Source organism: Bradyrhizobium sp. Leo114, from assembly GCF_055229415.2.
The window spans coordinates 112,642-200,340 of record NZ_JBUYEN020000014.1 but is presented as its reverse complement, the minus strand read 5'-3'; the positions used below and the strand labels follow the sequence as shown (position 1 = coordinate 200,340).

Below are 87,699 nucleotides of genomic sequence, written 5' to 3'. Positions count from 1 at the left end.
CAGGCGATCAGCGCCTCCGGCTCGCTCGCCACCTTGGCTTCCCGCACGATCTTGCCGTTGGCGTCAACCACACACACGCTCGAGCATTCCAATGACACGTCGATTCCGGCATAGTGCTCCATGGTCGTCTCTCCTCGATGCTTGGAGCGAGGTCCATCCTCGACTCCGTCACACCATCAATGTGAGGGACGACCGCCCGCCCTCCAAGCAAGCCGCGCGCAGCGCGCCACCCATAGCGCCGTAGCAAGCGCGGCTTGCTTGGAGGGCAGACCGCGGCCCGTTACCCCATCTACAAGATTCTACGAAATCACCATTACCCTCTCGGGCCGCGCAGTTGCGTCGTCAGGCGGTCCATGGCGGCGGCGACGTCGCGCCATTGTGAGAGCCAGCTTCGCGGAAAGCGATAAGTGAAGTCGGCGCCGTCGACGCGGCGTTCGCTCAGGCACATGCCGGGCGTCGGCGCGTCCCGCGTGCAGCGGGCGCTGAAGGTGGGCGAGGTCGACGTGAATAAATCCTCGCCGCCATAGGGCGAACTGTCGCGGAACGCGCGCATCGTCAGGTCGTCGTCCGTGCTTGCCGCTTGATCGAGATAGCGCGGATAGATTGTGCGCAGGCGGGTGTCGGGCGCAAGTGAATCGTGATGTGCCGCGATCGAAAGAAAGATCCTGTCGATCGGCTGCACCTTGTCCTCCACCGTCTCGGCGGTGACATGCTTGCGCGCCGGCGGTTCGAGCGAGGGATAGGCAAAGCTGAGATCGACGCGCTCCTGCGCGCCCGAGTGGCGCTGGATCTTCATGCGCACCGCCGCCGTCGGCACGTTGAACAGCGTGCCGCCGACACTGACCGGCAGCCTCGACGGATCGCTCAAGGGTACGGTGGTCCAGGTCGGCCACAACAGGTAGGTGACCAGCGCGATCGCGCCGCAGGCGAGGGCCGCTGCGATCAGGATCGGCAGGATGTGCGCGCGCGGATTCCTGCGCGTGTCGCGCGCAAGGTGCTGGGCCGTCGAGAGCAATGTCATCGAACGAGAATGGATGGGTTCGCGTGATGCCGAATCATCCGGCGAATATGCCACGCGGCGGCCAATTTCCGTATGATTTCAGGGAATCCGGCAAGCGGTGAGCCATGCGTAAAGGTAGCAATGTAGCTTCCATGTTAACCCTTTCTTAAGGATGATGTGGCGGCGGAGCGGCAATTTTGCCAAAGGAAGCGCGCGGTCTGTTGAGTAGCGGAAGTTTGCCATGTCGCCCGATGCGCTGAACTCGTTCTTCGCCCTTTGCCTCGGCTTCGCGCTCGCCGGCGCACTTACCAGCGGCTATCAGGCGATGGCGCAGCGGCCGGCCGGCTTCGGCCTGTTGCAGGAAGGCGCGGCGCCAAGGACTTTCGCCGCGGTGCCGTTCCTGGTGTTCGCCGCGCCCTTCATCATCATGCGCAACACGCTGCGTGGCGCCAAGATCGAAAGTCGCCGCTTCGAATTCGTGATGATGGCGACCATCATCGCCGGCTTCTGGAGCCTGATGTCCGGCACCTTCTTCCTGATGACATTGCGCGCCGCCGGCGTTCTCGTCTGAGCGCTGCTTTACCGTTGTTCCCTAGAGCTTCGGCTCTGATGGAATCAGAACCGAAGCTCTAGATTTTTGTTTTGACGCGTTTTCTTCACGCGAACCGGTATCCACTTCGCTCGAAAACGCCTTGGTCGCTCGCTTGAAAAGCCTTTGACCGCTGTGCCAATGTCGCCTCGAAAGAGGAGACATCCATGGCGATCTATGAACTGGACGGGCAGGGGCCCGATCTGCCGGCCGACGGCAACTATTTCATCGCGGACACCGCAACCGTAATCGGCAAGGTGCGCCTGCTCAGCGGGGCCAGCGTGTGGTTCGGCGCGGTGCTGCGCGGCGACAATGAGTGGATCGAAGTCGGCGAAGGCGCCAACGTCCAGGACAATTCCACCTGCCACACCGACCTCGGCTTTCCGCTCGTGATCGGCAAGAACGTCACCGTCGGCCACAATGTGATCCTGCACGGCTGCACTCTGGAAGAGGGCGCCCTGGTCGGCATGGGATCGATCGTGATGAACGGCGCACGCATCGGCCGCGAGAGCATCGTCGGCGCGGGCTCTGTGATCACCGAGGGCAAGGAATTTCCGCCGCACTCGCTGATCATCGGTTCGCCCGCGCGGGTGATCCGGGCGCTGGACCCTGCGCAGGTTGCGAAGATGGGAAGCGCGGTGAAGTTCTATCAGCTGAACGGGCCGCGCTTCAAAAAGGGCCTCCGCAAGATCGGTTAACGATCCGAGCGGCGTCGCGCTTCGGAACGTCCTTTCCTTGACTTCGGCGCTGCCGACTTGGCGGTATCTGTCTTCGGCTTCGCGGCGCTTTTACGTAACGCGTCGCGCAGATCGATCGGAATGCCGTGCTTCTTGAGCAGGTCTGCGAACGCTTCATCGGCCAATTCCTGAAATGTCGCCATCCTGTCGCGCCCGAGCTGCTTGAGCTTGTCGAACGTATCCTCGTCGAAAGCGATCAGTTTGCGCATCCTCGCACCTTGCACTGCGTCCGGCCCAATGGCTCCCGGAGCGTTTGGTTCCGGTAAGGAACGGCCGGCTTGTCCCATCGTTAGCACGACAGGATAAGGGAGACGCTCATGACCAGGAAATCGCTTGCGATCTTCATCACCGCTCTCGCGGTTCTCGGGGCGCCCGCGATGTCGCTTGCCCAAGGCGGAGGAGGCGGCGGGGGCGGGGGCGGTGGGGGCGGAGCAGGTGGTGGTGGCGCCGGTGGCGCAAGCGCGGGAAGCGCTGCGGGTGGAGCTTCCGGAGGCACCGGCAGCGCCACAGGGACCACCGGCACCGGTGGCTCGCCGTCCGGTTCGGTCGGCGGCCAGAGCAACCAAGCCATCCACCCCGGCAACACCAATACCACTGCGAACCCGCCGCCAGGGACCAACAGGGCTGGCACTGCACAATCCTCCTCCGGTCCGGGGACCACGACCGGCTCTGCAGCCGGCCGGCAGAGGACCGGGGAAGATTCAGCGATCGATGCTGAGGACGCGCCGCTCGATCGCAAGATCAAGGGCATCTGCAAAGGCTGCTAGATCACTTCTGCCCGGCCTTTCGGTCGCGCAGAAGTGAGCGCATTGTTCAACCGCACTCCCGGAACTCGCTCTAGATTGTGGCGGGCGCTTGCGATGGCTGGCGCAGGCCGCGCCGGTATTGGCAGGCCGTGATGGAGGTGCAGTGATGTTGCGTAAAACGATGGTTGCCTTGCTGGCGGTAGCCTCGCTTGGAATTTTGACGATAGATACGGCGTCCGCGCGCGGTGGGTTTGGCGGCGGTGGTGGCTTTCACGGAGGTGGCTTTGGCGGCGGTGGCTTTCGTGGTGGCGGTTTTGGCGGCGGTGGTTTCCGCGGCGGCAGTTTTGGTGGTGGAGGCTTCCGCGGCGCCGCCTTCGGCGGAAGCGGCTTCCGTTCGGCCGCGATCGGCGCCGGCGGCTTCCGTGCGGCCGGATTTCGTGGCGGCTTCTACCGGCCGGGCTTCGGATATCGTTCTGGCTGGGGGTATCGTCGTGGATTTCCGTTCGCCGCCGCAGCGGTTGGTGTTGGCCTCGGCTACGGGCTCTATGGCGACTGGCCTTATAACTCTTACGACTACGGCGATCCCTACTACGGCTATTACGACAATTCCGGCTACGGCGGCTGCTACGTCGCCCAGCAGCGCGTCTTGACGTCATATGGCTGGCGCATCAGGTCGGTTGATGTCTGTGACTGAACCTGGCGCGCTGTAGCGAATTTATCGGGATGATGATTGCAGCCTCGGTGTTTTCCACATCGAGGCTGCATCGTTTCTGCATAGGGGCTGGAACGTCGATTGCAGCGATTTCGAAATGCTGAACACGCTCACCACCGCCGCCTTCACCTTCGTCTTCCTGGGCATCGTCATCGGCCTGGGCGCCGCTTTTGTCCTGATGTTCTGGGAAGTCGAACGGCAATTGACTAAGCCGCGCAACCGCGATCGTCTCGGCTAGAACTCGTCGAGGTGACGTTGTGCCGACCGCCAATCCCTACAGACTGCGTATCGAGGGCATGGATTGTGCCGCGTGTGCGCTCAAGATCGAGAACGCGATGCGTCGGCTGCCTGGAGTCACCGACATAGAGGTCAGCTTTACGACCGGAACGCTCGCCTTCCGGCTCGACGAGGACCGCACTGCGCCGCGTCTCATAGAGGATAAGGTCAGGGCGCTGGGCTATACGCCGGCCGGCATGCCGTCGTCACTGGGAGGGAAGGCGCCGCGGAAGCAGGAACGGCAACCCCTGTGGCGGGGAGCCAAGGGCAGGCTCGTCCTCGGGACTGGCGTCCTGTTTGCTTTGGCATTCGTGCTTGCCAGCCTGTTCCCGGAGCTGGAGCGTTGGCTCTATTCGGCGGCGGCGGTTGTCAGTGTCCTGCCTTTTGCGCGGCGTGCGCTTGCCGGCGCCTTGTCCGGCTCGCCCTTTACCATCGAGACCCTCATGACGACAGCGGCGCTCGGCGCGGTTGCCATCGGCGAAGCCGAGGAGGCGGCTGTTGTCGTCTTCCTGTTCGCGGTGGGCGAATTGCTCGAGACGGTCGCCGCCCGCCGCGCGCGGGCCGGGATCGAAGCGTTGATCGATCTCGTGCCGCGCAATGCCAGACGTCAGCGCGCGGCTTCTCTCGATGTCGAGGAGGTTCCGGTCGATGATCTCGCGGTCGGCGATGTCGTGGTGGTTCGTCCCGGTGATCGCGTGCCCTCGGACGGCACCGTGATCGACGGCTCCTCGGAGGTCGATGAGTCGCCGGTGACCGGCGAGTCCGTCCCCGTTCTCAAGGAAATCGGCGCGAACGTGTATGCCGGCAGCATCAATGCCAATGGCGAGCTGCGTGTCGAGATCGCGCGTGTCGCCACCGACAACACCATTGCCCGCATCATCCACATGGTCGAAGAAGCGCAGGAGTCGAAGGCGCCGACGGCGCGCATGATCGACCGTTTCAGCCGGTGGTATACGCCCGCCGCCATGCTCGTCGCGCTGCTTGTCGTCCTGATCCCGCCGTTCGGCTTCGGTGGTGACTGGATGACCTGGATCTACCGTGGCCTTGCCACGCTGCTGATCGCCTGTCCCTGCGCATTGGTGATCTCCACCCCGGCCGCCATCGCGTCCGGCCTCGCCTCCGGTGCCCGGCAGGGATTGTTGATCAAGGGCGGAGCCGCGCTCGAGACGCTGGGCAAGGTCAGAACGATCGCCTTCGACAAGACGGGCACACTCACGCGTGGTCGTCCGCAGGTGACGGATGTCGTCGCGACGGTTGCGGACGAGCACACAGTTCTGGCCAGGGCGGCGGCGATCGAACGCAGCACCAATCATCCTCTCGGGCGCGCCATCATCGAGGAAGCCGAGAGACGCGGGCTGGAGCTTCCCGCCACCTTCGGCGGCGGTGTCGTGACGCCTGGCAAAGCGGTGACGGCACGTCTGAGAAGCGGCTTCGCCTCGGTCGGTTCGCCCCGGTTCGCGAGCGAGCAGGCGAGCGTCGATCCTGGCGTCGTCGAAAGGATCAGCGCGCTCGAAGGCGAGGGCAAGACGGTGGTCGTCCTGCGGTCCGGCAAGGTGGTCGAGGGGCTGATCGCGCTCCGCGACGAGCCGCGAGAGGATGCGCATGAAGGCGTCAAACGGCTGACCGATAGCGGTCTCCGCACGATCATGCTGACTGGCGACAATGCCCGCACCGCCGATGCCATCGCCGGTCATCTCGGGCTTGAGGCGCGTGCCGGGCTTCTGCCCGACGCCAAGCTCGCGGAGATCGGGCGGCTCAAGGAGGCCGGCCCGGTTGCGATGGTCGGCGACGGCATCAACGATGCGCCGGCACTCGCTGCGGCTTCCGTCGGCATTGCCATGGGCGGCGGAACGGACGTGGCGCTGGAGACCGCGGACGCGGCCCTGCTCAAGAACCGTGTTGTCGGTGTTGCCGAGCTGATCGCCCTGTCGCGAGCGACGCTCGGCAACATCTGGCAGAACATCACGATCGCGCTCGGCCTGAAGGCGGTGTTCCTTGCTACCACTCTGTTCGGCGTGACCACCTTGTGGATGGCCATCCTCGCCGATACCGGCGCCACCGTGCTCGTCACCGCCAACGCGCTGCGCCTCTTGGCGCACCGCTTTGCAGATGGCGGCCTCAGCTCAGCACGCCGTATTTCTTGAACCAGGCCTGCATCTGCGCCCACGCGTCTTCGGCGGCTTCCTTGCGATAGCTCGTACGATAATCGGCATGGAAGCCGTGCGGTGCCCCCGGATAGATCTTGAACTCCGCGGTCTTCTTGTCCGCGGCGAGCGCCCCCTTGAAGGCTTCGACCTGCGAGACCGGGATGCCGGTGTCGGCTTCGCCATAGAAGCCGATCACCGGCGCCTTCATCTCGGGTGCAAGCTGCATCGGGCTCTTCGGCCAAACCGGGTTCTGCGGATCGACCGGCGGACCATAGAACGAGGCGCCCGCCTTCAGCGCGGGGTTGTGAGCGGCATATTCCCAGACCGTGCGTCCGCCGCGGCAGAAGCCGACAATGCCGAGGCGGGAGGTGTCGCCGCCTTGCGATTTCGCCCAGGCCACGGTGGCGTCGAGGTCGGACAGGAGCTCGGCGTCCGGCTTGGCGTTCACGAGCGGCAGGAGCTGCTGAATGTCGGTGATCTTGGTGAGATCGCCTTTGCGGAAATAGTAGTCGGGCGCCACCGCAAACGCGCCTAGCTTGGCGAGCCGGCGCGTCACGTCCTTGATGTATTCGTGCAGACCGAAAATCTCCATCGCGACCAGGATGACCGGCGGATTGCTGACGCCGGCTGGCCGCGCGAAATAGGCGGGCATCTCGCCATCGGCCACCTTGATCTTGGCCTCGCCCGCAGTGAGGCCGGCGGTATCGGTCTTGATCACGTCGGCCCGCACGGGACCGGCGGCGAGGGTGTAGCCGGCTGCAACGGCGGCCGAAGCCGTCATGAAGCCGCGGCGCGAGAAGGGGGCGGTTTTTGTCAGTCCGATGACATCCGAGGGCAGGGATTCAGCGCGCATGCGGGGCCTCATTTCAAAATGTTTTGCAGACCATCGACCCGATCGAGGGGTGGGCGAGACCGGGTTCAAAAGCGGCGGCATTCAGCAAGCAAAGCCCGCCGATGGCAAGTCACCAGCGTGAGAGGCGGCCAAAGCGATCGGTGAAAAGGGCCACCCGTGGCGGAAGCGGGGGCCTCTAAAAGAACAAGGCCGTTGACGCAGTATACCGCCAACGACCTTGCCAGCCCCGGATATTGAAATCGGCTCACGCCATCCGGTAGGCGGCACCTTGCCCCGGAATCGGGTTCCCGAATGTGAACTAGTTCACAAAGTCGACGAAAAAAACCGTATCGAGATTCGGCAGCGACGGTGGATATGTCCCGCGGGTCAGGGGTTTGGCGGTGATTTCGACCGACTCAGCCGCGGCGCTTGCGCCCGCTGCGAACCGCGTGCGACCGCGATCGTTTGCGGACGGGTTCGGCCGCCGGCTCATTCGCCTGGGCGCTGGCGAAGGATTGCCTTAAGCCCTCGACCGCTTCGGTCAGTGCCGTGACCTGCTCGGACAGCTTCTTCGTATCGGCCTGCTGGGAGGCGAGCATCCGGCGCATGGCCTGCAATTGGTCCTGCACCATCTGGAGCTGGTCGATGGATTCCTGCTGGGTCGCTTCCAACCCCTTGGTTTTCTCGACGAGCTGCTCGGACACCTGCGCGGTGCGGGCCTGCAATTGCCGGCTGGCGATGACCCGATCGGACTCTGGCGATGTGCCGGTAGTGACCCGGTACAGCGCGATCGCGCCGATCCCGAACAGGACCAGAAAGAGCCCGACGGCGGTGACCGCAATCGGCTGCACACCAATGCGCAAGGCACTGGTGGAATTCCCGGGGGTGAGGTCCATCATTCGACACCAAACCGGACTAATTCTAAAGGTTCCGAATACCACAACCTCAGCGCGCCTAAAACCCCGTGATTTGTCCCGTATTGGTACGCATTGGCGCTAAAAACCTGCGAAATCGAGGTTTTTTTGGCTCAAGCGACCACCAGACGCGCTATGCCAAACGGGCACGGATGAATTGCCCCGCCCTGGAAAGGGCGTGGCGGCCGGAGCTAAGCTTCGCATTCCATAGCGGCCACGCGTGGATCATGTGGGGCCAGATCTCCAGCGTCACCTCGACCTCGGCAGCGCCGGCCGCCTCAGCGAGCCGCGTGGCATCCGCCAGCAACGTCTCCGCCGATCCGACCTGGATCAGCATCGGGGGATAGCCGGTGAAATCGCCAAACAAGGGCGAGATCAGCGGTGAACTGCGATGGATGGCGGCAGGCACACAGGCGTCCGCAAGCTCTTCCAGATAGGTCTTGTGGATGAGCGGATCGACAGCGTCCTTGGTGCCAAGGGTTGCGCCGGACATCGTGAGATCGGTCCATGGCGAGAGCAGCCAGGCGCAGCCGGGCAAGTCCTCGCGGTCTCTCAGCAAGTGGCCGATCAGTCCGAGCGTAAGATTGCCGCCGGCACTGTCGCCCCCGACGGCGATGCGGTGCGCCGGAATGCCCTGCCTGCGCAGGAAGTGCCAGGCCTTCATCGCATCCTCATGCGCGGCGGGATAGGGGTGCTCGGGCGCGCGGCGATAATCGATGGCGAGCGTTCGAACGCGCGCGGCGCGCCCGGCTTCGCTGACCAATCTGCGGTGGCTCAGGATCGATCCGGAGCAGTAGCCGCCGCCATGGAAATAGAGCAGCACGCGCGATGGCTCGCTGCCTGGCGTCAGCGACCATTCGCTTGCCACGCCGTCGCAATCGACTGTTTCAAGCTTCACGTCATCGGCCACCGGCCAGACCGAACCGACCTCATCGAGACGTTCGCGCCGCTCGGTCCATCCGACCGGCCGCGGTTTTGACGAAAGCAGCGCGCGAATGGCGTCGATTTCATTGGTTGCCACGGCTTGTTTCGTGCTGATTGCGCCGACCACGTCTATGGTTGGTCACGCCAGCGCCGGAAAGGTTGCTCACCGGAGCGGCATCGCGCAGTCGCAGACGGGATTGCTCACGTAATCGAAGCTGTCGGTACGCTCTGGATGAACTGCGCGATCACATGGATGGTCACGCTGTATGACAGACCTTTGATGCTTGCCGGCATTAGCAAGCCATGACGAATGTGCGAGAGTCAGTTGTGCACGACACCATTCATTGCACTGGACGGAGCAGTGACTTTCGATAATAGTAATAACGTTATTACCTGACGTTGTACTATTCCCTAAGGTATTGTTATACAGGTGGACCCGGGCGTCGTGTCTCGCCAAGTCCACAATGATTCATGGCGAGACGTTGCATGGCTGATCGCGCACGTAATCAGTATGGATTGGGCAAAGCCGTAACTTTCAACGTGATAACGCCGATGACGCGCTTCGGCACCCTTGTCGTCGGAGTGTTGCTGTCGATCTTCGATCGCTTCAAATCGACCCAAGTCACGGCCAAGGAGCTGGCGTTTCTGCCCTTTGTTCACTGGGTTGTCGTCAAGCGCGACAGCTTTCCGCGGGTGAGCGACAGCCAGCCGGCGGAAGATTTGCACTACGATTATTTGTTCTTTCTGAGCACCTTCAACGGTCCCTGGGGACCTTACATCGAAGCCTTCGCCGACGTGCTCTACAAACCGCTCGACCTGGTCTGGTTCTGGGGCGTCGGATATCCGTTCGCCCGTCCGGTCGGGCCGCTCAAGGCCTATATCCAGCGCAATCAGATCGAGTCGGATCATTCCTATAGCGCCTATCCGGGCGCATCCGTGCGCGATGTGCGCGCAGCACTCGAACTGCGCAACGAAGTCGAGAAGCTTTTTCAAAATTCGAGCGGACTGTCTCCCGAACGGTTTGCGGTCGAGTTCGATCGCTTGCTGATCAGCGTGCAGAACAAGCTCGGTACATTTGGACCAGTGTAGCAGGCCGGTCGAACGGAGTTCGCGACGTGGCTAATCAAAACGGTGAGAAGTACGGCTTCACAGGCCTGTTTCCGATTGCAACCAATCAATCGGACGATCTGAGAGCGTTTCTGCGCACGCTGGATGACCCGCGAGCCTATCCGCGCGGCTCGCCTTTGAGCCATGTGCCGATCATCCACATGGCGCGAATGTTCATTGTCGACCGTCTCGCCTATCAAGGCACGCCGGCGAAGTTCGATGCGCTCAAGTCGGACTATCTGGTGTTCATGTGCGAATTCGATGGCGAGAGCGTCGATCCTTTGGTCCAGGCCCTGGCCGGCAATATCCCGAACGAAGTCGCGACCATTTGGGGGCGCTGCCTTGGTTTCCCGGGTATCGATCGGCGCGATCTGCTCTCCGGATATTTCGAGCGGTGCCAGCTCAAGACCACTCTGTTTCTGGCGGACCAGCCTGAGGCGAGCGTAAGCGAGATTCTCATGGCGCTGCTGTGCCGACGTCGCCTCGGCGAGTTCGTCAGGCTTGTTCAAACCAATCCACGGCCTCCCGAAGTGCTCCAACGAGAGTTCAGGCAAATGTGGGAGGGTCTCCAAAACGAGAGGCCGTCCCCGGGAGATTTGTGAGTACGCAACGATCAGAGCAGGGGTCTGGCGATGCTCAACCTTACCAATATTCAAGGCAACATTCTTCGCGGTTACGCCTCGTTTCCGCACGCGCAGTTCTTGTTCTTCGAGATCCAAAACGCTGATGATGCCAGGGCGTTCATCCAGCGGCTGCTCGAGACCAACGCCGTCACGCCGGCACTGTGGCGCGCAAAGCCGGACGCCACCCTCAACATCGCCTTCACCTTTGAAGGCCTCCGCGCCCTTGGCCTGCCTACGGAAAGTCTCGCGACGTTTCCTTGCGAGTTTCAGGAGGGCATGAAACCTCGTGCGAACGAACTCGGTGACATCGACGAAAGTTCACCGGAGCACTGGGACGATCCTTGGAAGACGCATCGCGTTCATATGCTGATCTCGATCTACGGCCGGACAGAGCCGGCGCTCGCGGCGCACTGTCAACAGCTCAGGGATTCGCTGCCGAACGGCGTGCAGGAATTGAAGGAGAGTCAGCCGGCGGGGCTGCTGCACATCAACGGCGAACAGACTCGAAAGGAGCACTTCGGTTTTCTCGACGGTTTGAGCAACCCCGCGATCGAGGGAGTGCCTGACGACGGTGGCAGGGACCGTCAGGACGTTGGCAATCCGGATGAGAAGGGGCGATTTCGCAAGATCCCGCTTGGGGAGTTTCTTCTCGGCCACCCGGGTGAGGGCGGCGAGATGGCTCCCATGCCGCTGCCGCACCTTCTCGCGCACGATGGCACCTATCTCGTGTACCGCAAGCTGGAGCAGGACGTCGTTCGTTTCCGTCGCTACCTTGATGATCAGGCGGACGCATTTGCCCGAACCATTCCCGGTCCTCTGCCGGATGGCGTCAGCCCGCAGAAGTTTCTTGCCGCCAAGATGATGGGGCGATGGCAGGATGGCTCTTCGTTGATCGAACACCCCGACGCCCCTCGCGAGGACAGGCGCAATGCATTCGGCTACGCTGGAGATCCCGCAGGCGCACGCTGTCCGCTTGGTGCACATGTGCGGCGTGCCAACCCGCGCGATGCGTTTGGCTTCGGCGGCAAGACGATGAGCCGACACCGCTTGATCCGGCGCGGAATCGCCTATGGCAAATTCCTGCCAACGGGCGAGGAGCAGAGTCCGCAGAGCCAGGAAAAGCGCGGCATCATTTTCATTGCGCTCAATTCCGGATTCGACCAGTTCGAGTTCGTGCAGCAGAAATGGATGAATTTTGGCGACGATTTCGAGCAGGGCAACGATACCGACCCGATCGCCGGCAACCGTCCAACCGTCGGCGGTCGTCAAAGCGCGCAAATGATGATCCCGGGCGACGAAGCCACGGGACGACGCCCCTTCATCTGCTTTGACATCCCGCGCTTCGTCACGACCAAGGGCGGCGACTATTTCTTCGTTCCGAGTCTGGCCGCGCTCGGCCTATTGGCGTCTGGCCGAGTCGTCGCATGAACCGGGACACGATCCAACACTGGCTGCGCGGCCGCCGCCGAGACGGTGAGGTTTTTTTCGCGCAAGCGCCGCGCGAAGATCCGATTGTTCAGTCGTTCCGGGTGGTGCGCGATTTCCAGCGATTCTGGCAAATGCTCCGCGGATCAGCGCAATCCGCTCCGGCGCCGGCGCGGAGCTCGGAGGCGACGCCGACAAGATATGAAGAGCTCGCGAACGCGCTGGAGCTGCAGGATCGACCGATGCCGCTCACGAAATTCGAGCGCGCCGTGCCGGGCGAGGCAACCCTGATCGCCAACATGGCGCGTATTGCCGCAAACCTTGTCATCAAGAACTACTGTGAGATGAAGGCATCGGACGCTTCCGCCTGTGCGATGCGCGACCAGCATGCAAAGGCCCATGGTTGCGTCGATGCGGAGTTTATCGTCCGCGACGATCTTCCGGCAGAGTTCTCGACACCGCTGTTTCGACCGGGCGCCCGGTACCCGACGATTGTCCGGTTCTCCAACGGACAGGGCCAGCCACAGAGCGACCGCAAGCCTGACGGTCGCGGCATGTCCATCAAACTCTTCGATGTCGCGGGCGAGTCCATTCTGCGCGGTCTCGAGCCCGGCAGAACGCGGGCCGGCGAGCACGATTTCTTGCTGAGCAGCTTCCCGGTGTTCTTCTGCAAGAATGTGGTCGATTATTCCGAGTTGATGGAAGCCGTTGCGGCGCCGAGCGGGACCTCGCGCGAAAAGTTTAAGCGGCTCCTCAAATGGATTGTGTTTGCCATTCGCAATCGTCGCCAGTTCGCCACGTTTATTCGCACCGCTCTCGTCAGGATCGGCAATCCGCTGACTGCGACCTATCACAGCATGTCACCTTATTTGTTAGGTGAGCAGCATGTCGTGCGCTATGTCGTCGGTCCGGTGCAGCGTCAGGATGACGTCCCGTCGTGGTGGCGTCTCCTTTTCGGATCGCTATCGGAGACGTTTCTCCAGGAGGCGATGCTTCGCGATCTCAGCCCGACGCCACCTGGAGATGATATCGTGTTCGATTTCTCGGTGCACGTGCGCCATTCGGCCAAACCGGAAGAGGTCGAGAACGCTCTCCTGCAGTGGACCCGTCCCCAGGATCGGACCGTGTCGATCGGAGAGATCAGGATTCCAAGGCAGAATTTCCTGACGCCGGATCGGGTTTTCGATGGCGAACGCATGATGTTCAGCCCGTGGAATTGCTTGCAGCAGCACCGACCTCTCGGTAGCATCAACCGGATGCGGCTTGCCGTGTACCTTGCGTCCCTGCAGGTACGGCGGAAGCTCAACATGGTTGGACCTTGAGCGGGCAGGCGAAACCGGACCAATTTGATGGACCTCGGCTGGTTGCGGCGCTGCCAAACAACGAAATGGCAGGGCTCCACGCTGAGCGCCGACAGCTTACCGTCGTGTTTGTCGATCTCATCGGCTCGACGCCGCTGAGCGAGCGGATCGATCCCGAGGAGTTCTTCGCGGTCATCCGAACCTATCGCGATCTCTGCAACGAGCAGATTTGCCGCTATGGCGGTCACATCGCCAGAATGATCGGCGACGGGTTGCTCGCCTATTTCGGCGTCCCCCAGGCGCACGAAAACGATCCCGAGCGCGCCGTGCGCGCTTCGCTCGCCATCACCGCCGCCATCAAGGAGCGGGAATTCCAGATGTCGGATGGCAGCTTCCTCCGGCTGCGGGTGAGGATCGGGGTCAACACCGGGCCGGTGGTCGTCGGCAGCGTGCCGGGCGAGCCCTCCGAGCGGCGGGAAGTGTTCGGCAGCTCGGTGCACGTCGCGGCCCGGCTTCAAGGTCTTGCCGGCGAGAACGCGGTGGTCATCGGTTCAGGCACTCATGAGTTGATCCGCGGCATGTTTGATTGCGAGCCGCTGGGCAAGCGCCGGCTGAAGGGCGTCGAGGAGCCGGCCGAGGCTTGGCGCGTGAACGGCGTTTCGCCGGGCGAAAGCAGGTTCGACCGCGCGCGAACCTTGCCGCTGCCGCCGATGATCAACCGATACGATGAACGCGCGCTGCTGGCCGAGCTGTGGGAGCAGAGCCTCGGCGGAGCAGGACGCGTCGGCGTCATCTCCGGCGAGCCCGGCATCGGCAAGTCGCGCCTGATCCGCGAGTTCAGAAGCTCGCTCGACCGGTCTGCGGTTGATGTTCTCTCCGTTCAGTGTTCGCCGTTCCACGTCAATACGCCGCTTGCGCCGGAAATCGAGCGGTTGAAGCGCGCAACGGGCATCCACGAAACCGACGACCCGCGGCTGTCGCTGGCGAAATTGCGTCACCTGCTGGGAAGAGCCGGTTTCGATGTCGGGCAGGCGCTTCCCTATTACGGGTCACTGCTGTCGATCCCGGCGTGCGAAGGATACGAGCCTGCCGATCTCCGTTCTCCTTCCGAGCGTGCGCGTGCCTTCCAGGTGATAACAGAAGTTCTCGTTGCGGCGTCACGAAGGAAGCCCGTCCTGTTCATCGTCGAGGATGTCCAGTGGATTGATCCGACGAGCGTCGACCTTCTCTCGCGGGTGATCGCTCGCTGCGCGCGCGAGCGAGTGCTGTACCTGGTCACGCATCGCGACGACTACGAGGCTGGCTGGCTGTCGGGTCCATCCATCAAGCGCATCACGCTGCAAAAACTTGCAGCAGACGAATGCGAGCGGATGGTTGCCGCCGTTGCCGGCGTCGCGTTTCTTCCCCGGATCACCAGCCAGATCGTCGAGAGGACCGACGGCGTGCCTCTCTTCATCGAGGAGTTCACGCGGGCGGTGGTGGATTCCGGGGCGATCGAGAGCGCCACCGACCATGGCAAATTGCCAGGGCCGCTGGTGCCGGCGAGCGTCCACGATTCCCTGATGGAGCGTCTTGACCGGCTGGGTACCGCCAAGCGCGTGGCCCAGATCGCCTCCGTATTCGGGCGGCAGTTCGATTATCGCGGCATTTTCAGCCTGCTTCCGGATCAGGACGAGTCGCTGATATCAGCGCTTGAGGCTCTGGAGCGGGCCGGGATCGTGTACCGCATCAACGAAGACGAAGGCACGCTATACGCTTTCAGGCACGCGATGATTCAGGAAGCGGCGTATTCCTCGCTGCTGAAGGAGGATCGGCGCAAGCTGCACGCGCGCGCAGCGTCCTGGCTGCGTCAGCAGGCCGACATCGGGGAGAGCAGCGATCCCGCCGTGTTGGGCTATCACTACGCGCAGGCAGAAAACATTCCGGAAGCCATCGACGCCTGGCTGCAGGCGGGCAAGTCTGCGCTGAGCCGATCGGCCACCAAGGAGGCGGTGGCGCATCTGCGCGAGGGCCTCTCTTTGCTGTCGAAGCTATCAGCTTCGTCGCGCCGCTACGAGGCCGAGATCGCGCTGCAATCCAACCTTGCGATGGCCTACACCGCGATTGCGGGCTGGTCCGATCCGAACGTCTACGAGCCCTATCATCGGGCGCTGAAGCTCTCCGGCAGCCATGGCACGATCCGCGAGAAGACCGCTGTCCTCTGGGGTGTCGCGGTGGCCGAGCTGGTCAATTGCGAACTCACCAAAGTGCTCGAGCATTCGCAGGACTTCCTCCGGCGAGCCGAGGAGTGGCGGGACAGTGAGGCCATCCTCATGGCGTCCACCGCGGCGCTGATCGTCAATTTCTTCACCGGCCGTTTGAAGGAAGCACACGAATTGGCTGTCGCGATTGAAGCGCGCTACAATCCGCGTGAGCACGGCAAGCTGGTTCAAACTTATCAGCACGATCCTCTGGTCGTTGCGCTCGTCTATTCCGGACATATCGAATGGCTGCTCGGCCGGCCCAACCGGGCCAGGGAGTGCTGTGAATCGGCAAGGCGGCTGGCGAACGAGATCGGTCATCCCTTCATGATCGCGCTCGCCCACATCCTTGGCGTCGGCGATCACTGGTATGACGGAGACCTCGCAGCCAATCTGGCCTGCGTCGAGCACGGGATGAAGGTCGCCGCCGACTACGGTTATCCGATGTACCAGGTCATCGGTCCGCTATGGGCGACCTCGGCGCTGGCGGCGCGCGGTCCCGCGCCGGTTGTGCTCGAGAAACTCTCCGGCCTGATCGGCAGATTGCCGGCGGAGAATCGATGTATTCAGATGCCGCTCTACAAGGCCCTGCTCGCCACCGAGTTCGGACGGATCGGGCAGAAGGACAGGGCGCTTGCATTGGTGACTTCGGCCGAGTCCCTGATCAAGCAGACCGGCGAACGCTGGCTCGCCCCGGAGATCTACCGGATCCACGGTTCGCTGCTGCACGCCGAACCACATCGCGACGACGCTGCCGCCCTCCGCCTGTTCAGGCGCTCGCTCGCCTATGCGAAGAAGCTCGAAGCCGTCGGCTGGGAATTGCGGACCGCAATTGACCTTGCGCGCCTCCTGATGGACCGAAAAGACAGGCGGCGCAGCCTGGCCGAGGCACGCGGGGTGCTTTCATCAGCGCGAGCAAAGTTCCCGTCTGCCGAGACATCGGCCGATCTGCGACAGGCGGATGAGCTGCTGCAGCGGTTGACGTAGGGCTTGAATCCATAAACGCTGAGTGACGGCGGACATCCGCCTTGGCGTGCGCTTCGCATGTTGCCCGGCGTGGCGAGCGCATGGGCTCGCCGCGATGCATGGCATCAACCGTACAACCTCGCGCAGTCGAAAAGGAACCCTTGAAGGGACCCTTGTGTTCTCGGAGAAACTGTATACGTTGTTGTTGTTCGATTAGCCGTTGTGCCTTGTTGAATGGTCCAGGCGGCCCTTTTCCAGAGACATCGTCGGATTGAATTCGGGATTCGTGCGAATGCACGCGAGACGCGCGTTTGCGCTTTGGAGAAATGTTATGGCTACAGGTACGGTGAAGTGGTTCAACGGGCAAAAGGGTTTTGGATTTATTCAGCCCAATGACGGCGGAAACGATGTGTTCGTTCACATCAGTGCGGTCGAGCGGGCCGGGCTTTCTGGACTCGCTGAGGGGCAGCGAGTGAACTACGAAGTCAAGACCGACCCGAAGCGTGGCAAGGTCAGCGCCGAGAACCTCTCGCTGGCGTAAGTAGCTTTCGTCATTCCACGGACGTGCTGGGATGACTGTGCAGCCCGCTCGATCTCGGGATTGAGCGGGCTTTTGCGCGTGCTAGATGGTCGGGATTTACCTCGACGGAGTCGTCGTAACGCTTCGGCTGCCGCGACTTCGGCCAACTTGGCGCAGCAACTCTGATGGAGCAATAACCGTGCAAGTAATCGTTCGCGACAACAACGTCGACCAGGCGCTTCGAGTTCTGAAGAGGAAGATGCAGCGCGAGGGCGTGTTCAGGGAAATGAAACGTCGTCGTTCTTACGAAAAGCCCTCGGAAAAGAAGGCCAGGGAGAAATCTGACGCCGTGCGTCGTGCCCGCAAGCTTGCTCGGAAACAGGCCATTCGCGAGGGGCTCATTGCCGCGCCACCTAAAAAGGAAAGAGTCCCGAGCAAGCATCCGCACGTGCTGCCCGCCACTACTGGCGGCACGCGAGGGACCTAACAAGCGCGCGAGGTGGATCATCATCCACTAACGCCAGAGGCGACTGAGCTTGAGCCGAGAGGCCGCCGGATACTGGATGCCCCGCCTTCGCGGGGCATGACGATGGAGTGTGTGAGCGGTGGCCCCCGGGGCGGCGATCACGTCAACGCAAGACGGTGTCTCATAGTTTGACGTAGCTCCAGCCTTGTTCCTGCAGCTCCAGGACGCGGACGACGCCGGATTTCACAATCGTCGCCTGTGGAACGAGATTGATATCCTTGTTCTCCGCCTTACGCATGTTTTCCCGGGTATTGCCGCAGGCTTTAAAGGAGATTTCCGGGTTGCTCATTGCGAGCCCCTCGATGCGCGCCTTCACCGGAGAGGTGTCATCGCGCAGCATGTGAAGACCAGGGCCAAACGTGACAACCTCAATCGACACGTCTTCACCGAGATTGCGGTAGTATTGCGCGACGTTGGTCGCATTGTTCAGTGCGAGATTCATCATCGCAGGGTCATTGGAATTGACCTGCAGCAGGAGCTGATGCGGCTTCTTGGGGATCTCGGTGGGTTTTGTCATCAGCACCAGTTTCTGCTTGCTCGCCTGCTTCTGCGTGCTCAGCCGGTACTGCTTACTTGCTTGCGGCCTCACGTGATCGTCTGGCTGCGCTTGCGTGGTCGGCGCGATCAGGAGCGACATCGCCAAGCTGGCAATGGCTGCTACCGCCAGATTTCCAATTCTGATCATCTTGCTTCTCCCTGTCCCATGACCATCAGTCGCCTGGTCTGGCGACGGCATGTGGCCATCTGCACGCCGCCGCGAGTTTTTCGCGCACAGTCTTCAATCCGCCGAGCAGGAAATGCGCCTCCTGAGCCGCGCCGGTGCGGGTGGAAAGACGGACGGCGATGTCGCCCTCTTCGGGCAACGATTGCAGCAGGTGCACGACGTCACCCCGGAAAGCGGCACCGGGCCCGAATGATGGCGAGGCGGCCGCAAGCTGCACCGGCGGATTCGCATTGACGCGGTAGGAGATGGTGTATTCCTCGGCACGGCCTGATACCGCCGGTCCAGCGAGCACGAGCTCGGTGCGGCCTTTGCGGCAGTGGATCGCGAGTTGCATCGCGGTGCTATCCGACTCACCGCGAGCGGATGTGGTGGCGGTGACGATTGGCGAATAGTCCACCGGCGATGTGGTCTCGCTGAGCAGCCAGTTGTCGTACGGCGCCGGGCGACCAGGCGGCGCTATCTTACGTGATAGATCGTCCAGACATTGTAGCCGGGCCGGCCCCTCCATCACCGAGCACGCCCGAAGATTTATCATCGGATCGTTCGTGCTTTGAGCGTAGGCGATGCCGCAAGCCATTTTGCAAGCCATTTTGAACGTGACGGCGAGGGGAAAAGCAGCGGCCTTCATGGAGGCGCCTGTGCGCTGCGCGCCTTGTGATTCAGCCATTCCTGCGCGGCCGGGAAGCGGGTTAGTCCGGGGACGGTCGCTGCGAGATTGATCGACTGCCATTTCGGGTCAAAGCCTGGCGCCTGCAGGCGGTCTATTCGCGAGAACAGGTAGTCGACGAAGCGCGCGACGCGTTGATAATGGTTCGACCGCGGCGGCCAATTGAACGCGACAAGCGCGGTCGGCACCGCGATCGTCGACACCCGCTCGCCCTGCTTGATCAGATTGGGATACTCATTTGTCTCCAGTGTCGCGGGCAGGTAATAGTCCTCGAACTTGCTGTCGTATTGGACCGGGAGAAACTTGAATCCCGCGTCCCAGCGGCCGCGCACGAAGGCGTCGACCGGTTTCGACGTGATGAACACCACCGCCGCCATCTCACCTTTGCGCATCTGTTCCAGGGCGAGCTGATGGGGAATGAACGTCTTCTCGACCTCGATGCCGAGACGGCTGAAGATCAGTGGTCCCGAATAGGCGGCTGCGGTGCCCTTGGTGTTGAAGTTCACTTTCCTGCCGGCGAGATCTTGCAGGCCTGTGATTTCCGGTCGGACGAAAATATGCAGCTCCGACGGGAAGAGATTGAGCAGGTAAGTGATGCGCTTTCGGATCTGCGGCACTTGAATCTTGTACTCTTCGAGCGCGTCGGAGTTGATGATCGCGGTATCGACGCCGCGCAGATAGAGCAGCGAGTTCAGATTCTCGGTGGCGCCCCGGGTGACGATCGGTAGCAGATGCATGTTTGCTCCGTCATCGACGACGCGGGCCATTTCCGCAGCCAGGCGAATTGGTGCTCCCTCCAGCAAGCCGCCAGCGAGCCCGACGGTCCAAGCGTTCATGCGGTCTTTTTCGGTCCCCGGCGGCAAGGACCGTCGAACCACTTGTGCATTGCCCTTCGAGGGTTGCGCGGTCTGTGCGTCCAAGTCAGCCGGTTGAAGCATCATGGCGGCCAGCACCAGCGCGGCGAGCAGGAGCAACGAGCGTGGCGTTGACAGTGTGTTCATGTCAGTCCCCCTCTTGATCACCAACTGCAGCAGCCAGCGTCATCATGTGGAACGCAACAATCTCATCCGCTCACCGGGGCAACGCGTCGAGCCGGTCCTTGGCTTCGCGAATACCGCCGCTGTGTGCCTTCGCGTAGAACTCTCGCGCCTTGGCCGCTTCGCCGCGTGTTCCATAGGTGCCCCAGGCGGATAAAACCGCGGGATCATATGTCTCCGCGAGCATAAAACTTGCCCGCGCATTGTCGTTCTCGGCGGCACGCTCGAGCACTATCCTTGCTGCGCCGATATTGCCCTGGCCGAGCAACGCACTGGCGCGCGCGATCAATCGGGCCGCCTCCGTCTTGTCCTGGTCTGCGGCTGTTGGGGGCTCCGATACGGCGGCTGCCACGGTTTGTGTCACCGGCACTATCGGGCCTTCAATTGCGCGGCCGACGGTCACGCTCTCATCGACGGGGCGCCGCGCCGATGCAAGATCCCGTGCCATGGCTTCGGTTCTGCTCCGCTCCTGCTGCAGAGACTGCCGCAGTTCCGCAATCTCTCGCTCCGCTGCCTGTCTCTGCTGCGCGGCTGCATCGTTCGCCTTGCGCGACTGTACGTCCCTAGCCTCGATCTCGCGGCGCGTTCCGGTAAGTTCGTTTGTGAGCGCCGCGGCGCGGGCCTGCGCCTCTTCGAGCGCGCGACGTTGTTGCTCGGCGCTTGCCGTTGCCGCGTGCGCGGTCTTGGCCTCCTCCACGATACTGGCCGTCTTTTCCCGCTCCTGCTGCAGCGATTGCCGCAGTTCCGCGATGGTGGCCTCCGCCGTCTGCTTCTGCTGGACGGCTTCATCAACTGCCTTCTGCGACTGCGTGGCCTTGGTCTCGATCTCGCTGCTCGTTCCGGCAAGCTCACTCGCGAGTGCCGCGGCACGCATCTGCGCCTCGTCGAGCGCGCGGCGTTGCTGCTCGGCGCTCGCCGTCATCGCCTGCCGCGCCGCGCCGACCTCCTGGGTGAGGGCGGCGGTCTTTTCCTGCTCCTGCTGCAGCGACTGTCGCAGTTCCGCGATCTCGCGCTCCGTCGTCTGTGTCTGTTGCGCGGTCGCATCGTCAGGGTTGGGCGACTGTATGTCCCGGGTCTCGGTCTCGCGGTGCGTTCCGGCAAGTTCGTTCGCAAGCGCCGCGGCGTGGGCCTGTTCCTGTTGAAGCGACTGGCGCAGCTCCTCTGCTGCAATTTCCGCAGCCTCCCAGCGCTGTATCGCATCGTGCTGAAACTTGCTCGACAGCGCCAGCATCGTCTCCAAGTCGCCGCGGACTTTTGTGAGTTCGGCTGTCAGTGCGGCGGATCTGTCGCGTTCTTGGTCAAGCGACCGCTGCAATTCCGCGGACGTGGCCGCCGCAGGCCCGCCCGCCGGTGCGTCCCTGTACGAAGTCTCATCGTCGAGTGCTTGGCGACGCTGCACTGTGCCCGCCAACGACTCCTGTCGTGAAAGATCGGTCTCCTGCATGAGGACTGCCGTCGTTCCGCGCTGAACGAGCGTTTGCCACCCGGCGACCTCAGGCTTCAGCCCGACGGCGCGCCCGGCTTCGACCGTCTTCGAAATTTCGGTTCCGCTGAATTGGTCGAACACACCGATCAGCGCAGCAGCAACGAGGATTGCGGCGATCAAAGAACCCGCTAACCATTGGCTCGCACGACCGATCTGGAGCCGACCGCTCGATCGATCGTCTTGAAACACATCCTCGGTTATCGGGTACCAATGCGCTGGCGCGATTCTGATGGGATGCCCATTTTTCCAAACCCATTCGCTCGCTTCACGTGACCAATGAGCGACATCAAAGGCCCCGGTCGCACTCTCGACCCAGATATCCTGTCCGTCCCTTGGTGCAGTATCAATTGGCCGGCGCATGTATGACGCCTTCGCATGTCTTCGTATTCAATCAGACCACGTGCAATCGGACTGTCGCCGCAGCAATTCGAGCGGTCGCGGCACCCCTAATGTCGCAAGGAGAAAAACATCATTTAAATATAATTTAAAGTCAAATTAAATCACGCAGATCTCGGCGCGGGCTGCTGAGCTGTGCGTCCGGACGCCGGCTTGGCGGCTTCAGGCCGCTGACTGAGCCTTGGAATTCCGACGGAAAGGTGCGCCGCCAGATATATTGCCGTGAAACCAAAGTTCCATCGGTTGGCGTTTATTATTATAAAAATGGCATTTAATTGTTTAATGAAAAGAAAGAGGTAATAAATATTGCCACCCCGAAGGTTGCTTTTATTGGGCTGGCAGTATCAGGGATTGCGACCGCCAGCCTTCGCGGGACAAGCGGTCATTTCCTGCAATCAATGGCGCCTCAGCTAGGCGCTATCGTGCGCAAGCCCGCCAAGCCGCCTGGTTGAGTCCGGCAGCATCAAAGCACGGGTTCGCACGGCGATGGTTGGCACGGCGGGGCAGACGCATCTAGCTGGCGCCATCGACCCCCGAGCCAAGGCGGCCAGCGCCAATCATGTCAGCGCAAGCGCAACAAGGCCGGAGCACAACAGGACGATCCCCGCAATGGTGACGGCGAGAAAGCTGTAAGAGGCAAATTCTTCACGCATGGCGCACCTCAAAAAGCAGTCCCCGCAATACCTTCTGATCGTCGTTCTCCAGCACCCAACACCAACATAGTCCGCGCCCGTTTCCGCAGAATTTCGATCAACCGGAAAACGGTTTCGTCACCCGTACCGATTGTTTCGTGATCGTTACACACGTGCGGGCCAAAAAGGTGCGGCCAGGCTTTGGGGGAAGCCTGGCCGCGCGCGAACCGGTCTGGGACGGGGAGGGGTGGGGATGTGACCGGGTCGCGTGTTCGATGGTCCCTTATTGCCGCGAGCTGGCGGTGGCGACCGCCGGACGGTTGTCGCCGAGCGAGACCCAGACGTTAGGGTCGCTCTGCGACTGCCGCTTGACGAAGCGGTAGCCGGTTGCAGTCCAGGCGACGACGTCCTCGTTCTGGTTGTCGAGGATGAACTCGCCCTTGTCGGTCTTCACGGTCAGCACAGCGTGGCCTTCGCCTTTCTTGTCGCGCACGACAGTGATCAACAGCGCCTCGCGCGGCCAGCCGGCATCGATCAGCATCTTGCGCTTCAGGAGCACGTAGTCCTCGCAGTCGCCGTAGCCGTCAGTCGGCAACGACCATTTCTCGATCACGCCCCAATGATCCATGTCGGTCATCGGCTTGATGGTCTCGTTGACCCATTTGTTGACCCGGAGCAGATCGCGCCACGCCGTCTGCGACAGCACGATGTCGCGCGGTTGTGTCGCGCCGCCGCGGCAATCGACCGGATTGTCGGCGCAGAATTCGACCCAGCCGATCGGCGAACGCGTGGTGTCGCCGAGGCTGGCATAGACCACGTCGCCCGCTTTCGCCGCGACGCTGGTAGTGACGCTTAGTCCGAACAGGATGGCGGCAACCGCCCATCCTTTCCCCTGTCCCCTGAAAACCATTGTGGCCCCCGTTTTTCTCGTTGGGACCACGTTTCGCACAAAGGTTTTGCGGTGCGGCTAAGTCAGCAAAGGTGATTTGACGTGAATGCAAGTAAAGCTAGCAGCGAATTCGATCTATACTTGAAGCAAACTCGACTAAAATTCGAGACAACTGCAATTGATTCAAATTTTACGCATTAACATCCTGACGCTATGCCAGAAGGTCTTTTGCGTCTCCAAATCCGCCCGCGTTAACCGCGTGCAGTGGGCGCCAGACGAGGCAAAGGCGGCGTCCGCCATCGCGGATGCCGCCTCGTTCGAGCTGAAAATCAGGGGATTTGAGCCTCGCGCGCTTTACCGCGCGGTAACTGCGTCTTCGAGCGTCTCGGCGGCCTGCTCGTGGACGAACTCCAGCGCGAAGCCGTCGTCGAGGTTTCGCACCACGCGCGACTGCACGCGGCCGAGCATCACCAGCGATTTCACCGGCGGCCGGTTCTCGGCGGCGATCGCAGCACCCGACAGCGAGAGGTCGATGATGCGGCAGGTCATCTTGCTGCCGTCCTCCAGCGTGAGCAGCGCGATCGGATTGCGCGGCACGATACGGTCGTGGCGGCGGTCTTCCGGCAGATTGAGGATGTCGCGGTTGGCGAGCCAGGTGAGCTGCGCGGCGAGCTTGTCGCGCTTGCGCGGCGTCGAGACGATGGTCATCGCAAAGCCGTTGTCGATGATGCGGGTGATCTTGCCTTCGACGCGGCCGATATGGTCGAGATAGGCGATCACGCGGTCGCCGACATTGCCGATGCCGGGCGCCAGCAGCGCGAGCCCGCCGGGCGACATGTTAATAATCTGGCAAGGAAATTCGCGGCGGTCAGGCAGCATGTAGCGGCCGAGCAGGTGCACCTTGACGCGCTGGAAGCGCCGCCGTTCCTCCTGTGCCGGGAAGACCGTAGGTTTCTTTTGTGCAAACGACATCACCGCCACCCGACAACCGGCCTTCCGGCGCGGCACGACCCTACGGCTGACAGGGTTAATGAGCGGTTAGCCGCGGTTGCATCAAGTATGGGCACGCACGCGACCGATGGGCGCAATCCGCGCCGCCGGCGAGCGCTCGCGACCGCGCGGATCGTGACCGTTTTGTGTGAAGGCGGCGGCTTACTCATATACAAATTCTCTTTGCGCATGGGGGCCCGCCACTTCGTCCGGGCTCGGAGGCTGTTCCGATGGCAAGCCGGCGTGTAGTCTGCTCGCGAGGCCCCGTAGAGGGCAGGCAACGAAGAACGAGGGAGGCATCGGACACGAGCATGACCGATATCCGATACGTCGCGCCGCAGACGCTTGATGAAGCGGTCGGCGCTTATGCCGCGGCGGGCAGCGCCGCGCGCATCCTGGCCGGCGGCACGGATCTCCTGGTGCAGATGCGCTCGGGCGCGGTGCAACCGGGTCTGATCGTCGACATCAAGAAAATCAAAGAACTCACTGCCATCGAAGAACTTTCCGATGGTGGTTTCCGCTTCGGCGCTGCGGTGCCGGGCGCCGTGCTGGCCGAGCATCCGCGCTTTGGCAAGATTTGGCCCGGCGTGTTGGAGGCGGTGAACCTGATCGGTTCCACCCAGGTGCAGGGCCGCGCCTCCGCCGGCGGCAATCTCTGCAACGCCTCGCCGGCCGGCGACAGCGTCCCGGCGATGATCGCTGCCGGCGCCGTCGTCACCGTGCAGGGCCCAAGCGGCCGCCGCGAATTGAAGGTGGAGGATGTTCCCGCCGGCCCCGGCCGCACCAGTCTCAAGCCGGGTGAGATCCTGGTCTCCTTCACGCTGCCGCCGCGCCCCCCTCGCTCCGGCGACGCCTACCTCCGCATGATCCCGCGTACCGAGATGGATATCGCAGTCGTCGGTTGCGGCGTCAGCCTGACACTGAAGGACGGCGTCTGCACTCACGCCCGCGTCGGCTTAGGCGCCGTGGCGCCGACCGCGCTGCTGGTCGCGCCGGCGGCGCAGGCGCTGATCGGCTCGCGCCTCGATGACGCCGCGCTGAACGCCGCCGCCAATGCCTGCCGTGCCGCCTGCCGTCCGATCGACGACAAGCGCGGCACCATCGCCTACCGCACCCAAATCGCGGGCGTATTGCTCAAGCGCACCGTGAAGATCGCCGCAGAACGCGCGCAAGGGAAATGACAAATGGCAAAGCTGCACGTCTCCACCACCGTCAACGGCGAGCCCTTGGAATTCCTCTGCGAGCCCTTTGAAACCATGCTGGACGCGCTGCGCAACCAGCTCGCGCTCACCGGCTCCAAGGAAGGCTGCGCCTCCGGCGATTGCGGCGCCTGCTCGATCACGCTGGATGATCGATTGGTCTGTTCGTGCCTGATGCTCGCCGCCGAAGCGGAGGGACGCGAGATCAGGACCATCGAGGGCATGGCGCGCGGCGGCCGCCTGCATCCGCTGCAGGAGAAGTTTCTGGAGCAGGCCGCGCTGCAGTGCGGCATCTGTACCTCCGGCATGCTGGTCGCCTCCGAGGCGCTCTTACGCAAGAACCCGCACCCGAGCGAGGAGGAAGTCCGCTTCTGGCTCGCCGGAAATCTCTGCCGCTGCACCGGCTACGACAAGATTGTTCGCGCGGTGCTTGAGACCGCCGCTGAAATCCGGGAGGCCGCGCAATGAACATTGTCGTCAACAACAAGTGGATCGGCCAGCGCACCATCCGTCCCGATGGCGTCGACAAGGTCACGGGACGCGCCGCCTTTGCTGCCGACACCACCATGCCCGGCATGATCTGGGGCAAGGTGCTGCGCAGCCCGCATCCGCATGCGCGCATCCGCTCGATCGACACCTCCAAGGCCGAAGCCTTGCCCGGCGTGAAGGCCGTCGTCACCTCGCGCGACGTCGTCGACTTCCCGCTGGATAAATCCGTGATGCTCGGCATCCAGGACATGCGCTGGATGTGCCGGAACGTGATGGCGCGCGACAAGGCGCTGTTCCCCGGCCATCCCGTCGCCGCGGTAGCCGCCACCACGGAGGCGATCGCAGCAAAGGCCTGCGAATTGATCGAGGTCGATTACGAGGTCTTGCCTTTCTTGATCGAGATCGAGGATGCGATCAAGCCTGACGCCCCGATCCTGCACGAGTTCAACAAGTTCGAAGGCAAGCCGTCGAACATCGTGGGCACCCTCGAGCACAAGAAGGGCGACATCGAAGAGGGCTTCAAACAGGCCGATGTCATCATCGAGCGCACCTTCACCACCCGCCCGGTGCACCAGGGCTATATCGAGCCGCACGCCTGCCTGATCTCGGTCGCAGCCGATGGCAAGACCACGATCTGGAGCTCGAGCCAGGGCCAGTTCATGGTCCGTGCGATGACGTCGATGCTGACAGGCATCCCGCAGAGCGACATCCGCGCCATCCCCGCCGAGATCGGCGGCGGCTTCGGCGGCAAGACCATCGTCTATCTCGAGCCGCTGGCGACGCTGCTCGCCAAGAAATCCGGCCGCCCGGTCAAGATGGTGATGACGCGCGAGGAGGTGATGCGCGCCACCGGCCCAACGTCAGGCTCGAAGAGCACAGTGAAGATCGGCGCGAAGAAGGACGGCACCATCGTCGCCGCGCAAGGCACATTCTATCTGCAGGCCGGCGCCTTCCCGGGCTCGCCGATCCGCGGCGCCGCCGGCTGCAGCTTTGCGCCCTACGACATCGCGAACGTGCTCTCGGTCGGCTTTGATGTCTGCTCCAACCGCTCCAAGGTCGCGGCCTATCGCGCGCCCGGCGCGCCGATCGGCGCCTATGCGGTGGAATGCGTGCTCGATGAGGTCGCCGAAAGCCTGAACATGGACCCGCTCGAGTTCCGCCTGAAGAACGCAGCGAAGGAGGGCACCAAGGCCGCGCACGGCCCGGTTTTCCCCCGCATCGGCTATATCGAGACGCTGGAAGCCGCCAAGAACTCGCCGCATTACAGCACGCCAACAGGCAAGCTGCAGGGCAGGGGCGTCGCCTCCGGCTTCTGGTTCAACGCCGGCGGTGAATCCTCGGCGCAGGTCAACATCACCGAGGACGGCAACGTCGTGGTCACCACCGGCCATCCTGACATCGGCGGCTCGCGCGCCGGCATCGCCAATGTCTGCGCCGAACTGCTCGGCATCGACTATCGCCGCGTCTCCGTCATCATCGGAGACACCCAGACGGTCGGCTTCTCCAATCTCACCGGCGGCAGCCGCGTGTTGTTTGCCTCCTCGATGGTGGTGACACAGGCGACCGAGAAGGTGATCAACACCTTGCGCGAACGCGCCGCAAAGATCTGGGAGATCGATCCCGAAGCCGTGAAATGGGAGAACGGCGCCGCGCATCCTGCCAGCCCGAACGCCGGCCAGTTCGAGCCGCTCACGCTCGAACAGCTCGCCGAGAAAGCCCCTCAGCAGGGCGGTCCGATCGGCGCCGGCGTGCAACTCAACACCCAAGGCGCCGACGGCGGCTTCGGCACCCATATCTGCGACGTCGAGGTCGACATCGAGCTCGGCATCGCCCGTGTCATCAGATACACGGCGGTGCAGGACGTCGGCCGCGCCGTTCATCCCGGCTATGTCGAAGGCCAGCTCCAGGGCGGCGTCGCGCAAGGGATCGGCTGGGCGCTGAACGAGGAATACATCTACCGCAGCGACGGCAAGGTCGATAACCCCGGCTTCCTCGACTACCGCATGCCGGTCTGCTCCGACCTGCCGATGCTCGACACCATCCTGGTCGAAGTCCCGAACCCGAAACACCCCCAAGGCGTCAAGGGCGTCGGCGAAGTGCCGCTGGTGCCGGTGATGGCGGCGGTTGCAAACGCGATCTACCGCGCGACCGGCAAACGCTTCTACGCCCTGCCGATGTCCCCGCCGAAGGTGCTCGCGAGTTTGGACGAGCCGGTGCAGCAGGCGGCAGAGTAGCTGGGGAGGGCGGTCAATCCGCTCGCACCGTCATTGCGAGCCACCGGGTCGGCGCATAGCGCCGCCCGATGACAGGCTCCGCGAAGCAATCCATTTCACCGCTTGGGGAGAGATGGATTGCTTCGTCGCTTACGCTCCTCGCAATGACGCTGCGGCTATCATGCGCGTAGGATGGGTAGAGCGGAAGCGAAACCCATCAACCTTACGCCATCCGATGCACGGCACACAACTTGTTGCCGTCATGATCGCGCAGATAGGCGATATACATCTTCATCCCGTTGCCTTCGCGGATGCCGGGCGGGTCTTCACAGGTCGTGCCGCCATTGGCAAGTCCCGCTGCATGGAAGGCATCGACCGCCGCGGGCGACTCCGCATTGAAGCCGATCGTGCCGCCATTGGCGAAGGTCGCCGCCTTGCCGTCGATCGGCTTCGACACCGAGAACGTCCCCGTCTTCGTGCGCCAGAACACCCGATGCCGGTCGACAAATCCCGGCCTCACGCCGAGCGTGCCGAGCAGCGCGTCATAAAACGCCTTGGACTTGTCGAGGTCGTTGGTTCCGATCATCACATGCGAGAACATTCTACCTGTCCCTCCCGTTGCGCGACGTTCATTCCGCTGCGACGCCGCTTCGCAGAAGATGTTCCTAGCAGAAGGTTGGGCGGGGATGGAAGTCCGGGACGGGTGCCGGGCGGCGCAATCGAGACGTCCGCCGGGCGGAATAACCTTCTGCTTTCGCCGCACAAGCAAAGGCGAAAGGCGCGATCCGCGGGCGCGAAGACAGCGGATGACGCTAACGCCAACCCGCGCGCTCTCCGCAAGGCTTGCCGATCCGAAAGCGCGCGATGTCGTCAGTCAGGAGCGAGCGCGTCCTGCTTTCAGAAGACGCGGTCTCGGCGCGCCACGTTTGGACAGCACTGCTGCCTCAATATCCCTCCCGCTCCCCTCCCGCCGGTGGCGCCTCAAGAAAAGCCCAGCGCGAAGGGAACCGGATGCGCAAGATCGCAATTCTAGGCCTGCAGGCACATAGCTGCGGCAAGTTGACCCTTGCACAACAACTTACAAAGGGTGCGAAAATGCCACGGGTGAACCAAGCTACAAAGCAGGCGCGTACAACCAAAGCCGCCGCCGTAACGGCGTTCGGTACAGCGGGCCTCGGTCTTTCGCTGGCGGGGAGCGCGTCTGCGTCCGCGATACCCACCGCTGACATCCCGCAGTCCGACGACTTCTCGCCCAATCAGCGCCTGGTCCTTGGTGAAGAGGAAATGGCCGACGTCAGTCTCGCCACGTTCTATCTGTTCGATAAGGAAAACGCCGACCCCGGCGTGCAACTGGCCGCCGTTGTCGTTCGCGGCTGCCGAGGTTGCGGTGGTTGCCGCGGCTGCCGCGCCTGCCGTGGCTGCGGAGTAGGCTGGCGTGGCTGCGGTGGCTGTGGAGGTTGCGGCGGCTGCTGCGCCCGCTGGGGCCGCTGCCGCTGGTGCTAGGTTCACGACCTCACCGCTAAACGACAAAGCTTGACGAACTGCCGGGCGGCGCCGTCCGCCCGCAAGTCGGCGACGATGTTCCGCGTCGCCGATCGGCAGCGTTTGGCAAATCCTGAAAGGCCCGCGCACGGCTATCGAACGACAGCCGCCTCGCCGATCCACCGACCCTCCCAGAGATAAAAGCGATCCGTCGCTCCGAGCGCTTGCGCCGCCTCTTCGCGACACAAGAACACGAAACCCAGCCGCCTCCGCTCGCCCGGCATCATGGCGCGTTCGAGCAGCGGATAACCATCCCAGCCCTCATCAACACTTCTGTCCTTGGTGCACGGGCAGCCCCAGCCAAGACGAACCGGCCCAGTCCTTCCACCTGCCTCGACCGGATAAAGATAGAGGTCCGCAATCAAGTCAGGCGTTACGGAGTGCAAGGCTTCGCGGAATGCGGTCTCGCGTGTCACAGCCACACCTCAACGCGTAGGGCGGATCAGCCACCGGGTCCGCGCTTCGCGCGGCCCGATGACAGGCTCCGCGTAGTCCGCCGTTCACGTACCACAAAACGGCGGATCACGTCTTCGGCTGATCCGCCCTGTGAGCTGCGACGCAGCTTCGCAGGAAGGTCTTAGTTCTTGGCGGGGCACTTGGCCCGAATCTCTCCGAGAAGCTTTCGCATATTCTCAAAGTAAATTTCGTCGAGAGCCGGGGGCATGTCTTCGCAGATGTATTGGTGATGGTACTTGATCTCTTCATCGAAGCTTTTTCGCCATTCCGGCTTGTCGAATGCTTCCAGCATCTCGTCGTACGCAAACAGCAGATGCGCGACGTAATTTTTGTATTGGGCGAGTTTCTTTCGGTCTGCCTTGATCTCCAACAGATCAGGCTCAGCGTATTCCGGGTGCCGCAACGCAGATTCGCTGTATGACATGTAGACTTGGCGGGCAGCCACTTCTTTGAAGTTCTTGCTGATGAAGTAGACTTGAGCAACGACGATGACGAAGGCGAAGCCAGCAATGACCGCGGATGCGATTTGCGCCCAGTTCGACTTCGGCCGATTGTTCTCAGATTGAGCGGACATATTTAGACCAAGGTGGAGTAGATAGGGGGTGAGTGAAGCTAGCCTCCGCGTAGTCAGCGGATTGGCGGGGGGGGGGGGGAGGAGAGGCAGTCCGTAGGGCGGATTAGCGCAGCGTAATCCGCCGGTCACATCCGAAAAGCGGACCCTATGAGCAGCCGCCATCCAACCTGCTATCCACGACCTTGATGTCGCTCCCGTAATCGCTCGGCAAGAACGGTCGCTTAATAGGCACGGCAGCGAGTTTAGTGGCAGTCACGCGGAATAGAACGAAACTTGCGCAACCGCCATTACCGATGAACGACTTCATCTCGTCATCCAGTTCAGCATTTCGGTACGAGACCGCGTCAAACGGATAAGGACCAAACGCGTATTTATAGCTACCATCCTCAGTGGGCCCAGCCTCCCTGGGGCGAATGCCCACAATGAGGCGATACTTCGCGCGATCTGCTTTCTGCGTATATCTCTCGACGTCGATGTCGTCGCGGGACAGGCTAAAGGAAGCCGCCTCAGCGGTCTTGATTGCTGCCCAGGTGTTGAAAGAGGCGGTTTCTCTTGATGCGGGATCAAAGCCGGAAATATGTCCCTCGGCCTTGCTCCAATAGGTGGTGAAGCCCGTTATCAGGGCAGAGATGATGGTAGCCAGGAACGGGAGCAAGATGGCTAATTTCTTCCAACGGTCGGCCTCCACCTCAACCTTCGTTTTTTCATTTTCCGGTATGAGCGTTTCCGGAATGACGATATCCGCAACTATCTCGGTTGGAGGACGTTGGATCACCCAACGTATCATGGGAGGGCCAAGAAGTTTTTCCCAGTTCTTGGAATCTACCCGATTCCCATTGACGTAGACGTTCTTCACATCGGCTGACGGGATGCCGAGCGCGGGACAATGCCATGCCTTCTTCGAAGGATCCCAATCGTCTTCTGTCAGTCGCGTTGAGAAAGCGATCTCAGGCATGTCGGCCACTCCAGCAACCCGCTGAAAAACACGAATCGGTTTGCAATTTCCTGCAACAAGCGGAGGTTGATGAGTGCGAGAGCATGCCGGCCTTGTCAAGCATTCGTGCCGAATGTCGGCCGTGTCGGGGGTAGCTCTGTCGGTGGGGGCGACTGTTGGAGGTAAGATCTGCGCGGCTATGGGAAGGCGGAGGCAGCCGCTATTTGCGATCCAGATACCAAGTACCATCCAACTCCGGCGGCGGAGTCTGCCTGTAAATTGCCGCAGCGAAAACCGGCGTCGTCTGTAGAGTTAGCGCAGCGTCATCTGCCGTCCACGTGCCGCAAAGTGGCGGATTACGCCTTCGGCTAATCCGCCCTAAGCGCTGAAGTGGCACGAACAGGGGCGCAAATACGCGGCTGACGGTTCTATCCGCGATTCCGCCAATTCGCGTTGCCAGACGGGAATTTCGCCTGCCGGATAGCGCTTTCGATCTCTCTGAGCTCCAAAGTGAAGTGCTTGATCCTACCGGAGAGGTCGTCGATTTCCGCCGGTGTTATTGGTCTCGTGTGATATGGCAATGTTCCGGCCTCGGGAAGCCTTGTTCGCAGCATGATGTAGACTTGGTTCTCTACGCTGCGTCCAATTGGATTGTGCAATAGCTCATTTCGCTCCTCGGCGAGCGCGAGATAGATTTTCAGCGCATCCCGCAGACGAACGCCAAGATCATCCGCTATGAACGGGCTGATCTTGGCAAGTTTAGTCAACACCTCTCGTTGCGTGCGAGTCGCCTTAAAGAAGCTGAAAACAGTAACGGCAATGGTAGGCGTTGTATCGGTTAGATGTCCAAAGATCCAAGCAAGAACCGACTCGGCATGCGTCCAGTTGTTGGAGCATCGGCCAATTGCAGAGGCCATAATTGGATCGTCGTCAACTGGATGCGACATCGGCGGTCCCAAACTCGACTCGGGGAGTACGTTAGCACGTAGGGCGGATTGGCGCAGCGTAATCCGCCGTTCACGTGCCGCAACGTGGCTACGAGTTGTGCCGTTGGTACAAGCTCCCCTTCCAAAGTACGCAGGGCGATAGACTGGACACGCCCTCGGCACCTCGACAATCGAGAAAGAAGCTAGTGCGTTCTCTTGAAGCCAAGGGAGAAGGCTTGCAGGTTATCCATATTTGGTCTTCAAGTGCGCAAGCGCTTGCCGACAAAGAGTTAGGACGTCGATCTGCTCACCCTTGAATTCTATTCTGATAACGTCGGGCGCATCCGAAAAACTTGTGCCATCGCTAAAATATGAGCCATCTGAAAACGCTGCGCCGCGGCCGATCTTGAAATCCTCCACGGAGAGCCCCTTTCTTGAGCCACGATCCAGTTCAAAATGTTTGCTCGAGTTTGCTATGTCCGCTAAGGCTTGAAATTGTGGAAAGCCAGCTTCAACTTCATCTCTGATTATCGACGTTCTTTGTCCGCGCTGTACGGCTAGACAATCGATAAAGTGGAAGAGTGCTGTTGCAGTAGACCACGCCCTACGTATCGACGTTGGCTCCGCAGCGAACTCATCGAAATTCGGTTGGCATATTTGCTCAATATATCGTTGAGGGGTCATTTCTCGATCTAATTTCCAATCCTGGAATCGTGAGTAGGCGATAAGGCGGATCAGCCAACCGCAATCCGCCGCTGTTTCGCATCAAAGCGGTGGGTTACGCTTCGCTAACCCACCCTACATTACCTCAATCCGCGAACTGCCCCGCCGCCTCGATGATCGGCTTCCACCGGTCCACTTCGCTCACCAGCTTCACCTTCAGCGCTTCGGGCGTGGCTTCGTCCTGGGCCACCGGCTCGGTGTTGATCTCGTTGAAGCGCTTCACCAAGTCCGGGTCGCGGAGGGCTTCCTGCAGCGTCTTGGATAGTTTTCGCACGATCTCGTCGGGCGTGCCCTTGGGCGCATAGAGGCCGTGCCACGCGCCGACTTCAAAACCCTTCAGGCCGGCTTCATCGGCGGTGGGCAAATCGGGCATGGAGGCGAGGCGGGATTTGGTGGTGATGGCGTAGCTCTTCACGAGCTTAGAGGCGATCGGGCCTGTGGTGTTGGTGGTCTGGTCGCAGGTGAGGTCGATCTGTTTTGCGATCAGGTCGTTCATCACGGGCGCGTTGCCCTTGTAGGGCACGGTGAGCACCTGCTTGTCGATGGCGGTCATGAACAGCATGCCGCAGAGATGCGAGGCGGCGCCCAGGCCTGCATTGCCGAAGGTCATCTTGTCGCCGTTCGCCTTGATATAGGTGATCAGCTCGGCGAGATTGTTCGGCGGCAGGTCGGGGCGGGCGATGATGGTCATCGGCGCGTTGGTGACGAGGCCGATCGGCGCGAACGCCGTCTTGGTGTCGTAGGGCAGCTTGCGGTATAGCGTTGCCGCCGTCGAGATGCCGATGTGGTGGACCAGCAGCGTATAGCCGTCGGGCTCGGCGCGGGCGGCGCGCGCGGTCGCAATCGTGCCGCCGGCGCCGGTGGCGTTCTCGACGATGATGGTCTGGCCCAGGAGTTTCGACATCGATTGCGCCGTCATCCGCGCCACCGTGTCGGTCGGCCCGCCGGCCGCAAACGGCACCAGCAGGGTGATGGGCCGGGCCGGATAGGTCTGCGCGGAGGCCGCTGAGCTTGCCATCGCGAGCACAGCGGCAATCATGGCCAGTCGTTTCAAGTCGTGCCTCCCTTTGAGCTTGTTCTTCGTTGGTCGTGCATCTCTACACGTTTTGCGCTGCCGCACAAAAGTGAAAGATGTCGCGCGGTACGGCCGGACCAGGCGCTCGGCAGAACTATTGACTTAGATCAACAAAAGGTCCGCCAACTCGTCGCACTCGGATACTGCGCAAAAGCGATCCGAAAGGCCACGTCGGGGTGCTACGCCCGTCCGCGACGAAGAGACGATTTGGCGACAATTCCACGTCCGATCGAACGGGCTCCCGGTAACCTACAGCATGATCCGGAAAAGTGGAGACCGGTTTTCCGAAAGATCATGCTCAAACAAAGAGCGAGAGCGGGATGACGGTTCGAAGAAAAGTCATCACGCTTGTAACCATTTAATCGGAGAGTCTCATGAGAACCTTCAATCGATTGGTGCTGTCAGTCCTTCTCGTCACGCTACCGGCCGCGACCCAGGCTGCGGATTTGAACGGAGCCTGGACGATCGACGCCTCGGCCTGCGGTGACGTGTTTACCAAAGAGAATAACAGGCTTGCTTTCAAGCCAGATGCCGATCTCCACGCGGGCGGCATCATCGTCCAGGGAAGGCAGATCACCGGCACATTTGAAAAATGCACGATCAAGTCGTTGCACGATGATGGATCGAATGTGCGAATGATTGCGGCGTGCTCGGACGGCGTCGCGATTTCGGACGTAGAGTTCGACGTGAAAATCTCCGGAGAGAACAAGATCACCCTCAGCTCCAAGCAGCCGGTGCCGGTGGAAATGCCGTATGTTCGCTGCTCCATGTGAAGTCGGCGCGGCGGCGAAGGTTGAACGACGAGCCGGGCGTCCGGCGCAAGACACCCGCCCTGTGCTCACTGGGCTGCAAGGCCGTAGGCGGGCTTCATTCGTGCGAGCGCTTCGTAATGACGGAGATATTCCTTCGCCATCCGCTCGGAGGTGAACCGCTCCTCGAACCGCGCGCGCACTTTGCGGCGGTCGAGTTCGCCGAGCCGGCCGATTGCCTCGATGGCTTCAGCTTCGCCGTCCACGACGAAGCCGGTGATTCCGTCGTCGATCACCTCCGGCACCGAGCCGGAGCGGAAAGCGATGACCGGGGTGCCGCAGGCCATCGCTTCGATCATGACGAGGCCGAACGGCTCGGGCCAGTCGATCGGAAACAGCAGCGCCGAGGCGCCGGCCAAAAATTTCTGCTTGGTCTCGTCATTGACCTCGCCGGTCAGCCGCACCTTGTTGCCGTCGATCTGGGGTTCGAGCCGCTCCTTGAAATACGCGCGTTCGCCGCGCGGCACTTTCGCCGCGATACGAAGCGGCATGTTCGCGGCGCGCGCAATGCGGATCGCGACCTCAGGCCCTTTCTCCGCCGTGAGCCGGCCGAGAAAGGCGAGATATCGGCCCTCGTCGAAGGAGGGGCGGAACAGGGTCGGCAGGCAGCCCGTGATACACGGTGCCGATCCAGTTCGCCTCGCGCAGCGCCGTGTTCTGGTTGTTCGAGATCGAAACGTAGGGCGCATCGGGAAACAGGCGCGCGATATCGGCAAGTCCCGGAAGATCCAGCCGTCCATGCGTGGTCGTGAGGAAGGGCACGCCGAGGCGCTTCAGTAGCGGCAGGGGCAGCCAGTCGATGTGAGCGTGGATCACGTCGAACCCGCTTGCGCGCCGCGCGACGGATTCCAGAAGCACCGTCTGGGCCGCCACAGGGTCGACGCGCGGCCGGCCAAGCCGCAAGGCGCGCGGGCAGGCAGGCACTAGCTCGGCCAGCGTTTTTGAATCGCCGCTGGCAAACAGCGTCACCTGATGTCCGAGCTTGACCAGTTCGTCGACCAGCCACGCCACGACGCGCTCCGTGCCGCCGTAAAGTTTCGGGGGAATGCTCTCAGCCAAAGGCGCGATCTGCGCAATCCGCATGTTGCGTCCGAATCCAGCAATCCCCGGGGCCGCCGTCAAAATTCCGAAGCGTCAACTGCACGACGCAGATGCCGTTCCAGCGCTGACGAATATTTTCGGGAATTATTGGCAGACCGGCCGTTCGTAGCGTGTGAGCAGATCGAGCCAGTCCTCCAGCAGGCGGCTCATCAGAAATTTCTCGCGCACGGTTTCCTTGGCGCGCGCCCCTAACCGCTGGCGCAACTGCGGATCGTTCAGGAGTTGCACCATGCGATCGGCGGCCTGGTCCACCGTGCTGACCAGGAAGCCGTTCTTGCCATCCGTGATCTGGTGGCGGATGCCGCCGACATCGCCGCCGATCACGGCGGCGCCTTTCCACATCGCCTCGGTCACGGTGAGGCCGAACCCTTCGCGTGTCGATTTCTGCAGCACCACGGCGGAGTGGCGTTGCAGCGCATTCACCAGGATCGGATCATCGACAGCGAGCACAATGACGCGATCGTCGATCGAACGCTTGATGGTTTCGAGAATGACGTGGCCTTCGGGATCGTCGCTCGCATTGTTGCCGACCAGCACAAGCGTGCAGTCCACCTGCCGGCGCGCTTTCCGGTGCGCCTCGATCACGCCGATCGGGTCCTTCCACCGGTCGAAGCGCGAAATCTGCGTCACCAGCGGGCGATCGGTCGGGATGCGATGGTACTTCAGCGTCTCCCCGATCTCCTGCTCGGACAGTTCGGCATTCTTGGCGGAAAACGGATCGATCGCCGGCGTCATGAACCGCTGATCGGTGCCGAGGCTTTGCCCGTATTCCGGCAGCGAGAAGATGGCGGCGTCGTACGGTTCGACGAACCCACGCAGATAATCCCACACCGGCGGGTGAGGTGAGGAGAGATCCACGTGGCACTGCCACAACCATGGCATCTCCCGCTCGGCAAAGTGTCGCACCAGCGGCAGTGGCTGCGGATCATGCACGATGACCGCATCGCATTTTTCCAGATGCAGCCTGGTGGCATTCTCGAACACCACCTCCTCGTAGATCGCCTTTTCCTGTTCGGAAAACTCCAGCTCCTGTCCCTGCAATGCATTGTGCAGCTTCTTGGTGCAGGCGAAGAAACCCGGCGTACCCTGCACCAGATGCCAGTCGGTCTCGATCCCCATCGCATTCATCATCAGCGTCAGCGGCGTGAGGATTTCCGTGACGCCGCCGCCATAGAAGGTCGAACTGATATGCGCGACCTGCATCATGCGCACGCGGTCGGCCTTTCGTTCGATCCGTTCCGCCGTCGCGGCGCCGATGAGCGGCGCGTAATGTTCGAGTGAATGCAGACCGAGAGTCGAGCGATCGATGGCTTGGGGGGAGCAGAGACATAGCTGCGCGCACCTTGGCTGAAGAGTTGAACCGCATCATCTTCCGATCGCGCTTCAGGCGTGCCTTGCGCGCCGGCCTTCAACTGCGGCTGCAGCGGCGACGTTCCAACCACGTCAGCAATTTTATCGAGCTATGCAACGAGCTATGCAAAAAGTGCCCGTCGGGCAAATCACTCGAAAGTCTGTCCATCCCTCTTGGCAAAAATATTCAGCTTCCGTCGTCGGGCAAATCAGTGATTTAACTCCGCGCGTCTCACGCGAATGAGGGGCGGGTCGCGATCGTCACGAACGTTGCGGTGAGATGCGGTGGACGCGATTGCTGCGACAGACGAACGCAGCTTCTCGCGGACGGCGAAGTCGTGTGGTCCTGGCGCCCCGACGCTGGCGCTAAGCTCGCGAGCAGCAAGAGCTGCCGCGGACGACGGTGGCAAGAAAGCCCGGTCACCGGGGAGAGCGCGAAGTAAGCTGTAAAACCATCGCGCAGGGAAAGCCGGTGTGAATCGGTTGAACCTGTGGTCCTACCCCCGTGCTTTTTTTGCACGGGACCCACGGGTGCAACCAGCACCCGGCTTTCCCTGCGCCCTCTGTGCTTCGAGGAGGGTGGAAAGTGAAGCAAACCTCGGGCGTAACTCGCCGCGAGAATGCGAACGCACATCCTCTCGCTGTTTGAAATTTGTATCGGAACTCACCACCCGTCATTGCGAGCGGAGCGAAGCAATCCATGCCTCCGCAAGTGGCGAGATGGATTGCTTCGCTCCGCTCGCAATGACGGCGTCAGCGAGCGCGCCGCTCACCGCCAGAACCGCTGCAGCACATGCTCCCACAGCCACGCCCACGCGATCCCACCGATGTCGCCGAGTTGGAGCAGCACCGCGACCCAGATGAACGCCGAGACGAAATTCGCGATCTGGAACGGCTGCTGCGGCATTCGCAGCATGCCGGCGACGATCGGCACCGAGGCGCGCAAGGGGCCGGAGAAGCGGCCGATGAAGATCGCGAGCACGCCCCATTTCTTGAGGAAGGCCTCGCCGTGGACGAGAAGATGAGGATACCGCGAGAACGGCCACATCCTGGCGATCGAATGCTCGAACTTGCCGCCGATCCAGTAGGACAGCCAGTCGCCGAACGCTGCACCAAGCGCGCCGGCGAGGAGCATCGGCAGGAAGGCGATGCCGCCGCTCCGCATCATCGCGCCGATGGCGACCAGCACCGCCCAGGCCGGCACGAGCAGCGAGAGGAAGGCGAGCGATTCAGCGAAGGCGAGGGCGAACACGATCGGCGCCGCCCAGGCGCGGTGATCCCTGACGAACTCGACGACATGCCGGGCGGAATCTTCGAGGGACATCGTACCGCCGCTTCCGATCCGCCTTCGCCGTCACCGCCACTGGAAATCCGCGATGGGGACGCCGGTTCCAGGAACATCACTCTAACCTGCGGAACGCGTCGCGGCATCCGCAGTTTGGAATTGCGGTAAAGAGAACCATGGCCCGGGTTTCGTCGCGATCAAAGAAAATTGTCTATGCGGCCCTGGCGGGCAATCTCCTGGTGGCCGTGACAAAGTTTGCCGCGGCGCTGTTCACCGGCAGCTCCTCGATGCTGAGCGAAGGGGTGCATTCGCTGGTCGATACCGGCAATGAAGCGCTGTTGCTCTACGGCTACCATCGGTCCAGCCTGGAGCCGGATGCAAGCCATCCGCTCGGCTATGGCCGCGAGCTGTATTTCTGGAGCTTCGTGGTCGCAATCCTGCTGTTCGCGCTGGGCGCCGGCGTCTCCCTCTATGAGGGCGTCTCGCATGTGATGACCCCGATCCCGATCGAGAATGTGATGGCGAGCTATGTCGTGCTGGCGCTGTCATTTCTGTTCGAGGGCGCCTCATGGTGGTTCGCGCTGAAGGGATTTCGCGCTTCCAAGGGCGGCAGCAGCTATTTGGAGGCAGTGCGGAAAAGCAAGGATCCGCCGTCTTTCATGGTGCTCTTGGAGGATACGGCCGCGCTGGTCGGCATCTCGATCGCCGCGCTCGGCATCTATTTGTCGGTCCGCCTGCAACGGCCCGAAATCGACGGTGTCGGCTCGATCCTGATCGGCCTGGTGCTAGCGGCAACCGCCTGGCTATTGGCTCGCGAAACCAAGGAGCTCCTGATCGGCGAACCCGCACACAGTGCGATCAACGCATCGATCGTGGCGCTCGCCGAGAAGGAGCCGTGCGTCGAGGGCGTCAACGGCGTCACCACCGTTCACCTCGCCCCGGACCAGATTGTGGCAAGCCTCAGCCTGGAATTTTCCGATGAATTGCGCACTCCGGATATCGAGCGCTGCGTCGAGGCGCTGGAGAAGCGGATCCGCGCGGCGCATCCCGAAGTGGTCTCGCTGTTCATCAAGCCACAAACCCGCCACCGTTATGAGGCGGTGCGCCGCGGCCGGTTCGGCGGTGGCTAAAATTGAGGCGATCATGCCGGCGTGCGAAATCGAAAGGTCTCTCGCGACTTTGCACTGGCGCTGTCGGAACTTTCGCCCTAATCTCTCATTAGCTTTGCAGTTTCATCCAGCAAGGGAGTGCGGGGATGGCGACGCAAATCGTGATGGATCACACTGGCGACAGCCGGCACAATTTCAATCCCGCCGACGAGAAGGCCCTGCGCGAAGCGCAACTGCGCTTCGACGCATTGATGAAGAGCGGTTACACCGCTGCGGTGCGGGACGTGTCGGGACAGCCGACCGTGGTCCGTTCCTTCGATCCGAAGGCCGAAGAGACGCTGTTCTATCCGCGACTTGTCGGCGGCTAGGCCGGTCCATCATGTCCGGCAGGCTGTCGCGGGCGTTCGCCGAGGCCGCGCGGCTCTCGCGCGCCGCTTGGCGGCGGTTCGTCGAATATTGCGTACTGGATGACAGCCAGTCGCGCGGTCTGGCGCTGCTGAAGGAATGGCTGACGCCCGAGCAGCTCGTGCAGTACGAGACGAGCGGCTATTTCGACGTCGTTGGCTGCCACTCCGGCAAACGCTACCGGATCCGGCACGGCACCGGCATGAACATCTATGAATTGGACGAACTCGGCCGGCTGCATGCGGGCTGGTGTTTCGTGCCGAGGGATACGCTGGTGGCCGGCGACGTCATGCTGGCGCAGAAGATCGCGCTCGAGGCCAATGAGCGCTCGGCGCTTGCGGTGGCGCGGAGCTTCCCCGTGCGCTGGCGGCCGACATAGCCGGCCGTCGCAGCTTAGCGTCGCGACAGCGGGGCTGGTGGCGGCGGCTCGGTGGTGCCGGGGCCGAGCGAGCGCTGCACCATCACGGTGTCGGCCCAGCGGCCGAAGCGATAGGCGACGCCCGGCAACAGGCCGGCGCGGGCGAAGCCGAAACGCTGATGCAGCGCCAGCGATGCGGCGTTGTCGCTGTCGATATAGCCGATCATCTGGCGAAAGCCGGCCGCCGCGCAGGCGTCGATCAATTCGCCGAGCAGCAGGCGCCCGATGCCGCGGCCGACCTGGTCGTGACGGACATAGATCGAATGCTTTACTGCATAGCGATAGGCCGGCCGCTTCCGAAACAGCACCACATAGGCATAACCGATCACCTCGCCGTCGCGTGTCGCGACCAGATGGGGCAGGCGATGGTTGCGGAAATTCTTGCGCCGGTCGCGGAAATCATCCGGCTCCGGCACCCCGCTGTCCTCGACGCTGTCGTCGACGCCGCGCCTTATGTGGCGGCGGTAGATCGACAGCATGGCTTCGACATCGGCCTCGCGCGAGGCCCTGACGATGATCCGTTCTTCGTTCATCGGCCGTCACTCGGAAATCACGTAGGTGAACAGGCGCACGCGGCCCGCATCGTCGATTTCCTTGTAGACGCCCTGGATCTCGACCTCGAAGCCCGGGAACGCGTTGAACGAAGCCTCGAACATCTTGAGGTAGTCGATCATCGGCCGCGTCTGTTCCGACAGCCGTTCCCCCGGCACGATGGTGGCGATGCCGGGCGGATAGACCACGAACGGCGTTGCGGCGATGCGGCCCGAAATTTCGCCGATCGGGAGATAATCGACGTCGTTGCGCACGAGGTAGCGTGATGCTTCGCGCGGCGACATCGCGATCTCGGGCAAATGCTCGGGCAGGAACTGCTTGCGCTGCAGCGCGCTCACATCGGCCGCGCGGAAGAAGCGGTGCATGTCGCCGCAGAGGTCGCGCAGGCGCACGCCGGCATAGCGGGCAGGCCGGCGGCGGAAGAATTCGGGGATCACGTCTTCGAGCAGCGCATTGTCGTCATGCAATTTCTTGAAGGCGACGAGCCCCGAGATCAGCGTTCCCGCCTTGCTCGCCTCGACGCCGGGGGTGAGCAGGAAGAGCAGGGAGTTGAGGTCGTTCTTCTCGGCCACGATCCGGTTCTCCCGCAGATATTGCGCCACCACCGGGGCGGGGATGCCGTGTTCGGCATAGGCGCCCGTGGCATGGTCGAATCCCGGCGTGAGCAGCGTCAGCTTGTTCGGGTCGGTCATGGCAAAGCCCGCCGTCATCTCCGGGAAGCCATGCCAGCTATCGTCAGGCTTGAGCTGCCAGAACGCAGGGCTGGTCGCGAGCTGGTCGGTAGAGATGGTTTCCCAGGCGACATTGTGCGCCCCGCCTTCGCGCGCGACGTCCGGGATCATCACGCGATCCGGCACGAATGGTTCGAAGAACCAGCGCCGCTCGGGACGCGCCTCGTTCTCCTCGAACTCGCGGCGGGTGGCGCGGATTTTCTTGCGCAGCTCGATGCCGAGCCGGATCGTGTCGTCCCACAGCACCTCGCCGGAGCGGCCCTTCATCATCTGCGCGCCGACGTCGAGCGAGGCGAACAGCGGATAGAACGGCGAGGTCGAGGCGTGCTGCATGAAGCTCTCGTTGAAACGCCGGTGTTCGACCCGGCGCTTCTGGCCCTTGATGTGGCGGTCGCGGACATGGATCTGCGAAGCCTGCGAGAAGCTGGCGAGCTGCTTGTGGGTCGATTGCGTGGCGATGATGCCGGGCGCCTCGGGGCCGAGGTCGGCAAGTCCCATCGCGAAGCGGCCGGCATAGATCGGATGGAACTTCATGAAGCCGGCCCAGGCTTCGTCGAACAGGATGTAGTCGCAGAGATGACCGATGCGCCTCAGGATCATCTCCGCACTATGAATGGTGCCGTCATAGGTGCACTGCTCGACCACGGCGACGCGGAAGGGACGGGGCCGCTTCCAGGCCTCCTTGTCCTTGACCAGCGGATGGTTGCGGATGCGCTCGCGCAGCGACGTCTCGTCGAGCATGTCCCAGCGCATCGGCCCGATCAGCCCCCAGGCGTTGCGAACGGTCGGCACATAGACCGGGATGCCGCCGCCGAGCAGCAGCGCGCCATGGTGGGCGGCCTTGTGATTGTTGCGGTCGAACAGCACGAGGTCGCCGTCGGTGACCAGCGAGCCGAGTGCGACCTTGTTGGACGTGGAGGTGCCGTTGAGCACGAAATAGGTCTTCTCCGCGCCGAAGATCCTGGCGGCTTCCTTCTGCGCCCGCAGTGCCGGGCCCTCATGGGTCAGGAGGTCGCCGAGGTCGAGCACGGAATTGTCGAGGTCATCGCGGAACACGGCCTCGCCGAGATGTTCGACGAACACGCGTCCGATCGGGCTGCGGCTGTAGAACACGCCGCCATTGTGGCCGGGGCAGGTCCAGAGCTGGTTGCCCTCTTCGGCATAGTCGACCAGCGCGCCGAAGAACGGCGTCTTCAGCGTCTCGGCATATTGCTTGAGGCGGCTGATCAAATTCTTGGCAATGAACGGCGGCGTTTCCTCGGACAGGAACACGTAGCCGTCGATGAAGTCGAGCACCTCAACCGGCAGGTCCTCGAACCGCTTGCGGCGGATCAGGAGGATGATCGGGAAGTCGAGGCCGCGCCGCCGCATCAAATTGATCAACGACGCGGTCTTGCCCTCCAGCCCCTTCTTGCCCCAGTCGACCACCATGCAGCCGATCGCCGCGTCCGTCTGCACCGCGATCTCGGCATCCTCGAGCTTGCGGGCGCGCACGACCTCGAAGCCGGAGCGCTGGATCTCGTCGATGATCTGGTTGAAGCGGATGCCCTCGAGATCCTCCGGATCGAATACGGGCGCCGCGAACAGGAAGGTGAAGCGTCGGAAATAGTCCATCGGTGTCCTCGAAATGGTCCGAGCGAGAAGTCGGCACATTTCGTGACAGGCAGATGACGGTGGCGCCGGCGGGGGAAAATTGTTGGTGGCGAGCCGACGCCGCTTCAATCCGGTACGCGTTGCCTCGGATATTCGAGCTGCATGGCGACGAAATCGGCCGTGCGCCCGCCATAGCGTGCCTCGATCCGCAGCAAGGTCTGGTCCAGCGCCTGCGCCGGCGCCAGTGATCCGACCGGTTGCAGCAATCGCTCGGCGGGCCACTGGGCCGCGACCTGATCAGGCAGGATGCGCAGGCCGTTGCGGCTTGGCTGCGCCTCCGCCGTCGCGGCAAAGGTCACGGTGCGCGAACGATAGGTCCGCGACCAGGCGTCGGCGGCGAGCGCGAGCGAGACTTCGTCGATGCCGGGCGCAAGCGCGATGCCGAGCTGCTCCTTGTTCCAGAACGCGAGCGTGTTCCCGATCGCCGTGAGCGCGAACGGTCGTGTGAACTGGAACGCGCCGCTGTCGTGGCGGGCATCCCAATGGGACAGGCCGATGTCGCGGGCAACGGCTTCTGCCTTCTCGCGGCCGGCGATCGCTTCGACCAGCGTGAGCGACATCGGCATCGAAGCTGTGATCCCCGTTGTGGTCGCAACGCCCTGGTCGACCACGATCCTGCGGTCCCTGATGTAATGGATCGTCGGATGCTTCTCGCGCAGGTCTTTCAGGGAGTACCAATGCGTCGTCGCGCGCTTGCCGTCGAGCAGTCCAGTGCTGGCGACCACCATGGTGCCGACGCAGACACCGATGACGATCGCGCCCTTTTGCGCCTGTTGCCTGATCCATTGCACGACGACCGGATCGTCGTCACGGCTCATGGCGGGGACGATGACATAGTCGGCGCCATCAGGGTGCTCGGCATCGAATGCTGCGATGGTGGCATCCGGCTCGACCTTCAGCACCGGAAACAGCGTCACCGGTCCTGGTCTCGTCGCAAGCGTCACCACGTCGGCGACGTCGGCGCGCTTGAGGATGCCATAGGGCATCAGATAGTCGGTGGTTTCGGTCTGCTCATTGATGCCGACGATCGCGATCAGCGGCCGCTGCCGCTTCGGCGGCTTCAACGCCGCGATGGTCGCATCACCCTCCTGGCTTGCGATCGGCGGCGCGTTTCCAGACGCAGCTCGCGAGGGCAGCGTCAGAAGCCAGCCACCACCAATGGTCAAGAAAAGCGCGGCGGCGGCAACACCGCCCCACGCGAAAAGCCGCCAGTTCATTGCTTACGTCGCTCAACGAATTCGTCACCTCGCCCCCTCCGCGCAACTTACTCGCTCACGCCGCGCTCCGAAATGACGCAAATCCGGCAAAAACCGACACAGGGGGGCAATGGATGGACAGGGGGCGGATCGGTGAATTTCGCCGAAAGCCACTTGCCGAATTATTCCCCTCGTCAAGCAGACGTAGCGAAAAAATTCCTCGTGCTCTCCGGCGGAATAGAACGCGCCTCCGTATGTCCTACTCATGCAAGCTATTTCCTTACAGGAGCTATCATGAAGAACCCATCGATTGGTTTCGCACTCGCCACCGCCATTTCCCTGGCGACGGTCTCCGTGGCGTTTGCCGCACCGCCGACCAAGACCGGAACCACCGCGAAGGGAAGTGTGCTGACGGATGCGAAGGGCATGACTCTCTATACCTTTGACAAGGACACTGACGGCAAGTCTGCCTGCAATGGTCCTTGCGCGACAAACTGGCCGGTGCTGAAGGCTGAGGCGAGCGACAAGGCGGGCGAGGGCTACACCATCATCACCCGTGATGATGGCTCCAAGCAGTGGGCCTACAAGGGCAAGCCGCTTTACACCTTCGCCAAGGATCAGAAACCCGGCGACATCACCGGCGACGGCTTCCTCAACGGCGCCTGGCATCTTGCGCAGCCGTGATGAGCTGAGCTCGCAATAATGCGAGAGGCGGATCAGCGCAGCATGATCCGCCGTTCACGCTAGTTGGCTTGCACACCTGCCTCGCGCGGGGATGCAAAGAAGTCGGCGGGCCGTTATTTCGTGTGTCCCCACGCCTCGTCCCAGTCCGCGCCAGCCGCGTCGACGACGCGGCCGTCGGCCTCGAAGAACTTGTTCGGCACCTGGAAGATCGCGAGGATCAATCCGCCTTCGGGGCACCAGGCGACGTGGCGGCTGCCAGCCTCACGCCAGATGAACTCGCCCGCTTTCGCGGCAATGCCCTGCGCCGGGCCTTCCTTGTCGACCAGCGAACCCTCGAGGACATAGGTCTGCTCGATATTGACGTGCTCGTGGTCGGGCAGCACCGTACCCGGCGCAAAGCGCATCAAGGCCGTCATCAAGCCGGTCTTGCGGTCGAACAGCAGCGTCTTGGCCTCGCAGCCAGGGAAACGGGTCTTTTGCCAGTCCATTTCCTGCGGGCGCACGAGATGGGAATGCGTGTCGGCAGTCTGATGCGCCTGCGGCGTAGCAGCGTCCATGGCCTTCCTCCGGTTTCGTTGAACCAAAGGGATGATAGCCGGATCGCGCAGCCGCGTCAGCGGTTACCGCAGTCCCTCATAGACCATGAATCCGCGCGCGATCGCGAGCTTTCGCAGCGCGCGCGGCACAAATCTTTCCGGCGGGTGCAGATAGCGCCACGAGGTCAGCGTGAAATCGGAGAGCGTGGTCGCAACGCTCTCGAATGGTGCCAGCAGTCCGGTGAGGCTCACCGGCACATGCGCGCGGTTGTTGAAGGGAAGCAGCAGCAATTCGAGATGCGCCGGCGTGCCCGCTTGGCTCGAAGCCGTGACGCCGGCGACGGCGGGCAGCATCTCCTCGGCGACAAAGGCGACGACATCCTCGACCTGGCGGCGGCTCTCACCGGTGAACAGCTCCGAAAAGCTCTTGTCCTTGAGGTCGCGGCCGAGCAGGGCGCAGACGCGCGTGCCGGCGACGCGAAAGGGAAAGCCCGCCTCATGCTCGTAGGACAGCACAAAAATGTCGCCGAGCCGCTCGCGAACGGCCTCGGGATCGAGGTCGCAGCGATCGGGCGCCCGCGCGTTGCCACGCGTCTTGTCCCAACAAGCGAAGAATTCGCGGCTTCCCGGATGCTTCATTCAAGAACCTTGCCTCACGCTCGCCGCGCCGGGACACATCTGTCCCGGTTTTGCGCAAGCGCATTCATTCTCAGTAGTGCAGGGGAACTTTTGCAGCGTCCATGCCGCGGCCACGTTTTCGCAAGCTTTCCGGCAGCTTTGCGGCGTTAACGTTAAGTTAACTATGAGCTTGGCGCCGCCCGCATGCCCCTCTACTGTCCGCTCATTCCCGTTCTTGCCGGCCGTTCTCCAGGGGCCAGCGGGTTGGTACACAGGTGGCGTCGAACAATCAGGTCATCGGGCGGGGAGGGGTGGGATGTGCTCCCGTTCCCTCTGGGCGCGACAAGACCGACAGCAGCAGAGGGCGGGCCTTCTCAGGGCTCGCCCTCAATGCCTTTAGGAGGAGGCGTTATCTGCTTGATTTTTCCCTGAGTTTCTGGCTTCGATTCTGGGTCCGTTTTCCGGTTTGGCCCGCCGTTTTCCAGAACGCCTTCTTGGCGGGAACCGATCTCGGGAACGCCCAGATGACCTTCGCCCCGTTCCGGATGTAGCGGGTACCGCGCCGTTGTCGGTGCGGCGCTTCAGGGGGCAGGCGCACACACGGTTGGGAACGTGAGTGCCTCCACACGACCCAGCAACGACACGTCTGTTCGTACGACGAATTGGAGCGCCGTTCCTAGCGGATCTATAACCTCCGAGACGAAGACGAGCTGTGAGCGACATCTCGAAGGCCGTCGAGTTTGTTCTGGAGAACCAACAGGACGCGGTGCAGTGCGGCCAGATGCCGATCTAGACAATCTACAAGCCGCAGATTGTGGAGAGCTGGGTGTGGGCACGCTAACGTGGCGGGCGTTCCGTTGGACGAAATCTGCCATCTTCGATAGCCAAGGTGGGGAATTGAACGATTCGGTGGCTTGAAGTGCCAAGCGTCAAGTTGAAGCTATTCTAAGAAGCTGTAGCGCACCCGGAACCTGCGACAAGTCGTCGAGAGCACAGCGCGACACAAAGCAGCGTGACACCGAGCGCGCTTCATGCGAACACTCAAATGATGGACACATCGGAGATATATCCTGCCGCTGAGCGCCGGTGGCCGCCCACGATTGTGATTGGCCGCACGCCCAGGGGGCCCGTTCTGCGCATCGAGCTGCTGCAGGTCCTGTCGATCCTCAGTCTTGTCCTGGTGGCGACGGGCAGCATCGCAGGCGTATGGTGGTTCTCGGTCCACGGCATCACCTGGTTTGAGCCTTTGCTGTTGCTGTCCGTGACCTTCGTCACCGGCCTCGGCATTACGCTCGGCTACCATCGCTTGTTCTGCCATCGCGCCTTTGTCGCCCGTGCGCCGCTCGCGGCGGCGCTTGGAATTCTTGGTGCGATGACCATGCAGGGCCAGATCCTGGGATGGGTCTCGATCCATCGCAAGCATCATCGATACAGCGACCGGCCCGGCGACCCGCATTCACCGCGCCCGCGCGGAGCCGGGATTGTCGGCGCCATCCGAGGCTTCTTCCAAGGCCATGTTGGATGGGTGATGTCCGACGCCTACTGCGTGTACGTCGACTACGTGCGCGATCTACGCCGCGATCCGGTCGTTCGCTGGGTTGATCGTTGGTATTGGCTGTGGGTCGGCGCCAGTTGGATCATACCCGGCTTCATCGGTCTCGCCTGGTACGGGACGATGGATGGATTCTGGGCCGGCTTCTTCGCAGGCGGTCCGCTGCGCACACTCTGGCAGCTCAATTGCACCTGGGCGGTGAACTCGATCGCGCATCGTTTCGGCCGACGGCGCTTTGAGACACGCGAGGACAGCCGCAACAGCGCGCTGGTCAACACTCTCACCATGAACGGCGAGGGGCTGCATAACAACCATCACGCCTTCCCCTGGTCGGCAAGCTTCGCGCTCTTCCCGGGCGAGATCGACCCCGGCTATTGGGCGCTGCGCGGTTTCGAGGCCATGGGCTGGGCGACAAAGGTACGTGTGCCTGCCCAGCACCTCGTTGCAGCGCGGGCCGCTCAGCCGACGACCGATCCCTTGCGCTCGAGCACCAAGCGATAGAGCGTCACGGCGCCGGCGAGATAGGCGTCCAGGCACGTCTTGAGATTATGCATGTAATCGCTCACCATCTCGCGCCCCACGAGCGCAATCAGATCGGCCTCCTGGCTCCGCAGATTCCTTAACCAGGCTCGCAGCGTGTAGATGTAATCGCGCGGCTTTCCTTCGAGATGCACGAGGTCAAACCAGCGTTCGCTGGCGAGCAGCATCTCACTGGCGTGAGGCAAGTTGCCCTCGAGCCAGAAACCGTCGATTCCGCTTTGGCTGATGTGGCGGGCCTCGCTGCCGAGCTCGATGTTACCCCAACCGTTGACCTGGATCGAAGCCCGGCCACCGACCCTGAGCGTGCGAGCGCAGAACTCGAAGAACAGACTGTAGGCCTCGATACGCTGCTGACGATCCGCCGCCTTGCCGGCGAAGTGCTCCATCGCCTCGAGGCTCACGATCGCGTCAAACGGGCGATTCGACTGATAGTCCTGCCAGGCCGAAATCTCGGTCACGAAGTTCCGCGGGGCGTAGCTTCGCACGTACTCGGCCTGGTTGTCGGCAAGCGTCAGGCCGACATAGTCGATGTCCGGCCTGCGCACCATCAGCCGCTTGATGAGGCTGCCCCAACCGAACCCGACGTCAAGCACACGCTGCGCGCTGTCCGCTCCAGACATATCGATGTGCCAATCGAGCTTGCGCAGTTGCGCCGCCTCAAGCGTGTCGCGATTTCCGGGCTCGTTCCAAACGCCAGCCGAATACGCAAGATTGGGCCCGAGAAACCGCTCGTAAAGTCGCGGCTCGCGGTCGTAGTGGGCCTGAATCTCGGCTTTCGACGCGCCCAGATTGGGGATTACCGCCGCGGGGGTTTCGAGAATGGTGTCGGTTAGGCGAGTGCTGGCCATCACAGCTCCAGGAAATCAAGGTATTCGAGAGAGTACCCCAAACTATGATCGGCTCATACCCCACCGCAACCCTTGACGATCACGTGCGGGATGAGCGCTGGTCGGGGCCAAGGCCGCCGGTTTTTCTAGAATCGTGGAATGATTTCAGGGGTAGGCTAGCATTCTCAGGGCCCGCTCTTATTCTTTCTTACCTGTGCACTTGCACAATGCGGCCAAAGCCGCCTATCTGGGATGATCGCCCATCCGCGCCGCGCTAAGGTCATCAGTCCCTTGGAATCGCAGTTTGAACCTCCGCAAGATGCGCCGCCGGATCGTCCGCACGAGCCGATCCTCACCTTGCCTCCGGCGCTGACCGCCTACATCGCGCTGATCGCGGTCATCCACTTGCGCGTGCTGCTGCCGCCGGAGTGGGAAAACTGGACCATCGACGTCTTCGGCTTCATTCCGAAGCGGTACGATTCCACGCTGCTCAACATCACCTTCCCCGGCGGCGAGGGCGCCAAGGTCTGGACCTTCGTTACCTACTCGCTGCTGCACGCCAACCTCACCCATATCATTTTCAACGTGCTTTGGCTGTTGCCGTTCGGCAGCGCGCTGGCGCGGCGGTTCGGCGCGCTGCGCTTCTATCTGTTCATGGCGGTCACGGCGGCTGCCGGTGCGCTCGCGCATCTCCTGACGCATGAGCATGCGATCGCGCCGATGATCGGCGCATCCGCGTCCGTCTCCGGCACCATGGCGGCCGCGATCCGCTTTGCCTTCGTGAAGGGCAGCTTCCTCTCCTTCAGCCGCGGCGACGCGGAGGCGGCGGCAAAGGTGCCGGCGCTGTCGCTGTCGCGCGCGCTGCGCGATGGTCGCGTGCTCGCCTTTCTCGCGGTCTGGTTCGGCGTCAATCTCATCTTCGGGATCGGCTCGATCGCGATCGGAGCCGACGGCGCCAGCGTCGCCTGGCAGGCGCATATCGGCGGGTTTCTGGCCGGGCTCGTGCTGTTCTCGTTGTTCGATCCGGTGCCGCGGGAACGCCGTCATGCTGCAGATGCGTTGTCGCCTGACGGACCGGACCGCGTCTGATAGCCGCTTGCGGCTGAGGGCGATTTCATCCATCATTGATTGAAAGTTGTGACGCAAGCTGCCGCCTCTTGCGCTGCATGATGGCCGCGCTTGTTGCCCACCGCGCCGGAAACGAAAACTGCGCGGAACTGTTGATTGAAGACTCGCGAACGATGTCGCGCCTCCTGGTCGAGGCGCGGCAGGGATTCAGGAGGCGGCAATGACGGTACGTTCCATTCTCGATTCCAAGGGTCATCAGATCACGAGCGTCCCGCCGGACGTGACCTTGACCGATGCGATCAAGACACTCGGCGAGCGCAAGATCGGCGCCGTGCTGGTCATGAAGGAAGGCGGCATCGAAGGCATCTTGTCGGAGCGCGACATTGTGCGCGTGCTCGGCGAGCGCGGCGCCGGCGTGCTCGAGGAGCCCGTCAGCGCGGTGATGACGCAGAAGGTCGTCAGTTGCCGTCCGTCCGACACCGTTGCCGGCATCATGGAAATGATGACGCTCGGAAAATTCCGCCATCTGCCCGTGCTCGAGGACGGCCGCGTGGTCGGCTTGATCTCGATCGGCGACATCGTCAAGCGCCGGGTCCAGGAATACGAAGCCGAGCAGGAAGCGCTGCGCGACTACATCAAGACGGCCTGAAATCTATTCCTTGGTCTCGTCGGGGACTGCGCCGGTAGCCGTAGTCGCTGCCGGCGGCGCCAGGATGTCGATTGCTTCCTGGATCGACTCGATCGCACGCTCGGCGGCGCGAACGCCATGCGCGATCAGCTCATCCGCGCGATGGAAATCGAACCAGCCGATCTTGCCGACCCGCGGCGAGATCAAGAGGTCCGGCGGATCGCCGGCGAGCCGCGCGCGGGTGATGCGGTCCTGCATGATGTTGAAGGCGTCCACCATCACGGTTGAGATGCCGGGCCGCGTGCCGCTGCCGAAGAATTCGCGCTTCATGGTGCGCTCGGCCGAGAAGAACTTGCCAAAGCGTCGCTTCGGCGGGACCGGGTCCGGAACGACTTCGGGCACGACGGTGACCTCGGTCGGCTGGCCGTGCGAATAGATCGTCGTGGAATGGTTGAAGACGTCGCTGGAAAGATTGGCGGCGATCACGATCTCCGCGCCAAAGGCCCGCGCCGCCGAGACCGGCACCGGATTGACCAGCGCACCGTCGACCAGCCAGCGGTCGCCGACCAGGACCGGAGCGAAGATGCCGGGCAGCGCGTAGGAGGCGCGCATCGCATCGACGACGCGGCCGTGGGTCAGCCAGATCTCATGGCCGGTCCGCACCTCGGTCGCGACGCTCGCAAACTTCACCAGCAGATCCTCGATCTGGGTCTGGCCGATCGAGGCTTCGAGCTCGGCGGCAAGCTTGGTGCCGCCGATCAGGCCTGAGCCGTTCAGGCGGATATCGAGATAGCCGAAGATGTTGCGCGGCTGCAGGCTGCGCGCCCAGGCCTCCAGCGTATCGAGATGGCCGGCCGCGTAGGCGCCACCGACCACGGCACCGATCGACGTGCCGACCACGACATTCGGAATGATGCCGTGGGCGATCAGCGTCTTGACGATGCCGATATGGGCAAAACCGCGTGCGGCGCCGCCGCCCAGTGCCAGCCCGATCACGGGCCGCCGCTGGGCGCCAAGGCCTAGCTTCTCGGAGCCATCGGCGCTCTTGTGGCTCCGGCCCATCCAGCTATCCAACACTCTGACTTCTCCTGCCGGCGCGAGGTTAGGCTCCGCGACGAGGCGCCGCCAGAATCGTTCGCATGCATGGTTTATGCCCTAGGAGCATAGCGCGTAGGGAGGGATTGTGACTTGAGCGCGACCGCCAGGCCAGGGCGGAAGCGTGGGTTCCACAACAGCAACCCTGCAGGACTGCGGAGGCTTGAATTTGCCGCGTTTTCGTTGAAAAGCATCATTCCATGACTGTTTGGGGCGATCGCATCGGACGATGCGGGCGGGGCGTGCTGCTTCGCTCGGTGATTTGGGTTGCCGTAATCGTGATTTTTGCGGTTCCATCAGCCGTTTCGGCGCAATGGTTTGGTGAGCGGCCGCCCCCGGTACCGCCGGCCGCGGTTCCCGATGCCGGGCCCGCGATTAACCTCGCGCCGCCATCCGGCTCGGGGTCGGCGCCGAACCTGCCGGCGCCATTGACCCAGCCGACGATCATGCAGCCCTCGACCGCCACGGTCCCGCCGGCCGGGCCGCAGCCGGGGGCGCAGACTGCGAACCAGGCAGTGCTGTCGCTGACCGCCCGCTACGGCAAGGATCTGCCGGTCATCAACAATGGCCTGGTATGGCGGGTCTTTGCCGACAAGCCTGATGACAACGGCACCTTCAAGCTGATCCGTGAGGACCGCGCCGCCACCCCCAACATCGTGTTGCCACCGGGGAATTACGTGGTCCATGTGGCGCTCGGCCTGGTCAGCGCCGTGCGTGCCGTGAGCCTGAAGTCGGAGACCGATCGCGAGTCCTTCATCCTGCCGGCCGGCGGCCTGCGGATCGAAGGCCGGGTCGGCTCCAGCAAGATTCCGCCGAACCAGATTTCGTTTGCGATCTACAAGGGCAGCCAGTTCGACGGAGCGGACCGCAATGCCCTGATCCCCAACGTCGCCGCCGGCGACGTCGCGCTGTTGCCGGAGGGGACCTATCACATCGTCTCCAACTATGGCGACGCCAATTCGGTGGTGCGTTCCGACATCCGCGTCCAGGCCGGCAAGCTCACCGACGCGACCGTCATGCATCGCGCGGCCGTCATCACGCTGAAGCTCGTCGGCGAAAAAGGCGGCGAGGCGCTGGCGAATACCGCATGGTCGGTGATCACGCCGGGCGGCGACGTCATCAAGGAATCGATCGGTGCATTCCCCCGCGTCGTGCTCTCCGAAGGCGAGTACCGCGCCATCGCCAAGAACGAGGGCAAGGTGTTCGAACGGCCCTTCAACGTCGTCAACGGCGTTGACGGCGAGGTCGAAGTCATCGCGCGCTAGATACGAATAAAATTTTCAGCGACTGTCACAGTCGCTAACGCGCACTAACCACGATCTGACTTAGAACTGTCATAATAGCGCCGACGCCCCGTCGCCCGCGCAATCTTTACATTGCTTTAAGCGAGCCTGATTTGGATGCGGGCGGGGACTGGAGCATGAAATCGGACAGGGGAAGCCGGTTTTCCCTCGCGACAAACGCGGAGCGTTTGCGCCGTGATCATGCTCGAATGTGAAGTGAGGTCGTGATCCGATCTTCGTCGGACCATGATCTGGTGGTTCGGGGCGCGTCATGAGTGCGGCGAAGAAGTCGTCGGGAAAATTCAACACAGAAATGTTCGGCGACGTCCCGGTGCTCAAGCGCAAGTGGCAAGCCGCATTGCGTCCGGGCGACAGGTTGCCCCGCTATGAGGACGTGATGCTCGGCAGCCTCGGCCGGCTCGCCGACCACATCGTCCTGCTCAAGGAAAGGGGCGGCGCGCTCGCCGTTTCGCAGCCCGGCCGCTACATCCAGCAATGGCTGAATGACGACCGCTGGGACATGACGCTGAACGAGCTGCCGCCGGATTGCGCGACCGCGCTCGGCGAAGCCGCCGCCAACGCTGCCCTCAATGACCGGCCCTATCTTGCCACGGCGCATTGCGTGCGCGACGGCCTGGTCCGCACCTATGACGTGCTGGCGCTGCCGACCTGCTCGCGCTGGGGCGGCACGCTGATCGGGGCCTACGTCAACGAGCGCGGCGCCCAGTACAATCTGCTCGATACGATTTTCGCGGCGACCGATGAAGGCGTGCTGTCGCTGGCCGCCATTCGCGATCGGCGTGGCGAACCGTTCGATTTCCAGATCATCCATCTCAATCAGGGCGCGGCGAAGCTCTTGAAGCGGCCCGAGCACGAGCTGTTGTGGCAGAGGCTCAGCGCGGGCGGAAACCTGCTCGGCGCGGCCGATGTGACCGAGCGGCTGCGCGAGACCGTCCGCAGGACCAGCGGCACCCAGTTCGAGATCGAGAGCGAGGACCGCTGCCTGCGGCTCGCCGTCACGGCGTTCGGCGACATGCTGTCGCTGACCTTGTCCGATGTCACGGCGCTGAAGCGGCGCGAGGTCTCGTTCCGCCTGCTGTTCGAGAACAACCCGATGCCGATGTGGGTGTTCGACGCCACCACCATGGAATTCCTTGGGGTGAATGACGCCGCGGTCCAGCATTATGGCTATCCGCGCGAGAAATTCCTGAGCATGAAGTTGCGCGAGATCTGGCCGGAGGACGAATGGGCCCCCCACAGCAAGGCGCTGCAGGAGATCGGCGACGTCTACCATTCCAGCCGCGACTGGCGGCACATCAAGGCGGATGGCAGCGAGATCCATGTGCTGACCTTCGGTCGCCGCGTTTCGTTCGACGGCCGCGACGGCTACCTCGTGGCCCTGGTCGATATCACCGAGCGGCGCAAGGCCGAGGCCCGCATTGCCTACATGGCCCATCATGACGGCCTGACCAATCTGGCGAACCGCGATTTCTTCCAGGATCGCCTGCGCGAGGCGCTGCAGCGGAGCAAGTCGGGGAGCAAGCGTGTCGCGGTGCTGTGCGTCGACCTCGACCTGTTCAAGAACGTCAACGATTCCTTCGGCCACGCGATGGGCGATCGGCTCCTGAAGCAGGTTGCCCAGCGGCTCACGGCCGATATCGCCGGCGACAATCTGGCCGCGCGGCTCGGCGGCGATGAATTCGCGATCGTGCTCTCCGATGTCACGCCAAACGAGGCGAGCGATTTTGCCGAACGCCTGATCGGGACGCTGAGCGTGTGCTACGACATCGACGGCATCGAAGTGGTGGTCGGCGCGAGCGTCGGCATCGCGCTGTCGCCGGGCGACGGCACCAGCTCGGAGGAATTGATGCGCAATGCGGACATGGCGCTCTATCGCGCCAAGTCGGACGGCGGCGGCGTGCATCGCTTCTTCGAGCACGAGATGGACCGCCAGGCGCAGAAGCGCCGTGATCTCGAGCGCGACCTGCGCCACGCCTTCGCCAACGGTGAATTCGAGCTGCATTACCAGCCGCTGGTCGACATCGCCGCCGACAAGATCAGCGGGTTCGAATCGCTGTTGCGCTGGCGCCATCCGGAAAAGGGCATGATCTCGCCGGCTGAGTTCGTGCCGGTCGCCGAAGACATCGGCCTGATTGTCCAGCTTGGCGAATGGGTGCTGCGCGAAGCCTGTTCGGAAGCGATGAAATGGCCCGAGGAGATCAAGGTCGCGGTCAACCTGTCGCCGGTGCAGTTCCGCAGCCGCAATCTGGTGCAGGCGGTGATCTCGGCACTGGCGCATTCCGGCCTGTCGCCGCGGCGGCTCGAGCTCGAGATCACAGAATCCGTGTTCCTGGCCGAGACCGAAGCCAACCTCGCGATCCTGCATCAGCTCCGCGAGCTCGGCGTCAGCATCTCCATGGACGATTTCGGTACCGGCTATTCCAGCCTGAGCTATCTGCGCAGTTTTCCGTTCGACAAGATCAAGATCGACCGCTCCTTCGTCAAGGATCTGGCGCGCCGTACCGATTGCGTGGCGATCGTGCGCGCGATCTCCGGCCTCGGGCGCAGCCTGAACATCACCACCACCGCGGAGGGCGTCGAGACGGTTGATCAGCTCGACTGGCTGCGCGCCGAGGGCTGCAACGAGGTGCAGGGCTTCCTGTTCAGCGCGGCGCGGCCGGCGGACGAGATCGCAACGCTGCTCGCAGGCTTTGCCGGGCGCGCATCGAAGGCGGCCTGACGCCGTTTGTCGCGCGGCGGTCTCCGCCGCAAATTTGTCGGCTCGCGGCGATATTGGGCGCGGGCCATGACCATCGCTCGCGTAATCCAGCTCGCCGTGCTGCCGCTTCTGCTTGCGCGCGCTGTCGGCACGCCGCTCGAGGCCTCCGCTCAAGAGATGTTTGCCGGCGTCACGGTGCGGGGGCCCGATGCGTTCTATGATCCGCCGGCGCAAGTGCCTGACGCGCCGGGCGCGCTGCTGCGCAGCGAGCCGCTCCGGGACGTCAGGCTGCCGGCCGGCATGCGGGGCTGGCGCATCCTCTACACGACGACGGTAAACGACACCACGCGTGCAACCGCCGTCGCGACCGTGTTTGCGCCGATCGATCCGCCCGCGGGCCCGCGCCCCGTGATCACCTGGGAGCACGGCACGATCGGAATGCAGCAGAAATGCATGCCGTCGCTGCTATCGGCCCCGGCCGTGGGGATTCCGGCGCTCAATCGGATCGTGCGAGCAGGCTGGGTGATCGTCGCCACCGACTACTCATTTGCCGAGAAGGGCGGCCCGCATCCCTATCTCATCGGCGAGGGCGAGGCGCGGGCCGCGCTTGACTCGGTGCGCGCCGCACGGCAGATGCCCGAACTCACGCTCGATCCGCGCACTGTGGTGTGGGGGTATTCGCAGGGCGGACACGCCGCGTTGTGGACCGGCATTATCGGTCCGCGCTACGCGCCGGAGATCGAGATCGCGGGCGTTGCCGCGATCGCGCCGGGCACCAATCTGCTGGACATTTTTGCGATGAACCAGGGGGTCGACAAGCGGCTCGGGCCGTATGTCGCGCTGTCCTATAGCCGCTTCTATCCAGACATTAGCTTCGAGCAGGCGGTTCGGCCGGAGGCGCTTGCGGCCGCGCGCGAGATTGCGGGCCTGTGCGGGTTCCTGCCGGAGGAGGAGCCGGTGCGGGCGGCGGCGCTCACCGCAACGTTCGAGGGGCCTGCGTTGGCGACACGCAGCAACCCGGCGCTTGCCGCAAGGCTTGCGCAGAATGGCGCCGACCATCCGATCGCGGCGCCTGTGGTGATCGCGCAAGGAGCGGAGGATGACGTCGTGCCGCCGGCGGCGACCGCAGGCTATGTCGAGGAGCGCTGCGCGGCCGGCCAACGGCTCGAATATTGGACCTTCGTGGGGCTCGACCACGGCATGGTGCAGCCGGGCTCAAAACTCGAGGAGCCACTCATGGCATGGACCGCGGCGCGTTTCGGAGGCGAGCCGCCGCCAAAGGGCTGCACCCGCAACTCGTTCTGACGCGCTGCGCGCAGCGCTGGAGCGTGATGGTACTTGGTTGAATCGGCCCAGGTTCACCTCTCCCGTAGGGAGAGGTCGCGCCGAAGGCGCGGGTGAGGGGTTACGGTCCCTCGATAGAGCAAATCCCTCACCCGGCGCTACGCGCCGACCTCTCCCCACGGGAGAGGTGAAGAGCGGCAGCGCCCATGGCGGATACAATTCGACTTCAAGCGCTAAAACCGCGTCACGATATCCGACAGCGCAGGACGCGGGCGGTCTTCGTTCGGCTTGGTCGGCTTGCCGATATGGATCAGCCCTGCGAGCTTCTCGTCGGGCTTCAAACCGAAACCATCGAGCACGTCGCGGTCGAAGACGAACCAGCCGGTGAGCCAGCAGGCGCCGTAGCCGAGCGCGGTCGCCGCGGTGAGGATGTTCATCGCGCTGGCGCCGGCGGAGAGTTCCTGCTCCCACGGCGGCACCTTCGGATGCGGCTTGGTGAAGCTGACGATGCCGATCACCAGCGGCGCATCGGTGAGCCGCCGCTTCTCAACCTCGATATCGGCCGTCGGCGCGCCCGGGTTCTTCTTGGCGAACACGCTCGCGATGACATCGCCGGCGCGGTTGCGCGCCTCGCCTTCGAACACGATGAAGCGCCAGGGCGCGAGCTTACCGTGGTCCGGCACCCGCGCGCCGATCGTCAAGATGGTCTCGAGCTCGGTCGGCGAGGGGCCGGGGCCTGTCATTTCGCGCGGCTTCACCGAGCGGCGGGTCTTCAACAATTCAATGGCGTCGGGCACTGCTGCTTTCCTTAAACTGGCGGGTCGCGGACATTCTTGCCACGAGATAGGGGCGAACGCCCGCGACCGGAAGCGAGTTTAGACGGATTAAAGCATCAGGACAGCGATTTCGCCCGCTTGATGTCGGGCGCCGTCGCCTCGTCGACCAGTGCGGCGAGGGCGTCCGCAGTCGGCATCACCGTCTGGCCTTCGCTGCCGAACCGTCGCACCGAGACCGAATGGGTCTCGGCTTCCTTCTTGCCGACCACGAGCAGCGCCGGGATCTTCGCCAGCGAATGCTCGCGGACCTTGTAGTTGATCTTCTCGTTGCGCAGGTCGATCTCCACCCGCAGGCCAGCGCGGCGCGCCGCGGCCACCACCTGCTTGGCATATTCGTCGGCCTCGGAGGTGATGGTGGTGACGACCACCTGCACCGGCGCCAGCCAGAGCGGGAAATTGCCCGCATAGTGCTCGATCAGGATGCCGATGAAGCGCTCCATCGAGCCGCAGATCGCGCGGTGCACCATCACCGGCGCCTTCTTCGAGCCGTCATGGTCGATATAGAACGCGCCGAACCGCTCCGGCAGGTTGAAGTCGACCTGGGTCGTGCCGCACTGCCAGTCGCGGCCGATGGCGTCGCGCAGCACATATTCGAACTTCGGCCCGTAGAACGCGCCTTCGCCCGGATTGATCTCGGTCTTGATGCGGTTGCTGCCCTTGGCCTTGATCTCCGACAGCACGGTCGCCATCACGCGTTCGGCATGGTCCCACATCGCGTCGGTGCCGACGCGCTTTTCCGGCCTCGTCGAGAGCTTGACGGTGAGTTCGCCCTCGAAGCCGAAATCGCCATAGGTCGAGAGGATCAGGTCGTTGATCTTCAGGCACTCGTCGGCGAGCTGCTCCTCGGTGCAGAACACATGCGCATCATCCTGCGTGAAGCCGCGCACGCGCATCAACCCGTGCATCGCGCCTGACGGTTCGTAGCGATGCACCACGCCGAATTCGGCAAGCCGCAAGGGGAGGTCGCGATAGCTCTTCAGACCATGCTTGAAGATCTGCACATGCCCCGGACAGTTCATCGGCTTCAGCGCGAACCAGCGCTTGTCCTCGGCCTCGTCGCCGGCGGACTGCGCCGCGAACATGTTCTCGCGGTACCAGTCCCAATGGCCCGAGGTCTCCCACAGCACCTTGTCGAGGATCTGCGGCGCGTTGACCTCCTGGTAGTCGCCGGCGAGGCGGCGGCGCATATAGGCGATCAACTGCTGGAAGATGGTCCAGCCCTTGGGGTGCCAGAACACCACGCCCGGGCCTTCCTCCTGGAAGTGGAACAGGTCGAGCTCGCGGCCGAGCTTGCGATGGTCGCGCTTCTCGGCTTCCTGGATCTGCTTGAGGTAGGCGTCGAGATCGTCCTGTTTCGCGAAGGCCGTGCCGTAGATGCGGGTCAGCATCGGATTGTTGGAATCGCCGCGCCAATAGGCGCCCGCGACCTTCACCAATTTGAAGGCGTTGCCGATCTTCCCCGTGGAGGTCATGTGCGGACCGCGGCAGAGATCGAACCAGTCTCCCTGGAAATAGATCTTGATCGGCTCGTCGCCGGGAATGGCGTCGACCAGCTCGACCTTGAACGCCTCGCCCTTGTCGCGGAACACCTCCTTGGTCTTCTCGCGCGACCACACTTCCTTGGTGAAGGGTTTGTCGCGCGCGATGATCTCGCGCATCTTCTTTTCGATGGCGGCAAAATCTTCCGGGGTGAACGGCTCGTTGCGGAAGAAGTCGTAATAGAAGCCGTTCTCGATCACGGGGCCGATCGTGACCTGCGTGCCCGGCCACAGCGACTGCACGGCTTCCGCCAGCACATGGGCGCAATCATGCCGGATCAGTTCCAGCGCGCGCGCGTCGTCACGCGAGATCAGCTCGATCTTGGCATCCTCGGTGATGGGATCCTTGAGGTCATACAGAACGCCATCCAGCGCCATCGCCACCGTGCGTTTGGCCAGCGAGGGCGAGATGCCCTGGGCGATATCGAGCCCGGTGGTGTTCCTGGGGAATTCGCGTTTCGCCCCGTCAGGGAAGGTGAGGGTGACTTTTTCCACGGGCTGGGCGGGCTTCAGGTTGCTGAGGCTGTACTGGAATCCGGACTCGGACTTGTGCTCGTCGGGCATGACATTCTCCTGTGGCTCACTCCTGCGAACGAGCGCAGGTAAGCTGAAGCAGCGATATAGCAGGCGATTGGGCCGACGCAATCCGGCAATATCAAGAAATCGGCGGGCAATCGGCCGGATTGTCACGCTCGCGAGCGCTTCAATCGCTGGTATCGATGGCGCTCCGGCAACCGCGCCGCGAGTTCGTTCGCGAATGTGACCGATCGACGAACTTCATGGCCAGCGCTGACATCTGGCCTTTTCTTCTTCGCCCGCCTGGTTTACATGCATTTGCATGAAAAGGATGCCCGCCACGCGCCGTTTTGCGCCCACCTCCCTGATGCTGGGAAATATCGTCACCGGCTGCTCCGTGCTGGCGCCGGCGGGGATGCTTCCGGAACTGTCCGGTGCACTTGATATCTCGATCCACGCCGCGGGGCTCTTGATCACCTTCGGTGCGATGGTGTTGTGCATCGGCTCGCCGCTGACGGCATGGCTGACCAGCCGCATCGATCGCCGCACTTTGCTCGGCGTCACGCTCGCGGTGCTCACGGTCACCAATCTTGCCTCCGCCCTGGCGCCTGACTACGCGAGCCTTCTGGTCATTCGCCTCATCATGCTGGCGATCGGCGCGCTCTACACGCCGCAAGCGGCCGGCACCGGGGCGCTGATCGTACCGGTCGAGCGGCGCGGCTCGACCATCGCCTATATTTTCCTCGGCTGGTCGCTCGCGGCTGCTGTCGGGCTACCCCTGATCAACTTCATCGCAAGCCATTACGGCTTTCGCGTCGCTTATGGCGGCATCGCGCTGGTCGGCTGCGTCAGCTGCGCGCTGCTGTTGTGGCGATTGCCGCACGGATTGCTCGGCGCGCCCGTCGATCTGAAGACCTGGATCGAGCTCGGCCGCAACCGGATGGTGCTCGTGCTCCTGGCGATCACAACGCTGCACATGTCAGGCCAGTTCGTCATCTTCACCTTCATGGGGCCGCTGCTTGCAAGATTGACTGGGGCCGGCCCCGACGCCATCGGGCTCGTCTTCGGCCTTTACGGCGTCTGCGGCTTCATCGGCGTCATGATCGCAACCCGCATCGTCGATTCCTGGGGGCCGTATCGGACATCGGTGCTGTTCACCTCGCTGATGCTGACCGGCGTTGCCGGGTGGGCGCTGAGCGCGGGCATCTATGCGTTGATGGCCGCCTCGGTCGCGATCTGGGGGCTTGGCTTTGCCTCCACCAATTCGATGCAGCAGGTGCGGCTGGTTGCAGCGGCGCCGGCGCTTGCATCGGCCTCGGTCTCGCTCAACACCTCCGTGCTCTATATCGGGCAGGCGATCGGCTCCGCGATCGGCGGCGCGCTGTTCGCAAATGGCTGGCTGCACGGCGCAGGCTATGTGTCCGCGGCTTTCGTCGCGCTGGCACTTCTGACCATCTTGCTGACCAAGCCGCGCCACGCGGCGGCGGAGTGATGAACTTGAGCATGATCCGGAAAAGTGGAGACCGGTTTTCCGAAAAAGATCATGCTCAAACTAAAGAGCTAGAGCGGGATGACGATTCGAAGAAAAGTCATCACGCTCTAGCGACTCGCCGATGCCGGAGCGCTTGCGATCCACGCAAGCGATGCGCCTCCCGCCATCTTCACCAGCACTTCTTTCACCGGGTGCTGCGTCCAGGCCAGCGTGACGTAATCGCGATGGGTGACGCCGTCGGGGGTCTGGACGAACGCGACGCTGCCGGGCTGCAACGGCCCGTCCATGCTCTCGCGGACGCGGATCCCCTTGTTCCTAAGCATCGTCATCAGTTCCTGATCATGCCGCTTGGTGTAGCGGGTATACGAACTCACGAAGAAACCGCTGCGGTTGTTCTCGATCCAGGAGGCGAACTTGTCGAGTTCGCCATAGACCGCATCCAGCAGCACCACGCCGCGCACGCGGCTGGTGGCGCCGCCGACCTCGAGGCTCCAGGCGGTCGGCAGGAAGCCGCCGCTATAGCCGACGATCACGACCGGCATGTTGGCGAAGGCAGCCGCCGATTTGGGATCGCCATAGAGGCGGGCGAGGTGGGAGGTGGATTCGTCGAGGAAACGTTTGAAGCCGCCGGGCTGCCAGAATTTTCCGGCGCTGGAATCGGCGGCATCGACCGCCATCTGCGGCGCCAGCAGCACCGCGTTGACGCCGGAGTCCGAGATCTGCTGCGGCACCAATTGGCGGTCGCGCACGTCGCGCTCGAGGGTTGCGCCATTGCCGTGGAAGAACACCACGATCACGCCCGGCTTACTGACGTCGAAATTCTCGGGCACGTGCATCAGGACGCGGCTGTCATTGTAGGTCTCGTCCTGCCAATAGACGCGGCCCGAATAGCTGCGATGGCCCTTGCGGCTGCCGTCCGTGACATTCAGGAACGGCGCATCCGAGCGCGGGTTGTTGCCGAAATAAGGGAAGGCGGAGGATTTCATGCTGACCAGCGTGGTCAGCTCTTCGCGCTCGCTCGGCTTCGGCAGATTGAGCGTGGGTGTCAGCGAAGCCGTCCGGACCGGCGCGGGACGCTGCGGCTGCGGCTCGGAGGCCGACGCCGACGCGGTGGCCTGGCGCTGCACGAGCCTTTCCTGCTCGGTCGGGAAGCGTTCCTTGAACGATGGTGCCGGGAAGCGATCCACAAACGTATCGCTCGCAACCGCGTGTGTGTTCGCCGCGAGCGCCGAGGCGCTGGGCGCTCTGCCGCATTGAGCCAGCACGGTCGCGAGCGGTAGAAGCAGCGAGGCGGTCGCGACCCAGCGCCACGGAGACCTCGGCCAGCGCGACCGCGCGGCCGGGGACATTGGCCGGTTCGCGCGATCACACTTCTGGAATGTTGGGTTCGCTGCCCCGATCATCCACCCGCTACCCCGAACTCCCGGCAAACGCCGAATCTGAGCGCACCGGTGTTTAGGTGACGTTAAACTTCCGGAAAATTCCCCATCCGGAAGGTGCAAGAAGACCATCCAATCGTGTCGCGATTGTGGGTCGTCTCTCGTGTTTACACAAAGGTCGGCCCTTTGAAGGCAACAATTGGGTATTATGATACCCAAATCTTGGCCGGAGTTAGGTGCTTGTTAACGTTGCTTGAATTGGCCGTTTTCCGCCTGCACGATGAGAATCGTCGAAGCGCGTAGCGCTCAAGGTACGGTCCGATATGGCGGCATCACACACGGGCAGCGCGACATGGTCCGGTTCGCTCCCCGGCAGCGGTTCGACCGTTTCGGTCCTCGTGGCCACGGCCATCGTGGTTGCCGACATGGTGGGCGTCGGCGTTTTCACCAGCCTCGGCTTTCAGGTCAAGGACATCCCGTCGGGCTTCTCGATCCTCCTGCTGTGGACCATCGGTGGCATCGTCGCGCTGTGCGGCGTATTTTCCTACGGCGAACTCGGTGCGATGTTTCCGCGCTCGAGCGGCGAGTACAATTTCCTGAGTCGCGCCTATCATCCGGCGTTCGGATTCGTCGCCGGCTGGGTGTCGGCGACCGTGGGGTTCGCTGCGCCGGTCGCGCTCGCCGCCATGGCGTTCGGCGAATACGGCAAGTCGGTCTTGCCGGACGCGCCGCCGCTCGCGCTGGCGCTCGGCGTGGTGTGGCTGGTGTCGATCGTCCAACTCACCGGCGTCAAGCATTCCTCGACCTTCCAGCTGGTCGCGACCATCCTGAAGGTGGTGCTGATCGTCGGGTTTCTCGTCGCCGGATATTTGATCGCGACGCCGCAGCCGATCTCGTTCGCGCCGACCTCAGTCGATCTTTCCCATATCGTCAGCGCACCGTTCGCGATCAGCCTGGTGTTCGTAATGTATTCGTTCTCCGGCTGGAACGCGGCGACCTACATCATCGGCGAGATGCACCTGCCGGAGCGCAACTTGCCGCGCGCGATGCTCTCGGGAACGTTGATCGTGCTCGTGCTCTATGTCGCCCTGAACGCGGTGTTCCTCCACACCGCGCCAATCGACCAGCTTGCCGGCCAGATCGACGTCGCCCGCATTTCCGGCAGCTATATCTTCGGCGAGCTCGGCGGCCGCATTGTCGGCGCGATGATCTGTGTCGGGCTGATCTCCTCGATCAGCGCGATGATGTGGATCGGTCCGCGCGTGATGATGACGATGGGCGAGGACATCCCGGCGCTGCGGATCTTCGCCCGCCACTCGGCCAGCGGGGCGCCGGCCTATGCGATTCTGTTCCAGCTTGCGGTGGCGACGCTGATGCTGTTCACGCGCAGCTTCGAGGCGGTGCTGGACTTCATCCAGTTCGCGCTGCTGTTCTGCTCGTTCTTCACGGTAGCAGGCGTGATCAAGCTGCGCATCACGCGCCCCGACCTGCCGAGGCCTTACCGCGCCTGGGGATACCCGGTCACCCCTGTGGTTTTCCTGCTCGTGACCGGTTTCATGATGTACTATCTGTTGACCGACCGTCCGCTGCAGTCGGCGCTTGGCACTTTGATCATGCTTTCCGGCCTTTTGATCTACGCCGTTTTCCGCAAAGGGGCGGCGCGCCCGGCTGCCGCCGGAGCATCGGGTCGCAAATGAGGATGTTCTTGCCATTGAAAGCTGTCGCGCTCGCTTTCGCGATTCTGCTCGCGGCGCTGCCGGCGCGTGCCGCCGACACGGCGACCGCAGACGATACTGCGCGCTTCCTTGCCGGGATGATGCCGTCAGCGGACTCTCCGCTGGTTCCGCTGACCAGGGATCCTGCCTGGCAACAGCATGCCCGATTCTTCGACCAGGCCTTTGCGCAGCTCGAGCAGCGCCAGCTGTCGAAGATCCGCGCCTGGGCGGAGACCAATCTCGCCGCCCCGCGGCCGACCATGTTCTACATGTTCTCCGGGCCCGACTTCATCTACGCCGACGCCTTCTATTCCGGCGCGACGACCTATGTGCTCAGCGCGCTTGAGCCGACCGGCTCGGTGCCGGACCTGACAAGACTGTCGCGTGGCGACGTCGGTGCCGCGCTCTACAGTGTCGAGCGCTCGCTATCTTCGGTTCTGAGCTTCTCCTTCTTCATCACCAAGAAGATGAAGGTCGACCTGCATGCGGGCGAGATCAGCGGCACCTTGCCGATCCTCTATGTGTTCCTGGCGCGCTCGGGCAAGACCATCCGGAGCGTCGCGCCGGTTGTGCTCGACGAGAACGGCATCGTTGGCACGGAAGGGGCAGGGAAGGGCGCGGTGCGCGGCGCGCGCATCACCTTCGCCGGCAATGATGGCGTTGAGCGCACGCTCTATTACTTCTCGACCGATCTCTCCAATTCAGGCGTCAAGGCGAGCGGCTTTTTGAAATTCTGCGAGACGCTTGCGCCCGGCAACAGCCTGATCAAGAGCGCCTCCTATCTCATGCACGCCGGCAATTTCACTGTTGTGCGCGATTTCATCCTCAAGAACAGTGCCACCATCATCCAGGACGATTCCGGGATTCCGCTCGTGTACTTCAACCACAGCCGCTGGCGCTTCTTCCCGTTCGGCCGCTATGCCGGCCCGATCGCCGAATTCCCGGGCCGCTACCAGGAATCCTACGCCGAGCTGTTCCACCGCGCGCAGCCGATCGATTTCGGCATCGGCTATCGCTGGCGCACGCACGAAACCAACCTGCTGCTTGCCGTGCAATTGCCGGGTGATGGCTTCGGCACCGCCGATGCGGTGGCTCAGGATGCGCCAGCCCCCAAACCGGCGCCGCCGCGTGCCAGGGCGCCCCGGCAGCCGGCGCCATTCTTCAGTTCGCAGCCCGGCGGTTTCTTCTGGTTTGGGCGCTAGAGTTCTCCTTCGTTTTGACGCTCCGGACTCCAGTCGTGCTTCAACATCCAGTGAATATTGCGATCGTAACTCACACCGCGAGTCCTGCAATCGATCTGTAGCCGCGCCTCGTCAGGTTCGTGATCTGTCACCCAAGTTCCGAGGGATCGATATGATCGCTGCCGACGTCGACGAACGATTCAACAAATGGCTGGGCCTCTTTAACGCCGCTGCAGCGGCTGCGGACATCGATGCGCTGCTGATTCTGTTCCATCCGGACGCATTCTGGCGCGACCAGCTCGCGTTCACCTGGAACCTGCGCACCGCTGAAGGTCATGACGAAATCCGACAGATGTTGGATGCGTGCCTCGCGCGTACGGCACCGACGGCGTGGCGGCAAACGAGACCCGTGCGTGTCGAAGATAGCATCGTCGAAGCAATCGTCGAGTTCGAGACGACGGTCGCTCGCTGCAAAGCAGTCGTTCGCATGAGAGAGGGCAAGGTCTGGACCTTGCTCACGTCGATGACGGAGCTGAAAGGCTTCGAGGAAGCGCCGAGCTTCGACCATGTCAGCCATGGCCGAGACGCGCTTCAGGAAACCGGATTCGGCGATACCGCCGCTTCGGCGAAGCAGCCGTACTGCGTGATTGTTGGAGCCGGGCACTGCGGGCTTGGATTGGGCGTGCAGCTCCGAAAGCTGGGCGTACCTACGCTGATTATCGATCGCCGCGAGCGACCGTCCGATACCTGGCGAAATCGCCACGATTCGTTGTCGCTGCACTCTCCTTCATACTTTGATCAGATGCCGGGGTTCTCCTACCCCGACGGCTGGCCGCTGCATCCTTCGAAGGAACGCTTCGCCGATTGGCTGGATGCTTATCAGTCGGTGATGCAGGTCCACGTGATGACCGGGGCAGAGTGCGTAGGGGCCGACTACGATAATGCGCGCGGGAAATGGCGCCTACGGGTCAAACGCCGCGACAGCGCGATCGAGCTCAACCCGGAGCAGCTTGTGCTCGCCACCGGATTATTCGGGACTCCGAAGATCCCGGAGGTGCCCGGAAGGGAGCGGTTCAAGGGACCGCAACAACATGCAAGCTCGTATCGCAGCAACCCTCATCACAGGAACTGCCGGTGCGTCGTGGTGGGATCAGGCACCACAGCGCACGATATTGCTGCGGGTCTTTTCGCTGATGGCGCCGACGTCACGATGATTCAGCGCAGTCCGACCATCGTGATGAGGCTGGAGACGTTGCTCGAAGGATTTGCCAGGCTCTACGGCAGTGAGCCGAAGGCGCAGGGCATAACGATCGACCTTGCGGACCTGTTGTTCGCCGCGACGCCCTTGCGCGTCCTGGTGGGCATGCACCAGAAGCTGGTGAAGCACGTAAGGGAGAAGGACGCGGCGTTCTACCGGCGATTGGAGAGCGTCGGCTTTCGATTGAGCTTCGGTGAGGACGAGAGCGGCGTGTTTCCGCAGGTCCTGCGCGATCCCGGTGGCTACTACATCGATGTCGGTGCGTCAGAGCTGGTCGCGAACGGCAGCATAAAGCTGAGGAGTGGCGTTGGCATGGCGGCGCTTCGCCAAGAAAGCGTTGTTCTTAGCGACGGGAGCGAAATTCCCGCGGACATGATCTTCTACGCAACCGGCTACGAGCGCAGCTCGTTCGAATCCATCCTGACGCCGGAGACTGCAAGGAAGGTCGGCCCGCTGTGGGGCTTTGGTTCAGGCACCCGCCGCGATCCCAGCCCTTGGGAGGGTGAGCTGCGAAACATGTGGAAGCCCACGCGACAGAAAGGACTGTGGTTTCACAGTGCCGGAGTTGGGATGGGGCGGTTTTACTCGCGCATCCTCGCCCTGCAGATCAAAGCCCGGCAGGCCGGAATAGCAACACCCGTGTACGAAGGCGAAGCTGCCAAGGCGCTCGAGGCTGCGTGAGCCGCTCTAATTCACCCATGTCGCATTGCATCACCAGTGCACGCTCTGGCTCGGCACGATGAAGGCGCTGTTGTTAGCCATGTTCGGCTTGTGGGTGAAATAGAGGTAAGCGGAAACGATCAAAATGAGTAGTGCGATGATCGCCAGTAAATCTATCTGGCGGGGGTCATGACCGTGGCGGCTGATTTTCCAGCGCATTGTTGGTGTCCTCCCTGCGGACGCAAGAAGTCAATGCCGCACTGCCGCCACAGTTCCCGCACGCCAGCGATGCATGCATAACTTGAAAGCACCGGCGGAGAGGGCGATCTCTCTGGTCTACGGCGAGTTGACGCCGCGCCAGCGGCCGTAGCGCCAGGGCAGATACCATCGCGCGCCGGGCGGCGCCCGCTCCGGCACGTTGTCGATGCCCGATGTGCCGAAGGGATGGCAGCGCAATAGGCGCGCCAGCGTCATCCAACCACCTGCCCACAAGCCGAAGCGCTCGATCGCCTCATCGCCATAGACTGAGCAGGTCGGCAGATGCCGACAGTTGTAGCCAACCAGTGGCGACAGCGTATGCCGGTAGATCCAGATCAGCGCGCGGCCGAGATTGCGCGGCAGCCGCTGGGCGGCGCTGGCACAGTCTGTGCATCGAAATTGATGTGATGTTCGATGTTCCATGGGCGTCATACCGCAAACTTATGTCGTCTTGCGCGGGTTCCCAAGCAAGGAACTTAGTTCTTGCAGATATTTACGCCACAGTTCGCAACTATTGCACCGCACGGGCGGCGCTGCAGCAAAGGTCCTATGGACGAGACAGGTCAGTACGGTTACCGTTTTGATAACGCTTCGATGACACCATCAGGTCACGTTGCGATGGGGCCGCTGCCACTGCTCACCCATAGGGCCAGGGGGAAGGAACCAAATTGAGGCTCGTGACGTCGCTTCGTCTTCGCGGTCTGGCACTTCTCGGCGCCGCCGCCTTTTGCATCACACTGCCTGGCTCGGTCACGACGCTGGGCAATTCGGCCCGCGCTGGCGCCAGTCTGGAAGAACGCAAGACGCCGATGCGATTCAGTTGGGTGGCTTGCGAGCCCAACTGCAGGGGTTGGGTATCCGCCGTCGGCATCATCACCGCCGACAGCCCGCGCGACTTCGATGAGTTCGCCCGCGGCCGCCAGCTCGGCGGCGCCACCATCGTGCTCGATTCCAGCGGCGGCTCGGTCAACGACGCCATCACGCTCGGCCGCCGCTTCCGTGGCCTGGGCGCATTGACCACCGTCGGCACGACGGTCATCAACCAGACCTCAAAGGGCCAGCGCGCCGGCGTCAGGCCGGAAGCCTATTGCGAGTCGATGTGCGTGTTCCTGCTGTTATCAGGTACGGCCCGTTACGTGCCCGAAAGCGCGCATGTCCGCGTTCATCAGATCTGGATGGGCGACCGCGCCGATGACGCGCGTGCCGCGAACTACACCGCGCAGGACATGATGATCGTGGAGCGCGATATCGGCCGGCTGGCGAAGTACACTTTCGACATGGGCGGCGCAGGCGACCTGTTGTCGCTGGCGCTGAGCGTTCCGCCCTGGGAAGAATTGCACGAGCTGTCGCGCGACGAGTTGCGGCTGACCAATCTCGTCACCACCGAAGAGGTCGCCGACGTGCTGCCGCCGCAGGATAATGCGGCCACCGTGCCGGTCGCGGATGCGAAAACCAAGCCGAACCAGGACCGTTTCGCCACCAGCGCGGCTGAGGGCGAGACGACGGCGCAGCCCGCGAAGTCGATATCAACCAAGACCGCGGAAGCCCTGGCTCCCACCGGCGGCTCCGCCACGCCGCCCCCGGCCCAGCCGGTGAAGTGACGTCGGTCATTTTCCTTGTCATTGCGAGCGAAGCGAAGCAATCCATACGGCCACTTGTGGAGACGTGGATTGCTTCGCTTCGCTCGCAATGACGGGAGGGGGACAGGCGGGCCTTCATCCTTCGAGACGCGCGTTCCGCGCTTCTCAGGATGAGGGGAGATAACGTTGTTCGCGGGGACACTGCTTTAGCCGCAAGTCAGCCCTGAGACCCTCATGGTGAGGAGGCGCGCCAGCGCCGTCTCGAACCATGAGGCCCGGCTGTAACCATGAGGCCCAGCTGTCTCAAACCGCGAGTCGCGGCTAGGGCCTACGCCGGCTGCTTGGCCTTCGCCTCGATCTGACCGATGGCATCAACCACGGCATCAAATGTCAGCATGGTGGAGGCGTGGCGGGCCTTGTAGTCGCGCACCGGCTCGAGCAGGGCGATCTCGGCCCATTTGCCGTCTTCCGGGGGCTTGCCGTTTTCCTTGAGCATCTTGCGCACGGTCTCGCGCAATTCGCGCAGTTCATCGGCGGTCGAGCCCACGACATGCCTTGCCATGATCGAGGAGGAGGCCTGCCCCAGTGCGCAGGCTTTGACGTCATGGGCGAAGTCGGTGACGACGGGGCCGTCCATCTTGAGGTCGACCTTCACGGTCGAGCCGCAGAGTTTCGAATGCGCGGTGGCGCTGGCATCGGGGTCGGGAAGGCGTCCGAGACGCGGAATATTCCCGGCCAGTTCGATGATCCGCTTGTTGTAGATGTCATTCAGCATGCGAATAGAGCTCGTGGGCAGAGGGGTAAGGCACCCTTGGCGGCTGGGTTCTATGGTCCTATATATGAACCGTATCGGCCGAAATACAGTCCGGCCATGCCATCGGCGCGGGCCAGTTCAGAAGCCAATGCTAGGCTGCCGGTGTTAGGATGAAGGGACTCCAGGCGTCCGGCGGCACCAGGCCGCGCCGTCTGCCCGGTGACACACCCGGTCCGAGAAGGGACCGGTCGAACGGAGAGACGTCGAATGGACGCTGCAATCAAATCGATCCGCCCTGCCAAGAGCAACGAGCCCAAAAAGATCGAAACCCGGCCGGCCGAGCTCGATCCGTCCGAATTCCTTGCCGCCGCCGTCCGTGCCGACCAGCCGCGCCCGTCGCGTGCTGAAGCCGAGCAGGCGGTTCTGACGCTGCTGAGCTATATCGGCGAGGATCCGGATCGCGAGGGGCTGCTCGACACCCCACGCCGCGTCGTCGAGGCTTTTGACGAGCTTTACCAGGGCTATCACCAGTGCCCGGCCGAGGTGCTCGACCGCACCTTTGGCGAGACCGCCGGCTATGACGATTTCGTGCTGGTCCGCGACATCGAGTTCACCTCGCAGTGCGAGCACCACATGATGCCATTCTACGGCAAGGCACATATTGCCTATACGCCGGTCGAGCGGGTGGTGGGCCTGTCCAAGCTCGCCCGGCTCACCGACATCTTTGCCCGCCGGCTGCAGACGCAGGAGCATCTCACCGCCCAGATCGCGGCTGCGATCGACGAGGTCCTCAAGCCCCGCGGCGTTGCCGTCCTGATCGAGGCGGAGCATACCTGCATGTCGGTACGCGGGGTCGCCAAACATGGCGCGTCGACCTTCACCAGCCGCTTCACCGGCATGTTCCGCGACAATCCGGCGGAGCAGCAGCGTTTCCTGTCCCTGGTGCGAGGACCGACCCGGTAGCCTCGCACAACATTGCGAGGCTTATCCCGTGTCAGCACATGATCACGACCGCGAGGAAGGGCTGGCATTCCAGCCCAAGTTCGATGCGTCAGGCCTCGTGACCTGCGTCGCGACCGACGCCGCCAATGGCGACGTGCTGATGGTCGCGCATATGAACGACGAAGCGCTGCGCAGGACCATCGCGACCGGCGAGGCCTGGTATTTCAGCCGCTCGCGCAATGCGCTGTGGCGCAAGGGCGAAAGCTCGGGCCACACCCAGCGCGTGACCGAGATGCGTATGGATTGTGACCAGGACGCTGTATGGATTCGCGTCGAGCAGATCGGTGCGGCCTGCCACACCGGCCGCCGTTCGTGCTTCTATCGCGCCGTCAAGGGTGAAGATGGCGACACACGATTGTCATTCATCGACGCCGAACGCTTGGTCGATCCATACAAAGTCTATCGCAAATAGACTCAATAATTCTCATCGTTGCGCACATGGCGCGATGCAGCGCGCGAGCTGCGTTGCCACCGTCAAAATGATGTGCAAAAATTCCCACTCGTCGTCGAGATGGGGTTACAACGGTGGCGCGTCGTTTTTCTCTACTCCGATTGTGTTTTGTCTTTTTCGCGCTGCCATTCCTTGCCGCGCAGGCGCAGACGCCGGAGCGGGCGCCCGACACCATGGCGGCCCGCGTGCTGGCCTGCGCGTCCTGCCACGGCGCGCAAGGCGAGGGGACGAGCGACGTCTATTTCCCGCGTCTTGCCGGTAAGCCCGCAGGCTATCTTTATAATCAGCTCGTCGCGTTCAGGGACGGCCGGCGCAAATATCCGCCGATGAACTATCTGCTGGAATTTTTGCCTGACGACTACCTGAAGAAGATGGCCGACTATTTCGCCTCATTGCGGCCGCCGTTCCCGGAGCCTGCGATTCCGACCGTCAGCGATGCGATTCTCGCGCGCGGCGAGTCGATCGTGAAGAACGGCGATACCCAGCGCGGCATTCCGCCCTGCGCGAGCTGCCACGGCCCGAGCTTCGGCGGCATGGAGCCCGCGATTCCCGGTCTGCTCGGTCTGCGTGCAAGCTATATCAGCGCCCAGCTCGGCGGCTGGCGCTACGGCACGCGCACCGCGGCCGCCCCCGATTGCATGCAGATCGTCGCAAGCCTTCTGACCGAAGACGATGTGAAGGCGGTCGCCGCCTATCTCTCATCGCGTCCGGCGCCGGCAGACCCGTCGTTCGCGCCGCAAGGCAGTCTGCCGATGCCGCTTGCATGCGGCAGCGAGCCGCGTTGAAGGGAGCTCGCCGATGCAACGCCTCTCAACCAAGCTGATCCTCCTTCTGGCGCTGTGCTTCGCCGGCATGACGGCGGCAAGTGCGCAGCAGAACCCGCCGGCGAACGCCGAGCTGCTCAAGCGGGGCGAATATCTCGCCCGCGCCGGCGACTGCATCGCCTGCCACACCGCGCGCGAAGGCAAGACCTTTGCCGGCGGGCTGCCGATGAAGACGCCGTTCGGCACGCTCTACACCTCCAACATCACGCCCGATCCGCAGACCGGCATCGGCACCTGGACCTCGGACCAGTTCTACCGGATGATGCATGATGGCCGCTTCCCGGACGGCGGTCTCGTCTATCCCGCGATGCCGTTCGGCTCCTATACCAAGGTGACGCGCGAGGACTCCGATGCGATCTACGCCTATTTGCGTTCGGTCCCGCCGGTGAAGCAGGTCAACAAGCCGCACGAATTGACCTTTCCCTTCAACAATCGCTCTCTGATCATCGGCTGGCGCACGCTGTTCTTCAACGAAGGCGAGTTCAAGCCCGATCCGACCAAGTCGGCGGAATGGAACAGGGGCGCCTATCTGGTCGAAGGTCTCGGCCATTGCGGCATGTGCCACACCGCGATCAACGCGCTCGGCGGCAGCTCGGAATCGCAGGCGTTCGAGGGCGGCCTGATTCCGATGCAGTACTGGTACGCGCCGTCGCTCACCTCGAACAAGGAAGCGGGGCTGGGCGAGTGGAGCATCCAGGAAATCGTCGACTATCTGCGCACCGGCGTCTCTGCGCGCGGCGCGGTCTACGGGCCGATGGCGGAAGTCGTCTACAACAGCCTGCAATATCTCAACGACGAGGACATCCGCGCGATGGCGGTCTACCTGAAGGGCCTCGCGCAGGGCACCTCGCCGGACAAGCCGCCGCCGGCGTTGCCAACTGCAGAGAGCAGCCTTCTGCTCTCGCTCGGCAAGCAGATCTATGACCGCGATTGCGCAAGCTGCCACGGCGCGACCGGCCTCGGCATGCCTCCGCATTATCCGCCGCTCGCCGGCAATCAGTCGATCCAGATGGCCTCGGCGGTGAATGCCATCCGCATGGTGCTCAATGGCGGCTATCCGCCGGGCACCGCGGGCAACCCGATGCCCTATGGCATGCCGCCCTTCGCGCAGCGCCTCTCCGACGATGAGGTCGCCGCCGTCGTCACTTACATCAGGACATCCTGGGGCAATCGCGGTGCGCCGGTATCGGCGCGGCAGGCCAACGAATTGCGCACGGCTACGCTGAAGTAGAGCATGATTTGGAGAAGGGGTGCGCCATGACGGATTCATCCTCGCAAGGGCGGGCGCAGCATTCCGATGACGAGGCGGTGGACGCGATCGTGCGCGCAGGTCCCGGCGGCGCGATTGCGGTGGCGGGCATCGCGACCGCGATCGTCGTCGCTTTATGGTTTGCCTTCTATCTCTTCGTCTTCCTGCCGCGGAGCGCCTGATCGTGACCAGTGAGACCGATCATAGTCACGGCGCGCATGGCCTCGGCGAGGCGGTTGCCGCACGCATCGAGCGGCGCTGGGCAACGTTGTCGATCGTGATCATCGGCGTGCTCGTCGGCTTGGCCGCCTTCTTCGGCATCTACCATACGACGATGCCGCAGGGCCGCGTCGAGACCGCCGATCCGACGACCTTGCATCTTTCCGGCGAATTCGTCGAAAGCAACCTCGGCAGCGCGCTGGAGGCCGACGGCTCCGTCACGGTGCGCGCGATCGGGCAGCAATATTCATTCACCCCGCAATGCCTCGTGGTGCCGGCGGAAACGCCGATCACCGTTCGCGCCACCAGCGCCGACGTCGTGCACGGCTTCCTGATCGAGGGCACCAACATCAACATCATGCTGGTGCCGGGCTATGTTTCGGATCTGCCGATCAGCTTCAAGACGCCGGGCGAACACATGATGCCGTGCCAGGAATTCTGCGGCATCGGCCATCAAGGCATGTGGGGCAAGGTCAAGGTGGTCGACCAGACTACGTTCCGCAACATGGCGGCGAGCAAACGGAGGCTCACCTGTGTTGATTAACAAGCGGCTGATCCTGGCGCATTTCTGGCTCGCTTTCATCGTCTTCGGCGCGGCGCTGGTGCTCGGCGCCTGGCAGATGTTCGTGCGCAGCCCGCTGAACGCCTGGCACTTCAATCCGGAATTCTATTATCGCTCGGTCACCGCGCACGGCACGGTGATGGGCTATGTGTTCCCGACCCTGATCGCGATGGGCTTTGGCTACGCCATCAGCGAAGCGGCGCTGGAGCGGCCGCTGATCGGGCGGCGCTGGGCCTGGGCCGGCATCGCGCTGGTCGCGATCGGCAGCGTGATGGCGATGATCCCGGTCTCGCTCGGACTCGCCTCCGTGCTCTACACCTTCTATCCGCCGATGATCGGCAATCCCTTCTATTACATCGGCGTGGTCCTGGTCGTGGTCGGCTCATGGATCTGGGTCGCGCTGATGTCGATCAATCTCGCGGTCTGGAAGCGCGACAATCGCGACAAGCCGGTGCCGCTCGCGATGTTCGCCAATGTCGCCGGCTCCTATCTCTGGGCCTGGACCGCGGTCGGCGCCGCGGTCGAGCTGATTTTCCAGATCATTCCGACCGCGCTTGGGCTCAGCACCACCATCGACGCCGGACTGGCGCGCGTATTCTTCTCCTGGACATTGCACGCCATCGTCTATTTCTGGCTGATCCCGACTTACATCGCCTATTACACGATCTTCCCGCGCGCGATCGGCGGCCGGCTCTACAGCGACGCGATGGGGCGGGTCGCCTTCATCCTGTTCGTCGTGGTCGCGATGCCGATCGGCGTGCATCATTTGTTTGCCGATCCGCAGGTCGGCGCCGGCTTCAAGTTCATGCAATCGGTGTTCACCGGCCTCGTGGCGCTGCCCACGCTGCTCACGGTGTTCACGATCTGCGCGTCTGCGGAGATCGCGAGCCGGCTGCGCGGGGGCAGGGGCGCCTTCGGCTGGATCGGCGCGCTGCCGTGGAAGAATCCGATCATGCTCGCGACCGCCCTGTCGCTCGTGATGCTTGGCTTCGGCGGCGCCGGCGGGCTCATCAACATGAGCTATCAGCTCAACACCAGCATCCACAACACGCAATGGATCACCGGCCACTTCCATCTGATCTTCGGCGGCGCCATCGTCATCATGTATTTCGCGATCGCCTATGACCTGTGGCCGCATTTGACCGGCCGCACGCTGGATAGTTACGGGATGATGCGCACCCAGCTCTGGCTGTGGTTCATCGGCATGATCGTCACAACGTTCCCGTGGCACTATGTCGGCATCCTCGGCATGCCGCGTCGCATGGCGTTCTATGACTACGCCAATCCCGCGATCGCGCCGCAGGCCCTCTCGGTGACGATGTCGGCGTTCGGAGGATTGATCCTGCTGACGTCAGGTATCCTGTTCCTGATCGTGCTGATCCGCGGCCAGTTCGCGCCGAGGGGCGAGGCGGGCGCCTATCGCTTTGCGATCCCCTTGCACATGCCTGTGCGCATTCCGGTTGCGCTCAACAGTTTTGGATTGTGGCTGGCGCTCATGATCGGGCTGACGGTCGTCAATTACGGCTATCCGATCGGCCAACTGATGGCCGTGAAGAATACCAGCGTGCCTGCCGTTTATGTCGGAGCCAGCAGATGAGCGAGGAGGAGCTCTATTCGCCGCGCAATCCCTGGTTCAGCATCAGCGTCGGCGTCACCGCCGCCATCGCGGTGCTGTCCGCGGTCGTGGGATTGATCTGGCTGCCGCTGCTGCAGCCCAATCTGAAGCTTGCCGGCATCTGGGATGCGATCTGCAGCGCAGCCGGCGTGCCGAACCTGCCGAGGCCCGCCGCGGCGGTCCCGCCTGCGTTCAAGACGTCGAATGTCGTGGTCACTCCGGAAATGCTGACACGGCAGGATCAGGTGTCGATCGGCCGTGGCGCGACGCTCGCGCAGCGCTGCGCGATCTGCCATGGGCCGCAGGGCGTCAGCGACGCCAACTCGCCGAACCTCGCCGGGCAGTACGCCGCGGTGACGTACAAGGAGTTGAACGACTTCAAGGCCGGGGCGCGGGTCAACGTCGTCATGAGCCCGTTCGCGGCCAATATGACCGACCAGGACATGCGCGATGTCGCGCTCTATTACGCCTATCTGCCGCGTGTGCCTTCCAGTCAGGTCAATCCGAACCTGCCGCCGCCTGCGATCGTGGTGACGGGCGCGCCGATGCGCAACATCCCGCCCTGCGGCTCCTGCCACGGCGAAATCGACATCAAGGCCGGCAGCCCCTGGCTCGGCGGCCAGTCCGCCGTCTATATCAAGTCGCAGTTGCAGGCCTTCGCATCGGGCACCCGCCGCAACGACATCAGCGAGCAGATGCGCAATATCGCCCGCCAGATGACCGCGGAAGAGATCGATCAGGTCGCGCGGTATTACGAGGCGCAGCCGTAAGGCTCCACCTCCTTAACTTCCCATTAACCATAACTGCCGCAGGGTATTGAAGGGAGCTGCGCCGATTACCGGCGTTCATGAAGCCCACGCGAGCGTTTCGCGAGGAGCGGGGCATCAATCGATGGCGATCGATACATTCAACGCCGGGACGGCGGCAGGTGTCGACCCGACGCGCGCGAAGATCGCGGGTTCGATCAAGCAGGCGGCGTCCACCACCGGCACCAGCTTTCAATACCTGCTCACGACCGCCAAGATGGAATCCAACTTCAACCCGCGGGCTTCCGCGTCGACCTCATCCGCGCGCGGGCTGTTTCAGTTCATCGACCAGACCTGGCTCGGCACGGTGAAGGAGGCGGGGGATAAGCTCGGCTACGGCAAATATGCCGATGCCATCACGAAGAATTCTGACGGCAGCTATTCGGTCAGCGATCCGCAGGCGCGGGCCGCGATCATGCGATTGCGCGACGACCCGGATGCCGCGTCGGCAATGGCCGGCGTGCTGACGCAGTCCAACAGCTTCAAGCTCACCGGCAGCATCGGCCGTCGCCCGACCGATGCCGAGCTCTACATGGCGCATTTCATGGGCGTCGGCGGCGCAGCGAAACTGATCTCGAGTGCCGAGGGCAATCCGAACGCCAGTGCCGCGCAGATGTTCCCGAAGGCGGCCGCCGCCAACAGTTCGATCTTCTATGACGGTTCGGGACGCGCCCGCAGCGTGTCGGAAGTCTATTCGGTGCTGAACGCGCGCTATGCCGGCGCTGCTAATTCCAGCGCGACCCGCACTGCTTTTGCCGCGGCCGGCGGCGAGATCGCGAGCGCTGCGCCCGCGCCGGCGATCGACAACGCCGCCTACCTCTCAAGCTTCCCGGATTCCCGCGCGGTGTCGCCTGTGGCCGGCTCGCAAGCGGCATCCGCTCCGGGCGATCCGATGTTCCGCTCGCTGTTCCAGGCCGGCGACCGCGCCGAGCCGATCTCGCCGACTGTGCAGGAGCTATGGGGCCGTCCCTCACAGGTCGCGACCACCTCGTTCTCCGGCCAGACTCCCGAAGTGCGGCCGCCTGGCCGCCTCGACCTCTTCAGCGACCGCAACGGCACGTTCTCGGGCTGACGCTCCGCACGGGTGGTTGCCCCTCATGGTGAGGGGCGCGGCACGCGCGTCTCGAACCATGAGGCCCCGATCTCGCCCGCGGCCCATCCTTCGAGACGCCTGCCGTGCAGGCTCCTCGGGATGAGGTCGGTGTACTTGGAGGCAGGCGCTCATCATTAACGAAACGTCAATAAATCCAAAGAGTTATGGTGAACGCTTTGTTAAGCGTCATGGTTTATCTTTGGTTACGTTGGCACTGCATCACCGTGTCGTCTCGTTGCGTAAGCCGGAAGGACCATGATCGTTCGGCAGTTCATCAATTGGATCAGGACCGCTCCGGCAGGGGAGCGGGCCGAGGCCACCCGGGCATTGGCGCGGGCCTGGTTGATTTCAGACCTATCAGAGGACGACCGCATCGCCGCCGAGGGCGCGCTGCTGATGCTGCTCGACGATCCCTCGCCGCTGGTGCGGCAGGCGATGGCCGAGGTGTTCGCGCGCAGCGCCGAGGCGCCGGCGGCCATCGTGCAGGCGCTCGCGGTCGACCAGCCCGCAATCGCGTTGCCGGTGCTGGAACATTCGCCACTCCTGATCGATGCCGATCTCGTCGACATTGTCGCGACCGGCAACAACGAGATGCAATGCGCGATCGCGCGGCGGATCAATCTGCCTGCATCCGTCGGTGCGGCGATTGCCGAAGTCGGCTGTGCCGCCGCAGCGCTCGAATTGATCGAGAACGCGAATGCGGAACTCGCACCGTTCTCATGGGACCGCATCGTCGAACGGCACGGCCATCTTGCCGCGATCCGGGAGGCGATGCTGGTGCTGGAAGGCCTGCCGGCCGCGACCCGCATGGCGCTGGTGGCAAAGCTGTCGGAGACGCTGGCGCAATTCGTGGTCGCCCGCAACTGGCTCCCCGCCGATCGGGCTGATCGTATCGCCAGCGAAGCGCGCGAGCGCTCGACCGTTCACATCGCCGCGCGATCGCGCGGCGAGGAGATGCGCGGCCTCGTCGCGCATCTGCGCGCGACCTGCCAACTGACCGCCGGTCTGATCCTGCGTGCGCTGCTCTCGGGCAATATCGAGCTGTTCCGCGCAGCCCTCGCCGAACTCTCCGACCTGCCGGAGGCGCGCATCGCCGCGCTGTTGCATGACCGCGGCGCCGCGAGTCTCGACGCGCTATTGATCCGCGCCGGCCTGCCGGAATCTACCTTTGCCGCCTTCCGTGCCGCGCTCGAGGCAAGCCACGAAGCCGGCTATGTCGACAGCATCGACGGCGCGGTCAGGCTGCGCCGACGGATGGTCGAGCGCGTGCTGACCCATTGCGAGACCGATCGGCAGGCCGCCGAACCGCTGTTGATCCTGCTCCGCCGCTTCGCCACCGAATCCGCGCGCGAGGAAGCACGCGTCTTCTGCGAAGAGCTGGTCGCGGAAGAAGCGCTCGCACCGCTCGAGCACGATTTGATCGCGGCGTAGGAAAAACCGCCGCCGCAACACACGTCGTTATTCCGTGGCGATGCGACAGCATCGAACCCGGAATCCATTTCGCCGCCTGCGCATGCGGCCCAATGGATTCCGGGCCTGCGCCTGGCGCATCCCGGAATGACGGGGGATAGCGACGAGCTGCGAAGGGTGGGCAAAGGAGCGCAGCGGCGTGCCCACCATTCCGCTCACGATGGTGGGCACGCTGCGCTTTGCCCACCCTACGCAGGCTCCATTACTCCGCTGGTGCGATGCTCGGCGCGAGGATGGCTTCGAGATGTTCTGGGCGGTCGTGGTTGACCTTGAGCAGGAATTCATCGGCGATGCCGCGGAGCTGCCTGCTGAGCGCGCTTGCCATCACGGCGGTGTCGAGCTTGGTGCGCTCGCGCACGATCGCCTGGATCGCGTTGATGTGGTGGGTGATCAGCTCCGCCGGCACCTCGTCGAGATCGGGGGCGTGCTCGATGATGCGGCACAGGCTTTCGGCGGCGGCGCCGGCGGAGGGAAAGCCGAAGGTCGCGGCGTCGCCCTTGATGTCATGAGCGGCGCGGAACAGCTCTTCGCGCGTTTCGTGCGAGAAGCCGTGGCGCAGCACAATGGCGTGCGCGGCCGACAGCCGGTCGGCCTCGATTGTCATCCACTGCTTGAATTCGCCGGAGAGATCCGCAAGCGCCTGCTCGGCGCGCGCAACGGGGTCGTCATGATCGATGTCGGGGGGGATGCGGCGCAAGACTCCACGCAGCGGATTGGGTTGCGTGATCACATGATGCGTGGCGAAGGTCTTGATCTCGACCGCGCCCGGTTTCTCTTTCGCCATGATGATCTCCTCGCCGCCTAGATCGCGGAACGCGCCTTATCGAGCAGCGACGGCTGTTGCATCACTTCCATCTCGCCGCCGACGCGGCGCTCGGGCCCGATATAGGTGTTGCTGGTGTTGCGGCGGCGGTCCGGGCCGAAATAGGTCTTGGTCTTGATGAAGGGGCGCGGGTTGGCAACGACATTGAGGATGCGCTGGTAAAGTCCTTTGGCCGAGATCGGCTTGGCCAGGAATTCGGTGACGCCGGCATCGCGCGCCACCGTGACGCGGCGCTTCTCCGAATGCGCGGTCAGCATGATGATCGGCGCGTAGGGATTGGCGTTGGATTCCGGCTGCCGGATCATCTGTGCGAGTTCGAGCCCGTCGAAAATCGGCATCGACCAGTCGGTGATGACGATGTCCGGGACGTAGTGGGTGTACATTTCGAGCGCGGTGGCGCCGTCTTCCGCCTCGTAGACTTCGCGCGCGCCGAACGAATGCAACAGCGTCCGCAGGATGCGGCGCATGTGCGGATTGTCATCGCAGATCAGAAACCGCAGCTTGTTGAAATCGATGCGATACATGTCCCGCCCGGCCCAAACGGCATTACCCGACGTTAACCATATCGCTGTGGCGGTTAAGGAAAGGTTGCGCGGAGGGGGAGGATCAGTACCCGAACTGCTCGCGCAGGATGCGCTCTTCCAGGCTGTGGCCGGGATCGAACAGCATGCGTATCGAGATGGTCTTGTCGGTCAAGACCTCGACGCGGCTGACGTCGCGCACTTCGTCATGGTCGGCGACCGCCGCCACGGGGCGCTTTGTGCCTTCGAGCACCTCGATCACGACGAACGCCGAATTCGGCAACAGCGCGCCGCGCCAGCGCCGCGGGCGGAAGGCGCTGATCGGGGTCAGCGCGAGCAGGGCGGCGTTGATCGGGATGATCGGGCCCTGCACCGAGAGGTTATAGGCGGTCGAGCCGGCGGGGGTGGCGACCAGGATGCCGTCGGCGATCAGTTCAGGCATCCGCTCGTGCTCGTCGATCAGGATGCGCAGGCGCGCGGCCTGATAGGTCTGGCGGAACAGCGCGACCTCGTTGATGGCGTGATGCAGATGCACTGCGCCGTGAATGTCGGTGGCGCGCATCAGCAGGGGGCTGATCAAAGATTCGCGCGAGGCCGCCAGCCGTTCGCGCAGATTGTGGGTCGCGTACTCGTTCATCAGGAAGCCGACGGTGCCCCGATGCATGCCGTAGATCGGTTTCCCCGAACGCATGTTGGCGTGCAGCGTCTGCAGCATCAAGCCGTCGCCGCCGAGTGCGACCACGACGTCGGCGTCCGCCGCGTCGCAATTGCCGTAGAGCGCCGTCAGTTGCGCCAGCGCCGCCTGCGCCTCGGTGCCGCTGCTGGCAACGAAGGCGATCTTCTCGTATCGCTCGGGACTGGTCATGGCACGACAAGCTCGGCTCTGGTTGCGCGCCGTTCCGCGCCGCGCCCGTCTATACAGCTTGGCCGCGCTTGTCGAGATCAGAAGACCGGCATTTCGGGGTCACAAAACGGCTCGGGCGGCCGCTCGGCAGGGCCGCCCGACACAATTCCGCAATGATCGGGCCTCGTAGCCCGGGTGGAGCGCAGGGCAACCCGGGACTTCTGCATCCGCGTTTACCAGGGGTCCCGGGCTACGCTTCGCTCCACCCGGGCTATGTGCCTCACTTCTCCTGCAGCGTGCGGATCGGCTCCCAGTCCCCGCCCGGCGGCTGCGCGGCCATCTGCTCGGCGCGCTCGCGAAACAATGCGGCCGGCTTGTCGGTCGCGGCCGAGCGGCCGAAAGCCTCCGTGGCGAGGTGGAATTCGCCGGCGCGCCAATGCGCGAGTCCTTCGCCGTAAGTCTTGATCAGCGCCTGCTGCGCTTCCGACAGCGCGTCCGCCCGCGCCACCAGCTCGTAGATCTTCAGCGCTTGATTCCGTCCTTTGACGCGGACTTCGTCGAGCTCGCGCCAGGCAAAGCCGCTGCCTGCGAGCGCCACCGTCGCGTCCGAGGCGATGATGGTGGTGCCGTAGAACTTGTTGGCGCCTTCGAGGCGCGAGGCGAGGTTCACCGCATCGCTCATCACGGAATAATTGAAGCGCCGCCGCGATCCGAAATTGCCGACCAGCGCCTCGCCGGAATTGATGCCGATGCGCTGCGCGAGCGGATGGTCGCGGAAGGCCGGCGAGGTGGCGTTGAGCTCTGCAAGTCGTGTGCAGCAGTCGAGCGCCGCGCGCGCCGCGTTCGCAGCATGGTCAGGATCGTCGGCGGGCGCGCCGAACACCGCGACGATGGAATCGCCGATATATTTGTCGACATAGCCACCATTGGCCTCGATGACATCGGTCATATCAGAAAGATATTCGTTCATCAGCGACATCAGCCGGTCCGGCGGCATGTTTTCCGCGATCGCGGAGAAGCCCGCGAGGTCGGAGAAGAACACGGTGACCTCGCGCGCTTCGCCGCCGAGCTCGGGCAATTTCTTCGACGACAGCATGCCGTTGATGACGTGTGGGGCGAGATAGAGCGCAAAGCTCTTCTGCAACAGCCGGCGGTCGCGATCGGTGACGGCGAAGCGAAGGCCGACCATCGCCGCGAGCGCAGCCGTGCCTGCCGCGAAAGGCTCGACCAGCGGAAGCGCCAGTGCGTGGGTGAAGGCGAACGTGGCGCCGACGAGCCCGAGCGCGCTCGCCGCTGCGCAGCAGAGGACGGCGGTGAATGGCCTGAATAGGCGCGCCGCCGTTGCGGCCAGCGCGGCAAACAAGAAGGCGATCAGGAACGTCGGCAGGAGGCCGGGCTCGCGCGCCGCGTTGCGGGTGATCAGGTTGTTGACGGCGGTGGCGTGGATATACACGCCCGCGATGGTGCTGCGCGCGACGCCCGGAACGGCCGGCGGACTGGCGTCGGGCGCGCAGCGCGGGAGAGGGCGCCTCCCGTCGCCTGCGGTGGCAAATCGTTTGGATGTCGCCTGGCGGTCTTCGATGTCGAGCACGGTGCCGATCAGGACGATCTTGCCGTCGAACCAACGCCGGAAATAATCCTTTCCGCCCTTGGCCGCGCAGGCGCGCAGGTCGGCGAAGGAAAAGGTCGGGATGTCGTCCGCGCCGCCGGCAAAGTTCAGCGTCATCGTGTTCGGCACCGGGCTCGGAATCCGGTAACCGGCGAGCGTCACGTTGCCACTGGCGTCGCTGTCGGCCGTCGCACCAAGCGCCCGCGATGCCAGTTCGAGCGCCATGCCGGAAACCCTTGCGTCGCCGACGGCAAAGGTCAACGGCACCCGCCGCACCGTGTCGTCGCTGTCGGTGTGGACATTGAGCGGACGGATGTTCTGCTGCTGGCGGACGGCAACGCGCTGTCCGGGGGAGGGGAGGATCGGCTGATCCCCGCGCAGCATCTCGCCGAGCACGACCTTGCCGGATGTCGAGGCGGAGGCGAGGGCGCGCAGGAAGTCGCGATCGAAGCCGCGCACCTTTTCGCCCAGCACGCCGTCGCCGAACGGAATTTGCGACAGCTCGATCGAGGTCGGGATCACCAGGTCGAAGCCGACGACCTTGGCACCGCCATCGATGATCGCGCCGAGCACGCGGCCGATCTCGCCGGTCCAGGTCAGCGTGGGCGATCCCTTGAACGGCGCCGCGCGATAGCTTTCCTCGTCGATCGCGACGACAACTGTGGGGGAAGCGGTGGGGTCGGGTGCGCTCTGGAATATCCTCCAGCGCAGCGCGGTCAGGATGTCGAGCGAGAGGCCGCGGATCGGCTCGAGTGCGGGCGAGATAGAAATGGCGGCGCAGACGAGCGCGATCGCGGCGATCGTGATCACCTCGCGCGCGGTGCGCCCGATGCTCAAGGTCGCTGATCCTGGCCGGCGCGGGAAGATTTTCTCTCGAACAGTGAGGCGTGTTCGACTTCACCTCGGCCCGCGTGCGGGGAGAGGTCGAAATTCAAGCGCAGCTTGAATTTCGGGTGAGGGGGAATCTCCGCGAACACGTCTGTCACCGTGTCCGCGGAGAGAGCCCCTCACCCCAACCCTCACAGAGCGAGCTTCGCTCGTCTCGGCTCCGTAAGAACGGGGAGAGGGAGAAGCGCCAGCAGTGGCCCCAAGGCAGTTTCATCACGAGCTAATTCATCCGCAGCAGGCGGCCGACGATCGGCGTGGGGCCGGGCTTGGCTTGCGGGTCGACGCGGAAGACGATCTGCGACGACTTGAAGGTGGCGGCGTAGAGGCCGCCCGGGACCAATGCACCGTTCTCGCGGGCGAAATCGAAGAACCTGCCCTTGAGCTGGGTGCCGCCGAGATCAACCTGCTGACGCTCACCGGGGATGTCCAGGCGCTTCACGATCAGCGTGCCGCGTCCTCTTGCCTCCACGAATGGCGAAGCGCCGTAGAGGGTGAGCTGCGGCTGCGGCAACGAGGTCTTATTCGCATCGACGCTGCGCAACACGGTGGCGGCGACCGCGCTGGTCGCCTGCGTCGTGGCGTGCGTCTGGTTGGAATCGCAATCGGTTTTTTCGGCCTTGAGGTCAGCGAGATGCACGACGCTCTCCTCGGTGCCGACGATCACCGTGCCGATCCCGGAGATCGCTTCGCGCCGGCAAGAGGTCATATAGCTCAGCACGATCGAACCACCGTCCCCGATCTTGATTACGGTCTTGGGGGCTACATAATCCATGAACTCGGCGCCAGTGACCTTGCCTTGCACGTCCTCGACGACGGCCACCGGTGACTCGGCCGCCGCCGGCGAAGCCAGCGCAAGCAGGCCGACACAAATGGCAATCGCTCGTTTCATTTCGGGAACCCCCTCGAAGATACAATTTCGTTAGTCGCGGTGGCGCCGTTTTGGTTCTGTGGATCGAATGGTTGGGTTGGCAACCTTGTGGATGTGACGGATATCACTCAATTGTCGCCGCGGACAACCTGATCGGCGCGTATTGTCGCAGGCCTGTCGCATTCATCGCGGTGCAAACCGGCTGGCGCGATTGTGATTTCCACACAATTCCTCCCGTTGTGTAGCTGCATCCCCGATGGACGCCGCAATTCGCGTCGTAGCCCGGGTGGAGCGCCAGCGTAACCCGGGGGCGCTCTCAATGTTGACGCAGATGTCCCGGGCTTCGCTTGGCTGCACCCGGGCTACGAAGGAACTGGACATGGCAAGCTGGGTCGGAACACAGCGCAACGCGCGCACGCGCATGATGGTCGCGCTGCTCGCATTTTCAGTCGTGAGCGGCGCGTGGGCGCAGGACGCGGGCGACACCCCCAAACCGTCATCACAGTCAGATTCGCCGACGACGCAGGCACCGGCGGGTCGTAAGGGCGGTGCAGACCGCAGTGCGGCAGCCAATCCACCGTCGGCGTCCGAGCAGCACCGCTTGCCGCCTGACTCCACGACCAAGCAGACGCTGGCGCTCCCCGGACGTAGCTTGGAGTTCACGGCCACCGCCGGCTCGATCCGCCTGTTCGACCAGAAGGGCGAGCCGCAGGCCGATATTGCCTATACCTCCTATCAGCTCGACGGCACCGATCGGACGAATCGCCCGGTCACCTTCCTGTTCAACGGCGGGCCGGGCGCATCGTCGGCCTGGCTGCAGCTCGGCAGCGCCGGACCGTGGCGGATTGCGCTGGGCGGCGAGGGGGCGGTGTCGTCGGCGTCGCCCGAACTGGTGCCGAATGCGGAAACCTGGCTCGACTTCACCGACCTCGTCTTCATCGATCCCGTCGGCACCGGCTATAGTCGTTTTGTCGCGACCGGGGACGACGTGCGCAAGCGCTTCTTCTCCGTCGACGGCGATGTCAACGCGATCGCGCTGGTGATCCGCCGCTGGCTCGAGAAGCACGAGCGGCTGCTGTCGCCGAAATATGTCGTGGGCGAAAGCTATGGCGGCATCCGCGGACCGAAGATCGTGCATAACCTGCAGACCGAGCAGGGCGTCGGCGTGAAGGGATTAATCCTGCTCTCGCCGCTGCTCGATTTCCGTGAATTCCAGGGCACGAGTCTGCTGCAATATGTCGCGAGCCTTCCGAGCATGGCGGCGGTCGCGCGGCAGAGGAAGGGCCCGGTGACGCGCAGCGACGTCGCCGATGTCGAACAATACGCGCGCGGCGATTTCCTGGTCGACCTTGTCAAGGGGCAGGCCGACAGCGAGGCCACGACACGGCTCGCCAACAGGGTGGCGGCCCTGACCGATATCGATCCGGCGGTAAGCCGTCGCCTCGCGGGGCGTTTCGATATCTCCGAATTCCGCAGGGAATTCGATCGCCGCAACGGCAAAGTGACCGGCCGCTACGACGCGTCAGTCGAAGGCTTCGATCCCAATCCGGATTCGAGCGTATCCCGCTTCGGCGATCCGTCCGGCGATCCGCTGATTGCGCCGCTGACGAGCGCAGTTGTCGACCTCACCAGGGGCAGGCTGAACTGGCAGCCGGACGGATCCTATCATCTTCTCAACGGCAGCGTCGCCGGCTCCTGGGATTTCGGC

At 63.2% G+C, this 87,699-nt stretch carries 81 protein-coding genes and 2 pseudogenes (1 of these 83 only partly in view); 44 read left to right on the top strand and 39 right to left on the bottom strand.

Annotation, left to right across the window (positions count from 1 at the left end):
- Positions 1-122: pseudogene (locus tag ACZIRK_RS19285) on the bottom strand (IS110 family transposase); the annotation flags it as partial.
- A gap of 191 nt (positions 123-313) precedes the next feature.
- Complete coding sequence (locus tag ACZIRK_RS19280) at positions 314-1,021, bottom strand: hypothetical protein (protein ID WP_463327944.1); 708 nt, start codon at positions 1,019-1,021, stop codon at positions 314-316.
- Between the two features lie 220 nt (positions 1,022-1,241).
- Between ACZIRK_RS19280 and ACZIRK_RS19275 the strand changes: the two genes are divergently transcribed.
- Together ACZIRK_RS19275 and ACZIRK_RS19270 are read left to right on the top strand one after the other, a co-directional pair.
- Complete coding sequence (locus ACZIRK_RS19275; RefSeq protein WP_028163204.1) at positions 1,242-1,571, top strand: DUF6949 family protein; 330 nt, start codon at positions 1,242-1,244, stop codon at positions 1,569-1,571.
- A gap of 185 nt (positions 1,572-1,756) precedes the next feature.
- Positions 1,757-2,287 carry a gamma carbonic anhydrase family protein gene (locus ACZIRK_RS19270; RefSeq protein WP_463327943.1) on the top strand — a complete coding sequence of 177 codons (531 nt, stop codon included), beginning with the start codon at positions 1,757-1,759 and terminating at the stop codon, positions 2,285-2,287.
- Here the strand turns inward: ACZIRK_RS19270 and ACZIRK_RS19265 are convergent.
- Positions 2,284-2,535, bottom strand: coding sequence for a hypothetical protein (locus ACZIRK_RS19265; RefSeq protein ID WP_130231492.1), 252 nt, complete (start codon positions 2,533-2,535; stop codon positions 2,284-2,286). The two genes, ACZIRK_RS19270 and ACZIRK_RS19265, sit on opposite strands and share 4 nt — an antisense overlap.
- 108 nt (positions 2,536-2,643) lie before the next feature.
- Here ACZIRK_RS19265 and ACZIRK_RS19260 point away from each other — a divergent pair, with 108 nt between their 5' ends.
- From ACZIRK_RS19260 to ACZIRK_RS19245, 4 genes are all read left to right on the top strand, one after another.
- Complete coding sequence (locus ACZIRK_RS19260; protein WP_463327942.1) at positions 2,644-3,093, top strand: hypothetical protein; 450 nt, start codon at positions 2,644-2,646, stop codon at positions 3,091-3,093.
- Positions 3,094-3,238: 145 nt separating this feature from the next.
- Positions 3,239-3,766: a hypothetical protein gene (locus ACZIRK_RS19255; protein WP_463327941.1), complete on the top strand. Its 528-nt coding sequence runs from the start codon at positions 3,239-3,241 to the stop codon at positions 3,764-3,766.
- Positions 3,767-3,881: 115 nt separating this feature from the next.
- The gene (locus ACZIRK_RS19250; RefSeq protein WP_165435485.1) at positions 3,882-4,022 is read left to right on the top strand and encodes a hypothetical protein; all 141 of its coding nucleotides are present in this window, start codon (positions 3,882-3,884) and stop codon (positions 4,020-4,022) included.
- Between the two features lie 19 nt (positions 4,023-4,041).
- Positions 4,042-6,204, top strand: coding sequence for a heavy metal translocating P-type ATPase (locus ACZIRK_RS19245; RefSeq protein ID WP_463327940.1), 2,163 nt, complete (start codon positions 4,042-4,044; stop codon positions 6,202-6,204).
- Here ACZIRK_RS19245 and ACZIRK_RS19240 read toward each other — a convergent pair.
- The 3 genes from ACZIRK_RS19240 to ACZIRK_RS19230 all read right to left on the bottom strand — a co-directional run bounded on the left by ACZIRK_RS19240 (position 6,179) and on the right by ACZIRK_RS19230 (position 8,974).
- Entirely contained in the window at positions 6,179-6,988 is an 810-nt protein-coding gene (locus ACZIRK_RS19240) for a dienelactone hydrolase family protein (protein ID WP_463327949.1), read from the bottom strand. The genes ACZIRK_RS19245 and ACZIRK_RS19240 overlap by 26 nt on opposite strands.
- A 467-nt stretch (positions 6,989-7,455) precedes the next feature.
- Positions 7,456-7,938 (bottom strand): hypothetical protein, encoded by a 483-nt coding sequence (locus tag ACZIRK_RS19235; RefSeq protein WP_130229033.1) that lies wholly within the window; start codon positions 7,936-7,938, stop codon positions 7,456-7,458.
- A gap of 148 nt (positions 7,939-8,086) precedes the next feature.
- The gene (locus ACZIRK_RS19230; RefSeq protein WP_130229032.1) at positions 8,087-8,974 is read right to left on the bottom strand and encodes an alpha/beta hydrolase; all 888 of its coding nucleotides are present in this window, start codon (positions 8,972-8,974) and stop codon (positions 8,087-8,089) included.
- Positions 8,975-9,363: 389 nt separating this feature from the next.
- On the opposite strand from ACZIRK_RS19230, the gene ACZIRK_RS19225 reads away from it, so the two are divergent.
- From ACZIRK_RS19225 to rpsU, 7 genes are all read left to right on the top strand, one after another.
- Entirely contained in the window at positions 9,364-9,966 is a 603-nt protein-coding gene (locus tag ACZIRK_RS19225) for a hypothetical protein (protein ID WP_130229031.1), read from the top strand.
- A 26-nt stretch (positions 9,967-9,992) separates the two neighbouring features.
- A complete protein-coding gene (locus tag ACZIRK_RS19220; RefSeq protein ID WP_130229030.1) occupies positions 9,993-10,586 on the top strand; it encodes a hypothetical protein in 594 nt (197 codons plus the stop codon).
- A 30-nt stretch (positions 10,587-10,616) separates the two neighbouring features.
- The gene (locus ACZIRK_RS19215; protein ID WP_130229029.1) at positions 10,617-12,035 is read left to right on the top strand and encodes a Dyp-type peroxidase; all 1,419 of its coding nucleotides are present in this window, start codon (positions 10,617-10,619) and stop codon (positions 12,033-12,035) included.
- Positions 12,036-12,274: 239 nt separating this feature from the next.
- Positions 12,275-13,354 (top strand): catalase, encoded by a 1,080-nt coding sequence (locus ACZIRK_RS19210; RefSeq protein WP_463327939.1) that lies wholly within the window; start codon positions 12,275-12,277, stop codon positions 13,352-13,354.
- 65 nt (positions 13,355-13,419) lie between these two features.
- Positions 13,420-16,560, top strand: coding sequence for an AAA family ATPase (locus ACZIRK_RS19205; RefSeq protein WP_463327938.1), 3,141 nt, complete (start codon positions 13,420-13,422; stop codon positions 16,558-16,560).
- Positions 16,561-16,870: 310 nt separating this feature from the next.
- A complete protein-coding gene (locus ACZIRK_RS19200; RefSeq protein ID WP_028163216.1) occupies positions 16,871-17,080 on the top strand; it encodes a cold-shock protein in 210 nt (69 codons plus the stop codon).
- A gap of 178 nt (positions 17,081-17,258) precedes the next feature.
- Positions 17,259-17,546, top strand: a complete 288-nt coding sequence (gene rpsU, locus ACZIRK_RS19195) for a 30S ribosomal protein S21 (protein ID WP_463327937.1) — start codon at positions 17,259-17,261, stop codon at positions 17,544-17,546.
- A 160-nt stretch (positions 17,547-17,706) separates the two neighbouring features.
- On the opposite strand, the gene ACZIRK_RS19190 is transcribed toward rpsU, so the two are convergent.
- The 6 genes from ACZIRK_RS19190 to ACZIRK_RS19165 all read right to left on the bottom strand — a co-directional run bounded on the left by ACZIRK_RS19190 (position 17,707) and on the right by ACZIRK_RS19165 (position 24,388).
- Positions 17,707-18,321, bottom strand: a complete 615-nt coding sequence (locus ACZIRK_RS19190) for a DsrE family protein (protein ID WP_245287251.1) — start codon at positions 18,319-18,321, stop codon at positions 17,707-17,709.
- On the bottom strand, positions 18,296-18,937 hold the full coding sequence (locus ACZIRK_RS19185; protein ID WP_130229025.1) for a hypothetical protein: 642 nt from the start codon (positions 18,935-18,937) through the stop codon (positions 18,296-18,298). The genes ACZIRK_RS19190 and ACZIRK_RS19185 overlap by 26 nt, the downstream gene beginning before the upstream one ends.
- Positions 18,934-19,977 carry a TAXI family TRAP transporter solute-binding subunit gene (locus ACZIRK_RS19180; protein WP_130229024.1) on the bottom strand — a complete coding sequence of 348 codons (1,044 nt, stop codon included), beginning with the start codon at positions 19,975-19,977 and terminating at the stop codon, positions 18,934-18,936. The genes ACZIRK_RS19185 and ACZIRK_RS19180 overlap by 4 nt, the downstream gene beginning before the upstream one ends.
- 70 nt (positions 19,978-20,047) lie before the next feature.
- Positions 20,048-21,859 carry a hypothetical protein gene (locus tag ACZIRK_RS19175; RefSeq protein WP_463327936.1) on the bottom strand — a complete coding sequence of 604 codons (1,812 nt, stop codon included), beginning with the start codon at positions 21,857-21,859 and terminating at the stop codon, positions 20,048-20,050.
- A 951-nt stretch (positions 21,860-22,810) separates the two neighbouring features.
- The gene (locus tag ACZIRK_RS19170; protein ID WP_130229022.1) at positions 22,811-23,437 is read right to left on the bottom strand and encodes a transglutaminase-like cysteine peptidase; all 627 of its coding nucleotides are present in this window, start codon (positions 23,435-23,437) and stop codon (positions 22,811-22,813) included.
- A 333-nt stretch (positions 23,438-23,770) separates the two neighbouring features.
- Positions 23,771-24,388, bottom strand: a complete 618-nt coding sequence (locus tag ACZIRK_RS19165; RefSeq protein ID WP_130229021.1) for a PilZ domain-containing protein — start codon at positions 24,386-24,388, stop codon at positions 23,771-23,773.
- A 338-nt stretch (positions 24,389-24,726) separates the two neighbouring features.
- Here ACZIRK_RS19165 and ACZIRK_RS19160 point away from each other — a divergent pair, with 338 nt between their 5' ends.
- From ACZIRK_RS19160 to ACZIRK_RS19150, 3 genes are read left to right on the top strand one after another with little or no spacing between them, the layout of a single operon-like run.
- Complete coding sequence (locus tag ACZIRK_RS19160; RefSeq protein ID WP_463327948.1) at positions 24,727-25,587, top strand: FAD binding domain-containing protein; 861 nt, start codon at positions 24,727-24,729, stop codon at positions 25,585-25,587.
- A 3-nt stretch (positions 25,588-25,590) separates the two neighbouring features.
- Positions 25,591-26,073 (top strand): (2Fe-2S)-binding protein, encoded by a 483-nt coding sequence (locus ACZIRK_RS19155; RefSeq protein ID WP_456645541.1) that lies wholly within the window; start codon positions 25,591-25,593, stop codon positions 26,071-26,073.
- On the top strand, positions 26,070-28,328 hold the full coding sequence (locus ACZIRK_RS19150) for a xanthine dehydrogenase family protein molybdopterin-binding subunit (RefSeq protein ID WP_463327935.1): 2,259 nt from the start codon (positions 26,070-26,072) through the stop codon (positions 28,326-28,328). The genes ACZIRK_RS19155 and ACZIRK_RS19150 overlap by 4 nt, the downstream gene beginning before the upstream one ends.
- Before the next feature lie 202 nt (positions 28,329-28,530).
- On the opposite strand, the gene ACZIRK_RS19145 is transcribed toward ACZIRK_RS19150, so the two are convergent.
- Positions 28,531-28,908 carry a VOC family protein gene (locus ACZIRK_RS19145; protein ID WP_028163227.1) on the bottom strand — a complete coding sequence of 126 codons (378 nt, stop codon included), beginning with the start codon at positions 28,906-28,908 and terminating at the stop codon, positions 28,531-28,533.
- A 410-nt stretch (positions 28,909-29,318) separates the two neighbouring features.
- Between ACZIRK_RS19145 and ACZIRK_RS19140 the strand changes: the two genes are divergently transcribed.
- Positions 29,319-29,810, top strand: a complete 492-nt coding sequence (locus ACZIRK_RS19140; RefSeq protein ID WP_130230160.1) for a hypothetical protein — start codon at positions 29,319-29,321, stop codon at positions 29,808-29,810.
- Between the two features lie 131 nt (positions 29,811-29,941).
- On the opposite strand, the gene ACZIRK_RS19135 is transcribed toward ACZIRK_RS19140, so the two are convergent.
- From ACZIRK_RS19135 to ACZIRK_RS19115, 5 genes are all read right to left on the bottom strand, one after another.
- Positions 29,942-30,265: a hypothetical protein gene (locus ACZIRK_RS19135; protein ID WP_463327934.1), complete on the bottom strand. Its 324-nt coding sequence runs from the start codon at positions 30,263-30,265 to the stop codon at positions 29,942-29,944.
- Positions 30,266-30,426: 161 nt separating this feature from the next.
- Positions 30,427-30,879: a hypothetical protein gene (locus ACZIRK_RS19130; protein ID WP_130230158.1), complete on the bottom strand. Its 453-nt coding sequence runs from the start codon at positions 30,877-30,879 to the stop codon at positions 30,427-30,429.
- Between the two features lie 145 nt (positions 30,880-31,024).
- A complete protein-coding gene (locus ACZIRK_RS19125; RefSeq protein ID WP_130230156.1) occupies positions 31,025-31,834 on the bottom strand; it encodes a hypothetical protein in 810 nt (269 codons plus the stop codon).
- A 407-nt stretch (positions 31,835-32,241) separates the two neighbouring features.
- On the bottom strand, positions 32,242-32,760 hold the full coding sequence (locus ACZIRK_RS19120; RefSeq protein ID WP_130230154.1) for a hypothetical protein: 519 nt from the start codon (positions 32,758-32,760) through the stop codon (positions 32,242-32,244).
- Between the two features lie 787 nt (positions 32,761-33,547).
- Positions 33,548-34,501 (bottom strand): tripartite tricarboxylate transporter substrate-binding protein, encoded by a 954-nt coding sequence (locus tag ACZIRK_RS19115; RefSeq protein WP_130230168.1) that lies wholly within the window; start codon positions 34,499-34,501, stop codon positions 33,548-33,550.
- A gap of 410 nt (positions 34,502-34,911) precedes the next feature.
- Here ACZIRK_RS19115 and ACZIRK_RS19110 point away from each other — a divergent pair, with 410 nt between their 5' ends.
- Positions 34,912-35,310 carry a hypothetical protein gene (locus ACZIRK_RS19110; protein ID WP_130230150.1) on the top strand — a complete coding sequence of 133 codons (399 nt, stop codon included), beginning with the start codon at positions 34,912-34,914 and terminating at the stop codon, positions 35,308-35,310.
- A 65-nt stretch (positions 35,311-35,375) separates the two neighbouring features.
- Here the strand turns inward: ACZIRK_RS19110 and ACZIRK_RS19105 are convergent.
- From ACZIRK_RS19105 to ACZIRK_RS19095, 3 genes and pseudogenes are all read right to left on the bottom strand, one after another.
- Positions 35,376-36,429 (bottom strand): annotated as a pseudogene (locus tag ACZIRK_RS19105) (glycosyltransferase family 4 protein).
- A gap of 102 nt (positions 36,430-36,531) precedes the next feature.
- Complete coding sequence (locus tag ACZIRK_RS19100; protein ID WP_463327947.1) at positions 36,532-37,653, bottom strand: glycosyltransferase; 1,122 nt, start codon at positions 37,651-37,653, stop codon at positions 36,532-36,534.
- Positions 37,654-38,566: 913 nt separating this feature from the next.
- Positions 38,567-39,121 (bottom strand): DedA family protein, encoded by a 555-nt coding sequence (locus ACZIRK_RS19095; RefSeq protein ID WP_456645532.1) that lies wholly within the window; start codon positions 39,119-39,121, stop codon positions 38,567-38,569.
- Positions 39,122-39,258: 137 nt separating this feature from the next.
- Here ACZIRK_RS19095 and ACZIRK_RS19090 point away from each other — a divergent pair, with 137 nt between their 5' ends.
- The 3 genes from ACZIRK_RS19090 (at position 39,259) to ACZIRK_RS19080 (ending at position 40,975) form a co-directional block, all read left to right on the top strand.
- A complete protein-coding gene (locus tag ACZIRK_RS19090) occupies positions 39,259-40,212 on the top strand; it encodes a cation diffusion facilitator family transporter (RefSeq protein ID WP_130229774.1) in 954 nt (317 codons plus the stop codon).
- Between the two features lie 125 nt (positions 40,213-40,337).
- The gene (locus tag ACZIRK_RS19085) at positions 40,338-40,559 is read left to right on the top strand and encodes a hypothetical protein (protein ID WP_130229773.1); all 222 of its coding nucleotides are present in this window, start codon (positions 40,338-40,340) and stop codon (positions 40,557-40,559) included.
- A gap of 11 nt (positions 40,560-40,570) precedes the next feature.
- A complete protein-coding gene (locus tag ACZIRK_RS19080; RefSeq protein ID WP_245287252.1) occupies positions 40,571-40,975 on the top strand; it encodes a hypothetical protein in 405 nt (134 codons plus the stop codon).
- Positions 40,976-40,989: 14 nt separating this feature from the next.
- On the opposite strand, the gene ACZIRK_RS19075 is transcribed toward ACZIRK_RS19080, so the two are convergent.
- The 3 genes from ACZIRK_RS19075 to ACZIRK_RS19065 all read right to left on the bottom strand — a co-directional run bounded on the left by ACZIRK_RS19075 (position 40,990) and on the right by ACZIRK_RS19065 (position 45,167).
- Positions 40,990-41,547 (bottom strand): N-acetyltransferase family protein, encoded by a 558-nt coding sequence (locus tag ACZIRK_RS19075; protein ID WP_463327933.1) that lies wholly within the window; start codon positions 41,545-41,547, stop codon positions 40,990-40,992.
- 6 nt (positions 41,548-41,553) lie between these two features.
- Positions 41,554-43,911 (bottom strand): Orn/Lys/Arg family decarboxylase, encoded by a 2,358-nt coding sequence (locus ACZIRK_RS19070; protein ID WP_463327932.1) that lies wholly within the window; start codon positions 43,909-43,911, stop codon positions 41,554-41,556.
- A gap of 104 nt (positions 43,912-44,015) precedes the next feature.
- Positions 44,016-45,167 (bottom strand): DJ-1/PfpI family protein, encoded by a 1,152-nt coding sequence (locus tag ACZIRK_RS19065; protein ID WP_463327931.1) that lies wholly within the window; start codon positions 45,165-45,167, stop codon positions 44,016-44,018.
- Between the two features lie 273 nt (positions 45,168-45,440).
- Here ACZIRK_RS19065 and ACZIRK_RS19060 point away from each other — a divergent pair, with 273 nt between their 5' ends.
- Positions 45,441-45,830 (top strand): COG4315 family predicted lipoprotein, encoded by a 390-nt coding sequence (locus ACZIRK_RS19060; protein ID WP_028163244.1) that lies wholly within the window; start codon positions 45,441-45,443, stop codon positions 45,828-45,830.
- A gap of 113 nt (positions 45,831-45,943) precedes the next feature.
- Here the strand turns inward: ACZIRK_RS19060 and ACZIRK_RS19055 are convergent, their stop codons facing one another.
- On the bottom strand, positions 45,944-46,387 hold the full coding sequence (locus ACZIRK_RS19055; RefSeq protein ID WP_456645528.1) for a cupin domain-containing protein: 444 nt from the start codon (positions 46,385-46,387) through the stop codon (positions 45,944-45,946).
- Between the two features lie 63 nt (positions 46,388-46,450).
- Positions 46,451-47,005 (bottom strand): PAS domain-containing protein, encoded by a 555-nt coding sequence (locus ACZIRK_RS19050; RefSeq protein ID WP_463327930.1) that lies wholly within the window; start codon positions 47,003-47,005, stop codon positions 46,451-46,453.
- A gap of 1,024 nt (positions 47,006-48,029) precedes the next feature.
- On the opposite strand from ACZIRK_RS19050, the gene ACZIRK_RS19045 reads away from it, so the two are divergent.
- Positions 48,030-49,037, top strand: coding sequence for an acyl-CoA desaturase (locus ACZIRK_RS19045; RefSeq protein ID WP_463327929.1), 1,008 nt, complete (start codon positions 48,030-48,032; stop codon positions 49,035-49,037).
- On the opposite strand, the gene ACZIRK_RS19040 is transcribed toward ACZIRK_RS19045, so the two are convergent.
- Positions 48,995-49,924 (bottom strand): class I SAM-dependent methyltransferase, encoded by a 930-nt coding sequence (locus ACZIRK_RS19040; protein WP_463327928.1) that lies wholly within the window; start codon positions 49,922-49,924, stop codon positions 48,995-48,997. The genes ACZIRK_RS19045 and ACZIRK_RS19040 overlap by 43 nt on opposite strands.
- A 270-nt stretch (positions 49,925-50,194) precedes the next feature.
- On the opposite strand from ACZIRK_RS19040, the gene ACZIRK_RS19035 reads away from it, so the two are divergent.
- Both ACZIRK_RS19035 and ACZIRK_RS19030 read left to right on the top strand, forming a co-directional pair.
- A complete protein-coding gene (locus ACZIRK_RS19035) occupies positions 50,195-50,992 on the top strand; it encodes a rhomboid family intramembrane serine protease (RefSeq protein WP_409334819.1) in 798 nt (265 codons plus the stop codon).
- 199 nt (positions 50,993-51,191) lie between these two features.
- A complete protein-coding gene (locus ACZIRK_RS19030; protein ID WP_028163249.1) occupies positions 51,192-51,620 on the top strand; it encodes a CBS domain-containing protein in 429 nt (142 codons plus the stop codon).
- Positions 51,621-51,623: 3 nt separating this feature from the next.
- Here ACZIRK_RS19030 and ACZIRK_RS19025 read toward each other — a convergent pair whose 3' ends face one another.
- Positions 51,624-52,676, bottom strand: a complete 1,053-nt coding sequence (locus tag ACZIRK_RS19025) for a patatin-like phospholipase family protein (protein ID WP_463327927.1) — start codon at positions 52,674-52,676, stop codon at positions 51,624-51,626.
- Between the two features lie 218 nt (positions 52,677-52,894).
- Between ACZIRK_RS19025 and ACZIRK_RS19020 the strand changes: the two genes are divergently transcribed.
- The 3 genes from ACZIRK_RS19020 (at position 52,895) to ACZIRK_RS19010 (ending at position 58,001) form a co-directional block, all read left to right on the top strand.
- Positions 52,895-53,959, top strand: a complete 1,065-nt coding sequence (locus ACZIRK_RS19020; RefSeq protein ID WP_463327926.1) for a hypothetical protein — start codon at positions 52,895-52,897, stop codon at positions 53,957-53,959.
- Positions 53,960-54,248: 289 nt separating this feature from the next.
- Positions 54,249-56,717: a putative bifunctional diguanylate cyclase/phosphodiesterase gene (locus tag ACZIRK_RS19015; RefSeq protein ID WP_463327925.1), complete on the top strand. Its 2,469-nt coding sequence runs from the start codon at positions 54,249-54,251 to the stop codon at positions 56,715-56,717.
- A 66-nt stretch (positions 56,718-56,783) separates the two neighbouring features.
- Positions 56,784-58,001, top strand: coding sequence for a lipase family protein (locus tag ACZIRK_RS19010; protein ID WP_463327924.1), 1,218 nt, complete (start codon positions 56,784-56,786; stop codon positions 57,999-58,001).
- Between the two features lie 212 nt (positions 58,002-58,213).
- Here the strand turns inward: ACZIRK_RS19010 and ACZIRK_RS19005 are convergent, their stop codons facing one another.
- Positions 58,214-58,777, bottom strand: a complete 564-nt coding sequence (locus ACZIRK_RS19005; protein ID WP_130228200.1) for a nitroreductase family protein — start codon at positions 58,775-58,777, stop codon at positions 58,214-58,216.
- A 95-nt stretch (positions 58,778-58,872) separates the two neighbouring features.
- Complete coding sequence (thrS, locus tag ACZIRK_RS19000) at positions 58,873-60,918, bottom strand: threonine--tRNA ligase (RefSeq protein ID WP_463327923.1); 2,046 nt, start codon at positions 60,916-60,918, stop codon at positions 58,873-58,875.
- Between the two features lie 274 nt (positions 60,919-61,192).
- Between thrS and ACZIRK_RS18995 the strand changes: the two genes are divergently transcribed.
- Entirely contained in the window at positions 61,193-62,362 is a 1,170-nt protein-coding gene (locus ACZIRK_RS18995; RefSeq protein WP_463327922.1) for an MFS transporter, read from the top strand.
- 107 nt (positions 62,363-62,469) lie between these two features.
- Here the strand turns inward: ACZIRK_RS18995 and ACZIRK_RS18990 are convergent, their stop codons facing one another.
- Positions 62,470-63,765, bottom strand: coding sequence for an alpha/beta hydrolase (locus ACZIRK_RS18990; protein WP_463327921.1), 1,296 nt, complete (start codon positions 63,763-63,765; stop codon positions 62,470-62,472).
- Between the two features lie 299 nt (positions 63,766-64,064).
- Here ACZIRK_RS18990 and ACZIRK_RS18985 point away from each other — a divergent pair, with 299 nt between their 5' ends.
- The 3 genes from ACZIRK_RS18985 (at position 64,065) to ACZIRK_RS18975 (ending at position 68,576) form a co-directional block, all read left to right on the top strand.
- Positions 64,065-65,438 (top strand): APC family permease, encoded by a 1,374-nt coding sequence (locus tag ACZIRK_RS18985; protein WP_463327920.1) that lies wholly within the window; start codon positions 64,065-64,067, stop codon positions 65,436-65,438.
- Positions 65,439-65,440: 2 nt separating this feature from the next.
- The gene (locus ACZIRK_RS18980; protein ID WP_463327919.1) at positions 65,441-66,658 is read left to right on the top strand and encodes a hypothetical protein; all 1,218 of its coding nucleotides are present in this window, start codon (positions 65,441-65,443) and stop codon (positions 66,656-66,658) included.
- Between the two features lie 151 nt (positions 66,659-66,809).
- Positions 66,810-68,576, top strand: a complete 1,767-nt coding sequence (locus ACZIRK_RS18975; protein WP_463327918.1) for a flavin-containing monooxygenase — start codon at positions 66,810-66,812, stop codon at positions 68,574-68,576.
- Positions 68,577-68,606: 30 nt separating this feature from the next.
- Here ACZIRK_RS18975 and ACZIRK_RS18970 read toward each other — a convergent pair whose 3' ends face one another.
- Together ACZIRK_RS18970 and yidD are read right to left on the bottom strand one after the other, a co-directional pair.
- Positions 68,607-68,774 (bottom strand): hypothetical protein, encoded by a 168-nt coding sequence (locus tag ACZIRK_RS18970; RefSeq protein WP_165435402.1) that lies wholly within the window; start codon positions 68,772-68,774, stop codon positions 68,607-68,609.
- Between the two features lie 117 nt (positions 68,775-68,891).
- Positions 68,892-69,236 (bottom strand): membrane protein insertion efficiency factor YidD, encoded by a 345-nt coding sequence (gene yidD, locus ACZIRK_RS18965; RefSeq protein WP_130228207.1) that lies wholly within the window; start codon positions 69,234-69,236, stop codon positions 68,892-68,894.
- A 245-nt stretch (positions 69,237-69,481) separates the two neighbouring features.
- On the opposite strand from yidD, the gene ACZIRK_RS18960 reads away from it, so the two are divergent.
- A complete protein-coding gene (locus ACZIRK_RS18960) occupies positions 69,482-70,414 on the top strand; it encodes a COG3904 family protein (protein WP_463327917.1) in 933 nt (310 codons plus the stop codon).
- Between the two features lie 307 nt (positions 70,415-70,721).
- Here the strand turns inward: ACZIRK_RS18960 and ACZIRK_RS18955 are convergent, their stop codons facing one another.
- Entirely contained in the window at positions 70,722-71,168 is a 447-nt protein-coding gene (locus ACZIRK_RS18955; protein WP_130228209.1) for an iron-sulfur cluster assembly scaffold protein, read from the bottom strand.
- Positions 71,169-71,414: 246 nt separating this feature from the next.
- Between ACZIRK_RS18955 and folE the strand changes: the two genes are divergently transcribed.
- The 10 genes from folE to ACZIRK_RS18905 all read left to right on the top strand — a co-directional run bounded on the left by folE (position 71,415) and on the right by ACZIRK_RS18905 (position 80,399).
- Positions 71,415-72,110 (top strand): GTP cyclohydrolase I FolE, encoded by a 696-nt coding sequence (gene folE, locus ACZIRK_RS18950; protein ID WP_130228210.1) that lies wholly within the window; start codon positions 71,415-71,417, stop codon positions 72,108-72,110.
- 28 nt (positions 72,111-72,138) lie between these two features.
- A complete protein-coding gene (gene hisI, locus ACZIRK_RS18945; protein WP_463327916.1) occupies positions 72,139-72,561 on the top strand; it encodes a phosphoribosyl-AMP cyclohydrolase in 423 nt (140 codons plus the stop codon).
- A gap of 212 nt (positions 72,562-72,773) precedes the next feature.
- A complete protein-coding gene (locus tag ACZIRK_RS18940) occupies positions 72,774-73,385 on the top strand; it encodes a c-type cytochrome (protein WP_463327946.1) in 612 nt (203 codons plus the stop codon).
- 13 nt (positions 73,386-73,398) lie between these two features.
- Positions 73,399-74,655: a cytochrome c gene (locus ACZIRK_RS18935; RefSeq protein ID WP_165435403.1), complete on the top strand. Its 1,257-nt coding sequence runs from the start codon at positions 73,399-73,401 to the stop codon at positions 74,653-74,655.
- A 26-nt stretch (positions 74,656-74,681) separates the two neighbouring features.
- Positions 74,682-74,855: a hypothetical protein gene (locus tag ACZIRK_RS18930; protein ID WP_028163266.1), complete on the top strand. Its 174-nt coding sequence runs from the start codon at positions 74,682-74,684 to the stop codon at positions 74,853-74,855.
- A 2-nt stretch (positions 74,856-74,857) separates the two neighbouring features.
- Positions 74,858-75,436: a cupredoxin domain-containing protein gene (locus ACZIRK_RS18925; RefSeq protein WP_463327915.1), complete on the top strand. Its 579-nt coding sequence runs from the start codon at positions 74,858-74,860 to the stop codon at positions 75,434-75,436.
- Complete coding sequence (locus ACZIRK_RS18920; protein WP_463327914.1) at positions 75,426-77,051, top strand: b(o/a)3-type cytochrome-c oxidase subunit 1; 1,626 nt, start codon at positions 75,426-75,428, stop codon at positions 77,049-77,051. Before ACZIRK_RS18925 ends, ACZIRK_RS18920 begins: the two co-directional genes overlap by 11 nt.
- Complete coding sequence (locus ACZIRK_RS18915) at positions 77,048-77,839, top strand: c-type cytochrome (RefSeq protein ID WP_463327913.1); 792 nt, start codon at positions 77,048-77,050, stop codon at positions 77,837-77,839. The genes ACZIRK_RS18920 and ACZIRK_RS18915 overlap by 4 nt, the downstream gene beginning before the upstream one ends.
- A gap of 121 nt (positions 77,840-77,960) precedes the next feature.
- Positions 77,961-78,947 carry a transglycosylase SLT domain-containing protein gene (locus ACZIRK_RS18910; RefSeq protein ID WP_208827237.1) on the top strand — a complete coding sequence of 329 codons (987 nt, stop codon included), beginning with the start codon at positions 77,961-77,963 and terminating at the stop codon, positions 78,945-78,947.
- A gap of 276 nt (positions 78,948-79,223) precedes the next feature.
- On the top strand, positions 79,224-80,399 hold the full coding sequence (locus tag ACZIRK_RS18905) for a DUF2336 domain-containing protein (protein ID WP_456644655.1): 1,176 nt from the start codon (positions 79,224-79,226) through the stop codon (positions 80,397-80,399).
- A 241-nt stretch (positions 80,400-80,640) separates the two neighbouring features.
- Here the strand turns inward: ACZIRK_RS18905 and ACZIRK_RS18900 are convergent, their stop codons facing one another.
- The 5 genes from ACZIRK_RS18900 to ACZIRK_RS18880 all read right to left on the bottom strand — a co-directional run bounded on the left by ACZIRK_RS18900 (position 80,641) and on the right by ACZIRK_RS18880 (position 86,012).
- Positions 80,641-81,222, bottom strand: a complete 582-nt coding sequence (locus ACZIRK_RS18900; protein ID WP_463327912.1) for an Hpt domain-containing protein — start codon at positions 81,220-81,222, stop codon at positions 80,641-80,643.
- 17 nt (positions 81,223-81,239) lie between these two features.
- Positions 81,240-81,785: a response regulator gene (locus tag ACZIRK_RS18895; RefSeq protein WP_130228218.1), complete on the bottom strand. Its 546-nt coding sequence runs from the start codon at positions 81,783-81,785 to the stop codon at positions 81,240-81,242.
- An 82-nt stretch (positions 81,786-81,867) separates the two neighbouring features.
- Positions 81,868-82,647 (bottom strand): NAD kinase, encoded by a 780-nt coding sequence (locus ACZIRK_RS18890; RefSeq protein ID WP_028163273.1) that lies wholly within the window; start codon positions 82,645-82,647, stop codon positions 81,868-81,870.
- 259 nt (positions 82,648-82,906) lie between these two features.
- Positions 82,907-85,072, bottom strand: coding sequence for an adenylate/guanylate cyclase domain-containing protein (locus ACZIRK_RS18885; RefSeq protein WP_130228219.1), 2,166 nt, complete (start codon positions 85,070-85,072; stop codon positions 82,907-82,909).
- A gap of 271 nt (positions 85,073-85,343) precedes the next feature.
- Entirely contained in the window at positions 85,344-86,012 is a 669-nt protein-coding gene (locus ACZIRK_RS18880; protein WP_028163275.1) for a hypothetical protein, read from the bottom strand.
- Between the two features lie 358 nt (positions 86,013-86,370).
- Here ACZIRK_RS18880 and ACZIRK_RS18875 point away from each other — a divergent pair, with 358 nt between their 5' ends.
- Positions 86,371-87,699, top strand: the 5' portion of a protein-coding gene (locus ACZIRK_RS18875; RefSeq protein ID WP_463327911.1) for a S10 family peptidase. The gene runs 261 nt beyond the window's last position; only the first 1,329 of its 1,590 coding nucleotides appear in the window; the start codon lies at positions 86,371-86,373; its stop codon lies beyond the right edge, outside the window.

Bases quoted from the DNA above. Each gene is read 5' to 3' on its own strand.
- ACZIRK_RS19280 (WP_463327944.1), bottom strand. From the start codon at position 1,021: ATGACATTGCTCTCGACGGCCCAGCACCTTGCGCGCGACACGCGCAGG.
- ACZIRK_RS19275 (WP_028163204.1), top strand. From the start codon at position 1,242: ATGTCGCCCGATGCGCTGAACTCGTTCTTCGCCCTTTGCCTCGGCTTC.
- ACZIRK_RS19270 (WP_463327943.1), top strand. From the start codon at position 1,757: ATGGCGATCTATGAACTGGACGGGCAGGGGCCCGATCTGCCGGCCGAC.
- ACZIRK_RS19265 (WP_130231492.1), bottom strand. From the start codon at position 2,535: ATGCGCAAACTGATCGCTTTCGACGAGGATACGTTCGACAAGCTCAAG.
- ACZIRK_RS19260 (WP_463327942.1), top strand. From the start codon at position 2,644: ATGACCAGGAAATCGCTTGCGATCTTCATCACCGCTCTCGCGGTTCTC.
- ACZIRK_RS19255 (WP_463327941.1), top strand. From the start codon at position 3,239: ATGTTGCGTAAAACGATGGTTGCCTTGCTGGCGGTAGCCTCGCTTGGA.
- ACZIRK_RS19250 (WP_165435485.1), top strand. From the start codon at position 3,882: ATGCTGAACACGCTCACCACCGCCGCCTTCACCTTCGTCTTCCTGGGC.
- ACZIRK_RS19240 (WP_463327949.1), bottom strand. From the start codon at position 6,988: ATGACGGCTTCGGCCGCCGTTGCAGCCGGCTACACCCTCGCCGCCGGT.
- ACZIRK_RS19235 (WP_130229033.1), bottom strand. From the start codon at position 7,938: ATGATGGACCTCACCCCCGGGAATTCCACCAGTGCCTTGCGCATTGGT.
- ACZIRK_RS19225 (WP_130229031.1), top strand. From the start codon at position 9,364: ATGGCTGATCGCGCACGTAATCAGTATGGATTGGGCAAAGCCGTAACT.
- ACZIRK_RS19215 (WP_130229029.1), top strand. From the start codon at position 10,617: ATGCTCAACCTTACCAATATTCAAGGCAACATTCTTCGCGGTTACGCC.
- ACZIRK_RS19210 (WP_463327939.1), top strand. From the start codon at position 12,275: ATGCCGCTCACGAAATTCGAGCGCGCCGTGCCGGGCGAGGCAACCCTG.
- ACZIRK_RS19205 (WP_463327938.1), top strand. From the start codon at position 13,420: ATGGCAGGGCTCCACGCTGAGCGCCGACAGCTTACCGTCGTGTTTGTC.
- ACZIRK_RS19200 (WP_028163216.1), top strand. From the start codon at position 16,871: ATGGCTACAGGTACGGTGAAGTGGTTCAACGGGCAAAAGGGTTTTGGA.
- ACZIRK_RS19190 (WP_245287251.1), bottom strand. From the start codon at position 18,321: ATGCCGTCGCCAGACCAGGCGACTGATGGTCATGGGACAGGGAGAAGC.
- ACZIRK_RS19185 (WP_130229025.1), bottom strand. From the start codon at position 18,937: ATGAAGGCCGCTGCTTTTCCCCTCGCCGTCACGTTCAAAATGGCTTGC.
- ACZIRK_RS19180 (WP_130229024.1), bottom strand. From the start codon at position 19,977: ATGAACACACTGTCAACGCCACGCTCGTTGCTCCTGCTCGCCGCGCTG.
- ACZIRK_RS19175 (WP_463327936.1), bottom strand. From the start codon at position 21,859: ATGCGCCGGCCAATTGATACTGCACCAAGGGACGGACAGGATATCTGG.
- ACZIRK_RS19170 (WP_130229022.1), bottom strand. From the start codon at position 23,437: ATGGTTTTCAGGGGACAGGGGAAAGGATGGGCGGTTGCCGCCATCCTG.
- ACZIRK_RS19165 (WP_130229021.1), bottom strand. From the start codon at position 24,388: ATGTCGTTTGCACAAAAGAAACCTACGGTCTTCCCGGCACAGGAGGAA.
- ACZIRK_RS19155 (WP_456645541.1), top strand. From the start codon at position 25,591: ATGGCAAAGCTGCACGTCTCCACCACCGTCAACGGCGAGCCCTTGGAA.
- ACZIRK_RS19150 (WP_463327935.1), top strand. From the start codon at position 26,070: ATGAACATTGTCGTCAACAACAAGTGGATCGGCCAGCGCACCATCCGT.
- ACZIRK_RS19145 (WP_028163227.1), bottom strand. From the start codon at position 28,908: ATGTTCTCGCATGTGATGATCGGAACCAACGACCTCGACAAGTCCAAG.
- ACZIRK_RS19140 (WP_130230160.1), top strand. From the start codon at position 29,319: ATGCGCAAGATCGCAATTCTAGGCCTGCAGGCACATAGCTGCGGCAAG.
- ACZIRK_RS19130 (WP_130230158.1), bottom strand. From the start codon at position 30,879: ATGTCCGCTCAATCTGAGAACAATCGGCCGAAGTCGAACTGGGCGCAA.
- ACZIRK_RS19125 (WP_130230156.1), bottom strand. From the start codon at position 31,834: ATGCCTGAGATCGCTTTCTCAACGCGACTGACAGAAGACGATTGGGAT.
- ACZIRK_RS19120 (WP_130230154.1), bottom strand. From the start codon at position 32,760: ATGTCGCATCCAGTTGACGACGATCCAATTATGGCCTCTGCAATTGGC.
- ACZIRK_RS19115 (WP_130230168.1), bottom strand. From the start codon at position 34,501: ATGATTGCCGCTGTGCTCGCGATGGCAAGCTCAGCGGCCTCCGCGCAG.
- ACZIRK_RS19110 (WP_130230150.1), top strand. From the start codon at position 34,912: ATGAGAACCTTCAATCGATTGGTGCTGTCAGTCCTTCTCGTCACGCTA.
- ACZIRK_RS19100 (WP_463327947.1), bottom strand. From the start codon at position 37,653: ATGATGCAGGTCGCGCATATCAGTTCGACCTTCTATGGCGGCGGCGTC.
- ACZIRK_RS19095 (WP_456645532.1), bottom strand. From the start codon at position 39,121: ATGTCCCTCGAAGATTCCGCCCGGCATGTCGTCGAGTTCGTCAGGGAT.
- ACZIRK_RS19090 (WP_130229774.1), top strand. From the start codon at position 39,259: ATGGCCCGGGTTTCGTCGCGATCAAAGAAAATTGTCTATGCGGCCCTG.
- ACZIRK_RS19085 (WP_130229773.1), top strand. From the start codon at position 40,338: ATGGCGACGCAAATCGTGATGGATCACACTGGCGACAGCCGGCACAAT.
- ACZIRK_RS19080 (WP_245287252.1), top strand. From the start codon at position 40,571: ATGTCCGGCAGGCTGTCGCGGGCGTTCGCCGAGGCCGCGCGGCTCTCG.
- ACZIRK_RS19075 (WP_463327933.1), bottom strand. From the start codon at position 41,547: ATGAACGAAGAACGGATCATCGTCAGGGCCTCGCGCGAGGCCGATGTC.
- ACZIRK_RS19070 (WP_463327932.1), bottom strand. From the start codon at position 43,911: ATGGACTATTTCCGACGCTTCACCTTCCTGTTCGCGGCGCCCGTATTC.
- ACZIRK_RS19065 (WP_463327931.1), bottom strand. From the start codon at position 45,167: ATGAACTGGCGGCTTTTCGCGTGGGGCGGTGTTGCCGCCGCCGCGCTT.
- ACZIRK_RS19060 (WP_028163244.1), top strand. From the start codon at position 45,441: ATGAAGAACCCATCGATTGGTTTCGCACTCGCCACCGCCATTTCCCTG.
- ACZIRK_RS19055 (WP_456645528.1), bottom strand. From the start codon at position 46,387: ATGGACGCTGCTACGCCGCAGGCGCATCAGACTGCCGACACGCATTCC.
- ACZIRK_RS19050 (WP_463327930.1), bottom strand. From the start codon at position 47,005: ATGAAGCATCCGGGAAGCCGCGAATTCTTCGCTTGTTGGGACAAGACG.
- ACZIRK_RS19045 (WP_463327929.1), top strand. From the start codon at position 48,030: ATGATGGACACATCGGAGATATATCCTGCCGCTGAGCGCCGGTGGCCG.
- ACZIRK_RS19040 (WP_463327928.1), bottom strand. From the start codon at position 49,924: ATGGCCAGCACTCGCCTAACCGACACCATTCTCGAAACCCCCGCGGCG.
- ACZIRK_RS19030 (WP_028163249.1), top strand. From the start codon at position 51,192: ATGACGGTACGTTCCATTCTCGATTCCAAGGGTCATCAGATCACGAGC.
- ACZIRK_RS19020 (WP_463327926.1), top strand. From the start codon at position 52,895: ATGACTGTTTGGGGCGATCGCATCGGACGATGCGGGCGGGGCGTGCTG.
- ACZIRK_RS19015 (WP_463327925.1), top strand. From the start codon at position 54,249: ATGAGTGCGGCGAAGAAGTCGTCGGGAAAATTCAACACAGAAATGTTC.
- ACZIRK_RS19010 (WP_463327924.1), top strand. From the start codon at position 56,784: ATGACCATCGCTCGCGTAATCCAGCTCGCCGTGCTGCCGCTTCTGCTT.
- thrS (WP_463327923.1), bottom strand. From the start codon at position 60,918: ATGCCCGACGAGCACAAGTCCGAGTCCGGATTCCAGTACAGCCTCAGC.
- ACZIRK_RS18995 (WP_463327922.1), top strand. From the start codon at position 61,193: ATGAAAAGGATGCCCGCCACGCGCCGTTTTGCGCCCACCTCCCTGATG.
- ACZIRK_RS18990 (WP_463327921.1), bottom strand. From the start codon at position 63,765: ATGATCGGGGCAGCGAACCCAACATTCCAGAAGTGTGATCGCGCGAAC.
- ACZIRK_RS18985 (WP_463327920.1), top strand. From the start codon at position 64,065: ATGGCGGCATCACACACGGGCAGCGCGACATGGTCCGGTTCGCTCCCC.
- ACZIRK_RS18980 (WP_463327919.1), top strand. From the start codon at position 65,441: ATGTTCTTGCCATTGAAAGCTGTCGCGCTCGCTTTCGCGATTCTGCTC.
- ACZIRK_RS18975 (WP_463327918.1), top strand. From the start codon at position 66,810: ATGATCGCTGCCGACGTCGACGAACGATTCAACAAATGGCTGGGCCTC.
- ACZIRK_RS18970 (WP_165435402.1), bottom strand. From the start codon at position 68,774: ATGCGCTGGAAAATCAGCCGCCACGGTCATGACCCCCGCCAGATAGAT.
- yidD (WP_130228207.1), bottom strand. From the start codon at position 69,236: ATGGAACATCGAACATCACATCAATTTCGATGCACAGACTGTGCCAGC.
- ACZIRK_RS18955 (WP_130228209.1), bottom strand. From the start codon at position 71,168: ATGCTGAATGACATCTACAACAAGCGGATCATCGAACTGGCCGGGAAT.
- folE (WP_130228210.1), top strand. From the start codon at position 71,415: ATGGACGCTGCAATCAAATCGATCCGCCCTGCCAAGAGCAACGAGCCC.
- ACZIRK_RS18940 (WP_463327946.1), top strand. From the start codon at position 72,774: ATGGCGGCCCGCGTGCTGGCCTGCGCGTCCTGCCACGGCGCGCAAGGC.
- ACZIRK_RS18935 (WP_165435403.1), top strand. From the start codon at position 73,399: ATGCAACGCCTCTCAACCAAGCTGATCCTCCTTCTGGCGCTGTGCTTC.
- ACZIRK_RS18930 (WP_028163266.1), top strand. From the start codon at position 74,682: ATGACGGATTCATCCTCGCAAGGGCGGGCGCAGCATTCCGATGACGAG.
- ACZIRK_RS18915 (WP_463327913.1), top strand. From the start codon at position 77,048: ATGAGCGAGGAGGAGCTCTATTCGCCGCGCAATCCCTGGTTCAGCATC.
- ACZIRK_RS18910 (WP_208827237.1), top strand. From the start codon at position 77,961: ATGGCGATCGATACATTCAACGCCGGGACGGCGGCAGGTGTCGACCCG.
- ACZIRK_RS18905 (WP_456644655.1), top strand. From the start codon at position 79,224: ATGATCGTTCGGCAGTTCATCAATTGGATCAGGACCGCTCCGGCAGGG.
- ACZIRK_RS18900 (WP_463327912.1), bottom strand. From the start codon at position 81,222: ATGGCGAAAGAGAAACCGGGCGCGGTCGAGATCAAGACCTTCGCCACG.
- ACZIRK_RS18895 (WP_130228218.1), bottom strand. From the start codon at position 81,785: ATGTATCGCATCGATTTCAACAAGCTGCGGTTTCTGATCTGCGATGAC.
- ACZIRK_RS18890 (WP_028163273.1), bottom strand. From the start codon at position 82,647: ATGACCAGTCCCGAGCGATACGAGAAGATCGCCTTCGTTGCCAGCAGC.
- ACZIRK_RS18880 (WP_028163275.1), bottom strand. From the start codon at position 86,012: ATGAAACGAGCGATTGCCATTTGTGTCGGCCTGCTTGCGCTGGCTTCG.